The sequence below is a fragment of the Rhodococcus sp. RDE2 genome, from assembly GCF_020885655.1.
Taxonomy (GTDB): domain Bacteria; phylum Actinomycetota; class Actinomycetes; order Mycobacteriales; family Mycobacteriaceae; genus Rhodococcus; species Rhodococcus pyridinivorans.
Genome location: NZ_AP025186.1, coordinates 342,434 through 457,776, shown reverse-complemented (window position 1 = coordinate 457,776; position 115,343 = coordinate 342,434). Strand labels below are relative to the sequence as shown.

Genomic DNA, 115,343 nt, shown 5'->3' with positions numbered 1-115,343 from the left:
TTCGCACGGACCTGTGTTTTTAGTAAACAGTCGCTTCTCTCTGGTCTCTGCGACCACCCCCAGCTCGGACCGCAAGGGCCGTCACCGGGCGTGGTCCCCCTTCTCCCGAAGTTACGGGGGCATTTTGCCGAGTTCCTTAACCACAGTTCTCTCGATCGCCTCGGTATTCTCTACCTGACCACCTGTGTCGGTTTGGGGTACGGGCCGTGTACCAACTCACTAGAGGCTTTTCTCGGCAGCATAGGATCACTGAATTCCCCTCAACGGGTACGCATCACCTCTCAGGCTGTATGAATGGCGGATTTGCCTACCATTCGCCCTACCGGCTTACACCAGGTATTCCATCACCTGGCCCAGCTACCTTCCTGCGTCACCCCATCGCTTGACTACTACAATCGGGGTCCCGTGCAGCCATCCCCACAGTTCCCGAAGGAACAGCGGAGACTTTTGGACGGTTAGCACAACTGATTCGCCATTGGGCGCGGATACACGGGTACGGGAATATCAACCCGTTGTCCATCGACTACGCCTGTCGGCCTCGCCTTAGGTCCCGACTCACCCTGGGCGGATTAACCTGGCCCAGGAACCCTTGGTCATCCGGCGGACGAGTTTCTCACTCGTCTTTCGCTACTCATGCCTGCATTCTCACTCGCGCAGCCTCCACACCTGGATCACTCCGGCGCTTCCACGGCTGCACGACGCTCCCCTACCCACCCACACCACTGCCGGAAAAGTCGTAACCCTTCCGGGGTGTTGTGTGAGTGCCGCGGCTTCGGCGGTGTACTTGAGCCCCGCTACATTGTCGGCGCAGAACCACTTGACCAGTGAGCTATTACGCACTCTTTCAAGGGTGGCTGCTTCTAAGCCAACCTCCTGGTTGTCTCAGCGATCCCACATCCTTTTCCACTTAGTACACGCTTAGGGGCCTTAGCCGGCGATCTGGGCTGTTTCCCTCTCGACTACGAAGCTTATCCCCCGCAGTCTCACTGCCGCGCTCTCACTCACCGGCATTCGGAGTTTGGCTGATTTCGGTAAGCTTGTGGGCCCCCTAGACCATCCAGTAGCTCTACCTCCGGTGAGAAACACGCGACGCTGCACCTAAATGCATTTCGGGGAGAACCAGCTATCACGGAGTTTGATTGGCCTTTCACCCCTACCCACAACTCATCCCCTCAGTTTTCAACCTAAGTGGGTTCGGGCCTCCACGACGTCTTACCATCGCTTCACCCTGGCCATGGGTAGATCACTCCGCTTCGGGTCTAGAACATGCCACTAGATGCGCCCTATTCGGACTCGCTTTCGCTACGACTACCCCACACGGGTTAACCTCGCGACATGCCACTAACTCGCAGGCTCATTCTTCAAAAGGCACGCCATCACCCCCAGCAGCAAGCTGCTCGAAGGCTCTGACGGATTGTAAGCGCACGGTTTCAGGTACTATTTCACTCCCCTCCCGGGGTACTTTTCACCTTTCCCTCACGGTACTAGTCCGCTATCGGTCACCAGGGAGTATTCAGGCTTATCGGGTGGTCCCGACAGATTCACACCGGATTTCACGGGCCCGGTGCTACTCGGGTACTTCTCACGAGAGCCGGCAAGTTTTCGTCTACGGGATTCTCACCCTCTACGACAGGCCGTTCCAGACCACTTCGACTAACCAACCGGTTTCTTACTCTCGCCCGTCATGACAGTGACGGGAAGAAAAGCCCCACAACCCCACGGATGCAACGCCTGCCAGCTATCACACACCCATGGTTTAGCCTCATCCGCTTTCGCTCGCCACTACTCACGGAATCACTGTTGTTTTCTCTTCCTGTGGGTACTGAGATGTTTCACTTCCCCACGTTCCCTCCACACACCCTATATATTCAGGTGCGGGTAACACGACATCACTCGTGCTGGGTTTCCCCATTCGGAAATCCTCGGATCACAGCTCGGTTGACAGCTCCCCGAGGCATATCGCAGCCTCCCACGTCCTTCATCGGCTCCTGGTGCCAAGGCATCCACCGTACGCTCATAAACACTTACAACAAAGATGCTCGCGTCCACTGTGCAGTTCTCAAACAACACACAACAACCCCTACCGCAAGAAACCCTGAGGTTCTTGTTTCGCGGATCATCGTCGCTGATCAAACACATTGCGTGTTCTCTCAGGACCCAACAGTGCACCGATATAGCTCCCCGGATTTCTTCAGGTGAAGAAACCTGTTCGAGAAGCGATTGTCAGCGTTCCACCCATGAGCAACCGTGTCCCACGATCGGGGACAATCGGTCTCTGGCCGCACACCACACCCGACAATTCGGGGTGTATGGGCAGATGCTCCTTAGAAAGGAGGTGATCCAGCCGCACCTTCCGGTACGGCTACCTTGTTACGACTTCGTCCCAATCGCCGATCCCACCTTCGACGGCTCCCTCCCACGAGGGGTTAGGCCACCGGCTTCGGGTGTTACCGACTTTCATGACGTGACGGGCGGTGTGTACAAGGCCCGGGAACGTATTCACCGCAGCGTTGCTGATCTGCGATTACTAGCGACTCCGACTTCACGGGGTCGAGTTGCAGACCCCGATCCGAACTGAGACCGGCTTTAAGGGATTCGCTCCACCTCACGGTATCGCAGCCCTCTGTACCGACCATTGTAGCATGTGTGAAGCCCTGGACATAAGGGGCATGATGACTTGACGTCGTCCCCACCTTCCTCCGAGTTGACCCCGGCAGTCTCCTGCGAGTCCCCACCATCACGTGCTGGCAACACAGGACAAGGGTTGCGCTCGTTGCGGGACTTAACCCAACATCTCACGACACGAGCTGACGACAGCCATGCACCACCTGTCTACCGGCCACAAGGGAAACCACATCTCTGCAGTCGTCCGGTACATGTCAAACCCAGGTAAGGTTCTTCGCGTTGCATCGAATTAATCCACATGCTCCGCCGCTTGTGCGGGCCCCCGTCAATTCCTTTGAGTTTTAGCCTTGCGGCCGTACTCCCCAGGCGGGGCGCTTAATGCGTTGGCTACGGCACGGATCCCGTGGAAGGAAACCCACACCTAGCGCCCACCGTTTACGGCGTGGACTACCAGGGTATCTAATCCTGTTCGCTACCCACGCTTTCGCTCCTCAGCGTCAGTTACTGCCCAGAGACCCGCCTTCGCCACCGGTGTTCCTCCTGATATCTGCGCATTTCACCGCTACACCAGGAATTCCAGTCTCCCCTGCAGTACTCGAGTCTGCCCGTATCGCCTGCAAGCCCGCAGTTGAGCTGCGGGATTTCACAGACGACGCGACAAACCGCCTACGAGCTCTTTACGCCCAGTAATTCCGGACAACGCTCGCACCCTACGTATTACCGCGGCTGCTGGCACGTAGTTGGCCGGTGCTTCTTCTGCAGGTACCGTCACTTGCGCTTCGTCCCTGCTGAAAGAGGTTTACAACCCGAAGGCCGTCATCCCTCACGCGGCGTCGCTGCATCAGGCTTGCGCCCATTGTGCAATATTCCCCACTGCTGCCTCCCGTAGGAGTCTGGGCCGTGTCTCAGTCCCAGTGTGGCCGGTCGCCCTCTCAGGCCGGCTACCCGTCGTCGCCTTGGTAGGCCATTACCCCACCAACAAGCTGATAGGCCGCGGGCTCATCCTGCACCGAAAAACTTTCCACCCCAGGACATGCATCCCGAGGTCATATCCGGTATTAGACCCAGTTTCCCAGGCTTATCCCAGAGTGCAGGGCAGATCACCCACGTGTTACTCACCCGTTCGCCACTAATCCACCCAGCAAGCTGGGCTTCATCGTTCGACTTGCATGTGTTAAGCACGCCGCCAGCGTTCGTCCTGAGCCAGGATCAAACTCTCCGTTGAAGACTCAAGATTCCCCACCGAAGCGAGGCAATCAGTCAAAGACATCGAGTCAAATCACTAGCATAAAAACTCAAACTAGCTCTAACACTGGATCACCGCAGACGGAAGAATGCGATGTCCAGCAACAACCACCCACAAAAAGTGAAGTGGTCGCACCAAATATTATTTGGCACTGACATTCATCGGCACACTGTTGAGTTCTCAAAGAACACGCACACACCATCGATCCCGAACCTTCCGGTTCGTTCACTCCGGGGTGACTGTTCATCCGAGGGCCTTCCGGCTCTCGGGCACGGCTCCAAACCTTACCAGAAGGTTTCGAACCAGTGAAATCTGCAGGCGCCTTCGTCCAACCTCGTTGTCCCGTTCCTCTCGGCCCGGGTCGGTGTCCGTGTCGCTCTGACCTGGAATAAGTTACGCGAACATCTCCCAGAACACCAAATCGCCAGGTCAGAGTGGGTTTATCGGCTCATGCAGCGTCGTTGTGAGGGTGTTCAGGGGACCCAGTACTTGGCAGCGAGATGCTGGACGATCGGATCGTCCTCCTCGGCCTGCTCCAGCATCGCGAGATCGCTGCGGAGATCCATGAGGCGAGGGTCGTCCCCTTCCGCGTCGCCGATCGGCCGGCCCCCGTCCTCGGCGCGCTGCCGCAGGATCTTCTCCCGAACCCGGTCCTTCAACGACTCAGCCATGAGAGAAGCATGCTGCGCGGTGACCGGGTTGTCGAGGATTTCGACGCCGTGTCCGAGACCGCCGTCGTGCGCGTCGATAGTCGCGGTCGCTTCGCGTCAACGGTCCTTGTCCCGGAAGACCCGGACGGCCATGGGCAGAACCACGGCGAGAGCGCCGATGATCAGGACCAAGGAGAACAGTTCCATCAACATGTCTCCATCATCCGCGCGAATCGCACAGCGCGCAGAAACGTCGAAGGCCCCGCACCGGGGTGAGGGGCCTTCGTGGAGCTGCCTGTCGGAATCGAACCGACGACCTTTTCATTACGAGTGAAATGCTCTACCGACTGAGCTAAGGCAGCGAGCCTTTCGGCGTCCGAAGTCTAGCGGACTACCCCCACCCCGACGCAAACCGGCACTTCGGCTACCGGAACGCCGAGCTCAACCGGGCTGCGAGCGCCGCGAGGGCGAAGCGGGGTTTGACGTTCTGGGCGAGCGCCTCCCGGCAGTCGAGGATGGCCTCGATGCATTCGAGCAGCGACTCCGGCCGGGTCCTCGATGCGAGGTCGGCCGCACGATCCGACATGTCCGGATGGTTGAGCGTGACCTGCGATCCGAAGGCGTGCACCAGTGCATCCCGGTACAGACCGGCGAGATCGATCAGGGCTCGGTCCATGATGTCGCGCTCGGTTCGCGTCTTCCGCGACTTCTGGGTGCGTTCGAGTTCCTTGAGGACCCCGGCCGAACCGCGAAGCGCACCCGCGGCACCCTTGCCGGTACCGCCGGCACCGAGAGCGGTCTTCAGCTCCTCGGTCTCACGCTCATCGCGCTCCGCACTGATCTCCTTAGCCTCGGTCTCGGCGCTGCGGCCGAGGTCATCGGCTGCGGAGTAGGTGGTGGCGGGGCGCAGGACCGCGCCGGCGACAGCGAGCGCACGTGCCCGGTTGTCGCGGGCGCCCTCGTCGGTGGCCAACCGTCGGGCCCGGCCGACGTGGCCTGCGCTGACGGATGCGGCCCACTGCGCCGTCTTCGGATCGATGCCGTCGGTGGCCTCCAGGACGCGCGCGATTGCATCGGCGCTGGGAGTGACCAACCCGATGTGACGGCAGCGCGAGCGCAGCGTCACCGAGATGTCCTCGGGATCGACCGACGGCGCGCACAGGAGGAAGACCGTTCGCTGCGGCGGTTCCTCGACCACCTTCAGCAACGCGTTCGCGGCGCCTTCGGTGAGACGGTCGGCGTCCTCGATCACCACGACCTGCCATCGGCCCGTGCTGGGACGCCGCGACGCGACCTGCACGATGTCGCGCATCGACTTGACGCTGATCGTCAGCCCCTCGGGCACGACCCGCCGTACGTCGCCGTGGGTGCCGGCCATCGTGGTGGTGCAGGCGTGGCATCGCCCGCAGCCGGGAGTCTCCTCGTCGGTGCACTGCAGGGCGGCGGCGAAACACAGCGCCGCGACCGAGCGACCGGACCCGGGAGGACCGGTGAACAGCCACGAGTGCGTCATCGCCGATCCGGTGTCGCCCCGACGGGCAGCTACTGCGGCCGCGACGAGTTCGGTCTCGACATCACGTTGACCGACGAGACGATCGAAGACCCCGGGCATGCGCTCAGCCTAACGACCGGGTCCGACGGGTCCGGATCACGTGTCCGAAACGTTCAAGACGGCCACACGTGCTCGGTCCTACCGTCGGGCCATGACCATTCATTTCTCCGCTGTGGGGCTCGTCGTCGCCGATCTCGATCGGTCCTTCGCGTGCTATCGAGTGCTCGGCCTCGACCTGCCCACCGACGCACCTGAGGTACCGCACTTCGAGGTCACTCTCCCCGGTGGTCTGCGCCTGATGTGGGACACCGTCGAGTCCGTCCGCAGCTTCGATCCGGAGTTCGAGCCGTCGTCCGGAGGCGGGACGGCGCTCGCCTTCGACTGTGGCTCCCCCGACGCGGTCGACGAGACACTTGCGGCGTTGATCGAGGCCGGGTGCACGTCGACGAAGGCACCCTGGGACGCATTCTGGGGACAGCGCTACGCGAGCGCGATGGATCCGGACGGCCACAGCCTCGACCTGTTCGCCGCGCTCCCGGGATGACTCCGGACGAGCTCACCGAGGGTGACACCCGACAGCGCACGAACGTCCCGGGCCAGATGCGCCTGGTCGCTGTACCCGCAGTCGGCCGCGACACGGGCGAAGTCGTCGCCGGCCCGGGCACGCGCGACCGCCCGACGGAAGCGCAGTACCCGCGACAACGTCTTCGGTCCGTATCCGTAGGCCCGGACCGAGCGACGCCGCAGTGTCCTGTCGCTCCAGCCGAGGATCGCGGCGACTTCCGTGACGGCCGCGCCGGAGGCCAGCGCCCGCGCGAGGTCGGCCATCGGATCGTGTTCGTCGACCGCGCCTCGGACGGCGTCGACCAGCGCAGCGACGGGATCGTCCTCGGCTCGAACCGCGAGGAGACGCACACGACGTGACGGCCACAGATCGTCGAGCGGAACCCGTCGATCGGTCAGCTCGCTCGCGTCGACGCCGAAGAACCGCGGCCCCAGGCCGGGTTCGAACCGGACGGCCGTCAGCGGTCGATCCGCCGCCAGATCGGAGAACTGGGACGTCGTGTCCGGGCCGGCGACGAGGAAGCCGTCGGCGTGCCGGATGAGGTCCATGCATCCGTCCGGCAGCACGTGGGTTCCGCCCACGCGGGCACCGGACGGCTCGGACCGCCACAGTGTGACGCCGGGGATCCCCGACGGCAGTTCGCGGTACACACCGTGAGGTTATCCGCGTACGCCGACGGGAACCGTCAGTCCGTCGTCTTCTTCGCGGCGGTCTTCTTCGTCGTCTTCTTCGCCGCCGTCTTCTTGGCGGTGGTCTTCTTGGCGGCCGTCTTCTTCGCTGCCGTCTTCTTGGCGGTGGTCTTCTTGGCGGCCGTCTTCTTCGCTGCCGTCTTCTTCGCGGTCTTCTTGGCCGGACCACGCGCCCGACGGTCGGCGAGCAGTTCGGACGCCCGCTCGTCGGTGATGGACTCGACCTCGTCGCCCTTGCGCAGGCTCGCGTTCGTCTCACCGTCGGTGACGTACGGACCGAACCGGCCGTCCTTGATCACCATCTGCTTGCCGCTGACCGGGTCGGTGCCCAGCTCGCGCAGCGGCGGCGTGGCGGCGGCCTGCCGGCCGCGGCGCTTCGGCTCGGCGTAGATCTTCAGCGCTTCCTCGAGGGTGACGGTGAAGATCTGTTCCTCGTTCGCGAGCGACCGCGAGTCGGTGCCCTTCTTCAGGTACGGACCATAGCGGCCGTTCTGAGCGGTGATCTCGTCGCCGGACTCCGGATCGACACCCACCACGCGCGGCAGCGACAGCAGTTTCAGGGCGTCGTCCAGGGTGACCGTGGACAGGTCCATCGTCTTGAACAGCGAACCCGTGCGCGGCTTCGGGCCGGTCTTCTTCGCGGCCTTCTTGGCGGGAGCCTTCTTCGCCGTCTTCTTGGCGACGGCCTTCTTGGTGGCGGTCTTCGTGCCGCCGTCTCCCTCCGAGCCGAGTTCCTCGACGGGGATGGGCGTGACGTCCGGCTCCGGTTCGGGCTCGGGTGTCGGATCGGGGATCAGCTCGGTCACGTAGGGACCGAAGCGACCCTCCCGCGCGACGATCTCGTAGCCGGTCGACGGATCGACACCGAGGACACGTCCCTCCTGCGGCGTCGAGAAGAGCTTCTCGGCGTACTCGAGGGTGAGCTCGTCCGGCGGCAGGTCATCGGGCAGGTTCGCGCGCTGCGAGGTCGGCTCGGCGTCGGGGTTGTCGGGGTCGGTGACCATCCGTTCGAGGTACGGACCGAAGCGGCCCACGCGCACGTGGATCTCGCGACCCTCGGAGTCGTCGAACAGGCGGATGGAGTTGATCTCGCGGGCGTCGATGTCCTCGAGGTTCTCCCCCACCAGCTTCTTCAGACCACCCTTGCGGGCGACCGACTCCTCGTGACCGTCGTCGCTGCCGAAGTAGAACCGCGTCAGCCAGTCGGTGCGCTGCCGGTGACCCGAGGCGATCTCGTCGAGATCGTCCTCCATCCCGGCCGTGAAGTCGTAGTCGACGAGCTGGGCGAAGTGCGCCTCGAGCAGGCCGATGACGGCGAACGCCACCCACGACGGGACGAGCGCACTGCCGCGCTTGTAGACGTAACCGCGGTCGAGGATGGTCTTGATGATCGACGCGTAGGTCGAGGGGCGACCGATCCCGAGCTCTTCGAGCGTCTTGATCAGGCTCGCCTCGGTGTACCGGGCGGGCGGGTTGGTGGAGTGACCGTCCGGATCGAGCTTCGTCGCGGTGACCGACGCGCCCTCGGACAGGTTCGGCAGGCGCGACTCCGCGTCGTCCGACTGACCGCCGGCCTCCTCGTCGACGCTCTCGACGTACGCCTTGAGGAAGCCCGGGAACGTGATGGTGCGGCCCGACGACGAGAAGGTGCACTCCTCGCCGGTGCCCGCGGTGCCGGTGATGCGCAGCGTCAGCGTCGTGCCCCGCGCGTCGGCCATCTGGGAGGCGACGGTGCGCTGCCAGATGAGCTCGTAGAGCTTGAACTCGTCGCCGTCGAGGCGCGCGTGCAGCTCACCCGGGGTCGCGAAGACGTCGCCGGCGGGACGGATCGCCTCGTGTGCTTCCTGCGCGTTCTTGACCTTGCGGGTGTACTGGCGCGGCGTCGGATGGACGAACTCGGCGCCGTACAGCTGAGTGGCCTGTGCGCGGGCCGCCGCGATCGCCGACTCGGACAGCGTCGTCGAGTCGGTACGCATGTAGGTGATGTAGCCGTTCTCGTACAGACGCTGCGCGGTGCGCATCGTGCGCTCGGACGAGAACCGCAGCTTGCGGCCCGCCTCCTGCTGCAGCGTCGACGTCATGAACGGCGCGTAGGGCTTGCGGGTGTACGGCTTGCTCTCGGCCGACGACACCGTCAGCGCGACACCGGCGAGTGCCTCTGCGAGGCGGCGGGCACGGTCCTCGTCGAGGACGACGACACCGTTCGACTTCAGGTTCCCGTCGGGCCCGAAGTCGCGGCCCGAGGCGACGCGGGAACCGTCGACGTTGACCAGGCGGGCACCGAACGAACGGGGGCTCGCGTCGGCACCGGCGTCCATCGTGGCCGCGATGTCCCAGTACTCGGCGGACTTGAACGCCATGCGCTCGCGTTCGCGCTGCACGATCACGCGGGTCGCCACCGACTGCACACGACCCGCCGACAGACGGGGCATGACCTTCTTCCACAGCACGGGGCTGACCTCGTAGCCGTAGAGACGGTCGAGGATGCGGCGGGTCTCCTGCGCATCGACCAGGTCGTTGTCGAGGTCGCGGGTGTTCTCGGCGGCCGCGCGGATGGCGGGCTCGGTGATCTCGTGGAAGACCATGCGCCGGACCGGCACCTTGGGCTTCAGGGTCTCGAGCAGGTGCCAGGCGATGGCCTCGCCCTCGCGGTCGGGGTCGGTGGCGAGGTAGAGCTCGTCGGCGTCCTTGAGCAGGCTCTTCAGCTCCGAGACCTTGGTCTTCTTGTCGGCGCTGACGACGTAGAGCGGTTCGAAGTCGTGATCGACGTCGACACCGAGGCGCGCCCACGACTCGCCCTTGTACTTGGCGGGGACGTCCGCGGCGCCGCGCGGCAGGTCGCGGATGTGACCGACCGATGCCTCGACGACGTAGTCGCGGCCGAGGTAGGGGGCGATCTTCCTCGCCTTGGTCGGGGACTCGACGATCACGAGCCGACGCGTGCCCGACGAACCGCCCGCAGTGCTCTTCTCCCGTGCTGCCACCGTGCCGCCCGCACCTTCCCTCATTGCCGACATGTCGCCTTGTTCGAAGACATGTATACCGACCCGTTCCCCAGACGCGGCCACACACAGGGTCGCACATCCTCGGGGAACGGCTCTTCACAAGTGATGATCACCCGGTTCCACATGCGGCCAGATCCGGCGTGCCGCGTCGGCGTCCGGAGGTGCACCGATGTTCTCGACGAGCCTCGTCAGACGCCTCCGGCCGGAGATCCTCAACCCCGGCCCACCGGTGCCGTGCGTACCGATCAGGGTCGGTGCGATGCCGGCGCGCATGAGCGCCTGCGCCAGGGTCGCATGGGTGTCGGGAGCCGTCGGGTCCAGACCGAGAACATACTGTGCTCCCTCGACCTCCATGCGACCGGACGCGAGGAACCACGCCCGCTGGGCCCGCGAGGACGGGACCCAGCCGGTCGGAACCATCTTGCCGTCGTCGCTGCTCCACTGGGTCGCGAGCGGGACGAGAGCGGCGTCGGCGGACGTGCTGACGGTGAACAGCTCGCCGTCGGCGACGATCTCCGCCCCGATTCCCGTGTCGGTCACGAGCTGCGCGATCGCGCGGGCGCGCCACTCGGCGTCGACCTCCACGGTCAGCACCGCGCCGTCGTCGGTGAGCCGCGCACGTCCGTGTGCCGCGAGCAGGCCGCTCAGGTCGGCCAGGGCCGGCGGCATCGTGTCGGCCCCGAAGAAGGACAGTTGACTCACGGGTCCTCCTCTCCCGGCTCCGTGAGCGCGACGGGGCGGCGAGGTCGCACGACCGGTTCGCGCACACGTCCCGGAAAATGCATCGTCCCCCATCACCTGAGGCGACGGGGGACGATCGGGCGAGGTGGTTGACCTTGCCCGGTTGCTCGCTCGAGCGGGTGGATCAGAGTGCGCGCACGCCGGTGGCCTGCGGGCCCTTGGTGCCCTGACCGACCTCGAACTCGACTCGCTGGTTCTCCTCGAGGGTGCGGAAGCCGGAACCCTGGATCTCGGAGTAGTGAACGAACACGTCGGCGGAGCCGTCCTCAGGAGCGATGAAGCCGAAGCCCTTCTCCGCGTTGAACCACTTCACAGTGCCCTGTGCCATGCTTTTCCTTCTCTTTCTAACACCGGATTCGACGAACCGCCGGGTACGCGATCCGCCAGGTCCCGGTTCCGACCGCTGTACTTCTCGAGTCCCCCGTTGGAAGAGCTAAAGCACCGCGCTCGCAACCATCGATCCTGCGAGCGTGCACTTTTCCAAGTCTACGAACACAGAAGCTGCGACCGGGTGTCAGTCAATCACGTTCTGGGCACGCGCAACAGTAGGAATGGGCACAAACGTGCCAATTCCCTGATCTTGTTCATGTCTCGGTAGCATTACCCACGGGTAGCTGTTGCTGCCATGTTACGGGAGTCCACTGCGGCCCCACTCGTCCCGGACCCGGGTCTCCCGCATCCGACACGGCCTCCCCGTATCCGGCACACTTCTATCCACAGACGTTTCCGACAGACACCTCGTCCCACCCAGCGGAGTACTGCGTGACCGGCTCGCCCTTCCTCCACAGCGGCGACGCCACCGCCCCCACCTACGGTCGCGAGCTGCTCGACCGTCTCCTCGCCGGAACCCCGACGGGCGAGTCACCGCTGACCCACGTCGCGGAGATCCCGGCCCGGCCCGCCCACCACAGCGACTGGCCGCAATGGGCGCACGAGGAGGTCGTCCGGGCCTTCCGCGCACAGGGTGTCGAGCGTCCCTGGCACCACCAGGCGAGCGCCGCCGACATCGCGGCCGGCGGGGAGAACGTGGTGGTGTCCACCGGAACCGCATCGGGCAAGTCGATCGCCTACCAACTGCCCGTCCTGAGCGCGCTCGCCGACGACCCGCACGCCACCGCCCTGTACCTGTCGCCCACCAAGGCCCTCGGCGCCGACCAGCTGCGCGCGGTCACCGAACTGACCTCCGACATCGACGCGTTGTCGTCCGTGTGCGCGTGCGCCTACGACGGCGACACCTCCACCGAGATCCGCCAGTGGACGCGCCGGCACTCGCGCTGGATCTTCACCAATCCCGACATGCTGCACCTGTCACTGCTGCCCGCCCACGCGCGATGGGCCCGGCTGTGGCGGCACCTGCGGTACGTCGTCGTCGACGAATGCCACTCCTATCGAGGCGTGTTCGGCTCGCACGTCGCACTGATCCTGCGTCGGCTCCGGCGCGTGGCCCGCCGGTACGGCGCCGACCCCGTCTTCGTCCTCGCCTCCGCGACGACCGCCGAACCGGGGGCAGCGGCGTCCCGCCTCATCGGGGCACCCTGCCGCGAGGTCACCGAGGACGGTTCACCGCACGGCCCCCGCACGGTCGCGATGTGGGAACCGCCCCTGCTGCGCGAACTCACGGGTGAACACGGCGCACCGGTGCGACGGGCCGCCGGCACCGAGGCCGCGCGTCTTCTCGCCGACCTCGTCGTCGAAGGTGCCCGCACCCTGGCGTTCGTGCGGTCGCGTCACGGCGCCGAGCTCACGGCCATGGGTGCACGCCGGCTTCTCGCCGAGGCGGCACCCGATCTCGTCGACCGGGTGGCGGCCTACCGGGCGGGCTACCTCGCCGAGGATCGGCGCGATCTCGAGGCCGCTCTGTCCGACGGTCGTCTGCTCGGCGTCGCCAGCACCAACGCCCTCGAACTGGGAGTGGACATCGCCGGTCTGGACGCGGTGATCGTCGCCGGATTCCCGGGCACGGTCGCGTCCTTCCGTCAGCAGGGCGGTCGCGCGGGTCGCCGCGGGCAGGGTTCGCTCGTCGTGCTGGTCGCCCGGGACGATCCGCTCGACACCTACCTCGTGCACCATCCGGAGGCACTGCTCGACCGGCCGGTCGAGGCGACGGTCACCGACCCGAACAATCCGTACGTGCTCGGACCCCAACTCCTCTGCGCCGCATCGGAACTACCGCTCAGCGACGCCGAGGTCGAGGAGTTCGGCGCGCTCGACGTCCTCACGGCCCTCGCGGAGCAGGGACTGATCCGGCGCCGGCCGCACGGCTGGTTCGTCACCCCGGGAACGCAACCGCACGGCGAGGTCGAGATCCGCGGCGGGATCGGCCACCAGGTCTCGATCGTGGAGGGCGACACCGGTCGCATGCTCGGCACCGTCGACGCCGCCCGCGCGCCCGCGACCGTCCATCCCGGAGCGGTGCACCTGCACCAGGGCGAAACCTTCGTCGTCGACGAGTTGTATCTCGAGGACGGCATCGCCCTCGTGCACGCCGAGGACCCGGAATGGTCGACGAGTGCACGCGAGATCACCGACATCTGCTGCATCTCCGTCGACGAACACCGCGAGTTCGGACCCGTCACCGTCGCGTCCGTGGGGGTCGAGGTGACGCACCGGGTGGTCGGCTATCTGCGCCGCCTGCCGTCCGGAGAGGTGCTCGACCAGATCCCCCTCGACATGCCCGAGCACACGCTCGACACCCGCGCGGTGATGTACACGATCGACCCCGACCTGCTCGACCGGATCGGCGTGACCCCCGATCGCGTGCCCGGCGCACTCCACGCCGCCGAGCACGCCGCGATCGGTCTGCTCCCCCTGCTCGCGACGTGCGATCGCGGCGACATCGGCGGTGTCTCCACCGATCTGCACCCCGACACCGGGCTGCCCACCGTCTTCGTCTACGACGGACAGCCCGGCGGTGCCGGATTCGCCGAACGCGGATACCACCGGATCACCAAGTGGCTCACCGCGACCCGCGATGCGGTCGCGGCCTGTGAGTGCGCCGCCGGATGCCCCTCGTGCGTGTACTCCCCCAAGTGCGGGAACGGCAACGATCCGCTCGACAAGGCCGGGGCGGTCGCCGTCCTCGATGCCGTCCTCGCTGCGATCGGAGGATGACGCCGGCTCAGGCCACCGGCGCGACGCCGACTCAGGCCACCGGCGCGACGCCGAATCAGGCCACCGGCGCGACGCCGAATCAGGCCACCGGCGCGCCGCCGGCCTCGGCCCGTTCGGCGGCCAGCAGCGCGGCACGCTCCTCGCGCCGCCGCGCCTGCTCGGCCGGATCCGGGACGGGAACGGCCGCCAGCAGCCGCTTGGTGTACGGATCGGACGGCGAGCGCAGGATGCGATCGGTCCGGTCGAACTCGACGAGTTTGCCGGCGCGCATCACGGCGATGCGACGGGCGAGCACCTCGACGACGGCCAGATCGTGGCTGATGAACAGGCACGCGAAGCCGTACTCACGTTGCAGTTCCCGGAACAGCTCGAGCACCTTGGCTTGCACCGACACGTCCAGCGCAGAGGTGGGTTCGTCCGCGATCAGCAGTGTCGGTTCGAGCGCGAGTGCCCGCGCGATGCCCACCCGCTGACGCTGTCCGCCGGAGAGCTGGTGCGGATAGCGGTTGCGCATGTCGCGGGACAGATGCACCTGATCGAGGAGTTCTTCGACCTTCTTGTCCCGCTGCGTGCGGTCCATCTCGGTGTGCAGCAGCATCGGCTCAGCGATGGACTGCCCGATCGGCCACCGCGGATTGAGCGACGAACCCGGATCCTGGAAGACGATGCCGATGTTGCGGCGCACGGGACGCAGGTCGCGCGCCGACATGTTCGTGATGTCGACACCGCCGACGGACAACGAACCCGAGTGCAATCCGACAAGGCCGACCGCGGCCTTGCCGATGGTCGACTTACCCGAGCCCGACTCGCCGACGAGTCCGACGACCTCGCCCGGTTCGATGTCGAGACCGACCCCGTCCACGGCGCGGAAGCCGCTGTTGCGTCGGGCACCGGGGTACTCGATCACCGCGTCGACGAGCCGGAGCGCGTGCTGCACGTCCGGAGTGTCGTCGGCACCCGTCTCACCGGCGCGCGAGCCGAGGTGAGGCACCGAGGCGAGCAGTTCGCGGGTGTAGGCGTGCTCCGGCGTGCCGAAGATCCGCTCCGACGTCCCCTGCTCGACGATCGCGCCGTTGCGCATGACGATGATGCGGTCGGCCATGTCGGCGACGACACCCATGTCGTGCGTGATGAGCACGATCGCCGCGTCCACCCGCTCGCGCAGGTCGCGCATGAGCTGCAGGATCTCCGCCTGCACCGTCACGTCGAGGGCCGTGGTGGGTTCGTCGGCGATGAGCACCGACGGCTCCGAGGCCAGCGCCTGCGCGATCATCGCGCGTTGACGCTGACCGCCGGAGAGCTGGTGCGGGTAGTAGCCGACGCGCTTCTCGGGCTCGGGCATGTCGACGAGACGCAGCAGCTCGATCACGCGCTCCTTCGCCTCGGTCTTCGTCACGTCGGCGTGCGCGCGGATGGCCTCGGTGATCTGCCACCCGATCGTGTAGACGGGATTGAGAGCCGTCATCGGCTCCTGGAAGATCACGGCGATGTCCTTGCCGCGCACCGAGTTCAGCTCGCGTTCCGTCAGGCCGGCGAGCTCGCGTCCACCGAGGGCGATGCTGCCGTCGACCCTGCTGTTGTCGGCGAGCAGACCCGGTACTGCCATGGCGGTCGTGGACTTGCCCGAACCGGATTCGCCGACGATCGCCACGATCTCTCCGCGTGCCACCTCGAACGAGACGTCGCGCACGGCGGTCCGCCAGGTCCGGTCCACCTCGAAATCGATGGTCAGACCGGAGACCTGCAGGATCGGGGCACCGGGGGTGGTCTTCTCACGCATATCGAGACTCATTGCGTCAGCTCCGTTTCGGGTCGAGCGCATCGCGCAACGCATCACCCATGAGAATGAAGGCCAGCACCGTGACCGACAGGAAGCCTGCCGGGAACAGCACCAGATGCGGCGAGGTGGAGAGATAGTTCTGGCCCAGATTGATCTGCAGACCCCAGGACATGGCCGGCATCTGCAGGCCGATACCGAGATACGACAGCGCTGCCTCGGCCGCGATGAACGTACCGACGGCCACGGTGGCGTAGACCAGTACCGGGGTCAGGGCGTTCGGGAGGATGTGCCGGACGAGGATGCGGAAGGTCGACGCGCCGAGCACCTGCGCCGCCTGGACGTACTCGCTGCCCTTGACGGCGATGACCGACGACCGCACCAGACGCATCGCGGTCATCCAGCCGAAGGCGATCAGCGCCATCGCGACCGTCAGGGCCGTCCTCTCGCTGGTCACGGTCAGCAGCACGAGCGCGCCGAGCAGGAGCGGGATGCCGAAGAAGACATCGGTGAACCGCGCCAGCACACTGTCGAGGATTCCTCCGAAATATCCTGCCAGCGAACCGATCAGGATGCCGATGACCAGCACGCCGATGACTGCCAGCAGACCGATGGACAGCGACACGCGGGCGCCGTAGACGACGTTGGCGTAGTAGTCACAACCCTGCAGATCGGTTCCGAACCAGTGCTGTGCGCTCGGCGGGAGGCGGGTGTCCGACAGGTCGCAGGCCCGCGGATCGATCCCGCGGGCGAACACCTGCGGCACCACCGCCATCGCGACGAGGACGATGGTGATGACAGCTCCGAACCAGAAGAACGCGCTGCGGCGCAGCTTCTTCCACGCGTTGCCCCACAGACTCGCCTGGCCGACGAGTTCGACGGCCTCACCGGTCACGACATTTCCCGGCTCGCCTTCCTGCACGGCGTGCTGGCGGGCGGCCTCGGCGTTATTGGAATCCATCACCACTACTCGTATCTGATCCGTGGGTCGAGGAAGGCGTACAGCACGTCCACGACGAGATTGAAGAAGATGTAGAAGAAGACCATCAGCGTGACGATGCCGACGACCACTGCACCTTCCTGGTTCTGCACAGCGTCGAAGATGGCGCGGCCGAGCCCGGGAATGTTGAACACCGACTCGGTGATGATCGCGCCGCCGAGCAACGCGCCGATGTCGGCACCGATGAACGTCACGACCGGGATGAGGCTGTTGCGCAAGGCATGCCGGGTCACGATGCGGCTGTATCCGACGCCCTTGGAACGGGCGGTGCGGATGTAGTCGGCCGCCATCGACTCCGAGACCGCGGTGCGCGTCAGTCGCGCCACGTAGGCCATCGACAGGGATGCGAGCACCAGGCCGGGCAACAGGTAGCTGTACCAGCCGTCGTTGATACCGGCGATCGGGAACAGACCCAGCTTGTATCCCAGGACGTACTGCGAGACGAAGCCGAGGACGAACACCGGGATCGAGACGAGCAGCGTCGACGAGACGAGCACGAGGTTGTCGAAGAAGGAATTGCGGCGCAGCGCTGCGAGCACACCGGCCGTGACACCGATGAGAATCTCGAAGACCACGGCCACCGCGGTCAGCTGGATGGTGACCGGCAAGCGCTGCGAGATGGTGTCCAGCACCGGCCTACCGGAGAAGTCGGATCCGAAGTCGCCCTGGAACAGTCCACCGACGTACTTGATGTACTGGACGAAGAACGGATCGTCCAGGTTGTACTGGGCGCGGAGCTGCGCCACGACAGCGGGAGCGAGCGGGCGATCGCCCGCCAGCGCGCGAATGGGATCGCCCGGAAGGGCGTAGACCATCGCGAAGATGAGGAACGAGGCGCCGATCAGGACCGGAACGGTCAGCAGCAATCGGCGCGTGATGAAGCGACCCACTGGGTTCTCCTATACGGAACAGAACGTCCTACGCGGGTGGTGGGGTGTCCCGTCTGCGCGGGACACCCCACCACTCGTCACTCAGCCGACCGTGACCTCTTCGGTCACGATGTCTCCGAACGCGTCGATCTTCACGTTGTCGACCCGGTCGCTCGTCACGGCCTGGTTCAGTCCGTAGAAGAGCGGCGTGGCGGGCATGTCGCGGAACAGGATGTCCTCGGCACGCTGGTACTCCACCGTGGCGTCGTCGAGGGTGTCGGCGTTGTTACCGGCCGACAGGGCCGCGTCGAACTCGGGGTTGCTGTAGAAGGTCATGTTCGACCCGGCCGGCGGCATCGCGGCCGTGCTGTAGACGGGCGCCAGGAAGTTGTACAGCGACGGGTAGTCCATGATCCAGCCCATCCGGAACGGACCGGTCATGCCCTTGTCGTCCTGCAGCGGCAGGTACTGCGCGAACTGCAGGTCGCCGCGAAGCACGTACTCGACACCGAGGTTGCTGCGGAACTGGTTGCCGATCGCGGTCATCCACTGGTCGTGCCCGGCTCCGGCGTTGAACCACAGATCGACCGGCCGACTGCGATCGAAGCCGGCCTCGTCGAGAAGCTTGTTGGCCTGCTCGACGTTCAGCTCGCACTTGGCGCCGCAGGCGTCCTCGCGGTAGCCCTCGACGACGGGCGACCCGAAGGAGGCCGCCGGCGTGCGGGTGTCGGTGAAGATGGCCGTAGTGATGGCCTGACGATCGATCGCCATCGAGAATGCTTCGCGGACACGGGGATCGGCGAAACGCTCGTCGTAGGTCGGGAACGAGAGCGCGGTGATGTCGGGGCGGGCGCGCTCGACGTAGCGATCACCGAACTGGTCGCGGGCGGTGGCCCAGGCGTCCGGCGGCAGATCCAGCAGCACGTCGAGGCCGCCCGCCTGGACGTCGGTGAAGGCGGTGGTCAGCTCGGTGTAGACCTTGAACTGCACGCCCTCGGCCTGCGCCGGGTTGTCGCCGGCGTAGTCCTCGTACTTGGTCACGGTGAAGCCCTGACCGTCGACGAAGTCCTCGTCGGCCTTGAACGGGCCGTTGCCGATCGGACGGCGACCGAACGCCTCGGGGTCGTCGAAGAACACCTCGGGCAGAGGGTAGAACGCGGTGTACCCGAGGGTGACCGGGAAGATCGCGAACGGTTCCTTCAGCTCGACGGAGATCGTCGTGTCGTTCACGGCCTCGAGGCCCGACATGGTGGTCGCGGCGGGCTCGGCACCGTCGGCGGCCTGCAGCTCGTCGTATCCCTTGACGTTCTCGAAGAAGTACGAGGCGCCGTACGCGTTGGTGCTCAGAGCGGTGTAGTTCCACGCGTCGACATACGACTTCGCGGTGACGGGAGTTCCGTCGTGGAACGTCCAGCCCTCGTTCAGTTCGATGGTCCAGGTCATCTGGTCCTCGGACTCGACCGATTTCGCGACGCCGGTGTACTCCACCTCGCTGGTCTCGTCGTTGTAGCGCACCAACGGCGTGAACAGCGACTTGAGGACCTGATTGCCCTCGCTCTCGGTGGTGTTGCCCGGAACCAGCGGGTTCTCGGGCTGCATGATGTGCAGGCTGTAGACGCCCTCGGCACCGGAAGCACTGCCGCCCCCACATGCCGCGAGCAGGCCGGCAGCCACGAAGCCTGCCGACACGGCCGCGATTACGCGCTTGACCCTCAAGATCGATCCTCCCTCAGTTCCCGCGGGACGGGGTCGCCGTCCGCGCAGGCCGCGATGGTCCGCGGTGTCGGTGTGGGCCACAGTGCGAACGATGTGCAGCCCGGAATGTCGGAGGACTCTAGACACACTTCGAGAGTCCGTCACGCGGCGTCCCCGATCGGGGGACCGGAAAAGAACGAACGAAATACCTTCGTAATCGGACAGGAACACACGTCGCCTGCCGGATACGTCGATGTGAAAGGGTTCCGACCACGGAACCGACCCTCATCCCCGCACTACATCCGCTCCCGCACCCCTTACCGCTGCCCGACCGGGAACCGGAATTGCTTCGTCCACCACCACTGTGTCCACAATCGTCTATGACGACCGTCACACATAATAAGCACAGGTAAGCAACGAGCGCGAATCCGCTGGATACGGCCGCGAGCGACCCGCCGACGGGCCTCATCGGGCAGGACCGGCTCGCGCGACGGCCGTCGCCTCCTTACCGCCGAAGAGGGCCGACACCGCAGCGGTAACCTCGACGACCGCGTCCCACTCGTCGATCTCGCAGCGCCGCAATCGCACTCGCATCCGCGTGGTGATCACCTCGCTCGCCTCGCAGGCCTGCACGACCCCGCGGTCCAGCGCCGAGGCGACCGCCACCGCCGCCAGGTCGGCTGCCGCCTGCGCACGATGACGTGCGACGACGACCGACCCGACGTGCAGCAACGTGGCCGTGATCGCGATGAGGCCGGCCATCACGGCGCAGCCGATCACACTCGCGCTCCCGTCGTCGCCGAGGAGGGACGGGCCCGACCTCATCGGGTTCCTTCCGGCTCGCGCACCGCCACCGTCTCGGCCGTGAGAGTCAGCAACGGGAGCAGCGGGCTCTCCGCGGTCACGACCGCCACGATCAGATCTCCCTCCTCGCGTACCGCCACGCGTGCGTCCGGAGGCGCGACTCGCGTGGCCACCTCGACCGCCCTCGCCTGGTCTCCCCGCGCGGCGAGGCGGGCGGCTTCACGGGCGGCGTCATGGCACCGCACCTGGTACGCGATGCCCAGCACCGCACCGAGGCACAGCACGAGCACCGTGACCAGGCTTGCGACGGCCAGAGCCGCTTCGACGGTGACCCCGCCTACGTCCTCACGAACGAAGGCGCGTAACCAGCGTCGTCCGAGCATCTTTCGCATGCGTCGGCGTCACACCGCCGTGTTCAGGGCACGCTCGACGATGCCCGTCAGCGCGGACACGATCGAATCGCCGGTCACCACGGTGTACAGCACCGCCCCGAAAGCCGCCGCCGCAATGGTCCCGATCGCATATTCCGCCGTCGACATGCCGTCGTCCTGCACGACGAGCCCGCCGAGACGACCACGCAGGCCACGTGCGAGCCCTGCGTCCGGTGTTCGTTTCTCCATCTTCCGTCCCTCCTATCCGTGCGGCGCGGACCGTCCGCGCCGACGTTCACATCAGCCCCGCACCCAGGACGTCCCGCGCCAGGCCGACGACGACCGGCACGATGCCCAGGCACACGAAAGCGGGTAGAAAACACAGACCGAGCGGCCCGCTCACGAGTACTCCGGCCCGATCGATCTCGGCGGCCACCCGGTCCTCCGTCTCGGCGCGATGCCGGACCGCGAGTTCGGCGACGGTGTCCGACAGGGGCGCACCGGATTTCGCGGATCGCCGTGCCGCGCGGGCGAAATCGTCCAGCGCGTCGACCGCTCCCGAACCTCCCCACGCATCGGCCGGATCGGCTCCGAGCGCCAGTCGGTCGGCGCCTCTCCGCAACGCCGCCGCGAGGTCGGGTGGAGCGGACTCCGCGACGACCCGCGCCGCAGAGCCGGCGGGCATCCCTGCGCGCAGGCACGCCGCGAAGAGATCGAAGGCGGCGGGAAGCGCGTGCGGGTCGGTCTCGGGTGTAGTTGTATCCGCTGCGGCAGCAAGGGTTCTCGTGGAGAACACGCGGGTGGTTCCACGAGGGGTCGGTGCGACGACGAGAGAGGCCGCTCCCAGCAACACCGTCCACGTCGCGCTCATGTCCCCACCCGTGCCGCGATCCGGTCCGTCCACAGCAGACCCGCACAGACCAGCGCCGTGCCGACCACGAGCATGACGCCGCCGAGACCGCCGGCGAGAAGGATGCCGAGTGGAGCAGCGCCCATGAGTTGCCCGAGTCCCACCCCGAGCACCGGCAGTCCCGCCAGGACCGTCGCCGTGGCCCGCGCGCCGGCGAGACCGGCCTCCGTACGGGCACGGATCCGCATACGCGCGGCGAGATCGACCCGCGCGGCCCCGAGCAGTTCGGCGAGAGCGAGACCGTGGCGGTCGGAGACGGCCCACGCATCGGCGACACGACCCAGACTGTCGGCGACACCCCCACCGTCCGACGATGCTGCGGCCGAACGTAGTCCGTGTGCCGCCGACCCGCCGAGTCGCGCCCGGGCCGCAGCGACCCGGAAGGCACCGGCGACGGGCCCGGCCGTCTCGCGGGCCGCCGTCTCGCACGCGTCGGCAGGATGCGTCCCCACCCGCAGATCGGCGATCACGGTGTCGAGTCCCGACAGCAACATCCGTCGCTGCCGATCGAGCTCCGCAGCGCGTCGCCGAGCTCGGCGACGCCACACCGCGGTCATCGTGACGGTCGCGCCGGCCACGGCCGGCGTGATTCCCGCCCACACCACAACCGTCGCGAGCACGACGACCATCACCCCGACGACGAGGGCGCGCGGTATCGGGCGCGGCGCCGCGTCGGGCACCCCGCGTCGCAGTCGACGGCGGGCCGAGGACGAGGGCAGGACGAACAGCGCCGCCGCGAGGCACAGGAGCGTCGCGTTCACGGTGTGTCCCGTCGACGCAGGATCCGCTCGAGGGCATCCATGCCGTGCTCGTCGCCCTTGTCGTGGGTCCACGCGGGTGTGACGATCACGCCCGCGACGGGGTCCCGCTCGACCACACCGATCCCCACGAGACGGCGCACTCCGTCGCTGCCCCGGTGGACGTGCAGGATCACCTGCACCGCTGCGACGAGCTGGCTGTGCAGCGCCGCCCGGTCGAGACCGCCGAGCGCGGCGAGGGCCTCGAGTCGCGCGGGCACCTCGTCGGGCGAATTGGCGTGCACGGTCCCGGCACCACCGTCGTGACCCGTGTTCAGCGCGGTCAGGAGATCGACGACCTCGGCGCCTCTCACCTCGCCGATGACGATGCGGTCCGGGCGCATCCGCAGCGCCTGCCGCACGAGATCGCGGACGGTGACCTCGCCGACGCCCTCCACGTTGGGTGCCCGTGCCACGAGGCGCACCACGTGCGGGTGGGCCGGGACCAGTTCGGCGGCGTCCTCGACACAGACGATGCGTTCGGTCGGGTCCACCGCGCCGAGCAGCGCCGCGAGCATCGTCGTCTTGCCCGCACCCGTACCGCCCACGACGAGGAAGGCCAGGCGCGCGCGGACGATGCGGAGCAGCAACCGGTAGGCGGCCTCGGAGATCGCACCGCGATCCCGCAGCGACTCGAGCCCCTGGGTCGCGGGTCGCAGCACCCGCAGCGACAGGCACGTCCCGGCCTGCGCGACCGGGGAGAGCACCGCGTGCAATCGGACGCCGAACTCACCGTGCCCGGGCAGTCTGCCGTCGACCCACATCTGGGCGTCGTCGAGTCGACGCCCGGCGAACAGTGCCAGTCGCTGCGCGAGTCGTCTGACCGCTGCCTCGTCGGGGAAGGTGACCTCGGTGAGGTGCAGCCCGTTGCCGCGATCCACCCAGACACGGTCGGGAGCGGTGACGAGCACGTCGGTCACCGCCGGGTCTGCCAGCAGATCCTCGAGCGGACCCGCGCCGGTCAGTTCGGTCTGCAGATGTCGCAGTGCCGCAAGCAGATCGGAGTCCCCGAGCACTCCCCCGGATTCCGCGCGCAGGGCCGCAGCGACGCGGGCCGACGTGAGCTCACCGGTCTCGTCGGCCAGCCGGTCGCGGACCCGCGCGAGGAGGTCGTCCCCGAGGATCCCGGTCATGCCGCACGTCCCGGGCCGTCGCGGTCGGCCCCGACGGCCGCCAGCACGTCGTGCGCCGCACCGAGCAACGGTGAGCGCGGCCGCAGCCGCAGCCCTCCACGTTCGAGCATCTCGGTCAGGCCCGGCTCGGGACGCATCGAGGTGAGCACCTCCAGGCCCACGGCGTCGGCCACGTCGACGGCCCGCAGGCCGCCCGGTGCAGGTCCGCGGACGACGACTCCGGCCGGCTCGCCCCGCGCCGCGAGCGTGCGGGCGACCCGGGCAGCGGAGAGCACCGCGCCGATCCGGGCCGGCACGACGACGACGGTGAGGTCGGCCAGTGCGATCACCACGTCGGCGACGGGGTCGAAACTGCGCCCCACATCGCAGACGACGATGGCTCCCGCTCCGCGCACCCCGTCGACGACGGATTCTGCGGCGACGGGGGTGAGCCGATCGGTGTTCTCACGGTCGGTGGACAGGACACCCACCCCGGATGCCCACACGGGCACGGCGTCGCGCAGGGCACGCGCGGAGACCCGTCCGCCGTCGACGGTGAGACCGGACCACCGCACTCCGGGACGCTCCTCGAGACCGGTGAGGACGTCGAGTCCCGCGCCGAACGGATCCGCGTCGACGAGCAGGGTGTCGCGTCGTTCGTCGTGCCCCGCGGCCCAGGCCAGCGCGGCGGCGAAGGTCGACGCGCCCGCTCCCCCGCATCCTCCGACGACCGCGAGGACGGTGCCGGTACCGCTGGAGGGTTCGTCGGCGGACGCGACGATCGAGAGCAGTTCCACCTCCTCGGACGGGAGGGCGAGGACGTGTTCGGCGCCGACGGTCGCGGCGGCCTGCCAGTCCGCCAGTCCGGCCGTTTCGCTGCACACGAGGATCACGCCGGGGCGGCGGGGATATCCGGCCGCACATGCCGCTGCCGCGGACGCGTCGACGACGACGATCGCCGCGTCGGTCCACGCCCTGCGGGGCACCGGCACGGACATCTCGTGCAGTGTGCGGTCGGCCGCCGCGACCACGCGACGGAGGTCGGCGAGCAGCGCGGGATCGTCGACCAGTCCGAGGATGTCGTTCATGCCCGACAGGCTGCCCGGCTGCGGAGTCGTGAGTGTCGCGGAAACGGCCTCGGAAGCCACGTCTGTGGATGGATCGGGGGCCTGTGGACAACCCGGCCGTGCACACCCTCGTCGTACCTGTGCGCAGGTCGGCGGGTGTAGAAGACAGTACGAAGACGTGTGGGAAAGGACCTCATACAAAGCGACAGCCCTCGCCAGGGGGGAGGAGGCGAGGGCCGTCTGCGTTCAGCCCCGGGGGGTCGGGCTAAACACAACCCGAGTATCGACCCGGGCATTCGCGATAGTACACCGTTAGGCGTGACTGCTTGCAACTTCAAACACCGGCGCGGCGCGCCCCTATTGTGGTGATCGTGACCGACACGTCCGTGAACCCGTCCCGACCGGCCCCGTCGACGGGGGACTCACCGGACTCGGCTCGCATCGCAGCGTTCTTCGATCTCGACAAGACCGTCATCGCCAAGTCGAGCGTGCTGGCGTTCACCCGGCCGTTCTTCGAGGAGGGTCTCCTCAGCCGCCGGGCCGTGCTGCAGAGCACCTACGCCCAGCTGCTCTACCTGTTGTCGGCGGCCGATCAGGCCCGGGTGGACCGGATGCGCGAACACATCGCGCACATGTGCAAGGGATGGGATGTCGAGCAGGTCGGATCGATCGTCGAGAAGACCCTGCAGGACGTCGTGACACCGCTCGTCTACGCGGAGGCGAAGGATCTGATCGCCGATCATCGGGCCCGCGGTCACGACGTGATCATCGTGTCCGCGTCGGGCCAGGAGGTGGTGACTCCGATCGCCCGGACACTCGGTGCCTCCCACAGCACGGGGAGCCGGATGCGGATCGTCGACGGCCGGTACGCCGGCGAGCTCGAGTTCTACTGTTTCGGGGAGGCGAAGGCGGTCGCGATCCGCGAGCTCGCCGAGCAGTACGGCTACGACCTCTCCCGCAGCTACGCGTACTCCGATTCGGCCACCGACCTGCCGATGTTGCTCGAGGTCGGCAATCCGCGCGCGGTCAACCCCGACCGCCCACTGCGCCGAGCGGCGACCGAAAACGGTTGGCCCGTGCTCACTTTCGCTCGCCCGGTACCGCTCGGACGTCGCGCCCGTCCGTCGCCGCGTGCCCTGGCGACGCTCGCCGCCACCCTCGGCGCGACCGCACTGATACTGGGTGCCACCCGTCGACTGGCCAAGCGCCGGATGCGTTGACACTCAGGGTCACTCGCCGCGAGATCGAAAACGAAGCATTGCCGCGGGGGGGCTTGCCGACATCTCGCGGACGGGGTAGAAAGGAGTTACGGAAGGACGGAAGGCCAAGACCGAATCGGAAGAGAAGATTCGATCTCCCGACTGTTCTTCCCAGCACGGACACCGAGTACCCACGCGAAGCCGATGCCACTATAAGGGCACGAGTGTTGTGGGCCTGCGAGTTCCGGATTTTCGAAGACGAGTTCCCCGCACCCGTTGCGAGGACGAATCGACGATACCCGGATCATCGCCGAGGCCGTTGAATCACAACCCATTTCAGCACGCATGGTAACTCGGACCGCCCGTGCTAGCGGGTGGCGGAATCGATCTCGATCGATATGCCACCCGCTTTCGCGTGCAGGGGGTTTCGCGCCTCGGACTCGGTTCGGCCGGCGAAGCCCCACCCGGCACTCAGCCGGCGAACGCCTCGGCGATCGAGCCGGCCTCCCGAGCCCCGGCCTCGAGCGACCCGCAGCAGAAGAGCACCCAGCCGCCGACGCCCTCCACGGTTCCCGCCCCGAATCCGGCGACCCCGTCGCGGTAGGCCTGCAGCCGGCGCATCCAGTGGACCTCGGGTACGCCCAGATTGCGCGTGTCGAGTCCGGACGCGACGCACACGAGCCGGGACGCGGCCCGCGCGACGATGCCGTCGGCGACACCGAAGGGCTTCAGAACGGACAGTTCACCGTGCACGACCGCCGCGAGAACCGGCGCCGGCGCGTTCGTCCCGCCGGTGACGAGTTGCGCGAGCCCGTCGAGACGCTCGGCGACCCCCGGTTCCGTCCGCGGACGACCCAGTTCCTCGGCGTCCTCCACCAGATCCGCGGCGGCAAGCAGGTGCAGGCGGGCGAGCGCCTGCAGCGGGGCACGTCGCCACGTCGCGACCATGTTGCCGAGCGCGTCGCCGTCCAGCGACTGCGCAACCCGCAGCGCTCCGGCCAGGATCGGGTCGCCGCTCTCCCCCGGCTGCGGAAGTTCCATCGACCCGCCGTCGATCGACGCCGAGGCGCGGGCGGCCCGCACCGACGCCTCCGCGGCGGTGTTCGCCCAGCCACGCCGATTGGTTCGATGACGATGCACCTCTGCGAGCGCGTCGCGGGCACGGTCGGCGGCGTCGCGTACGCCCGGAAGGTCGACGAGAGGCTGAAGAGGGTCGGTCACGTCGACGACGGTACCGGCGCGGATGCGGTGGACGGACGAGAGGTTCACCGGTCGCGTCCGAATGCCGTTCGTCGCGCGAATTCGACCGATGAGCGAAAGTGACGGGGTTGCATATCGATGCAACGGTGCGGCGCCGGTCACAGATGATTACGCTCACAAGAGCCCGAATGGAACCATCCCGGAAAGAGGCCCCGCATCATGACGAGCGCAGCCCAGGAGCACGAATCGAAGGCGTACCCGCCGAGCCCGGAGTTCACCGCCACGGCCAACGCCGGTCCGGAACTGCAGGCCGCGGCCGACGCCGATCGGCTCGGATTCTGGGACGAGCAGGCGAAACGACTCGACTGGGCGGAGCCCTGGACGGAAGTGCTCGACTGGTCGAACGCTCCGTTCGCGAAGTGGTTCGTCGGCGGCAAGCTCAACGTCGCCTACAACTGCGTCGACCGGCACGTCGAGGCCGGTAACGGCGATCGGGTCGCCATCCACTTCGAGGGCGAGCCCGGCGACAGCCGGTCGCTGACCTACAACGACCTCCTCGCCGAGGTCTCCCGCGCTGCGAACACCTTCACCGAGCTCGGCCTCGTCGCCGGCGATCGCGTCGCGATCTACATGCCGATGATCCCCGAGGCCATCGTCACCATGCTCGCGTGCGCGCGCCTCGGCCTGACCCATTCGGTGGTCTTCGGCGGCTTCTCGTCGTCGGCGCTGCGGTCGCGCATCGACGACGCGCAGGCCAAGCTGCTCGTCACGGTCGACGGCCAGTGGCGCCGCGGCCAGGCCGCACCACTCAAGACCGCCGCCGACGAGGCCGTCGCCGACGCGAAGTCGATCGAGCACGTGCTGGTCGTCGCGCGCACCGGCATCGACGTCGAGTGGACCGAGGGACGCGACCTCTGGTGGCACGAGACCGTCGAGAAGGCGTCGCCGGAGCACGAGGCGCAGCCGTTCGACTCCGAGCACCCGCTGTTCATCCTGTACACCTCGGGCACCACGGGTAAGCCCAAGGGCATCATCCACACCTCGGGTGGCTACCTGACCCAGGCGTCGTACACGCACCACTACGTCTTCGACCACAAGCCGGGCAAGGACGTCTACTGGTGCACCGCCGACATCGGCTGGGTCACCGGTCACAGCTACATCGTCTACGGACCGCTGAGCAACGGCGTCACGCAGGTCGTCTACGAGGGCACCCCCAACTCGCCGAACGAGCACCGGCACTTCGAGATCATCGAGAAGTACGGGGTGTCGATCTACTACACCGCCCCGACGCTGATCCGCACGTTCATGAAGTGGGGTCGCGAGATCCCCGACGCCCACGATCTGTCGTCGATCCGTCTGCTCGGCAGCGTCGGCGAGCCGATCAATCCGGAGGCGTGGCGGTGGTACCGCGAGGTCATCGGCGCGGATTCGGCACCGATCGTCGACACCTGGTGGCAGACCGAGACCGGCGCGATCATGATCTCGCCGTTGCCCGGCATCACGGCCACCAAGCCCGGCTCCGCGATGGCGCCGCTGCCCGGCATCTCGGCGAAGATCGTCGACGACGAGGCCAAGCCGCTCGGCGCGGGCGGTAACGGCTACCTGGTGCTCGATCAGCCGTGGCCGGCGATGCTGCGCGGCATCTGGGGCGACGACCAGCGTTACCGCGAGACCTACTGGTCGCGCTACGAGGATCAGGGCTGGTACTTCGCCGGCGACGGTGCGCGTTACGACGACGACGGAGCGCTGTGGGTGCTCGGCCGCGTCGACGACGTCATGAACGTCTCCGGTCACCGCATCTCCACCTCGGAGGTCGAGTCGGCGCTCGTGTCGCACCCGTCCATCGCCGAGGCCGCGGTCGTCGGCGCGGCGGACGAGACCACCGGTCAGGGCATCGTCGCGTTCGTGATCCTGCGCGAGCACGTCGAGAACACCGGCGACACGCTCATCAAGGAACTGCGCGATCACGTCGCGGTGGAGATCTCCCCGATCGCCAAGCCACGCCAGATCACGGTGGTGCCGGAGCTGCCGAAGACCCGCTCGGGCAAGATCATGCGCCGCCTGCTGCGCGACGTCGCCGAGGGTCGCGAGCTCGGCGACACCTCGACGCTCGTCGATCCGGCCGTCTTCGACGCCATCCGCGGCAAGTAGTCCCGAACGATGCGAAAGGCCCCTTCCGGATCGATCCGGGAGGGGCCTTTCGCGGTCGGTACGACTGACTACACCTCGTCGAGCGACCGGTCGCGCGTCTCCTTGACGACGAGCAGCGCCACGAAGGTCGTCGCCGCGGCGATGAGCAGGTAGATGCCCACCCAGCCGACGCCGTAGCTCGTGGCGAGCCAGGTCGCGATGAACGGGGCGACGGCGGCACCGAGGATGCTCGAGACGTTGTAGGAGATCCCGGAGCCGGTGTAGCGGACGTTCGTCGGGAACAGCTCGGGCAGGATCGCGCTCTGCGGCCCGAAGGTCAGACCCATGAGCAGCATGCCGACGATGAGGAAGAACAGCATGCGGCCGGAGCTCATGCCGTCGCTCGACAGCAGGAACTGGAAGCACAGGCCGAACACCATGATCGCGCCCGTGACGACGAGCAGGGTCGAGCGGCGTCCGTAGCGGTCGGCGAGCCATCCGGCGAGGGGCACGGCCGCGGCGAAGAACAGCACCGCGACCAGCTGCAGCACGAGGAAGTCCGAGTACTGGAATCCGGCGCCGTGGCCGCCTTCGGCGGGGGTCTTGCCCGTTCCGAAGCTCAGGACCCAGGTGGTCATGATGTAGAAGAGCGTGTACGTCGCGAGCATGACGAAGGTGCCGATGATCAGCTGCCGCCAGCTGGTCTTGAACACCTCGGCGAGAGGCGTCTTGACCTTCTTGCCCTCGGCGACGGCCTTGGCGAAGACCGGCGTCTCCTCGAGCTTGAGCCGGACGTACAGACCGATGATCACCATGATGGCGCTGAGCAGGAACGGGATGCGCCAGCCCCATTCGAGGAAGGCGCTCGACAGGTCGGGATCACCGTTGTCGTGGCCGAGCGTCAACGTGATGATCAGGAACAGGCCGTTGGCGCCGATGAAGCCGATGGGTGCGCCGAGCTGCGGCCACATCGCCGCCCAGGCGCGCTTGCCGGGTTCGGCCGTCTCGGTGGCGAGCAGCGCCGCCCCCGACCACTCCCCACCGAGACCCAGACCCTGGCAGAAGCGCATGAGCGCCAGCAAGGCCGGTGCGATGAGTCCGGCCTGGTGGTAGGTCGGCAGCAGGCCGATGAGGAAGGTCGCGATGCCCATCGTCAGGAGTGAGCCGACGAGGGTGACCTTGCGGCCGATGCGGTCGCCGAAGTGTCCGAAGAGGACGGATCCGACCGGGCGGGCGACGAAGGCGATACCGAAGGTCGCGAGGGAGGCGAGCAGCGCGGTCGTGCTGTTGCCCTGCGGGAAGAACAGGTGCGGGAAGACCGAGACGGCGGCTGTCGCATAGATGTAGAAGTCGTAGAACTCGATGGACGTGCCGACCATGCTGGCGACGACGATGCGCCGGCGAGGAACGCCTGCGACGAGCGAGGAACCCCCGTCCTCCACTCCGACCGATGTGCTCACTGAACCATCCCCATTACTCCACTCACATTCTGAGACCGAATCCCATTTACTAGGAAAAGTGAACACCCGAGTTTCCGCCCACCGCAAATCGGACACTCCTACGGACGCCCTCCGTCCGGCGTTAGACTCTTCCCCGGTGTGCCGGGAAGTCTGGTCGGCGACGGTTCGCCCGTGCCCGTATCCGCCCAGCGAAAGACGCCCGTGTCCGACACTTCCTCCGTTACCTGGACCAGTTCCCTGAACCGCTATCTCCGCGCCGAGACGGTCGGCGGTTCACTGCTGCTCATCGCCGCGGCGATCGCGCTGATCTGGATCAACTCCCCCTTCGGCGACTCCTACACCGCCTTGCGCGACTTCGAGATCGGGCCGGAGTTCCTCCATCTGCACCTGTCGCTCGGGACGTGGGCGAAGGACGGACTGCTCGCCGTCTTCTTCTTCGTCGCCGGCCTCGAGCTCAAGCGCGAACTGGTCATCGGTGAACTCGCCGACCGCAGGAAGGCGATCCTTCCGGTCATCGCGGCCTGCGGCGGTGTGCTGCTGCCGGCCCTCATCGCCGCCGCCGTGGGTTGGGGAACCCCCGGCATGGACCGGGGCTGGGCGATCCCGGTCGCAACCGACATCGCCTTCGCTCTCGGCGTGCTCGCACTCACCGGTTCGCGCATCCCCACCAGCGCCCGGGTCTTCCTGCTGAGCCTGGCCGTCGTCGACGACCTGATCGGCATCGCACTCATCGCGATCCTGTTCACCTCCGGCCTCGCGCTCGGCTGGATGGTCGCCACGGTGGCTGCGGCAGCGGCGTACTGGTTCGCGCAGAAGCAACGCATCACCACCCCGTTGCTGTACGTGCCGCTCGCGCTGTTCACCTGGTACGCGATGCACAGCGCCGGCATCCACGCGACCGTCGCCGGGGTCCTTCTGGGCCTGCTCACCCGCGTCCGCACCGATCCCGGGGAGGACTACGGGCCCGCCGAGCGACTCGCCCACCGCCTCCAGCCGTGGTCGGCAGGTCTGTGCGTCCCCATCTTCGCGTTGTTCGCCTCGGGTGTTCCCATCGGCGCCGAGATGCTCGGCAACGTCTTCACCGAGCCCGTCGGCCTCGCCATCGTCCTCGGTCTGCTCGTCGGCAAGACCGTCGGCATCTTCGGCAGCACGTGGGTGGCCATCCGCTTCCGGGTCGCGACGAAACCGACCGGGCTGCAGTGGGGCGACGTCTTCGCCCTCGCCGTGCTCGGCGCGATCGGATTCACCGTGAGTCTGCTGATCACCGAGTTGTCGCTGACCGGAGACTCCGCCGAGATCGCCAAGGCCGCCGTGCTGGTGACATCATTGATCGCCTCTCTCCTCGGGTCGGCGCTACTGTTACGGCGTGGGCGCGCCCACCGCCAACGGAACGAACCAACCGAAGGGGTCGAGTAGTGAGCGTGACGAACGCGAATCGTCCGGAGAACGGAGTCCCGTCGAGCATCTCGGGCATCCCGTTGACGAAGGTGGACGCTCCGACACCCCGCGATGCCAGTGTGGGCGAACTGGTACGCGACGCCGCGACGCAGCTGTCCACGCTGTTCCGCGCCGAAGTCCAGCTCGCCAAGGCCGAGGTGACCGGTGAGGTCAAGAAGGGCGTGCAGGGCAGCCTGTTCTTCATCCTCGCGCTCGCCGTGCTGACCTTCAGTTCGTTCTTCTTCTTCTTCTTTCTCGCCGAACTCCTCGACGTCTGGGTGGCGCGCTGGCTCGCCTTCCTCATCGTCTTCCTGATCATGCTGGTGGTGACGGGCCTGCTGGCCCTGATCGGCTACATGCGGGTCCGCAAGTTGCGCGCGCCCAACAAGACCATCGACTCGCTCAAGCAGACCGCGTCGATCCTTCCGAGCAGCCAGGACGGACACGACGCCGACGGCCCGCGCCACGCCGCGCCGCGTCACGCCACCCGCTGACGAACCGGAACCGTCAGTGCCCGTCCCCGACCCGTCCACGGTCCGGTATCCCGGACCGTGGACGCATCGAGACATCCACGCCAACGGCATCCGCTTCCATGCCGTCGAAGCCGGCCCGCACGACCCGGACACACCGCTCGTGGTGTTCGTGCACGGCTTCGCCGACCTGTGGTGGTCGTGGCGTCACCAGCTCACCGCCTTCGCCGATCTCGGCTACCGGGCGGTCGCGGTGGACCTGCGCGGTTACGGCGACACGGACAGGCCGCCGCGCGGATACGACGGCTGGACGCTCTCGAACGACATCGCGGGACTGATCCGCGCCCTCGGGCACACCGAGGCGATCCTCGTGGGCCACGCCGACGGCGGCCTCGTGTGCTGGGCGACCGCGGTGCTCCATCCCCATGTCGTGCGGGCGATCGCGGTCGTCGACTCCCCGCACCCCATCTCGCTGCGCGATGCGACCCTGCGCGACCACGCGCAACGCAAGGCCCTGCTGCCGACCTTCCTCGCCTACCAGCTGCCGTGGCGTCCCGAACGGAAACTGGTCCGCGACAACGGCCTCGAGATCGAACGGCTGCTGCGCGTGCGGTGCGGCCCGGACTGGCGACGCACCGACGAGTTCGCCGACGTCGTCGACCGGCTGCGCACCGCGATCCGCATCCCGGGCACGGCGCACCTGACCCTCGAGTACCAGCGCTGGGCGTTCCGCAGCCAGTGGCGTCCCGACGGTCGCCGCTTCATGAAGGCCATGGACGTCGAGCTCACCCTGCCGATCCTGCAGCTGCACGGCGCGCTGGATCCCTACGTGCTCGCCGCGACCCTCCGACGCTGCGTGCGGCACGCCCCCGGACGGATCCTGAAGTTCGTCGACGGGGCCGGCCACTACGCCCATCAGGAGAAGCCCGACGCGGTGACGGCGTTGCTCGCCGACTTCGTCCGCAGGCTCGACTGACCTGCCCGTCCGCCGGACGGGCAGGCGTCAGACGATGCACGCGCCGGTCGCGACCGGCTGATTCACTCCGGCCATCTCCAGCTGCCGGCTGACCTCTGCGGCGGTGAGAACGAAACCGGTGTCGGTGTCGTCGACCGCCGCGCCGAAGACCATGCCGAGGACGCTGCCGGACGGATCGACCAGCGGACCACCCGAGTTGCCCTGCCGGATCGTGCCGCGCACCGTGTACACCTCGCGTTCGACGGTGCCGCCGCGGTAGATGTCCGGGCCCTGCAGGTCGAGCGTCTCGCGGATGCGCGCCGCGCTCGCCGTGTACGGGCCACCGCCCGGGTAGCCGAGCACGATCGCGTCGTCACCCGACTCCGCCGGCTCCGGCGCGAAGCCCAGCGGCTGCGCAGTCAGTCCCGGCACCGCGAGGATCGCGACGTCCACCTCCGGGTCGAACAGCACGACGGTCGCTTCGAGCGGACCGCCCTCCGTATCGACGGTCACCGCTGCGGTTCCGGCCACGACGTGCGCGTTCGTCATCACCCGTTCGGGCGCCACGACGAAACCGGATCCTTCGAGCGCCTTCTGGCAGCTGGGGGCGACGCCGTTGATGCGCAGCACGCTCGTCTGCAGCCGGGCGGGCACCGATCCTTCGAGGAGACCACCGTCGGGTGCCTCGACCTCGGCGATCGGGGTGCGTCCGAACGGCCCGATCACCTCGGGCAGACCCGAGGTGTCGAGCAGCGCCGAGAACTCGTTGGGGATCGCGCGCATCCAGTCGGGGGCGACGTCGTCGACAGTCCCCAGCACCTGGGATCCCCGCACGGCCGCGGAGACGGCGGGCTGGGTCGTGGCGGTCAGTGGGATGGCGAGCAGCCACGCGGCGACGAGCACCGCGACCGACTGCAGCCCGGCACCGACGACGCTGTCCACCGCCCGCGCGCCCGGACTGTGGATGCCGCTGCGCGCGGCGCGTCCGAGCACCATGCCGGCCACCTCGCCGATCACCACCAGCACCACGATCAGTGCGATCCCGGCGAGGATGCGCATGCGCGCGTCGTCGATGTGCACGAGCACGTGCGGGGCGATGAGGATGCCCGCGACCGCACCGAGCAACACGCCCAGGAAGGCGAGCGCCGAAGCGACGGCTCCCTGCCGGAGCCCGGAGGACGCGGCGATCAGGACGATCACCACGATGATCAGATCGATCCAGCCCGATCCGGTCATGATTCGACCACCCCCGTCTCCAGTTCGGCGAGTACGACGTCGAGGTCACGGACATCGTGGTGATCCCACTCGATCTCCCACCCCGACACCGCGAACAGACCCGCGAGAACGCCCGCGGTGAAGCCCCAGACCAGCATCCCGTCCACCTGGAAGGCCGGGCCCTGATAACCCAGCCGGTGCCGGACCTGGAAACGGTTGTCGGGGTCGAGCAGCTCGTGCAGCGACACCCGGACCACGCGGGTCGCCTCCTGCGGATCGACGACGCCGACGGGGCTCGGGGTCTCCCAGTAGGCGACCACGGGGGTCACGTCGAAGCCGGAAGGCGGGATGAACAGTTCGGGGAGCACGGCGAGCGGCCGGATCCCGGACGGATCCAGGCCGGTCTCCTCCTCCGCTTCACGCAGTGCGGTGTGGATGGCGCCGTAGTCCTCGGGATCGGCGGCGCCTCCGGGGAAGGCCACCTGCCCGCTGTGCTGCCGCAGGGTCGCGGCGCGCTGGGTGAGCAGGACGTCGGCATCGGCGGGAAGTCCGCCGCGGGCCATCGGATCGGCCTCCGGCGACCCGCCGAACAACACCAGCACCGAGGCCTGCCGCACCCGCGCGTCGCGCGGGGCGCGGCGGTTCAGGATCGGGTTGAGACCGTGCGGGTCGGTGGGCGAGACCGAGGCGACGCGCCGGAGCCATTCGGGGATCATGCGGCCACCCCCAGGTGCTCCTCGACGACCGAGGCGACCTCGTCGGCCGACCGGAACGGGATCGGGAGCACCGCGGCGACCGATCCGTCGGCGCGGAGCAGCACCGTCACGGGAAGGACGGCGGGCGCGCCGACCGCGGCCTGCACGCGTCCCGAGCCGTCCTGCACACCCGGCAGGTGCACGCCGTAGTCGGTGAGCCGGCCGAGGGCGTTCGACTCGTTCGGGTCGGTGTGGACGGTGACGACGGTGACCTCCTCGCCCACCCGGGCTGCGTAGTCCTGGAGAACCGGTAGTTCCTCGGCGCAGGGAGCGCACCACCAGGCCCACAGGTTCACCACGGCGGGTTTTCCGGCGAGGGCGGCCGCGAGGTCGACGGGAGATCCGTCGCCCACGCACTCGAAGACCAGCCCGGCGAGCGGACCGGCGGGAGCGGGCGAGGACACGCCCGGCTGCGGGCACGGATCCAGTGCGGCGTTCTCGCGCAGCGGGGCGAGGGCCTGCGCGTCGTCCTGGGGCCGGCGGTCCACGGGTGCGGCCGAGGGAGTGGCCGGTCCCGAACCGGTGGCCGGTGGCGGGTCGCTGCGGTCGCGCGGCCAGATGGCGACGATCAACGCGATGACGACGACGAGGGCTGCCAGGCTCCAGCGGCCTGCTGTGGAAGGACGCACTCCGTCACCGCCCGGCCAGCTCGAGCAGGTGCTCGGTCTCCGGTCCCTTCACCAGCGCGGCCGCGGTCTGCGGATCGGTGGGCCCGGTCCCGTAGGAGGGGCAGTCCTTCGCGAGGACACACACCCCGCATGCCGGCTTGCGTGCGTGGCACACGCGCCGACCGTGGAAGATCACGCGATGGGACAGCAGCGTCCACTCCTTGCGCTCGATGAGCGCACCCACCGCGTGCTCGATCTTGACCGGATCGGTCTCGTCGGTCCATTCCCAGCGACGCACGAGCCGCTGGAAGTGGGTGTCGACCGTGATACCCGGCACATCGAAGGCGTTGCCGAGGATGACGTTGGCGGTCTTGCGGCCGATGCCGGGCAGCGCGACGAGATCCTTCAGGCGGGCCGGAACCTCACCGTCGTGCCGCTCGAGCAGAGCCTGACCGAGGCCGATGAGCGAGTTGGCCTTGTTGCGGTAGAAGCCGGTCGAGCGGATGTACTCCTCGAGCTCGGCGCGGTCGGCCTCCGCGTACGCGCGGGCGTCGGGATACCGGGCGAACAGAGCGGGAGTCACCTGGTTGACCCGCACATCCGTGCACTGTGCCGACAGGATCGTGGCGACGGCGAGCTCGAGCGGATTCGTGAAGTCGAGCTCGCAGTAGACGTGCGGGAAGGCCTCGGCGAGGCGTCGGTTCATCCGTCGTGCGCGACGGACGAGCGCCAGTCGCGACTCCGGTCCGCGAGCCTTTCCGTTCACTCGGCGCGGGGCCGTCTCGGGGCTCTCGGACTGGGTGGCATGCACCTGATCCACTCTACGTAAACACTCTCCCCAGGATCCGGCCCCGTGTCTCTTCCGAGACCTTCCGGGTGTTTACTTCCGGGTATGCAAGCTCTTGCTGTCGTCCTCTTCCCGGTGCTGCTCATGTTGTTCGCACTGTCCATGGAACGTGTCGAAGCGCGCTTGAGTCGGTTGTCCGTCCGCGAGCAGGAAGTGGAGGAGTTCCTCGACAAAGCGGACCAGGCCGATGTCGCGGCACTCGCTCGTGAAGGTTTCCCCGGGGCCCTGGCTCGCTTCCAGCGTCGCCGCCGCCGCGGACCGAGCGCCGACGGAGCGGACGATTCGGACGGCCATCTGCGCGCGCGCCGCGCCAGCTGAACGACTACCTGCCGGTAGCCTCGAAGTGCCGATGATCGGGTTCGTCGACCGTTTCCGTGGTATCGGTCACTCACTCGTGCAGCGCGCACGATAGACTGGGCGCTCGTACGCCTGACAGGTGACCTGCCCGGGAAGTCCGTCGACGTGCAGACCCGGCAGTAGATGACGAATCATTCCCAAAAGGAGCGCACGTGGACGAGGTCCTGGCCAGAGCAGGCATCTTCCAAGGAGTCGAGCCCTCGGCGGTTGCGGCGCTGATCAAAGAGCTTCAGCCTGTAGATTTCCCGCGCGGCCATGTCATCTTCAACGAGGGTGAGCCCGGCGATCGGCTGTACATCATCGTTTCCGGCAAGGTGAAGCTCGGACGTCGTTCGCCCGACGGCCGCGAGAACCTCCTGACGATCATGGGCCCGTCCGACATGTTCGGCGAGCTGTCGATCTTCGACCCGGGTCCGCGCACCTCCACCGCCACCACCGTCACCGAGGTGCGTGCCGTGAGCATGGACCGCGACGCACTCAAGGCGTGGATCGACCAGCGCCCCGAGATCGCCGAGCAGCTCCTCCGCGTGCTGGCCCGTCGTCTGCGTCGCACCAACAACAGCCTCGCCGACCTGATCTTCACCGACGTCCCCGGTCGTGTCGCCAAGGCGCTGCTGCAGCTCGCCCAGCGTTTCGGCACCCAGGAGGCCGGCGCCCTGCGTGTCACGCACGACCTGACGCAGGAAGAGATCGCGCAGCTCGTCGGCGCCTCCCGCGAGACCGTGAACAAGGCCCTGGCCGACTTCGCGCACCGTGGCTGGCTGCGTCTCGAGGGCAAGAGCGTGCTGATCTCCGACTCGGAGCGTCTGGCGCGTCGCGCTCGCTGACCCACAGATCGCCGAAAGGCCGGGACGCTCGCTGCGTCCCGGCCTTTCGTGTGTTCCGGCCCGTCCGGGCTGCCCTGGCTCAGCCGTGGCTGCGCAGGTATTCCAGCTGCACGTTGACCGACTTCTCCGCCGCACCCCACAGCGAGGGGTCGACGTCGGCGTAGACGTGCTCGACGACCTGCCGTGCGGAGGCGTCGGCGCCGAGGGTGCGCAGCGCACCGCGCACCTGCTCGAGCCGGCCCTCCCGGTGCGCGAGGTACTCCCGCGCGATCGTCTCCAGATCGGGCAGCTCGGGACCGTGCCCGGGCAGCACCGTGTAGCCACCGCCGAGACCGATGAGCGACCTCAGCGACCGCAGGTAGTCGCCGAGGTCACCGTCGGAGTCGTCGAGCACGGTCGTGCCGCGGCCGAGGATGGTGTCGGCGGTGAGCACACTGCGGTCCTGCTCGATCACGAACGACAGCGAATCGGCGGTGTGACCCGGGGTCGCGACGACCCGGATGCGCAGACCCGCCGCCTCGACGACGTCGCCGTCGGACAGCTGCTGCCCACCGCCATGGCGGTGTTCCGGCAGCACCGCGTGCACCGGGCATTCCGCGAGCTGCGAGAACCGCTCGGCACCCTCGGTGTGGTCGAAGTGGCGGTGACTGATGAGGGTCGCCGCCACCGGCACCTGCGCGATCCGCTCGAGATGCCCTTCGTCGAGGGGACCCGGATCGACCACGACGCACTCGTCGCTGCCGGGCGCCCGGAGGATCCAGGTGTTCGTTCCCTCGAGGGACATGATCGAGGGGTTCTCGGCCAGGATCACCGCGGCGTTCTCGGTGACCTGCCGTAGCTGCGCGTAGGCGGGGTGGACCAGCGCCATCAGTCGTGCCTCTCGTGTCGGATCCGTCGGGAGCCGCCCTCGGTCGGGGAGGGTGGCGTCAGCGTACTTCCACCATCAACTCGACCTCGACGGGAGCGCCGAGGGGCAGCTCCGCGACGCCGACGGCCGAACGGGCATGCGCGCCGACCTCACCGAAGATCTCCCCGAGCAGTTCCGACGCGCCGTTGATGACGCCGGGCTGCCCGGTGAAGCCCTCGGCGGACGCCACGAAGCCGACGACCTTCACGACGCTCGCGATGTTGTCGAGTCCGACGAGAGCATCGACGGCGGCGAGCGCGTTGAGCGCGGCGGTGCGAGCCGCGGTCTTCGCCTCCTCCGCCGACACCGCGGCGCCCACCTTGCCGGTGTGCGTCAGCTTCCCGTCGACCAGCGGCAGCTGACCGGAGGTGTAGACGACGTCGCCGTTGCGGACGGCGGGCACGTACGCCGCCACCGGGGCGGCGACCGGCGGCAGGGTGATGCCGAGTTCGGTCAGGCGTTCGCTCCAGGTGTTGTGCGACACGGGTCAGCCCTTCGGACGCTTGAGGTAGGCGACGTGCTGCTCACCGGTGGGGCCGGGCAGGACGGTGACGAGCTCCCAGCCGTCGGCACCCCACTGGTCGAGGATCTGCTTGGTCGCGTGCGTGAGCAGCGGCACGGTTGCGTATTCCCATGTGGTGGTTTCACTCATGTCCTGACCCTATCCGGCACCGTTCACCGTCCACGACTTATAGGCTCGTGATCGTGGCATCTCCGACATCACATTCCGGCGAATGGCCGGCAGGCGCCGCCGAGGCGCGATTGCACTTCGTGTCCGGCAAGGGTGGCACCGGGAAGTCCACCGTGGCCGCAGCGCTCGCGCTGGCGCTCGCCGCCGGAGGTCGCAAGGTCCTGCTCGTCGAGACCGAGGGACGTCAGGGCATCGCGCAGCTGTTCGACGTGCCGCCGCTCCCGCCGGTCGAGACGAAGATCGCGACCGCGCCGGGTGGCGGTGAGGTGTCGGCTCTCGCGATCGACATCGAGGCGGCCTTCCTCGAATACCTCGACATGTTCTACAACCTCGGATTCGCAGGTCGCGCGATGCGGCGGATGGGCGCGATCGAGTTCGTGACCACGCTCGCGCCGGGTCTGCGCGACGTGATCCTCACCGGCAAGATCAAGGAGACCGTGGTGCGGACCGACGCGACGGGCACCCCTGTCTACGACGCGGTCGTCGTCGATTCCCCGCCCACCGGCCGCATCGGCAGCTTCCTCGATGTCACCAAGGCCATGGCCGACCTCGCGAAGTCCGGTCCGATCCGGTCGCAGAGCGAGGGCGTGGTCCGGCTGCTGCACTCCGATCAGACCGTCGTCCACCTGGTGACCCTGCTCGAGGCACTGCCCGTGCAGGAGACGGCCGACGCGGTGGAGGAACTCGAGGCCGCCGATCTCCGGATGGGCACGGTGATCGTCAACCGCACCGCCCCCGAACACCTGCCCGAGGAACTCGTCGACGACGTCGCCGCCGGCCGCATCGCCGGGCCCGCGATCCGGACGACCCTGGAGAAGGTGTCCGTCAAGCTCTCCGACGACGATTTCGCCGGCCTGCTGACCGAGACCATCGAGCACGCCGCGGTACTCCAGGCGCAACAGGTGAGCGCCGCTCAACTCGACGAAGTGAAGGTGGCACGCATGTCCCTACCGGCCCTCGCCGACGGTGTCGATCTCGGTGGCCTCTACGAACTCGCCGACGCCCTCGCCGAGCAGGGTGTCCGATGAGCGCACCGATCCGGAAGGTCCTCGACGTCGCCCGCATCCTGGACGACCGCTCGTCCCGGGTGATCGTGTGCTGCGGGTCGGGCGGTGTCGGCAAGACGACCACCGCCGCGGCGCTCGCGTTGCGCGCGGCCGAGCGGGGCCGCAGCGTCGTGGTGCTCACGATCGACCCTGCGCGGCGACTGGCACAGGCCCTCGGGGTCGCCTCGCTCGACAATTCACCGCAGAAGGTGGAGCTCGGGCCGGAGGCGAAGGGCGAGCTGCACGCGATGATGCTCAACATGCGTCGCACCTTCGACGACATGGTGCTCGAGCACTCGACGCCGGAGAAGGCGCAGCAGATCCTCGACAACCCCTTCTATCAGACCGTGGCGTCGTCGTTCTCCGGCACGCAGGAGTACATGGCGATGGAGAAGCTCGGTCAGCTCGCGCAGAGCGACGAGTGGGATCTCATCATCGTCGACACCCCGCCGTCCCGGAACGCACTCGACTTCCTCGACGCTCCCCAGCGGCTCGGGGCGTTCCTCGACGGCCGGATGATCCGGATCTTCACGGCACCCGGACGTGGCTTCGGCCGCCTGGTGACGGGCGCGATGGGGCTCGCGCTCAAGGCGGTCTCGACGATCGTCGGGAGCCAGATGCTGTCGGACGCGTCGGCCTTCGTGCAGTCGCTGGACTCGATGTTCGGGGGTTTCCGCGAGCGCGCCAACCGCACCTACCGGTTGCTGCAGCAGCCGGGAACCCACTTCATGGTGGTCGCGGCACCCGAACCCGATGCCCTGCGCGAGGCGTCGTTCTTCGTCGAGCGACTCTCGGGCGATCGCATGCCGCTGTCGGGCCTGGTGCTCAACCGCACCCATCCGACACTGTCGGCGCTGCCGTCCGATCACGCCCTCACCGCAGCGGATCAGCTCGCCGAGGAGGAAGGCGTGGACGCGAAGGCCGCTGAGGCCGTTCTCCGCATCCACGCGCACCGGGCGGTGATCGCCAAGCGGGAGCTGCGGTTGCTACGCAACTTCACCGCGGCGAACCCTGCCGTCCCCGTGGTCGGGGTGCCCTCGCTGCCCTTCGAGGTCTCGGATCTCGAGGCGCTGCGGGCGGTGGGCGAGCAATTGACCCGCGAGGCGTGATGTCTCGCGGGTCATGATCTCGGCGGTTCGTGTACCGGTGAGGTGGTGACTAGACCGCGCTCTGGTGCTGTCGCTGCGCCTGGAAGAAATCGGCCCAGGACTCGACCTCGGGATGCTGCTTGAGGAGAGCACGACGCTGCCGCTCCGTCATGCCTCCCCACACGCCGAACTCGACACGGTTGTCGAGGGCGTCCGCCCCGCACTCGAGCATCACCGGGCAGTGCCGGCAGATCACCGCAGCCTTGCGCTGCGCTGCGCCACGCACGAACAGTTCATCGGGATCGACTTCGCGGCAGCGAGCCTTGGAGACCCAAGCGATGCGCGCTTCGGCCTGGTCGACGTCGAGTCGGGTCGTCGGGGTGGTCATGTGCATTCAGTTGCCCCTTTACTTTCCGAACGCCGGTTCGCGGTGTTCGAGGTCTGCGCCGTCCGTGTGCCGCGACGGCGCGAAACCTGCCCGTCAAGGTGTTATCTGCGTCACACTGATGTCTCAATCTAGGTAAACTGATGCCCACGCGCAAGGCGAACGAAACCTTTTCTGGTACGTACGTACAAAGTTGCACGTCGGAGGCGTTTTCACAGCGCCCGTCGTGCCACGCCCGCTCCCTGGAAACCGCCGGCCGGTCCCCCGCCACGTAGTGTGTAGGCGTGTCGATCCGAAGAACGGTGGCGAAGCTCGCTGGTTGCACGGCCCTCGGCGGCGTTCTCGTAGCAGGGATGCTCTTCCCGGCCGCGGGTGGATTCGGGTACGTCTCGAACCGCGCCGCGGACACCGTCGACAACAGTTCCGCAGAGCTCGTCGAAGGTGTCGTCCCAGCCGTGACGACCATGGTCGACAAGGCGGGTGAGCCGATCGCGTGGCTCTACGACCAGCGTCGCTTCGAGGTGCCCAGCGACCAGATCTCGAACGAGATGAAACTGGCGATCGTCTCGATCGAGGACAAGCGGTTCCCCGAGCACCAGGGCGTCGACTGGCAGGGCACCATCCGCGCGTTCCTCACCAACACCACGAGCGGTCAGGTCGAGCAGGGCGCCTCCACGATCGACCAGCAGTACGTCAAGAACTACCTGCTGCACGTGATCGCGAAGACCGACGCCGAACGCCGCGCGGCGATCGAGACGACGCCGGCCCGCAAGATCCGTGAGATCCGCATGGCGCTGACCCTCGACGATCAGCTCACCAAGGACGAGATCCTCACCCGCTATCTGAACCTCGTCCCCTTCGGCAACGGTTCGTTCGGCATCCAGGACGCCGCCCAGACCTACTTCGGCATCGACGCGAAGGACCTGAACATCCCGCAGGCCGCGATGCTCGCGGGCATGGTGCAGTCCAGCTCGGCGCTGAACCCGTACACCAATCCCGACGGCGTACTCACCCGTCGCAACATCGTGCTCGACACGATGATCGACAACATCCCCGAGCGCGCCGACGAGATCCGCGCCGCGAAGGAACTGCCGCTCGGCGTGCTGCCCGAGCCCAACACGCTCCCCCGCGGCTGCATCGCCGCCGACGACCGCGGCTACTTCTGCGAGTACGCGCTGCAGTACCTCGAGAACTCCGGACTGTCGCGCGAGCAGATCGACCGGGGCGGATATCTCATCCGCACGACCCTCGACCCCGAGGTCCAGAACTCCGTCAAGGAATCGCTCGACCGGTTCACCAGCCCCACCGTCGACGACGTGGCCTCGGTGATGAACGTGATCGAGCCGGGCCAGGATTCGCACAAGGTCCTCGCCATGGGGTCGAGCCGCAAGTTCGGCCTCGACGCCGAGGCCAAGGAGACGGTCCAGCCGCAGCCCTACTCGCTGGCCGGTCACGGCGCCGGGTCGATCTTCAAGATATTCACCGTCGCCGCCGCCATGGAACAGGGCCTGGGCACCTCGGCCGTGCTCGACGTCCCGTCCCGCTACAACGCCCGCGGTCTGGGCGACGGCGGCGCCCGCGGCTGCCCGGCCAACTACTACTGCGTCGAGAACGCCGCACCGTATCCGTCGCGACTGTCGGTGACCGACGCGCTGGCACAGTCGCCGAACACGGCGTTCGTCAAGCTCATCGAGGCCACCGGCGTCGACGCGGCCGTCGACATGTCGGTGCGCCTGGGTCTGCGTTCGTACCTGCAGCCGCGCACCTCCGGCTTCGGCGACCAGTCGATGGCCGAGATGCAGAAGGACCAGCACCTCGGCTCGTACACGCTCGGCCCGACGTGGATCAACGCGCTCGAACTGTCGAACGTCGCGGCGACCCTCGCCTCGCACGGCAAGTGGTGCCCGCCCAGCCCGATCGAGGAGGTCTTCGACCGCGAGGGCAAGCCCGTACCGATCACGCAGCAGGCCTGCGAGCAGGTGGTCGAGCCCGGCCTCGCCGACACCCTCGCCACGGCGATGAGCAAGGACACCGCCGCCGGCGGTACCGCCTCGGGTGCCGCGGGATCGGTGGGCTGGAACCTGCCGGTCGCGGCGAAGACCGGTACGACGGAATCGCACATGTCGTCGGCCTTCCTCGGCTTCACCAACCGGTTCGCCGGTGTGGTCTACACCTACGGCGACTCCCCCACCCCCGGCCAGATCTGCTCGGGTCCGGTCCGCCCCTGCTACGACGGCAACCTCTTCGGCGGTACCGAACCGGCGCGGACATGGTTCTCGGCGATGCTGCCGGTGGCGAACAAGTTCGGCTCCATCGAACTGCCCGCCCCCGATCCCCGGTACGTCCGCGGCGCGGGCAACGCCCAGGTTCCGGACGTGACGGGCCTGTCGAAGGACCGCGCGGTCCAGCGACTGCAGGACGCCGGATTCTCGGTCTCGGAGGCGACGATCGCCGGTGAGGAACGCGCCGGAACGGTGACGGGTACGTCCCCGAGCGGCTCGGCCGTCCCGGGATCGACGGTCACACTGTTCATCAGCGACGGATCGGTCCGCGTGGCTCCCACCACAAGCGCCACCCCGGCCCGCCCGCGCGACCGCGAGGTGCCCGACACGACCCGCCGATCGACGCCCGCGCCCATCCCGGGACGTGAGCTCGAGCAGAGCGAGTCGAGTCCGCCGGCGGAGGAGGACTCCACTCCCACGACGACACCGAGCCGCCCCGACAACTGAGCCGCAGGGCTTCCACGGCCGTGCAGTTCTCGTCGCCCCGTCCTCGTGACGGTCGACCAGAACTGCGCGGCCGTTTCGGTTACAGGCGTGAACGCACGGCCGCGGACAGGCGCTTGCCGTCGGCCTTCCCTGCCGCGATCTCGGTGGCGGCCTTCATCACCTGGCCCATGTTCTTCGGACCCGGACGCGCGCCGATCTCCTCCGCGACGCGCGCGAGGGCGGTGTCGACGACATCGACGAGCTCGGCATCGGTCAGCGGGGTGGGCAGATACTCGTCGATGATGCGCGCTTCGGCGTGCTCCTTGGCCGCGAGCTCACCGCGGCCGTTCTCGGTGTAGACCTCGGCGGCCTCGCCACGCTTCTTCGACTCCTTCGCGAGGACCTTGAGCACCTCGTCGTCGGACAGCTCACGCGCCTCCTTGCCGGACACCGCCTCGTTCCGGACCGCCGCGAGCAGCATCCGGAGGGTCTCGGTCCGCAGTTTGTCCTTGTCCTTCATCGCTGCGGTCAGGTCCGTCCGCAGCCTGGATTCGAGGGAGGATGTGGTGTCGCTCATGCCGGAAACGCTACGCGGGGCAGGCGAACCACGTGCGAGGACCACGCACGGCGGTACGCTGGAGAAGTGCCTGACCTGTCTGCAATTCGCCGCGTAACCCTCGGTGCTGCCGGCGCCGCCGCTCTCGGCCTCGGTTACGCCACGTTGATCGAACGGAACGCGTTCACCCTTCGCGAGGTCACGGTGCCGGTGCTCGCGCCCGGCGCGTCGACACTGCGGGTCCTGCACATCAGCGACCTGCACATGACTCCCAACCAGAAGCTGAAACAGAACTGGTTGCGCGAGCTCGACGGCCTCGAGCCCGATCTCGTCGTGAACACGGGCGACAACCTGTCGCACCCGAAGGCCGTTCCGGCCGTCGTCCAGGCGCTCGGCGGACTCCTCGCCCGCCCGGGTCTGTTCGTCTTCGGGAGCAACGACTACTTCGCTCCCGTGCTGAAGAACCCGCTCGCCTACTTCGACAAGGACCACGACCGCGTCTACGGTCCTCCGCTCCCGTGGGGCGACCTGCGTGCGGCGTTCACCGAACGTGGCTGGCAGGACATGACGCACGTGCGCCGTGACATCGAGGTCGGCGGCGTACGCATCGCCGTCGGTGGTGTCGACGACCCGCATCTCGACCGCGACCGGTACGAGACGATCGCCGGTGCGGCCGATCCCTCGGCCGATCTGCGACTGGGCATGACGCACTCCCCCGAGCCTCGGGTGCTCGATCGCTTCGCCGAGGACGGCTACGACCTCGTCCTCGCCGGCCACACCCACGGCGGCCAGCTGTGCCTGCCGTTCTACGGCGCGCTGGTGACCAACTGCGGGATCGACCGGTCGCGGGTGAAGGGCGCGTCGCGCTGGGGTGCCCACATGCGACTGCACGTCTCCGCGGGCATCGGCACGTCGCCGTTCGCTCCCGCTCGGTTCTTCTGCCGTCCGGAGGCCACTCTGCTGACCCTCGTTCCGGCCTCGCGCGACACCGCGCAGCAGGCCAGCGGCGATGCGGCAGAGCGCGCCGGGTTACGTCGCTGACCAGCCGATTTAATCTTCTGCGGCCTCGTGTTGTAAGCTGACCGAGGTTCAATACGGGGTGTGGCGCAGCTTGGTAGCGCGCTTCGTTCGGGACGAAGAGGTCGTGGGTTCGAATCCCGCCACCCCGACTCGTGGAAGAACTCGTCAGGGCACTTTCTCCTCGCGGAGAAAGTGCCCTGATTGCTTTCCCGACTACGTTTCCGGGCCGGCCCGAACCCGGGATGGGGTCGCGAGGACGGAGTGGTTCCGGCTGTAGGCGAAGTAGATGATCAGGCCGAGGAGCATCCATGCCACGAACCGCAACCATGTCTCGACGGACAGATTCACCATGAGCCACACACAGGCGATCACCGCAAGGATGGGCACCAGAGGTACCAGCGGCACCCGGAACCCGCGTTCGAGGTCCGGTCGCGTGCGCCGCAACACGATCACGCCGATCGACACGAGTACGAACGCGAAGAGTGTGCCGATGTTGACCATCTCCTCGAGAGTGCCGAGCGGCACGAGCCCCGCGAGTACTGCGACGATCACCGCCACGAGCACCGTCGTGCGTACCGGAGTTCCATGGCTGCCCGTGTGGGAGAGCCCGCGTGGCATGAGTCCGTCCCGTGCCATCGCGAACAGCACCCTCGTCTGACCCAGCATCAGCACCATCACGACCGTGGTCAGACCCGCGAGGGCGCCGATCGAGATCAGGTTCTTGGCCCAGTCCATCCCGTTGAGTGCGAAGGCCGTCGCCAGTGTCGACTCGTCCCCTTCGAGCTCGGTGTAGTCGACCATGCCGGTGAGGACGAGGCTGACGGCCACGTACAGCACCGTCACGATCGCGAGCGAGCCGAGGATGCCGATCGGCACCGCCTTCTGCGGGTTGCGCGTTTCCTCGGCCGTGGTGGCGACGACGTCGAATCCGATGAACGCGAAGAACACCAGGCTGGCTGCGGCCAACAACCCGTACCAGCCGAAGGTGCTGCCGCCTGCCCCGGTCGCGAACGAGAACAACGACTGGTGCAACCCCTCACCTGTGTCGCCGGCTTCCGAGGGCGGGACGAACGGCGAATAGTTCTCGGTCTCGATGTAGAAGGCGCCGAGAACCACCACGAACACCACCACTGCGATCTTGATCGACGTGATGACCAGTGAGACCCGGGACGAGAGTTTGGTTCCCGTGGCGAGCAGCACGCCGATCACCGCGACGATCAGGATCGCACCCCAGTCGATCTTCACCGGTCCGATCATGACGCTCGACGACACGGCCACGACCTCGTGGAGGTAGAGCGACCACCCCTTCGCCACCACCGCTGCGGCGAGGGCGAACTCGAGGATGAGATCCCATCCGATGATCCACGCGACGAACTCTCCGAAGGTCGCGAACGAGTAGGTGTAGGCACTGCCGGCGACAGGCACGGTCGAGGCGAACTCGGCGTAGCAGAGGGCTGCGAGCGCGCACGCGATCGCAGCGAACACGAAGGCCAGGGACACCGACGGACCGGCGACGTTACCCGCGGTGCGGGCGGTGAGCGTGAAGATGCCGGCGCCGATGACGACTGCGACGCCGAACACGATGAGATCCCAGGCGGTCAGATCCTTGCGCAGTTTCGAATCCGGTTCGTCCGTGTCACGGATGGACTGCTCCACCGACTTGGCACGCAGGAGTCCGGTCCTCGGGGTCCTACCGATCCGAGTCATCGCGATCCTCTCCCCGGAGGGGAACCCCATCGCTTCGGGCACGACCCGAGGTTGCGAGCTGTTCTGCCGCAGGGCGTAAGAGCAGAATAGGCCGCCATCCGCTCCTGGAACGGTGCTTCTGCGCAGGGAAAAGAGGACGCCGTGCCGGCGCAGAAGCCGGCGAGCTCATCATGGCCGCCAGCCCCGCCGACATCGCCCTGTCGTACTGAGCGTGGGCCTACGCCTATCAGACCGCCGGCTACATGCGGGCCTTCTCGCACACGGGGTGCTGAGACGGGACGTCAGGGCAGCAGGCGGTCGAGGAACCGGTTGCTGAACACCCGATGCGGGTCGTACTGCTCGAAGGCTGCGAGCGCGGCGTCCCAACCCTGGCCGGACGGCAACCCGGTGCGGTACATGGCCGGCACCGTCTCCCCGAGGAAACCGGGGTCGCGGTAGCCGCCCTGGTCGTCGAACGCCCAGCCCTTCGACCACTCGGAACGGAAGGTCGCGTAGTCGCCCGAGTAGTGGGCGGCCATCCACTGCTCCATCTCGCGGAAGAAGGCCGGCATCCCTGCCGTTCCGGGGATGGAGACCACGTTCATCCAGATCGCGGTGTCCCAGTCGGGGCGGTCGGGGCGGGGACGCACCGGCGACAGGTCCGGCACACCGGCAGCGTCGACGAGCACCTCGTCGGCGTCGTCGACCTTGCACAGACGCACCTCGAACGGCATGTTCACGGGGTACTGGCCGAGCGAGGCGTAGTGCGTCATCCGCTCGTGCAGCCACGTCGTGAACTCGTTGATGACGCGGGCGATGTTGTCGCGTCTCGTCACGACGACACCGCCGCCGGCGACCACGCGCAGGGTCGCGGCGCGCAGGTAGAACAGCAGGTCCTTGGACCAGCCCCACAGATCGTTCGTGCCGGTCGCTGCGAGTCCCGCTGCCACCGCTCCGAACTGCGACGCACCGAAGGCCGGTGTGACGCCCTGGGCGCCGCGCACGACCTGCCCCAGCAGGTCGGTGAGCTCCTCGGGCAGGCTGTCCGAGAAATAGTAGTTGTACGGGCCCTGCACCTCACGGGAGGCGGCGGGCTTCTCCGGGGAGACCGACCAGATCTTGAGCCAGGGTGTCTCGGTGAAGGGGAACCAGATCGCCTCGACCCGCCCGTGTTCCTCGACGTAGCGTTCGAAGGTGCGCCCCGGCGAGCCGGGCGGTGCGAACAGTTCGCGCCACGGGATGTCGGTGAAGCTCTGGCAGCGCACCCGGTAGTTCGCTCCGGCCTGCAACGTCACGGAGGTGACGAAGGTGCGTCCGAGGTGAGCGAGCACGGGTCCGATCTCCGGGTCGGCGCGGCGGAACTCGCGGAGTTCGTAGGCACCGGCCGACGGGTTCCACACCACGGCGGTCAGAGCCAGGACGAGATTGGACAGCGAGCCGAACGACTGGCCGGGGACCACCGTCTCCCCCGCTGCCGGGTAGGTGGCGCCGTGGGCACCGATCGACAGTGCCCCCGCGATGGAGATGTCCCCGATGGCCGGCGAGTTGGCCCACCCCAGTCCGTTCGCTTCGAGCGCGGTGAGGATCGCTTCGATGCTCGCGCCACCGCCGGCCGTCACGCGCGCAGGTGCGGCGCCCGCGTCGACGACGACCTGGTTGAGCTGCGACATGGTGTCGACCAGCACGACGTTCTCGATGTCCTGCCCGGCCTCGAGGGTGAGCGGACTCCAGCTGTGCATCGATCCGCGGGGACGGATCCGGAAGCCGTGGGCGTGTGCCCAGTTCGCGAGACGGACGACGTCGTCGGCGGTGCGCGCGGTCGCGGTCCACACCGCGTCGAACCGGATGGTCTTTGCCCAGTTGACGAACTGTTGCTGCGAGAGCGGGATGTCGGCCGGGAAGTCCGGCGGCGCCGGGATCGTGGCAGCCGGGTCGCCGAGCGGTACCGCACCCGCGAGCGTCCATCCCGTGCCTGCAAGGACGGCCGCTCCGGCGGCTGCTCCGAGAAGACCGCGACGACTGAGGGTGGGACCAGAGGCTCGAGCGCTCACGAGGGCGGGTTCCGTTCTGTTCTGCGGGCACGGACTCCGCAAAAATAGAACAAGTTCTCTTTATTCTCCAGTACCGCTACCGGTGTGCGGTGCCCTCGCTCCAGAACGACAGGCCCGACGCCTCCAACGTGCCGAGGATGTGTTCGGGCGCGCCGTCGACCGACCAGACGGCCATCGCGACCGCCGCAACGGTGAGAGCCGGACCGAGGATGCCGAGCTCGAACGGCCCACCCGCACGGATGGACAACGCCGACGGCAGCTTGATCTCCCACCAGCGCGACCCGCGCCAGGGCACGAACGGCGCGAGGAAGGGGATGCCCTCCTTGGTGATGGCGTCGCCGAGGCAGTGTGTCGCGCATCCGAGGGCCACCGCGACCCCCAGGCCCGTCGACGCGACCTCCTGCGGGAACCACGTCCACGACAGGATCGACAGCACTGCCGCGCTCAGGGTGACGACCACCCACCCGCGCTTCTTCGCCCACGATCCGAACAACCCACGCAACGCGAGACCGAGAGTGACGAACAGGACCCCGATGATCGCTTCCCTGCCGAAGCTCGCGACGAGCGCCGAGACTCCGGCTCCGAGCAGTGCCGCGAACAGCGCGGTGTGCGTCATGGTGCGGTGCCCGCCGCGCCGCTTCCGGTCGCGGCTGCCCTTGGTGAGCGAGTAGTAGCCGAGCGAGACCGCGTCGATGCCCTTGGCGAAGGTCTGGCTCACGGGCCCGAACGACCTCGCGACCGTCGACTGTGCCGTGTCGAGATCCGGAAGCAGGGCCGCCCCCGAACACACCGCCGCGAAGGCGAAGGTCTCCGCGGTGGACGCGGGTGCACCCCAGTCGGGAGGAAGCAGATCTGCGACGACGAGCCCCACCAGCGCCCCGGATACTGCATGGGTAGGACCCATCACCATGTCGGACAACACCTTTCGACGAACGAGCGCGAACCCGGCCCCGCGTGACGACGCCGGCCCGGATCTCCAACCTAACAACCACAGCCGACACAGCTGTCACACGCGTGTTCGAACAGCCGATATGTTCGCAGACGCCGGCAGGGCCGCCCACCGTAAGAGGTGGACGACCCTGCCGTCTGTGCCGGACTCCTCGTGTGCGAGGAAGATGGAGTTGTTGCCGTCGGATGGAGGGAGAGCGACATGGACACCACGCTGATCGTGCTGGCGCTGGCAGCCCTGATCTACTGGTGGGGACTGCTCTGATCCCGCCGCATCTCCCCCGGTGACGGGTCAGGCTCCGGCGCGCACGCCCGCCTCGACCCGCTTGCCGAGCTCCTCGTCGACGTTGCGCCAGTACTCGAAGATCCGCTCGTAGAGCGCCTCCGAGGTACCGCCGAGGACGTGTCCGACGATGTTGTTCACGAGGCGTTCGCGTGCCGCGTCGTCCATCACGTCGCGGACGAGGGTGCCCGCCTGACCGAAGTCGTCGTCCTCGGGGTGCTGCACGTATCCCGCACGCACGGCCTCGGTTCCGAAGTTCCACAGACCTTCGTCGCCGGCCCGCTCGGGATCGGCATGCGGACCACCGAAGCTGTTCGGCGCGTAGACCGGGGTCTGCGGATCGTTGAAGGTGTAGGCCATGTTGCCCTCCTTGCTGTAGGAGTCGACACGGGCGGCCTTCGCGGAGTTCACCGGCAGCTGTGCGTGGTTGACACCGATGCGGTAGCGGTGGGCGTCGGCGTAGGAGAACACGCGGCCGAGCAGCATCTTGTCGGGCGAGAATCCGATGCCCGGCACGACGTTCGACGGGGCGAACGCGGCCTGCTCGATCTCCGCGAAGAAGTTGCGCGGGTTGCGGTTCAAGGTCATGGTGCCGACCTTGATCAGGGGGTAGTCCTTCTGCGACCACACCTTGGTCAGGTCGAACGGGTTGAACCGGTAGTTCTCCGCCTCCGCGACCGGCATGATCTGCACGTGGAGCGTCCAGCTCGGGAACTCGCCGCGCTCGATCGCCGTGTAGAGGTCGGCGCGGTGGTAGTCGGGATCCGAGCCGGCGAGGCGGTCGGCCTCGTCCTGGGTGAGGAACTCGATGCCCTGGTCGGTCTTGAAGTGGTACTTCACCCAGAAGCGCTCACCGTCGGCGTTGCTCCACTGGTAGGTGTGCGAACCGAAGCCGTCCATGTGGCGCCACGTGCGCGGCAGGCCACGGTCACCCATCAGCCAGGTGACCTGGTGTGCGGTCTCGGGGCGCAGGGTCCAGAAGTCCCACTGCATCGTGTGGTCGCGCAGGCCGGAGCCGGGCAGACGCTTCTGCGAGTGGATGAAGTCGGGGAACTTGATCGGGTCCTTGATGAAGAAGATCGGCGTGTTGTTGCCGACCAGGTCGTAGTTCCCGTCCTCGGTGTAGAACTTCAGAGCGAAACCGCGCGGGTCGCGCCAGGTGTCGGGGCTGCCCTGTTCACCGGCGACCGTCGAGAAGCGTGCCAGCATCTCGGTTTTCGCGCCCGGCTGGAACAGCTTGGCCTTCGTGTAGGCGGAGACGTCCTCGGTGACGACGAGCTCACCGAACGCGCCGGCGCCCTTGGCGTGCACGACGCGCTCGGGCACCCGCTCGCGGTTGAAGTGCGCGAGCTTCTCGACCAGGTAGTGGTCGTGGAGCAGGATCGGGCCCTGGGTGCCGGCGGTCAGCGACTCGTTGTCGCTGGCGACGGGGATACCGACGTTGTTCGTGGTGTAACGGGCATTCGTCATGGTGACCTCCGAATACGGGTGTTCCGGGTCTCGGGACACGAAGCCGGTGGTTCGGCCCCGCGGAGGGGCCGGACCACCGGTGAAGCGAGTGGGCGCTAGTTGTATGAGGCCATGACGTTGGTGACACCGGTCCGGAGTTTGCTCGCGGGCGGCCGATTACCGACGGCAGTATGCGGACGATGATAGTTGTAGTGCACATTCCACACCTGTAGCGCCTGGGCGCGTTGCCGTTCGCTGACCCAGACGCGGGCGTAGAGGAACTCCTCGGCCAGAATCCGGTTGTAGCGCTCGACCTTCCCGTTGTGACGAGGGGTGTACGGGGTGATCCGTTGATGCCGGCCACCGTGGAGCACTTTCGCGAAGTCCTTCGCCCGGTAGCAGGACCCGTTGTCGGTGACCACCCGGTGGATGTGCACGATGCCGTGGGCGGCGAAGAACACTCTCGCCCGGTGCATGAACCCAATTGCCGTGGCGGCTTTCTCGTCGGCCAGGGCCTCGGTGTAGGCGAGGCGGGAGAACCCGTCGACCGCCGAGTGCAGGTAGACGTAGCCGGCGCGGGCACCGGCGGTCTTGGCGCGCTCGACTTTCTTGGCCTGATCCGAGCCCTTGCCGTGGACCCGCCAGCCACCGCCGTCGGGGATTCGGCCGACTTTTTTGATGTCGACGTGCACCATGTGGCCGGGCCAGCGGGCGATGATCCGGCGTGGCTGGCGGTTGTTCTCGCCGTTCGGATCGAGGAACCTGCGCCGGTTCAAGCCGAGGTGAGCGAGGTGCCGGCTGACGGTGCGTACCGAGATGCTGATGCCGTCGGCGGCGAGCTCGTGTGCGATACGAGCCGCGGACCACTTGTGCTTCCGTCGCAGGGTCTCGATCCGCGCCACGGTCTTGGCCGGGGTCGCGGTGGGCTGGTGGTGCGGGACGCTGGGGCGGTCGAGCAGGCCGAGTTCACCGTGTTCGCGGTAGCGGGCCATCCATTTGCTGGCGCAGGCCCGGGAGATCCCCATCTCGGCGGCGACATGGGACAGCGGACGAGTCTGGCACCGCTCGACGAGACGGCGGCGACCTTCGACGGACAGCGGGGCGTTACGGTGGAGCACGGACGGGTTCTTTCGTTCGGCGGATGAGTTGGTGGTACTTCCCATCCTGCCGTCGGAAGGCCCGTCCGCCTTCGTCAGCCCCTGGTGGTGTCTACAACGTCATGACCCGCAACAGCTAGTCGGCGCGGCAATCGGGGCACAGGCCCCAGAAGGTGACCTCTGCTTCGTCGATGACGAAGCCGTGGTCGTCGGACGGCGTCAGGCAGGGTGCGGCCCCGACGACGCAGTCGATGTCGACGACCGTGCCGCATGCGCGGCACACGAGGTGGTGGTGGTTGTCGCCGATGCGGGTCTCGTACCGTGCGGGTGATCCGGCCGGTTCGATCCGGCGGAGCAACCCGTTCCCCACGCATGCCTTGAGTACGTCGTACACGGCCTGCGTCGACACCGAGCCGAGTTCGTCGCGCACGTGGGCGGCGATTCCGTCCGCATCGGAATGCGGATGCTCGGCAACGGTTCTCAGTACGGCAACGCGGGGAGCGGTCACCCGCAGACCCACGGAGCGCAGTTGCTCCTTGGGGTCGAAGTGATGCTCGTGTCCTTGTTGCATGACACCAAGTATGCCCCTTTTCTGGAATAAGTCAAGAAAAGGATCGGTGCGGTGCCCGTCACGCCCCACTTCGGGTCTCCGATCGGATCAGAGGTCGGTGTGGTCGGTGCCCGCCAGCGCCCGGGATGCGTCGATGTCCGCCTGCAGGGCCTTCACCCGCGCCTCGGCGAACGAGAGCGAGTCCGAACCGAGGAACTGGTGCAGCGGAGCGGTACCCGAGACGGCGACCTCGATGATCGCGGCCGCGACCTTCACGGGATCTCCGAGCTGGGTCCCGTGCATCGCCCGGTGCGCCTCGGTCGTCTCCCGCACGGCCGGATACTCACCGAGTGTCGAATCGGGAAGTGCGAGCGAGTCGTTCGTCAGGAAATCGGTCCGCACGTATCCCGGCTCGATCAGGTTCACCCCGATACCGAGATCGGCGACCTCCGCGGCGAGCGCTTCCGTCAGGGCCTCGAGCGCGAACTTTCCCGCGCTGTAGAGTCCCCAGCCCGGGAAGGTCGTGAGCCCCAGGATCGACGAGACGTTGACGATGTGCCCGCGACGGTTGCTCCTGAACGCCGGAAGCGCCGCCCGCAGCACGTTCAGCACCCCGAAGATCTGCACGTCGAACATCGCGTGGGCGTCGGCATCGGCGATCTCCTCGACGGCGGAGAGATATCCGTAGCCGGCGTTGTTGACGATGACATCGAGTCCGCCGAAGTGCTCCCGGGTCTGCGCGACGGCCGCGGCGACCTGCTCCTGATCGGTCAGGTCGACCCGGAGCGGAAGGAGCCGGCCGGTACCGATGTAGTCGAGGGCGGCGGTCAGACGCTCGACCGAGCGCGTCGTGGTCGCAACGTCGTCGCCGCGCCGGAGGAGCTGAGCGACGATCTCGAGACCGAGACCCCGCGAGGCACCGGTGACGAACCAAGTTGTGGTGGTGGTGGATTCGAGCATGATTCTTGTCCTTTCGAATCTCCGGGGCGGGGTCCGCCGCCGGGGTGATTCCAGAATCCCGCTCGAACATGCCCCGTGGGAGCACACCGTCGGCCCTGCCCGTCCTGGTCTCCGGCAGCCTCGGATCCGGCAACATAGGACTGGGAGGACCAGGCACGATCGCCTTCCGGGAGAGACAATGACCGGGTGGCCGCTCCCAGAAATCACGAACTGGCGGACTTCCTGCGCCGTGCCCGCGCCGCACGCGAACCCGACGACGCCGGGCTGCCGGAGGACGGGCGCGTACGGCGGGTGCCGGGACTGCGGCGCGAAGAAGTCGCCCTGCTCGCCGGGGTGTCCACCGACTACTACACCCGACTCGAGCAGGGCCGTCGGATCGTCCCGTCACGCCAGGTTCTCGACGCGCTCGCGCGGGCCCTGGGTCTGGACGATGCGGGTCGCACCCATCTCGACGACCTGATCGGCGCGTCGACCCGACCCGGCCGACGCAGCCGCGGCGCGGTCCAACGCGTGCGGCCCGGCCTGTACCAACTGCTCGACGGTCTCGACTCGCAGCCCGCGCTGGTCCTCGGCCATCGCACCGACGTGCTCGCCACCAACCGGATGGCGCGGGCGTTGTTCGCCGACTTCGACGCGATGCCACCACGGGAGCGCAACTACGCGCGTTGGATGCTGCTGAGCCCGGAGGCCCGGAACCTGTTCGCCGACTGGGAACAACAGGCCCGGACGGCGGTGGAGAGTCTGCGCCTCGACGTCGGCACGACCCCCGACGACCCGCTGGCGCAACAACTGGTCGGTGAGCTCTCGCTCGCGAGTCCCGAGTTCCGGCACTGGTGGTCCGAGCACCAGGTCCACCGGCGCACGCACGGATCGAAGCACCTGAACCATCCGGTGGTCGGCGAGCTCACCGTGGACTTCGAATCGCTCACCTTCCCCGACGACCCGAACCAGACGTTGTTCCTCTACTCCACCGCGCCCGATTCATCGTCCCGCGAGGCGATGAACCTGCTGGCGTCGTGGGTGCAGCCGGCACCGCGGCGCACCCACGACACCGGCTGACCTACATACGCGACACGACTCGCGACGCGCCCGTGGACATCCGTCCGGAGGTGATGACGATGCCGTGGTGGGCGCCGGGGCGAAGCCAGCGGCTCAGCGTCGGTCCCTCCGCCGCGACGGTCACCCGTGCGTAGCGGAACTTCCCCCGCAGCCGGGCGGTGGCGCGTTCGACGGCGCCGCCGGGGATCGGCTGGGCGAAGGTCAGTCCACCCGCGATCGGCAGTTCCGGCCCCTTCGGCGCGGCCGAGGTGGCCACGCTCCATCGGGCGCCGGTCGCGGAGAAGTCGCCGAGGACGTCCCCGTCGAACTTCGCGAGTACCTTCGGCAGCTTCCAGTGCTCACGACCACCGTGTACCGACGGTTCGGAGTCGACGGCGATGAACGGCACCGCCATCGCCGGAATCACGCCACGACGCAGCACCGGGCTGGCCAGCACCTCGCGGTACGGCCCGACCGGCGAGTCGAGGTAGTCGACCATCATTGCGAGGGTGATGGGCAGGGTCGCGCCGGTCGGCCCGTACTGGGCGGCGTCCGGGGTGCTGCGATGCCACCACAGGGTGGCCCGCACGGCGGCCGGCCAGGGCGGTGGCGGCGAGACCGGATAGTCGGTGCGTTCGTCCTCGCTCTCAGGCACTGTCCAGAGCACGGGCGCTCTCCTTCCGAACGGGAGTGATGGGGAGTCGCAGCGCCGCCGGGGCCTCGACGGGCACGACCGGTCGCACGGGCTGCACGGGTTGCACGGGTTCGTAGGCCGACCCGAGCGGAGGCCGGTTGTCCTTCTCCCCCTTGTTCGGCCACAGCGCCAGCGCACGTTCGGCCTGCGCGGTGATCGTGAGGGACGGGTTCACGCCGAGGTTGGCGCTCACCGCGGAGCCGTCGACGACGTGCAGACCCTCGTGCCCGTAGACACGCAGGTACGGGTCGACGGTGCCGGTACGCGGTGAATCGCCGATCGCACACCCACCGAGGAAGTGTGCGGTCATCGGAATGTTGAACAGGTCGGCGATCGAACCGCCGGCGTCGCCGTCGATCTTGTCGGCGACGCGGCGAACCGCCTCGTGGCCCACCGGGATCCACTCGGGCGGCGGGGTGCCCGGCCCCTGCTTGCTGGTCAGGCCCCGGCCGATCGGCGTGCGCCGGGTCGCGAGCTCGAGCGAGTTGTCGTCGGTCTGCATGACCAGAGCGATGACCGTGCGCTCGGACCAGTTCCGCACCGACAGCGAGCGGAGGAAGGCAGCGGGATTCTTCGCGGCGACACCGAAGAACTTCAGCAGTCGCGGCATCCGCGTGCCACCGTCGACGAGCAGTGCCTGGAGCAGACCGATCAGGTTGCTGCCCTTGCCGTACCGCACCGGTTCGATGTGGGTGTGGTCGTCCGGATGGAAGGACGACGTGATGGCCACGCCCTTCGTGTAGTCGACGACGCGGTCCTGCGCGGTCGCGGCGAGCACCGCCTCGGAGTTGGTGCGCACCACGGTGCCGAGGGCCGGAGACAGGTTCGGCAGGTCGCCGGTCTCGCGGCTCGCGAGCAGCAGGCGCGCCGTGCCGTAGGTACCGGCGGCGATCACCACCTGGTCGGCGGTGAAGACCTTGCGGCGCTTCCTGATGCCGTTCGTGCTGCGGGTGTGGACCTCGTATCCACCACCGGCGCGGGGCACCACACGGGTCACCGTCGTGAGGGCGTGGATGTGCGCGCCGGCCTTCTCGGCGAGGTAGAGGTAGTTCTTGACGAGCGTGTTCTTCGCTCCCACACGGCAACCCGTCATGCAGCTGCCGCACTCGGTGCAGCCGGTGCGGTCGGGGCCGGCACCGCCGAAGAACGGGTCGGGCACCGTCCTGCCGGGCTCGTCGAAGAACACGCCGACCGGGGTCGTCGTGTAGGTGTGACCGACACCCATCTCGTCGGCGACCTGACGCATCACCTCGTCCGCGGGCGTGGTGCTGGGATTGGGTCGGACGCCGAGCATCCGTGCCGCCTGGTCGTAGTACGGGGTCAGTTCCGCTTCCCAGTCGGTGATGTGACCCCACTGCGGGTCGCGGAAGAACGGCGTCGGCGGCTTGTACAGGGTGTTGGCGTAGTTCAGCGACCCGCCGCCCACCCCCGCTCCGGCCATGACGAGCACATTGGGCAGCAGGTGCATGCGCTGCACCCCGTAGCACCCCAGCTGCGGTGCCCACAGGTACTTGCGCAGCCGCCAGCTCGTCTCGGGCAGCTCGTCGTCCTCGAAGCGCCGTCCGGCCTCGAGAACACCTACCTTGTATCCCTTCTCGGTGGCGCGCAGCGCTGCGACGCTGCCGCCGAATCCGGATCCGATGACGAGGACGTCGTAATGGGTCATGCGCCTGCTCCTGCCGTCGCGCGGTGCTCGGTGTAGCTCTCCGGGTCGAACTGCTTGGTCCGCGCCCGGTACTGCCACGTGAAGGTCGGCCACATCACGGAGTTGCGGCCCTTCTCGTCGATGTACCAGCTGCTGCAACCGCCCTGGTTCCAGACCGTGTTGTTCAGCGCCGGGTCGAGATCGGCGGTGTAGCGGCGCACCGCGTCGTCACGCACCTCCACGGCCGAGATGCCGCGACGCTCCATCGTGCGCAGCGCGTCGGAGATGTAATCGGCCTGGGATTCGAGCATGTACACGATCGAGCTGTGGCCGAGATTGGTGTTGGGGCCGTACATGAGGAACAGATTGGGGAAGCCGGGCACGGTGATGCCGAGATAGGCCGAGGGGCTGCCGTCCCAGGCCTCGGCGAGGGTGCGGCCGTCGCCACTGCGGATGTGGTGCGCGACGGGCGGTTCCGTCGGCGTGAAGCCGGTGCCGAAGATGATGGTGTCGACCGGGTACTCGGTGCCCTTGTCGTCGACGACGCCGTTCTCGGTGACCGCGGCCAGACCGGAGGACACCACGTCCACCTTCGGCCGGGTGATGGCGGGGAACCAGTCGTTGGACAACAGGATCCGCTTGCAGGTGATCGCGAAATCGGGGGTCAGGCGCTTGCGCAGCTCGGGATCGCGCACGTTCTTGCGCAGCACCTGCCGTGCCCGGACCTCGAACAGCGGCAGGAGGTACTTGCGGGCGAAGGGCTTCGTCATGCCGACGACGTAGATTTCCTTCTGCCCGTACACGAATCCGCGCATGAGCTTCTGCGCCACGGGGAAGCGCCGGTAGAGCGTGCGGACCGACCGCGCGATGACGTGGTCGTGCTTGGGCATCACCCAGGAGGCGGTGCGCTGGAACAGCGTGAGGTGTTCGACGCGGTCGACGATCGCCGGCACGAACTGGATGGCCGAGGCGCCGGTGCCGATGACGGCGACACGCTCACCCGTGAGGTCGTGGTCGTGATCCCATTCGGCCGAGTGGAACTTCTTGCCGCGGAACAACTCCAGGCCGGGCACCTTCGGGTAGGTGGGTGTGGAGAGGGCACCGGTCGCGGCGACGAGCACGTCGGCCGTCAGGTCGCCGCGGGAGGTGGAGATCCGCCACACGGCACGTTCGGCGTCCCATTGGGCCTCGCGCAGTTCGCACCCGAACATCGTCCGGTCGGTCACGCCCTGCTCACGTGCGACGCGGCGGAGGTACGCGTAGATCTCCTCCTGGGTGCCGTGCGCTCGCGACCAGTCGGGTTCGGGCGCAAAGGAGAACGAGTACAGCGCACTCGGAACATCGCATGCGGCACCGGGATAGGTGTTCACACGCCAGGTTCCGCCGACGTCGTCACCGCGCTCGAGGACGAGGACGTCGGCATCGGGGTTCTCGCGCAACAGTGTTGCGGTCATGCCGATGCCGCCGAAGCCCGCGCCGACGACGAGCGTGTGCACGTGATCGGGAAGCAGTGCGAGACTCATTTCATCACCAGCGCCTTCCAGACCGGGAGCAGGCGCTCCCGGAATTCTCGATCGGATTCGGGGGTACGCATCAGGGCCGAGACGGCGAAGCCCCGGGCGATTTCGATGCTGAGGTCGATGTGGTCGGGCGAGACCCTGTCGCCCATGATCTCCAGGCAGCCCGTGCGGAGCGCGTCCGAGACCTTGCGTTCGAGCGGGATCATCGCCTCGTGCAGGGACGAATCGGTCCGCGCCGCGACCCACAGTTCGAGCGCTGCGGCGAAGAGCGGACCGGAGAAGGCGTCCATGAGCGCCTCGAAGCCGTGCTCCGGATCGGGCCGTTTCTCGAGGATCTCCTGCAGCCGCTTGTCGACGAGGTGCTCGACCGCCGCGACGACGAGGCTCTCCTTCGTCGGGAAGTGGTGGAGCTGGGCGCCTCGCGAGACTCCGGCACGTTTGGCGATGCCCTGCGTGCTGGTGCCCGAGTAGCCGTGCTCGACGAGCGAGTCGACCGCGGCGTCGAGCAGCTTGGCTCGCGTCGCGGCGGTGCGTTGCGCCTGGGTACGACCACCGTTCGACGCAGTGTCCCGGATCACGCTTCGCAGCGTAACGGGAAAACAACAAACAGTCCAGACTGCTTGTAAATATTTCTCGAGCGTCCCGGGTCCGGCCCGAAACGCAACGGAGCGGGTGGACCCGAAGAGGTCCACCCGCTCCGTCGAGCAGGTCCGGAGAGCCTTTAGACGAGCAACTCCGCGATCTGGATGGTGTTGAGAGCGGCACCCTTGCGCAGGTTGTCACCCGAGACGAAGAGCGCGAGACCGCGGCCCTCCGGAACACCCGGATCCTGGCGGATGCGGCCCACGAGCGAGACGTCGTCGCCCGCTGCGGCGAGCGGGGTCGGCACGTCGACGAGGCGGACGCCCGGAGCGTTCGCGAGCAGCTCCTGCGCACGCTCGACCGACAGCGGCCGCTCGAACTCGGCGTTGATCGACAGCGAGTGGCCGGTCACGACGGGAACGCGCACGCACGTGCCCGAGACGAGCAGGTCCGGCAGGCCGAGGATCTTGCGTGACTCGTTGCGCAGCTTCTGGTCCTCGTCGGTCTCGCCCGTGCCGTCGTCGACGATCGACCCGGCGAGCGGGACGACGTTGAACGCGATGGGCGCGACGTACTTGTTCGGGGCCGGGAAGTCGACGGCGTCGCCCGCGTGGACGAGCTTGTCGGCCTCGTCGGCGACGGCGCGCACCTGGCCGACGAGTTCCTCGACGCCCGCCAGGCCGCTACCGGAGACGGCCTGGTAGCTCGACACGATCAGGCGCTGGAGCCCGGCCTCGTCGTGCAGTGCCTTGAGCACCGGCATCGCGGCCATCGTGGTGCAGTTCGGGTTGGCGATGATGCCCTTCGGCGGGTTCTTCACCTGCTCCGGGTTGACCTCGCTCACGACGAGCGGGACCTCGGGGTCCTTGCGCCACGCCGACGAGTTGTCGACGACGATCGCCCCGGCGGCCGCGAAGCGCGGAGCCTGCTCCTTGGAGAGGGTGCCACCGGCCGAGAACAGCGCGATGTCGATGCCCTTCAGATCCTCGTCGGAGGTCGCCGCGACGTCCTCGACCACGATCTCCTCACCGCGGAACGGCAGCTTCTTGCCGGCCGAGCGGGCCGACGCGAAGAACCGGACGGTGTCGGCCGGGAAGTTGCGCTCCTCGAGGAGGGTGCGCATGACGATACCGACCTGCCCCGTGGCGCCTACAACTGCAATGGTGGTCACGATTACCGCCCCGTTCCTGCGTGCACGACGGCCTCTTCGTCGCCGCCGAGCTCGAATGCCGCGTGCAGAGCGCGCACGGCGTCGTCGAGTTCGTTGTCATCCACCAGCACGGAGATGCGGATCTCCGACGTCGAGATCAGGTCGATGTTGATGCCGGCGTCGGCGAGGGCCTCGCAGAACTTGGCCGTGACGCCGGGGTGGCTCTTCATACCGGCACCGACGAGGGAGACCTTGCCGATGTGGTCGTCGAAGAGGACCTGGGTGAAGCCGATGTCGCCCTGCTGCTTGGTGAGGAGCTCGACCGCGCGCGGGCCGTCGCTCTTCGGGCAGGTGAAGGTGATGTCGGTCTTGCCGGTCTCGACCTTCGAGATGTTCTGCAGCACCATGTCGATGTTGATCTCGGCGTCGGCGACGGCGCGGAACACCTTGGCGGCGTAACCGGGGGTGTCGGGGATGCCGACGACGGTGATCTTCGCTTCGCTGCGATCGTGCGCAACGCCGGTGATCAGGGCCTCTTCCACAGGGATGTCCTCCATCGATCCGGACACGATGGTGCCGGGCTTGGTGGTGTACGACGAACGAACGTGCACGGGCACGTTGTAGCGGCGGGCGTACTCCACGCACCGCAGCATGAGAACCTTCGCGCCGCACGCGGCGAGCTCGAGCATCTCCTCGAAGGAGACCTTCTCGAGACGCTGCGCGTCCTTGACGATGCGCGGGTCCGCGGAGAACACGCCGTCGACGTCGGTGTAGATCTCGCAGACGTCCGCGTTCAGCGCGGCGGCGAGTGCGACGGCGGTCGTGTCCGAACCGCCACGACCGAGAGTCGTGATGTCCTTGCTGTCCTGGCTCACGCCCTGGAAGCCGGCGACCAGCACGATGCTGCCCTCGTCGAGGGCGGCGCGCACGCGGCCGGGGGTGACGTCGATGATCTTCGCCTTGCCGTGGCTGCCCGTGGTGATCACGCCGGCCTGGGAACCGGTGAACGACCGGGCCTCGGCGCCGAGCGAGTGGATCGCCATCGCGACGAGGGAGTTGGAGATGCGCTCACCGGAGGTGAGGAGCATGTCCATCTCGCGGGCCGGCGGGGCCGGGCACACCTGCTGCGCGAGATCGAGGAGTTCGTCGGTCGTGTCTCCCATGGCCGAGACGACGACCACGACGTCGTTGCCCGCCTTCTTGGTCTCGACGATCCTTTCAGCGACGCGCCGGATCCGCTCGGCCGTCGCGACCGAGGATCCTCCGTACTTCTGGACGACGAGTGCCACGCTGGCCAACCTCCGGGTCTCGGGAACAAGTCCAGTGGCCCAGCTTACCGACCGCGGCTTTCATCGACCCGGGGCATCTCAGGAAAGTGTCGTGCGCAACAACAGGACGTTGTAGTCACCCCACCGCGAGGCGGTGAAGTAGAGGTCCGTATCCGTGGACCACGGGTGGATGAACGGAGCGTAGAGACCACTGATCTCACGGTGGGTGACCAGCACGCGAGCCTCGCTCCACGGCCCCTCGGGTCTCGCGGACGTCCTCATCTCGATCGTGCCGTTCGCCTCGTTGCCGTAGAGCATGACGAACTCACCGCCCAGGAACTGCACCGACATCTCCCCGACTGCGGGTGGCACGACCGGGGTGGCCGCGGCGGCGTCGCCGGACACCCAGTCGTCGCCGCTCCAGTACTCGTAGGCGGCCAGGTCCAGCAGAGCGGTCTCGGGGACGCGCGAGACGAAGGCCGCGCCGAACCGGCCCTGCGGTGTGCCGAAGTCGTAGACGTATCCCTCGTGGCGGACGTAGGCGTGCTGCTGGAAGTTCTCGTTCCCGGTGGACAGCTGCTGCACCGTGGGCACGTCGAGGGGCAGGTTGATCCGCGCCGTCGTCGGGTCGAGCTGCCAGGTCTCCCCGTTGTCGGCCGAGGTCGCGATCATCGACGCGTTGGTCCACCACTCGCCGTGGTCGCCCCAGGACCGCACCGACATGAAGTTGACGTACTGGACGCCGTCGACGGCGATGCCGGCCGTGGGGATCACGGTGATCTCGACGCCGTCGAGTGCGAGACTGCCCACGAGTTCGCGGGAGATGTCGGGAGCCGAGGGCAGGACGGGCGAACCCGCACGCCGGTCGCCGGGCACCGGATCGGGCACGTCGATGCCGTCGGAGAGGTCGGCGTCGGTGGTGCGCATGAGGACGTTGTGCCGCCACTGCTGGTCGGGCAGCGAACAGTCGCCGAAGGTGTCGCCGAAGGCCATGAGGATCTGGCGGTCGTCGCCTTCCTCCCCGTTGTCCCACATGATGCCGAGGTCGGTTCCCGAGATGGAGAACCTGTCGAAGGTCCTGTTGGGGCTGCGCGGACCGGTCACCCAGGACACGGTGCTGGTGGGTCCCGGACCGAGTGCCGGAAGCGGTCCCTGCGGTCCTTCGGGTGCGAGTCCCCCGCTTCCCGATCCGCTGCTTCCGAGCCGGGGGCCGGCCGATCCCGTGCCGAAGGATCCGGTGCCCGAACCCGAGCCGGGGAGACCCGATCCGGAGCCCGACCCGAGGGGTCCGGAGTCGCAGGGTTCGGCATGCGCCGCGGGAGCAGAGACCGCCATGAGTCCGAGTGCCAGCAGTGCACTGCACGATCCGGCAACCGCCGTGCGCAACGATCCCATCGACACGCCCTTCACCCGTCGTGTTACCGGAGTTATCGGTGATACCGGTGTTACTGATGTTGTGGGAGTTACGTTCGGTAACGCTAGGGGCGCAAGTACCGCTCTGTCAGGCGCGTTCGTATCGATCGGGTCACGACATCACCGCCACCCGGTCACACGGAACGCGCGCGTGTGGGAGGTGCCACTTGGTCGAGGTGGGGGATGGCGCGATACACTGCTGGACATGCAGCGCGTGCTTCTCCTCGGCCGCCGCGGCGGGATCTGACCAGACCGGCTTCCCGTCGCGGGGTTTCGACGCGCCGGTCGATATTCGATCTGGGCCCACAGGTCCCCTTTTCTCTTTGGAGTTACGTCATGTCACCCGCCGACGCTTTCACCTCCGGCTCGCGCACCATCACGCCGCCGAGCAAGCCGGCCCCGGCCGACCAGCCGTCGTGGAACAAGCAGAAGAACTCGTCGATGCCGACCTACCGGTACCGGCCGTTCGCCGAGGAGGTCGAGGCGATCTCGCTGCCCGACCGCACCTGGCCCGACAAGATCATCGATCGTGCCCCGGCGTGGTGCGCCGTGGACCTGCGCGACGGAAACCAGGCGCTGATCGACCCGATGAGCCCCGCTCGTAAGCGGCGCATGTTCGATCTGCTCGTACGCATGGGTTACAAGGAGATCGAGGTCGGTTTCCCGTCCGCGAGCCAGACCGATTTCGATTTCGTCCGCGAGATCATCGAGGACGGCGCGATTCCCGACGACGTCACCATCCAGGTGCTGACGCAGTCCCGCCCCGAACTGATCAAGCGCACCTTCGAGGCGTGCGCCGGGGCACAGAACGCGATCGTGCACTTCTACAACTCGACGTCGATCCTGCAGCGCCGCGTGGTCTTCCGCGCCGACAAGGAGACCGTCAAGAAGATCGCGACCGACGCCGCCGAACTGGTGCTCGAGGAGGCGAAGAACCACCCCGACACCAACTGGCGCTGGGAGTACTCCCCCGAGTCGTACACCGGCACCGAACTGTCGTACGCCAAGGAGGTCTGCGACGCGGTCGTCGAGACCCTGGGCGCGACCCCCGAGAACCCGGTGATCATCAACCTGCCGGCCACGGTCGAGATGGCCACCCCCAACGTCTACGCCGACTCGATCGAGTGGATGCACCGCAACCTGGCGAAGCGCGACTCGATCATCCTGTCGCTGCACCCGCACAACGACCGCGGCACGGGTGTCGCCGCGGCCGAGCTGGGCTACCAGGCCGGCGCCGACCGCATCGAGGGCTGCCTGTTCGGCAACGGTGAGCGCACCGGCAACGTCTGCCTGGTGACCCTGGGCATGAACATGTTCAGCCGTGGCGTCGACCCGCAGATCGACTTCTCGAACATCGACGAGATCCGCCGCACGGTCGAGTACTGCAACCAGCTGCCCGTCCACGAGCGCCACCCCTACGGCGGCGACCTGGTCTACACCGCCTTCTCCGGCAGCCACCAGGACGCGATCAACAAGGGCATCGACGCGATGAAGGTCGATGCGGAGGCCGCCGGTGTCGACGTCGACGACCACACCTGGGCCGTGCCCTACCTGCCGATCGACCCGAAGGACGTCGGCCGCACCTACGAGGCCGTGATCCGCGTGAACTCGCAGTCCGGCAAGGGCGGCATCGCGTACATCATGAAGCACGACCACGGCCTGAACCTGCCGCGTCGCCTGCAGATCGAGTTCTCGCAGGCCGTGCAGAAGGTCACCGACGGTGAAGGTGGCGAGGTCAGCCCCAAGGAGATGTGGGACATCTTCCACGAGGAGTACCTGGCCCCGATCTCGCCGCTCGAGCGCATCCGGCAGAAGGTCACCGCGGCCGAGACCGACGACGGTGAGGACACCATCGCCGCCGTACTGAAGGTCGACGGCGTGGAGAAGGAGATCTCCGGCAGCGGCAACGGCCCGCTGGCGGCCTTCGTCGACGCCCTCGAGTCGCTGGGTTACCAGGTGGCCGTCCGCGGCTACGCCGAGCACGCCATGTCCGCCGGCGACGACGCAAACGCCGCGGCCTACGTCGAGGCCGACGTCACGCGTCCCGACGGCACGAGCGTCCTGGTGTGGGGCGTGGGCATCGCCCCGTCGATCACCACGGCATCGCTGCGCGCGATGGTTTCCGCGGTGAACCGCTCGCACCGCTGACCCTTCTCGATACCGAATGCGGTGGACCCATCAGGGTCCACCGCATTCGTCGTTTTCGGGGATTTTCACCCCGACAATTCATCTCACGAATACCGTTTCGGGCAATTACCGCACTCTCCGGAAAGATACAGTTCCGAATGTTCGACGAGAACGAACCCGTTCACGGGTGATATCCGTCGAATTCCGCAATTCTCGTCCCGCAGAGTCGTTCTGCTCGAACCCGGAGTGTGCGTATGGAATTCATGGACATCATCTGGTACATCATCGTCTGCTTCGCATTCATCGCGTACCTGATCATGCTGTGGATGATCATCGGGGATCTGTTCCGCAACCGCGAACAGTCCGGCTGGGTCAAGGCGATATGGATCGTCTTCCTGTTCGTCTTCCCGTGGCTGACGGGCCTGATCTATCTGATCGTCCACGGCAGCGGCATGGCCGAGCGGTCCGCGAAGGAAGCAGCGCAGTACAAGGCCGTGCAGGACGACTACATCCGCTCGGTCGCCGGCAAGTCGCCCGCCGAGCACATCGCCGACGCGAAGAAGCTGCTCGACGACGGTGTCATCGACCAGGCCGAGTTCGACGCGCTGAAGGCCAAGGCACTCGCCTGATCCCGCGTGACCACCCGTTCGTTCACATCGACAGCTTCCGTGCCGCCGCGGCCCGGAAACTGTCGAGCACTGCACCCACGGCGGGCCGCCGCGCTGCTCCCGGGCGGGTGACGAGCTCGTAGATCCGCGCCGCACGCACACCGGCCAGCGGCAGGCGCACCAAGGCCGGATGCAGAACCGAATACCGCGGCAACAGGGCCACCCCGTGCCCCGCGGCGACGAGCTCCTCGATGACACGGAAGTCGTTGATGCGGTGCACGACCCGCGCCCGGATGCCCGTCACCGCCGCGACGGAGAGCAACACGTCGTCGACGGGGAATCCACCCCGCACGCTGATCCAGCTCTCCCCCACCAGTTCGTCGACCTGCACACGGTCCTGCGCCGCGAGCCGGTGCCCCGGCGGGAGGACGACATCGATCGGTTCGCGCATGAGTGTCTCGACGTGGACCCGCGGGCCGGACAGCGGCGCCGAACGCTCGTCGCGGTGGGTGAGCACCACGTCGTAGTCGGCGAGCAGTGCGGGCGCGGCCGAGGCGGGGACGTCCTCGTCGCTCACGTCCAGCTCGACACCGATCGTCCCGGCTGCCTCGAGCACGGCCGGCAGCAGGAGCGCCGCCCCGGAGGGGAACGACGCCACGCGCACCCGTCCGCGAGGCGACCGGGCGTAGGCGGTCATCTCGTCGGCGGCCCGGTCGAGCGCGTCGAGGACCTCGTCGGCGCGCACCACGAGCGCGCGACCCGCATCGGTGAACCGCAGACGCCGGCCGTCCGGTTCGAGCAGGGGTACTCCCGCCTCCCGCGCGAGCACCTTGAGCTGCTGTGAGACGGCCGAGGGTGTCATCGACAACGCTGCGGCGGTCGCGGCCACCGTCCCGCGGTCGGCGAGTTCGCGCAGTATCCGCAATCGCACGACATCCATGTAGTAAAGCTACACAGTTCCTTCAGAAACATTCGCTTGTCCTGATTGTTTCCTGCGCAAAGAATTGACGGCATGTCGTTCCGGGACCGTCTGCTCGCGCTCACCGTCGTGGTGCTCTGGGGATGCAACTTCCTCGCGATCAGACTGGGTCTCGATCACTTCCCGCCGTTCTTCTTCGCCGGCTTGCGCTTCGCGATCATCGCCGTCCCGGTCCTGCTGTTCGTCCCGCGACCCGCCGTTCCCATGCGCTGGCTCCTGCTCTACGGCGCCGGGTTCGGCTTCGCCCAGTTCGCTTTCCTGTTCTGGGCGATGGAGGCCGGTCTGCCGACGGGCCTCGCGTCCCTCGTACTGCAATCGTCCGCGCCCTTCACGGTCCTGCTCGCCGCTCTGTTCCTGCGCGAACGACTCGACGGAATCCGCCTCGCCGGTCTCGTCGTCGCCGTGTCCGGCATGATGATCGTCGCCGTGGGGCAGGGCGCCGCGGACGTGAGCCTTATCCCTATGACGCTCGCGTTGCTCGCCGGCCTGTCGTGGGCGGTCGGCAACATCGCGACCCGCAAGGCGGGCGCCGTTGACCCCATGCGCCTGATGCTGTGGATGTGCGTCGTGCCCGTGCTCCCCTTCTTCGGGATCTCCTGGTTCGCCGAGGGTCCGCAGGCGTGGTCGACCCTCGGGACCGCCGTCACCACTGCGGACGGGGGCCTGGCCCTGGCCGGACTCTCCTACGTCGTCCTGGCGGGCACCATTGCCGGCACCGGCATCTACGCCTCGCTGCTGTCGCGCTACCCCGCCGGGACCGTCGCACCGCTCTCGCTCATGGTGCCGGTCGTCGGGTTCACCGTCGCGTGGATCACGCTCGGCGAACAGCCGGCACCGTCGTCGCTGATCGGCGGTGTGATCGTCATCGTCGGAGCCCTCGCCGCCCAGGGCGGACACCGCAGTGTGACGAGCAGGACGCTCCTCCGGCGACACAACGCTCCCACGCCTGTGGAACACTCGCCGACGTGGGAACCAGCACAGGAATCACCGCACGTGGACGGCTCGCACTGCGCGCAGCCCGAGCCGCCGCGTGGGCGTCCCAGAAGGCCGGACGCGGTAAGGGCTCGATGATCGGAGGGCTCGTCGCCCTGAAGATCGACCCGGCACTCATGAAGCAGCTCGGCCACGGCCGGCAGACCGTGCTCGTCACCGGGACGAACGGCAAGTCCACGACGACCCGCATGACCGCGGCCGCGCTCGAGACCATCGACTCGGTCGTCACCCAGGCGGACGGCGCGAACATGGACGCCGGGATCGTCGCCGCGCTCGCCACCGATCTCCGGGCGCCGCTCGCCGCGATCGAGGTCGACGAACTCCACACCCCGCACGTCGCCGACGCCCTCGAGCCCCGCGCGATCGTGCTGCTCAACCTCACCCGCGACCAGCTCGACCGGGTCGGCGAGATCAACATGATCGAGCGGAAGCTGCGCGAGGGACTGAAGCGGCATCCCGACGCCGTGATCGTCGCGAACTGCGACGACGTGCTCGTCACGTCCGCCGCCTACGACAACCCGAACGTCGTATGGGTCGCCGCGGGCGCCGGCTGGGCCAACGACTCGGTGAGCTGCCCGCGCACGGGCGAGCCGATCGTCCGCGAGGGCGACCACTGGTACAGCACCGGCTCCGACTTCGCGCGGCCGACACCGGACTGGTGGGTCGACGACGAGAACCTGTACGGACCGGACGGCCTCGTCCTCCCGCTGAAGCTGACCCTCCCCGGTCGCGCCAACCGGGGCAACGCCGCCCAGGCGGTCGCGGCCGCCGTGGCCCTCGGCGCCGATCCGGCGAAGGCCGTCGCGGCCGCCTCGGTCGTCGAAGAGGTCGCCGGTCGCTACAAGACAGTGCAGGTCGGGCCGCACTCGGTGCACATGCTGCTCGCGAAGAACCCCGCCGGCTGGCAGGAGGCCCTGTCGATGATCGACCCGACCGTCGACGGCCTGGTGATCGCCGTCAACGGTCAGGTGCCCGACGGCGAGGACCTGTCGTGGCTGTGGGACGTGCGCTTCGAACATTTCGAAGGCGTGCAGGTGGTGGCTGCAGGCGAACGCGGCACCGATCTCGCCGTCCGCCTGACCTACGCGGGTGTCGAGCACACACTGGTGCCGGATCCGCTGAAGGCCATCGCCTCGTGCCCTCCCGGCCGTGTGGAGGTGCTCGCCAACTACACCGCGTTCCGCGATCTCAACACCGCCATCGCCAGGAGAGCTGCCCATGTCTGAGTCGACCGTCCGCATCGGACTCGTCCTGCCCGACGTGATGGGCACCTACGGTGACGGCGGCAACGCCCTGGTTCTGCGCCAGCGCCTGCGGATGCGCGGTCACGACGCCGAGATCGTCGAGATCGGACTGAACGATCCCGTCCCCGAGTCCCTCGACCTCTACACCCTCGGTGGTGCCGAGGACGCCGCGCAGCGACTGGCCACGCGGCACCTGCAGCGCTATCCGGGTCTGCAGCGCGCCGCCGAGCGCGGAGCGCCCGTGCTGGCCATCTGCGCCGCGATCCAGGTGCTCGGCCACTGGTACGAGACGTCCTCGGGCGAACGCGTCGACGGTGTCGGCATCCTCGACGCGACCACCTCGCCGCAGCAGACCCGCGCGATCGGCGAGATCGTCATCCGCCCCACGCTGTCGGGCCTCACCCAGCCGCTGACCGGATTCGAGAACCACCGTGGTGGAACGACTCTCGGCTCCGACGCCACCGGGCTCGGCCGCGTCGACCGCGGTGTCGGCAACGGTGTGGGCGACGGACTCGAAGGTGCCGTGCAGGGTTCGGTGATCGGCACCTATCTGCACGGTCCCGTACTCGCCCGCAATCCCGAGCTCGCCGATCATCTCCTGATGCGCGCTCTGGGAGTCGACTCGCTGCCGCCGCTGGATCTGCCCGAGGTCGATCTGCTGCGGCAGGAACGGTTGCGCGCCTGACGGTTACGCGCCCGGGCGATCAGCCGTGCGCGGCGATGTGTTCGAGGACCAGCCGCGCGAGCTTCTCCGGCTCCTCGTCCGGGATCCAGTGGCTCGTACCGACGAGCGTTTCCCGTCGGTACGGACCACTGACGTAGCGGGCGGTCGCGTCGACCCCCGCGGGCGCGATGGCGACGTCGCCGTCGCTCCACACCATGAGCGTGGGCACGCGAACGGGTTCGAGGGTCGCTCTCGGATCCACGAAGGGCACGGCTCGATACCAGTTCACGCCGCCGCGGACGGCGTCGGGATCGGCCATGCGCGCGGAGTCCCGCTCGGCTGCCTCGGCGGGTTGCCCCGTCCGCCGCAACACCGAGCGACCGACGGCCTCGTTGCTCAGCAGAATCTCCGGGATCCACGGGACCTGGAAAGCGAGCATGTACCACGAACGCAGCAGCTGCAGGCTCGTGCCGAAGGCACGCAGGAAGGCAGCGGGATGCGGGACGGACACCGCTGTCACGGTCCGGACCAGTTCGGCACGTCGGGTGGCCAGACCCCACGCGACGACCGCTCCCCAGTCGTGCCCGACGACGTGCACGTTCTTGCCTGGCACCACGTCGATGAGCGCAACGGCGTCGTCCACGAGGTGCCGCAGGCGGTAGTCCCGACGACGCCGAGGTCGGGCACCGGGCGAGTAGCCGCGCTGATCCGGGGCGAAGGTGCGGTATCCCGCAGCGTGCAGGTAGGGCGCGACCGCCTCCCAGGATCGGGAGTCCTGTGGGAAGCCGTGCAGAAGAACGATGGGGTCGCCGTCGATCGGCCCGTCGTCGCGGATGTCGAACCGGAGTCCGTCCCTCTCGACGGTCGTGATGCGCTCCCCCACCCGAGTCCCCCTTCGAAAGCCCCCGCTGCGGTCGCGGCGATCGGCACCGACCGGACAAGTGACCGCGAATCCTCCCCTGAACAGGGGTTCGGCCCGGTGATTCGCTTTACGCGTTCTCCGGGCCGGATCTCTGCTTCACGAGCTTCTCTCTGTCGTCCGCGGACGTCTCATAAGCTCGATTCGCACCTTCGATGTTAGCTACGTCACAGTGCGAACGCAAGTCCTTTTCCACGACCCGGGTCAGACCGAGGCGAGCGGGAATCCCAGAGTTGCCCAGTCGTGCAGGCCCCCGCGGTAGTAGGCGAGTGCGGACGCGGGATATCCGGCATCGATCAGCTTCCGGATCGCATCGGGCGACTGAGGGCACTGGGGACCGTTGCAGAAGACGATCGTCGTCCGGGCGGTATCGAGCTCGCCCTTCCTCTCGACGATGTCGTCGTGCGGGATGTTCACGGCACCGGGGAGGCTCACCCCGCTCCGGGAATCCGGCACCCGCGTGTCCACGAGCGCAGCACCCCGGTCGAGCAGTTCGATCACCTCGAGTTCACCGACGGTCGCCACGCCCGCCGCCACCTGCATCGGCTGCACCTCGCCCCAGGTCGTCTCCACCACCGTGCGGTCGGCTTCGCCCTCCAGCGGGCGGGGAACGTTCTGCGGGTCGCCGTCGCGCGTGCGATCGGCACGCCTGATCTGCTGCTCGTCGCTCGTCACGAACCGGACTCTACGGGAGAGTGATCGCCCTCCGCGGGGTTGCCGGAATCCCACTCCCGTTGGGCAAGGATCGCCGTCCCCATCCATCGCCGCAGGTAGCGGCGCAGATCGTCGTCGGAGCGTGGCGGCGTTCCCGGTGACACGAAGAACGACTGCATCGTGCGCAGCACGTATTCGACCAGCTCGGCGAGAGAGTCGTCGTCGTAGCCGTGCTTCTCCCAGTCCACGTCGAATCGCTTGATCATCGCCATGCCGAACATCCACGCCTCTTCCGAGGCGATCTCCTCGGGGTGCGGGTTCGAGTAGGTGCTCGACAACAGGATGCCGAGATGCGGGGTGCGACGCACCTCCGCGAGTGTGTAGACCACGGCTTCGGTCATGGACTCGACCGGGTCGTCGAGCCCCGCCACCTGCCGGGTCAGGCGCTCCAGGAACCCTTCGACCGACGCGATGGCGGCCGCGCGCATGAGGGCGTCGGCGCTCGGGAAGTAGCGGTAGACCGTCTGGCGGATCACCCCGAGTGACTGGGCCACGTCGGCGATGCTGATCTCGGCGCCGGTCCGGTCGATCAGGTCGACGGCAGCCGCAACGATCCGTTGCGACGCCTCTTCGTCGCTGGCGGGAGGACTCCCACCCCACCCACGTCTACGTGCCACTTCGCGCTACCTCGAACCGTCGCCTGGAGAAGGCCCGACGGTAACACGGCCGGCCTCGGTGGATGTGGTCCGAAACGGGCTCCCGCGAGCGAATGGGACACCTATCATACACATGACGCATTTCGTGTATGGTCACGCCGATCGGGGGCCTCCCGGCTCTTCCGAGGTCCTCCCCGACCGTGTCCCAACCAGGTCCACAACCAGTCCGGTGTCGACGAGACGAGGTACCACCCCATGACGAACCTGCAGGTCCGCAAGATGCGCTTCGCATTCGCGGATTACGACGTGCCGTTCCTGTGGAACGAGGAGAATCCGGCCTTCTCGAGCATGGCCAACGCCGTCTCGTTCCTCGCGATCGGCTTCGAGAAGATGATCGTGAACATGATCCGCGAGATCACCCCGCGCATCACCGATCCCGAGGTCCTCGAAGAGGCCAACGCCTTCATGTACCAGGAGGGGCAGCACTCCACCGCCCACCGGCAGCACGTGAAGGGTCTGATCAAGAGCTACCCGGGGCTGCAGGAGACGCTCGACGACGTCATCGGCGCCTTCGACAAGCTCACCGCCGAGACCTCCGCCGAATACCGCCTCGCGTACACCGCCGACCTCGAGGCGACCTTCACTCCGGTCTTCAAGCTCATGCTCGACAACGACGCATCGCTCTTCCGCCCCGGCGACGACCGGGTCGCCTCGTTGTTCATCTGGCATTTCGTCGAGGAGGTCGAACACCGCAGTTCGGCGCTCATCATCTTCGACGCGGTGGTCGGCAGCGATCTGTACCGCATGCGGCAGGCCCCCTCGGTGTTCAAGCACGTTCTCGACGTCATCGCCATCGCGTGCGAGGGCTTCAACAAGCATGTGCCGCTGGAGGAACGGAAGATCGACGCGATGTCGATGTTCGCGTCGTACCGCCGTAAGCAGAACCTGCGGCGCCGGTTGCCGTTCCTGCAGTACGAGGACCACGGCCCGATGCCGCGTGCCTTCGACGTCCTGCCGCTCGGCGAACAGCTCGTCGCGCTGGTGGGCATCGTTCGCAGCCAGATGCCCAAGCACAATCCCGACCACGAGAAGCTGCCGGCGCTCGCCGACGTGTGGTTCCGTCGATTCGACGAAGGCTACGACGTCTCGCACTGGTACACGGCCGAAACCGTGGGCGGAAGGAACAACTGATGTCCGACCTGTGTTCGCCCACCTTCGAGGACCTCTCGACCCGCCTCGGATTCTCGTGCGACGAAGCCGGTGGGATCTTCGAACTGCGCAGCCCGTTCGCGCTGGAGAACTGGACGCTGCCCGTCCTCGAGGCGACCATCGTGCTCGGGGCGGTGCTGATGCTCGTGTACGCGATCGTCCGGCTGCGGCGCACCGGTGACGCCACGAACCTCGTCGTCTGGCTCGGTACGCTCGCGTTCCTGTTCATCATCGAACCGTTGCTGTACTTCCCCGACGCCTTCGGCGTGGAGGACTACCTCGACACGATGTTCGCGCACAACGTGTTCACCGTCGAGTTCATGTGGGGACGCCTGCCGCTGTACATCATCGCGATCTACCCGATGATGGCGACGATCGCGTTCGAGATCGTCCGGATGCTCGGGGTGTTCCGGCAGTACGGCACCGTCGTCGGCGCGGTCTGCGTGGGCTTCGTCCACCACGCCTTCTACGAAATCTTCGATCACCTCGGACCGCAGCTGCGGTGGTGGGAGTGGTCGCTCGACAATCCGATCAATCAGCCCTTCTTCGACTCCGTTCCGCTGCCCAGCGTCGTGGTCTTCGCTGCTCTGTGGCCGATGTCGCTCGCATTCTGCGCGCAGTTCTTCGTCGGCCGGCACATCGACGCCGGGCGCACCTTCGGCGGGCTCGAACTGACCTGGCGCACGATCACCGTCGGGCTTCTCGCGTCCGTGGGTGTGGTGATCCTCCCGGCGCCGGCGACCGTGATCGGCATGGGCAGCACGACTGTTCGAGCGACGATCTATGCTGCCGAACTCGTGATCCTGTCGATCGTGGCGATCTACGTGCTCTCGCGCCAGTGGTCTCGACTGCGGAGCACACCCACCGATCGGCCCTATTCGAACGACCTCGTCCGCTGGTACGCCGTCGCCTATCTCGCTGTGATGGCCGTGCTGTGGATCGGCGCTCTGCCCGACTGGTTCTCCGCCGTCGACGGGGTCACCGAAGCGGGCGACCCGATCGGCAGCCTGTGGTACACCGTGGCGTGCTTCGTCGTCGCGATCGCCTGCGTCGCTGCGGCTTTCACCGTCCCGCGCACGGCCGAGACGAGTCCGGACGACACCGCATCGAAGACGCTCACCGAGGCCTGACGAAGTCGGTGGTATTCGACGCTCCGCTACCGCGGGAGCCGGCCCGCGCTACCGTGCGTCGGCTCCGTCGAGCAACCACCGGTCGCCGACCCGCTTCAATGTGATGACGAAGCGGGTCGCGTCGGTACGTCCCTCCGGCACGACGACGTTCTTCACGTCCTGATCGAGGAAGACCAGCACCGTGGCGACATCGCCGTCGAAGCTCTCGAGACCGGCGTGCTCGGCCCGCGCCGCCGACGTACCCTCCCCGTTCGCCACGAGCTCTCGCAGATCTCCGGCCACCTCCTCGTAGCGGGAGGCGAATTCCTCGGTGGCATTGGAGGTCACGGCGGTGAGGTTGTCGTCGAACGAGCGGTAGTCGTAGGTGCCGAGCGCCACTGCGTACTCGCGGGCCTGCGTGATCGCGTCGTCGCGCAGCGCCGCGTCCTGTTCGGCCTGCCACCAACGGAATCCGAAGAAACCGGCGGCCGCAAGCAACACCACGACGACCGCGGCGGTGACCCACCGGCCCACGCCGGAACGGGTGGCCGCAGCAGCATCGCGCGATTCCGCTGCGGATTCGGTGTCGTTACCGGTGGGGGCATCGGTCGGTGTCATCCGCCCAGTCCTTCCAACAACTTCTTCCAGTAGTTCAACGGCTCCCCCGACGCGACCTCACCGATCCGGCGCCGAACGACGACGAACGAGGACACGGACCGTAGTGGTCCGGTCCCCGTTCGTTCGTACGAGGAGTGCGCCGGGATCAGCCCTGGGTGACGGCGGGGAGACCGCCGCGGAGTTCACCCTTGACGACCTTGCCGCTCGCGTTGCGGGGCAGGGCGTCGACGATCACGACCTCCTTGGGGTGCTTGTACCGCGCGAGGTGCTCGTTCAGGTACGGCTGGAGTTCGTCGAGGGTGAGATCGTCGTTGCCGGGCTCGAGCGCGACGACGGCGACGGGCACCTCGCCCCACTTCGCGTCGGGGCGGCCGATGACCGCGGCCTCGAGCACCTTGGGGTGCCCGTACAGGACGTTCTCCACCTCGGCGCAGTAGATGTTCTCGCCACCCGAGATGATCATGTCCTTCTTGCGGTCGACGACGTAGACGAAGCCCTCCTCGTCGACGCGCACGAGGTCGCCGGAGTGGAACCATCCGCCGTAGAACGCCTCGCTGGTGGCGGTGGGGTTGTTCCAGTACTCGCGCATCATGGTGGGGCCGCGGTAGACGATCTCGCCGACCTCACCGGGGGCGACGTCGTTCATCTCGTCGTCGACCACGCGCGCCTGGATGGTGGGGATGACCCGGCCCACGGAACCGAGCTTGCGGATGGCGTCGTCGCCGTCGAGCACGCAGGTGATGGGCGACATCTCGGTCTGCCCGAAGACCGCCACGTTGAAGGCGTCGGGGAAGGTCTCCGCCATGGCCCGCAGGATCGTGTCGGAGCTGGGTGCCGCACCCCAGGAGATGTTGCGCAGCTTCAGTTTCCGCGGCTCGGCCCGCTGCGCGGCGCACATCGCCTGCCACTGCACCGGCACGAGGAACAGACTGGTGACGTTCTCGGCCTCGAGCACGTCGAGCAGTTCCTCCGGGTCGAAGGCGCCGACCGGGTGGATGACGGTGGGGGTGCCGAGCATCAGGCTCGGGGCGATCGAGCCGAGGGCCGCGATGTGGAACATCGGCGACGCGCAGAAACCGATGCCCGACTCGTCGAACAGACGGAAGGCCCGGATGCAGGTGAGCGACTGCGCTTCGAGATTGGAGTGGGTGAGCACGGCGCCCTTCGGCCGGCCCGTGGTGCCCGAGGTGTACATGATGAGCGCGGGCGTGTCGTTCGGGATCGCCACCGGCGGGTGGGGTTCGCCCTCTTCGGCGACGAGCGCCTCGTAGGAGAGCGAGTCGCCTTCCGGCTCGGCTCCGACCGTGATGGACAGTTCGATGCCCTCGGCCTGGCCACGCGCGGCGGCGGCGAGCGGGACGAGCGGTCCCTCCGCGACGATCGCCTTCGCGCCGGAATCACCCACGAGGAAGGCGACCTCGGGTGCGGTGAGGCGGAAGTTCACCGGCACGGCGATGGCACCGAGGGCGTTGGCCGCGAGCACGATCTCGACGTACTCCGGACGGTTGAGCATGAGGATGATGATGCGGTCGCCGAAGCCGACGCCGCGACGCGAGAGTGCATCGGCGAGCTTCTCGACACGCGTGTTCAGCTGCGACCAGGTGATGGTCTCGCCGCGGAATCGGAAGGCCGTGCGATCGGGAATCATCAGGGCGTGGCGCGCCACCTGATTGTTCCAGTTGTTGCTACGGAAGCGGGTCGCGTCGGAACCGACCGCTTCGGAAACGACAGAGGGGGGAACCATCGATGATCCTCTCGTGACGGGGCGGGAGTGCGGGCACGGCCTGTGCCGAGCCGTCGATGTGTGAGGCACATTACAGGCCCGGAAGGGTTTGGGCCAGAGCTTTTGTTAACGGAGATTCCGCGAATGCGGCCCGACTCGCTCCAGGCGTCGTCGCCGAGCGAGAACGGGTGGATACCGCAGAAAATACTGGTCGAGCGCTGGGTTCACCGGACGGGAGCGGGTGTTCCGACGAGCACGCCGGTCCCTGCTCCCGCCCGGGAAGTTCCTTGTCGATCCCCCGAGAACCGTGCTCGGGAAGGATCGCCCGGTCAGGCGAAGCGGGCGGGGCGCTTCTCCAGCATCGCCATGGCCCCCTCTGCGAAGTCGGCGGAGCCGAGGAGTTCGACCTGGCCGTCCTTCTCCCGCGCGAGCGCCGCGTCGAGTTCGCCGAGCGTCGAGGCGTTGAGGGCCCGCTTCGTCAGTTCCAGGGCACGTCGCGGGCCGGATGCGGTCCGCGAGGCGACGGCGTCGACATGTGCGGCAAGTTCGGCGTCGGGCAGGGTGCGGGCCACCAGTCCGAACCGGTCGGCGTCCTGCGCGGACACCCGCTCGCCGAGCAGTGCCATCTCGGCGGCCCGGGCCCGCCCGATCGCGGCGGGAACCAGCAGGCTCGCGCCGCCGTCGGGCATCAGTCCGATGTTGACGAAGGCGAGCAGGAAGTACGCACTCTCGGCCGCGTAGGTGAGATCGGCCGCGAGGGCGATCGAGACGCCGACGCCCGCGGCGGGTCCGTTGACCGCCGCGATGACGGGGACCGGGACGGACGCGATCGTCCGGACCAGTTCGTTGGCGGTGTCCATGACGACACCGGGGTCCTGCGGATCCGCTGCTCCCGCAGCCAGGTCCGCACCCGTGCAGAACGCCGATCCCTCACCGGTGACGACGATCGTACGGACGCGTTCGTCGTCGCCGGCCGCCTTCACCGCGTCGCTCAGCGTCTTCATCGTGGTCAGGTCGATCGCGTTCATCCGGCGCGGACGCGTGATGGTCAGTCGCAGGATGCCGTCGGCGAGTTCGGACCGCAGGCTCTCGGTGGTGGTCGAGGTCATGCGCGCACCGTCCGGTCGGCACCGGCGATGTCGTTCAGGCGGCCCGTGATGACGGCCTTCGCCTCGGTGACCATGCGGTCGACCAGTTCGCCGACGGTGGGGATGTCGTGGATGAGCCCCTGGCTCTGCCCGGCCGTCCAGATACCGGCGTCGAGATCTCCGTCCTCGAACACCTTGCGGCCGCGCGCACCGGCGACCAGGTGGGCGATGTCGCCGAATTCGGCTCCGCGCGATTCGATCTCGACGACCTCTTCGCTCACCGCGTTGGTGGCGACACGAGCGGTGTTGCGCAAAGTGCGGAAGATGAGCTTGGTGTCGAGTTCGGTGTTGCGGACGATCTGCTCCTTGACCTCGTGGGCCACGGGCGATTCGACCGTGCACATGAAGCGGGTGCCCATGTTGACCCCGTCCGCGCCGAGCGCGAGCGCCGCCACGAGCCCGCGGGAATCGGCGATGCCGCCCGAGGCGATGACGGGGATGCCGAGCTTGCTCGTCGCGGCGGGGATGAGGATCAGGCCCGGGACGTCGTCCTCACCCGGGTGGCCGGCGCACTCGAAGCCGTCGATGCTCACGGCGTCCACGCCGATGCGCTCGGCCTTGACCGCGTGCCGCACGCTCGTGCACTTGTGGATCACCTTGATGCCGGCGTCCTTGAAGTGCGGCAGGTGATCGGCCGGGTTGAAGCCGGCGGTCTCGACGATCTTCACGCCCGAGTCGATGATCGCCTGGCGGTACTCGGCGTACGGCGGCGGATTGATCGACGGCAGGATCGTGAGGTTGACGCCGAACGGCTTGTCGGTGAGTTCGCGCGTCCGTTCGATCTCGCGAACGAGATCCTCCGGGGTGGGCTGGGTCAGTGCGGTGATGAAGCCGAGCGCTCCCGCCTCCGCCACGGCGGCCACGAGTTCGGCGCGGCCGACCCACATCATGCCGCCCTGGACGATGGGATGCTCCACCCCGAAAATCTCGGTGAATCGGGTTCTCACGAGTCCTCCTCGGTCCTTCGAAAAGTGCCGCTGTCGTGACGGTTCCGTATGCGCCCAGCGGTGACGCACCTGAAGAATTGGGGTTAACTTTGCGTCCTGGGTGCTGGTTTGTCAATACGTTCTGTCCTGCAGTTTTGGCGATTATTACCCGAAAGTAGTGTTTCTCTGCAGGGGGTGTGACTGTTACCTTTGAGGCCGACGAACATTCGCCGCGACATCGCGGCCGGAAACAGGATCCACGACGAGGAGGCAGGGTGCCCGAACAAGCGCAGGTCGGGGCACGCACAGCCGCGAAGACCGACACCCCGACCCCCACCGTGCGGCGCCGGCCGAAGAACCGCAAGGCACAGATCGCCACGGTCGCGGCCGAGGCGTTCAGCGAACGCGGCTACCACGGCGTGAGCATCGACGAGATCGCCACTGCCGTCGGCATCTCCGGCCCCGCCCTGTACCGGCACTTCCCGAACAAGTACGCCCTGTTCCACCACGCCGTGGTCACCCTCGCCGACGCCCTCGGCGCCGCCCTCGCGGAGTTCGACGAGCAGAGCGGAGCGAACGGCGCCGAACTCGACGCCGCCGAGGAACTCGAACGCAAGCTCCTCGCGCTCATCCGCACCACGATCGACAACCGCCGGACGGGCGGGTTGTACCGCTGGGAACGTCGCTATCTCACCGGCGAGGACCACAGCGAGATCCGCTCGAAGATGAGAGCGCTCAACCGCCATCTCGCCCGCACGGTCGCGCGCCTGCGGCCCGATCTCACCGACGACGACTACATCCTGCTCAGCAGCGCGATGCTCAGCGTGACCGGCTCCATCACCACCCACCGTGTCCCACTGTCCAACCGGCGCCTGCAGCAGCTGCTGCTCGACGCGTGCACGGCGGTCGCCGCGACCGACCTGGTGCCCGATGTCGACGAGCCCACGCCGCCCCCCGAACCGCGCGGATTGTCCGTAGCGAACAAGCGCGAGGTCCTCCTGCAGGAGGCAGTGCTGCTCTTCGATGCGCGGGGCTATCACGAGGTGAGCATCGAGGAGATCGGTGCGGCAGCCGGTATCAACGCGTCCGGCGTCTACCGGCACTTCGCGAGCAAGGCCGATCTGCTCGCGGCCGCCTTCCACCGGGCCGGTGATCGCGTCGCGGTGATCATCGGCGAGGCGCTCGCCGACTCGACGACCTCCGCGCAGGCCCTCGACGTCCTCACCGAGGTGTACGTCCGGATGTCGTTCGAGAACAGCGAACTGATGTCGGTGTACTTCGCCGAGGTCGGCAATCTGCCCGCGCACCACCGCAGCGACCTGCGGAACATCCAGCGCCTCAACATCGAGGAATGGGCCCGTCTGGTCGGCGAGCTACGCCCCGAACTGCCCGCCGTCGAGTGCCGTTTCCTCGTGCACGCCGCGCTCAACCTCGTGCTCGACACCGGCAACCTCGTGCACTTCCTGCCCACCCCCTCCCGGCAACGCCGGGTACAGCAGCTGATGCTCTCGGTGCTGCTCGGCGGCACCGGTTCGCCGGAGGCGGCGGGATGACCCGCACCGCGACCGCCGCGGTACTCCGCGAGTACGGCGCACCGCTGCGGCTCGAGACGGTGACCGTGCCCGAACTGCGCGACGACGAAGTGCTCGTCCAGGTTCACGGGGTCGGGATCTGCCACACCGATCTCACCGCCGCCGCGGGAGGCGTCCCCGTCCCGACGCCCGTCGTGCTGGGCCACGAGGGTGCCGGGGTCGTCACCGAAGTGGGTTCGGCAGTCACCGATCTCGCGGTCGGCGACCGGGTGGTCCTCGGATTCGACTCGTGCCGCACGTGCCGCAACTGTGCCCGGGGACGGCACGCCTACTGCACGCGGTTCGCCCCGCTCAACTACGGCGGTGTGCGCGGCGACGGCACCGCGGTGCTCCGCGACGCCGACGGAGCACCGTTGCACGGCAACTGGTTCGGACAGTCGTCGTTCTCCTCGCTCGTCGTGGCCACCGAACGCAACGCGGTGCGTCTGCCGGCGGATGTCCCGGTGGCGTCGGCGGGTCCGCTCGGGTGCGGTCTGGCGACCGGCGCCGGAACCGTGCTCGAGGTGCTGCGGCCGGAACGGGGGTCGACGATCGTCGTCTTCGGTCTCGGCGCCGTCGGCATGGCCGCGGTGATGGCGGCACGTATCGCCGGGTGCGCGAACATCATCGGTGTCGACCCCAACCCGCGACGGCACGGACTCGCGCGATCGCTCGGGGCCACCGAGCTGCTCTCCCCCACCGATCACGACGACCTCGGACGCCATCTGCGCCGTCTCACCGGCGGTGGCGCCGACTACGCGGTGGAGTCCGTGGGTTCGGAATCCGTGATCCGGCAGGCACTGTCGTCCCTGACCAGTCCCGGCGTCTGCGCCACCCTCGGACTGCGCGCCGGCCGCAATCCCGTCTCGATCGACCAGACCCATCTGTTGTCCGGTCGCACCCTGACCGGAGTCATCGAGGGCGACGTCGATCCGCACCGGTTCCTTCCCGAACTGGCCGCACTGTGGCGCGACGGGCGCTTCCCCGTCGACGAGCTCGTTCAGACCTTCGATTTCACGAAACTCGACGACGCTCTCGCCGCTGTCGCTTCCGGCGAGGTCGTCAAGGCCGTACTCACCTTCGACATCCAGGGGAACACATGAACGTCGTCCAGCGACTCGAGGAACTGCGCGCCCGCACCGACCGGATCGATCCTCGCGAACTCGACGCCCTCTGGGAGCATCTCGCTCCTGCACGCATCGACGATCTCGTCGGATACCGCTGGAAGGGCTTCAGTTTCGACACCGGGCACCGCACCCACACACTGCTCGGCAGGTCGCGGTGGTACGGGAAGACGTTCGCGTCTGTGTCCGAGGTCCAGCCGCTCGTGTGTTACGACGAGGACGGCGAGTTGTTCTCCGACACGAAGACCGGACGCGGCGAGGCGAGCCTGTGGGAGATCGTCTTCCGCGGCGAGGTGACGGCGACGATGGTTTACGACGGCATGCCGGTCTTCGACCATTTCAAGAAGGTCGACGACGACACCGTCGTCGGGGTGATGAACGGTAAGGGCTCGCTGGTGTTCGACGACGGAGAGCACTACTGGTTCGGTCTCGAACGCGACAGCGCCGTGTAATCGTCCGACGGGAAACGACACAGTGGCCGGACGTGCGTCCGGCCACTGTGTCGTTCTCCGGAGAGAACTCAGATGACGTGCCCGTGCGCCTTCATCCGGCGGCGCATGTCGTTGAGGTAGTAGGTGGCCGACAGTTGGCGGATGGGCCTGGGCACCGCGCGGTAGATCGGCGGGACCACCTTCCAGAACAGGTCGAAGCGCCGCTGGTCGCGCGGACTCCACGGCAGCGCGAACTCGTCGCGCATGCGTTGCGGGAGAAGACCGATCGTCATGAAGCGCTGCAGCGGCATGAGAGCCCGAACAGGAAGCGGGGCGTCGCCGCCGGTGAGGAGGTCGCGGGTGAACGAACGCACCTTCCGGTCGACCTCGAAGGTCGCGATCATCTCGTCCCAGTACCTGTCGAACTCCTCCCGCGTCTTCGGCCACATGTCGTCCTTGACCTGCAGGGCCGTGCCGTAGACCGCGGACTGACGGTAGATGCGTTCGATGTCGGCGTCGGTGAGAGGACCGAACATCCGCCGGTACATGTCGACACCGTTGCGGTACAGCGTTGCGGCAACCCACAACTGGAGTTCGGGGTCGAAGGCGTTGTAGGTCTCCGAGCGCACCGGGACGTGCGCCTTGTTGACCATCCGGACGACCTGCTTCTTCTCCTCGGGAGTACCGAGCGTGACGGCGTAGACGTAGGTCATCGTGGTGCGCAGCCGGTCGAGCGGCCGCTGCAGGGTGGTGCTGTGGTCGGCGACGCCGTGCCCGACACCGCGCGATGCCAGCTGCAGGAGGACCGTCGCGCCGGCGCCGAGCAGGAGCATCGACTCTCCGACGAAGTCGGCCAGTTCGACCGAGCCCACCGGAAGCGGAGCGGGGGTCGCCACCGGTTCGTCGGTGGTGACGGCGGGGGCGCGCTCTTCGGCATGGGTCGTCATCGGAGGTCTCCTGATGGTGAAAGTACGGGTGCAGCACTGTCATACAAATTGTGCACACCCGTACTCAGATAGGCAAGTGCCTATCCGGAGGGCGAATCGACCCCCGCCCGCTCGCGGTGGGCGACCAGGCGCGCGGCCGCGTCCTCGAACTGCACGAGCGTCTGCGTGATCACCTCGCTGTGGTCCTGCGCGGCGATCGCCTCGATCAGCTTCGTGTGCGACCGGATGGCGAGCGTGCCCCACTCGGCGTCCCGCGCGTAGAGGCGGTACGGAATCGTGCGCGCGGCGGTGTTGAGGAACCACGCGAGCTTGGGGCTGTCGGCGATGCGGTTGAGCTCGCGATGGAAGTCGAACTCGGCGTCGGCGATCCGCTCGATGTCGGGTGTCACCCCCTCCGGGACGACGACGAGCATGCGCAGCCTCTCGTTGAGTTCGGCCAGACGCTCGAGATCGGCCGGCGTGGCACGGTCGACCGCACGGAGCGCGAGCTCGACGGCGATCTGTCCCTGCAGCCAGAAGATGTCGTCGATGTCGCCGCGCGTGAGGGGCGAGACCCGGTACCCGCGATTCGGGGCGGATTCGACCATCCCCTCCCCGCGCAGCGTCAGCAGCGCCTCCCGGACGGGGGTGACGCTGACGCCGAGTTCGACCGCCGTCTCGTCGAGCCGGATGAAGTCGCCCGGACGCAGTGCGCCGGACATGATCGAGCCGCGGAGGTGGCCGGCCACCTCGTCGGACAGCTGCGGACGGCGCCGCACGGCCCCCTCCGAACGTCGGGATGCCGCAGCGTGATCCGCCGCTGTCCCGGGGCTGCGTGTCGGTGCCGCCATCGTGTCTCCTGTAGGAATCCGGACAACTGCGCACGGGGGTTGTCCAATTGGCCCGCGAACGCCTAATGTGATGTCCACTACAGCTATCACATCAAATATATGTGATGTGGTCCACCAGGAAGTGTCGAACATGACCCAGAACCTCACCAGTCCGAAAAACGCGAAGAGCAGCTCGGACAAGGCATCCACGGCAGCGAACACCGACACCTTCGCCAGCCTCGACCCCCGGAACGGCGAGGTGATCGCCGAGTATCCGATCGCCGACGAGGCCGCCGTGGGCGCGGCCGTCGAGCGTGCCCGCGTCGCCGCCCGCTGGTGGGAGGCCCAGGGCTTCCGCGGCCGCCGCGACTGGCTCCTCGAGTTCAAGAAGGCCGTCGCGTCCGACGCGACCTCGCTCGCATCGGTGGTGGCGAAGGAGACCGGCAAGCCCTTCGGCGACGCCTTCCTCGAAGTCATGCTGGCGGTCGAGCACCTCGACTGGGCGGCCAAGAACGCCAAGAAGGTGCTCAAGCCTCGCAAGGTGCCCTCGGGCGTCGCGAGCTTCAACCAGGCCGCGACCCTCGAGTACAAGCCGCTCGGCGTCATCGGCGTGATCGGCCCCTGGAACTACCCGGTCTACACCCCGATGGGTTCGATCGCCTACTCGCTGGCCGCCGGCAACGCCGTCGTGTTCAAGCCGAGCGAGCTCACCCCCGGTGTCGCGAAGTGGCTCGAGGACAAGTGGAACTCGATCGCCCCCACCCAGCCGGTCTTCCAGGTGATCACCGGTCTCGGTGAGACGGGTTCGGCGCTCGTACGTTCGGGTGTCGACAAGGTCGCCTTCACCGGCTCCGGCCCCACCGCCCGCAAGGTCATGGCGGTGTGCGCCGAGTCGCTCACCCCGCTCGTCGCCGAGTGCGGCGGCAAGGACGCGATGATCGTCGCTGCCGACGCGAACATCGACGAGGCCGTCGAGTTCGCCGCCTTCGGTGCGTTCGGCAACGCCGGCCAGACCTGCGCGGGCGTCGAGCGCATCTACGTCGAGGAGCCCGTCTACCGTGAGTTCCTCGACAAGCTCACCGCCACCGTCCGGCGTGCGAAGCCGGGCGGCGACGAGAACTCGACCTACGGCCCGATGACGCTTCCGCGCCAGGTCGACATCGTGCGCAACCACATCGAGGACGCCCTGAAGTCCGGCGGCAAGGCCGTCCTGGGCGGACTCGAGTCGGTGCAGGAGCGCATCGTCGAACCCGTCATCCTCACCGACGTGCCCGAGACCTCGGCCGCGGTGTGCGAGGAGACCTTCGGCCCGACGGTCGTCGTCAACAAGGTCCGCGACCTCGACGAGGCAGTCGAGCGCGCGAACGGCACCAACTACGGTCTCGGCGCGTCGATCTTCACGCGCAACAAGAAGAAGGGCCGTCAGCTCGCCGAGCGCCTGCGCAACGGCATGGTGTCGGTCAACTCGGTGCTCGGCTTCGCCGCCATCGCCTCGCTGCCCTTCGGCGGCATCGGCGAGTCCGGCTTCGGCCGCATCCACGGCGCCGACGGCCTGCGCGAGTTCAGCCGTCCCAAGTCCGTCACGGTGGCGAAGTTCAGCTCGCCGCTCAAGCTCATGAGCCTCGAGCGTCCGGAGCGCGACCTGAAGATCTCGCAGGCGATGCTCGAGTTCATGCACGGAAGGTGAGCCGATGACGACCACTCCCCCGCGCACTCGCAGCCGGAAGGCCGCCGTCGTCGCGAAGCCCGAGGCACGTATCGAGAAGGCCGGCACGTTCCCGCCCCCGAACAGGGATCCGCACCCGAAGCGTGGGCGGATGGGCTGGGTCAAGGTGATCGAGGAGCTCGACCCGGTCACGCAGCACCAGGACATCGTGCGGATCACCGCCGGCTACGAGTTCCCGTGGGACTATCAGCGGTCGCTCGAGTTCGCCCTCTTCCGCACGTACTGCGTGCCCAGCATCTCGGAACTGCTCGCCCGCACCGGCGAGTTCGAGAAGCGGCCGCAGAAGCGGTACGACGACACGGCGCTGCTGATGGCCGAGCTGGTCGAACACGGCTACGACGCCGAGCGGGGACGCGAATCGCTGCGCAACATCAACCGGATGCACGGCAAGTACTCGATCGACAACGACGACATGCTGTACGTCCTGTCGACCTTCGTGTACGACCCGCTCGACTGGATCGACCGTTACGGGTGGCGTCGTCTGCACCCGAAGGAGCGGCTGGCATCGTTCTACTTCTACCGCCAGGTGGGCATCCGGATGGGCATCAAGGACATCCCGGAGTCGTTCCAGGAGTTCCACCGGTTCAAGCTCGAATACGAGCGTGAGAAGTTCACCTACAGCGACGACAACCACGCCATCGGCACCTACACGTTGCGCCTGTTCCAGTCGTGGTACCCGAAGGTGCTGAACAAGGGCATCGAGAAGGTCGTCTTCGCACTGATCGACGACCGCATGGCGTCGGCGTTCGGTTTCCCGAAGAGCTCACCGCAGCTGACGGAGATCGTCGAGGGCGCGCTGCGGGCTCGGTCGGCGTTCGTGCGGCGACTGCCGAAGCGACGCGTGTCGCTGTCGGCGGGCAATGCCACCAACCGGACGTATCCGGGTTACCCCCTCGGTTACCGTCCGAACGATCTGGGCGTCGAACACTGACGCACCGATAGACCTGGGGGACAGGAGGGCGGCCCCGCATTCCGGTTTCACACCGGGTGCGGGGCCGTAACTGTTCGGGGAGGAGCGGACCGGGCTCAGTTCTCGACGGGCCGCAGGGCCTGCTTCGACGGGAGCGCGAACCCCGAGACGAAGACGACGACGGCGCAGCCGGCGCACACGAGATAGGCGATCACGAAGCCCGCCGTGCCGATGCCGAGCCCGCCGCCGAGGGTGTGAGCCGCGAGCACCGAGGCGACGACCGCGCTGCAGACGGTACTGCCCACAGTGCGGAGCAGGACGTTGACGCCGTTCGCCGCGGCGTTCTGCGACAGCGGCACCGCGCCGAGCAGGAGCACCGGCAGCGTGCAGTACACGAGCGACGTGCCGATGGCCGCGACGAAGATGGCGGCGACGACGAGCCACAGCGGCTTGCCGGGCACCGCGTGGACGCTGTAGCCGGCGAGCAGGAAGACCGCTCCGGTCATGATCGTGATCTTGGGTCCGAAACGTTCGGTGATCCGGGAGGCCACGATCGCGAAGATCATCATCGCGAAGCTCGCGGCCAGCTGACAGGCCGCGGCCTGGAGGATGGTCAGGTCGTATCCGGCTCCGTGCGCCGACGGCGCCTGCAGCAGCTGCGTGGTGATGAGGGTGTTGCCGTAGAAGGCGAACCCGACGAGCAGTGCCGACAGGTGCGGCGCGAGGACGGACCGGCGGGCCGAGACACGCAGGTCGACGAGCGGATTGCGGTTGCGCAACTGCTGCACGCCCCAGAGCACGAACAGCAGCACCGACGCGGCGAACGAGAGCAGCACCGCGGGGCTCGTCCAGCCCCACGTGCTGCCCTGGGTGATGGGCACGAGCAGGCACACCAGCGCGGCGGACAGGCCGGCGGCGCCCACGGCGTCGAAGCGACCACCGGTGCGGGTGTCGGATTCCGGGATGACGATCCACGCCGCGAGGGCGACACCGGCACCGATGGCGGCGGTGATCCAGAAGAGCAGGTGCCAGTCGGCGAACTGGACGATGGCGGCCGCGAACGGGATGCCGACCGCGGTGCCGATGCCGAGGGTGGAGCTGAGCATCGCGATCGAGCGCTCCACGTGCTCACGGGGCAGGACCTCGCGGAGGATCGCCATGCCGATCGGCAGCACTGCCGCGCCGGCGCCCTGCAGGCCACGGGCGAGGATGAGCAGTCCGATGTCGGAGGTCAACGCGCAGATCAGCGAGCCGAGGGTCATGAGCGAGAACGCGATGAGCAGCATCCGCTTCTTGCCGATCATGTCGGCGAGACGGCCGAAGATGGGCGTCATCACCGCACCGACCAGCAGGGTGCTCGTCACCAGCCACGACACGGCGGTGGTTCCGGCACCGGTGAAGCCCGGCATGCTCGGCAGGAGCGGGACCATGACGGTCTGCATGATGGCCTGGAAGACGGCACCGACCGCGAGAACCGGGAAGACGAGATGCCGCAGGTCGCGCGTCTTCTTCTCCGCCGGTCTGCTCGCCTTCTTCGCTGCGGACGCCGAGCGCGTCGGCGCTGAGACGGACCTACCCGCCACGTGCAGGCGCAGGGGGAGCGAGATCGACATCGACACCCCCTCATCGACAAACAGGTAAATAGCCGTTCACCACATTAGGTGAACGGCTATTTACCCTCAAGAGGAGTGACCAAGGTCATTCGTGCCGCTAAGAACCGTTTCCGTCGAGCAACCGCTGGACCAGCGGCGCGTACACGGCCACGACTTCCTCGACCGTGCCGGTCGCGCGCTCCTGCATCATGCGACGACGCATGATCGCCAACCCCATCAACGCCGACATCGCCAGCTCGGCCCGGAGACGGGCATCCGGCCCCGGAAGCCTCGCGGCGAGAGCGTCGACCATCTGCGCGGAGTAGTTGTCGCGGAGCATGCGGTTGCTCTCCTCGCTGCCCCCGCTCATGAACAGGATGTTCATCGACAACGGCTTGTAGGGCTCGAGCGGGCGGGCGAACATCGCGACCATCCGCTCCCCCAGGCTCTCGAGCGGCCCGTCGAACAGCACCTGAGCGCCGTACTGGAAGTCGACGAGCTCCTCGTACAACTGCTCCTTCGAGCCGAAGTACTTGATGATCAGCGGTGCGCTGACACCCGCTTCCTCCGCGATGTCCTTGAGCGTGATGTCGCGGTAGGGGCGCGTCGCGAACGCCTTCCCGGCAGCGTCGATGATCAACTTCCTGGTCTCGTCGGAAGTCCGGCGACGCTTCTCGGGCCCACCCCGATGCGATGCCTCCGTGCTGCGCACGGTCACATCGCCCGCCTCCCCGACAACGCTCGTCCGAGCGTCAGTTCGTCGGCGAACTCGAGGTCGCCACCCATCGGCAGACCCGACGCGAGGCGGGTGACGCTCAGCCCCGGGAAGTCGCGCAGCATGCGCACCAGATAGGTGGCCGTCGCCTCGCCCTCCGTGTTGGGGTCGGTCGCGATGATCACCTCGGAGACGTCGACGCCGTCCTCCTGGTTGCCGATCCGGGTGAGCAGTTCGCGGATGTGCAGCTGGTCGGGACCGACGCCGTTGAGCGGGTCGAGCGCACCGCCGAGGACGTGATAGCGCCCCCGGAACTCACGGGTGCGTTCGATCGCCTGCACGTCCTTCGGTTCCTCGACCACGCAGATCACCGTACGGTCGCGGCGAGGATCGGAGCAGATCCGGCAACGCTGCTGGTCGGAGACCGTTCCGCAGACCTCGCAGAACTGCACGCCGTCGCGGATCCGCTGCAGCGCCGCCTGCAGGCGGTCGATCTCGGGCGGCTCGACCGAGAGCAGGTGGAACGCGATGCGCTGGGCACTCTTCGGACCGACGCCCGGAAGCTTGCCCAGCTCGTCGATGAGGTCCTGTACCGGTCCTTCGTACAACGCCGACCTCTAGAAACCGGGCAGGCCGGGGATTCCGCCGCCGAGCCCACCCGCGAGCGGACCGAGTTTCTCGGCCGCGATCTCCTGGGCCTTCGCCGAGGCGTCGGCGATCGCACCGACCACGAGATCCTGCAGGGTCTCGACGTCCTCGGGGTCGACGACCTTCGGATCGATCTTCACGGACACGACCTCGCCCGTGCCCTTCACCGTCGCCGTCACGAGGCCACCGCCGGCCTGGCCGGTGACCTCCGCCTGCGCCATCTCGTTCTGCGCAGCGGCGAGCTGCTGCTGCATCTGCTGGGCCTGAGCGAGGAGTTGCTGCATGTCGGGCATTCCACCACCGGGTTGCACGGCACGTCCTTTCTGCACGTTTGTGATGCCAGCCTAGTCGCCGCGCATCGGGGTCGGCACAGACGCCGAGGTCGACGGAACCGGGCTCAGTCGACTTCCTTCTTCAGGTTCTCGAGCACCTGCTGCTGGATCTTCTTCAGGCCGAGCGGCGCGAACGTCTTCTCGAAGAAGCCCTTGACGCCTCCGGCACCCTTCCACTGAGTGAGCACGACGACCGTCGAACCCGTCCCGTTCGGCACGACGCTGTAGGTCGTCACGAGCGTCGAGTTCGCGTCCGTCTCCGTGACGGTACTGCCCTTCACCGACACGGTGGCCTGCACGTCGCGCTGACGCTTCTCCGTGGCCTGGAGGATCCAGTGCACGACGGTGCCGTCACCGCGGCCGCCGGAGATCACGCGGTAGTCGCGGTAGTGCTCGGTGAGGATGCGCGGACGCACGGTCTCGTAGTCGGCCAGGGCGGTGAGCACCGCCTCGGGAGCTGCCGCCAACTGGATCGAACTACTTGCGCTGACCTGTGCCATGAACGACTCCTTCTGCTTCTTCGGTGCTGATGCGGGCTCGAATGTGCCTGTGACGACAGCATCCATCCTGCCCTGCGCGTTCCGGGACGGATGCGACCGCCGGGTCTATTGTGGACGTGCCCACTGATGCGCCGCTCCGAAGGAGTCGAATGCAGATGCCGAGATCGTCAGGTGTGAAGGTCCCGTACGGGGAGGCGGTACACCGTCAGGGTGTCGACCGCCTGCTGCGCTCGTACAGCGCGATTCCGGCCGACGCGCCCGTGCGACTCGCGAAGAAGACGTCGAACCTCTTCCGGGCACGCGCCGCGGTGAACGCGCCGGGGCTCGACGTCTCCGGCCTCGGCGGTGTCATCTCCGTCGACCCTCAGGCCCGCACCGCCGACGTCGCCGGCATGTGCACCTACGAGGACCTCGTCGACGCGACCCTGCCCTACGGCCTGGCGCCGTTGGTCGTCCCGCAGCTGAAGACCATCACGCTCGGCGGCGCCGTCACCGGGCTCGGAATCGAGTCGACGTCCTTCCGCAACGGTCTCCCCCACGAGTCGGTGCTCGAGATGGACATCCTCACCGGGTCCGGCGAGATCGTCACGGCCCGCCCCGAGGGTGAGCACGCCGACCTGTTCCACGGCTTCCCCAACTCGTACGGTTCGCTCGGATACGCCACGCGCCTGCGCATCGAACTCGAACCGGTGAAGCGTTTCGTCGCACTGCGTCACCTGCGATTCGACACGATCGCCGATCTGCAGTCCGCTCTCGCGCGGATCGTCGACGAGCGGACCTGGGACGGCACGCCGGTCGACTACCTCGATGGTGTCGTCTTCTCCGCGACCGAGAGCTACCTGACGCTCGGCACGCAGACCGACGAGCCGGGCCCCGTCAGCGATTACACCGGGCAGGACATCTACTACCGGTCGATCCAGCACGTCTCCGTCAACCGCCCCAAGGAGGATCGGCTCACGATCCGCGACTATCTGTGGCGGTGGGACACCGACTGGTTCTGGTGCTCACGGGCTTTCGGTGCCCAGAACCCGAAGATCCGCCGATTGTGGCCGAAGCAGTTGCTGCGCAGCAGTTTCTACTGGAAGCTCATCGCGCTCGACCACAAGTACTCGGTGGCCGACCGGATCGAGGCACGCAAGGGCAATCCGCCCCGCGAGCGCGTCGTGCAGGACATCGAGGTTCCGCTCGAGCGCACGCAGGAGTTCGTCGAGTGGTTCCTCGACGAGATCCCCATCGAGCCGATCTGGTTGTGCCCCTTGAAGTTGCGCGACATCGAGTCGTCCCCGGAGGCCGGTCGTCCGAGCACCTCGGACGCCCAGCGCCCGTGGCCGCTGTACCCACTCGAGCCGAAGCGCGCCTATGTGAACGTCGGGTTCTGGTCGTCCGTTCCCATCGTGCCCGGCGCCGAGGAGGGCGCCGCCAACCGGTTGATCGAGAAGAAGGTCGCCGAACTCGACGGGCACAAATCGCTCTACTCGGACTCCTACTACTCGAAGGACGAGTTCGAGGAACTTTATTACGGCGGTGGTGAATACCCCGCCCTCAAACAGAAATACGACCCTCGGTCCCGTCTACTGGACCTCTTTTCGAAGGCGGTGCAACGAAAGTGACCATATTCAAGGCCGACAACGATCGGTCCACCGAGGACAAGCTCGCACTCGCCCAGATCGTCGAGATCGTGACCGGCGGCGACATGCCGCTGCGCTTCACGGCCTACGACGGATCGGCGGCGGGCCCCGAGGACTCCCCCTACGGTCTGCATCTCGCATCGCCCAAGGGAGCGACGTACATTGCCACCGCCCCCGGCGATCTGGGTATGGCACGGGCGTACATCTCGGGCGATCTCCAGGCGAAGGGCGTGCATCCCGGCAACCCCTACGAGTTGCTCGCCGCGCTCGGCGACCTGCACTTCGAACGTCCCCCGGCCCGCGTCCTCGCGCAGATCGCCCGGTCGCTCGGCACCGAACTGCTCAAGCCGATCGCGCCGCCGCCGCAGGAGCACCTGCCGCGCTGGCGCCGCATCGCCGAGGGCCTGCGGCACTCGAAGTCGCGCGACGCCGAGGTCATCCACCACCACTACGACGTGTCCAACGAGTTCTACGAGTACGTCCTCGGGCCCTCGATGACGTACACCTGCGCCGTCTTCGAATCCGAGAACCAGAGCCTCGAGGACGCCCAGGAGAACAAGTACCGTCTGGTCTTCGAGAAGCTGCGGCTGAAGCCGGGCGACCGTCTGCTCGACATCGGTTGCGGCTGGGGCGGAATGGTGCGTTACGCCGCTCGGCGCGGTGTGAAGGCCCTCGGCGTGACGCTCTCCAAGGAGCAGGCGGAGTGGGCTCAGAAGGCCATCGTCGAGGAGGGTCTGAGCGACCTGGCCGAGGTCCGGCACTCCGACTACCGCGACGTGCCCGAGGGCGGGTTCGACGCCATCTCGTCGATCGGCCTGACCGAGCACATCGGTGTCGCCAACTACCCGGCCTACTTCCGGTTCCTCCACAGCAAGCTGCGGGCGGGCGGTCTGCTGCTCAACCACTGTATCACCCGGCCGACGAACAACACCCGTGCCAAGGCCGGCGGTTTCATCGACCGGTACGTCTTCCCCGACGGGGAGCTCACCGGTTCGGGTCGCATCATCACCGAGGCGCAGAACATCGGCTTCGAGGTGATGCACGAGGAGAACCTGCGCGAGCACTACGCCCTGACGCTCAAGGGTTGGTGCGAGTACCTCGAGAAGCACTGGGAGGCCTGCGTCGCCGAGGTCGGTGAGGGCACGGCTCGCCTGTGGGGTCTGTACATGGCCGGTTCCCGCCTCGGCTTCGAACGCAACGTGGTGCAGCTGCACCAGGTGCTCGCGGTCAAGCTCGGCGACGACAAGAAGCCGCAGACGCCGCTGCGGCCCTGGTGGGTCGCCTAGTCGCCCGGTCGGCACCACAACAGAAGAGCGCGAAACGGTCGGAGGAGCGGGCATTTCCCGCTCCTCCGACCGTTTCGCGCTCCGATGGACTGTCACCGAACGGGAAGGGCTCCCGACGCCGTGGCGTCGGGAGCCCTTCCGTGCAACCGTCGTGTGCGTCAGCTGCGCAGCGACGCCGGCGGGTTGAAGCGCTCGCCGTACTTGGCGGCGAGTTCCTCGGCCCGCGCGACGAAGCCTTCCTTGCCACCCGGGTAACCGACGATGTACTGAGCGACACCACCGGTCCAGGCCGGGAAACCGATGCCGAAGATCGAGCCGATGTTGGCGTCGGCGGTGGTCTCGAGAACACCCTCGTCGAAGCACTTCTGGGTCTCGATCGCCTCGGCGAAGAGCATGCGGTCGATCAGATCCTGCAGCGGCACATCGAGGGTCGCCTCGGTCTTGTAGTGATCGCGCACGCCCTGCCAGATGCCCAGGCGCTTGCCGTTCTCGTCGTACTCGTAGAAGCCGGCCTTCTCGAGGCGGCCCGGACGGCCCTGCTCGACCATCCAGTCGACCACGTCGAGTGCGGGATGACGCGTGGTGCCGAGCTTGGTGTCGCCCTGCTTGGCGGCCTCCTCGGTTTCCTTCGCGATCTTCTGCATGAGCTTCATGTTCAGCTCGTCGGTCAGCTGCAGCGGCGGAGCCGGGTAACCCGCCTGCGAACCGGCCTGCTCGATGGTCGCGGGCTCGATGCCCTCGCCGAGCATGGCGATGGCCTCGTTGACGAAGGTGCCGATCACACGCGAGGTGAAGAAGCCGCGACTGTCGTTGACGACGATCGGGGTCTTGCGGATCGCGAGCGTGTAGTCGAACACGCGGGCCAGGGCCTCGTCGGAGGTCTTCTCACCCTTGATGATCTCGACCAGCGGCATCTTGTCGACCGGCGAGAAGAAGTGGATACCGATGAAGTCCTCGGGACGCTTGACGCCGGTCGCGAGACCGGTGATGGGCAGCGTCGAGGTGTTCGAACCGAGCAGCGCGTCGGGATCGACGATGTCTTCGATCTCCTGGAACACCTTGTGCTTGAGCTCGGTGTTCTCGAACACCGCCTCGATGACGAAGTCGACGCCCGCGAAGTCGGCGGGGTCGGCCGTCGGCGTGATGCGGTCGAGCAGAGCCTTCGACTTCTCCTCGGTGGTCTTGCCACGCGAGAGAGCCTTGGTCTCGATCTTCTCCGAGTAGTTCTTGCCACGCTCGGCGGCCTCGAGGGTGACGTCCTTGAGGACGACCTCGTAACCGGCCTTGGCGGAGACGTAGGCGATGCCGGCGCCCATCATGCCCGCACCGAGAACGCCGATCTTCTTGATCTCACGCTTCGGCACGTCCTTCGGACGCGAAGCGCCCGAGTTGATGGACTGCATGTCGAAGAAGAACGCCTGGATCATGTTCTTCGCGACCTGGCCGGTGGCGAGCTCGACGAAGTACCGCGACTCGATGGTCGAGGCGTTGTCGAAGTCCACCTGCGAGCCCTCGACGGCGGCGGCCATGATGGCGCGCGGAGCCGGCATCGGGGCGCCCTTGATCTGCTTGCGCAGGTTCGCGGGGAAGGCCGGGAGGTTCGCGGCGAAGGCCGGGCTGGACGGGGTGCCGCCGGGGATCTTGTAGCCCTTGACATCCCACGGCTGGACGCCGCCCTCGGGGTTGGCCTTGATCCATTCCTTGGCGGCCGGAACGAGCTCCTCGACGCTGCCCACGACGTCGTGGACGAGGCCGATCTCCTTGGCCTTGACCGCGTTGTACTTGTTGCCCTGCAACAGAACCGAGAGCAGAGCGGTCTGGATGCCGAGGAGGCGCACGGTGCGGGTGATGCCACCGCCACCGGGGAGCAGGCCGAGGCTCGCCTCGGGCAGGCCGATCTGGACACCCTTGACGTCGGCGGCGATGCGGTGGTGCGTCGCGAGGGCGATCTCGAGACCGCCACCGAGGGCCGCGCCGTTGATGGCGGCGACGACGGGCTTACCGAGGGTCTCGAGGCGACGCAGGTCGGCCTTGATGCCCTGGACCTCGTCGAACGCGGCCTGCGCGTCGTCGGGGCCGATCGCGATGATGTTGCGCAGGTCACCGCCGGCGAAGAAGGTCTTCTTCGCGGAGGTGATCACCACACCGGTGATGGAGTCCTGCTCCTCGTACAGGCGGTCGACGGTGGCCTTCATCGACGCCTTGTACAGCTCGTTCATCGTGTTGGCGCCCTGGTTGGGGTCGTCAAGGGTCAGCACGACGATGCCGTCGGCGTCCTTCTCCCAGGAAATCATGTTGTCGCTCACTGTTGTTCGAATTCCTTCCGGTGTCAGACGCGCTCGATGATGGTGGCCACACCCATGCCGCCACCGATGCACAGGGTGACGAGGGCGCGCTTGGCTCCGCGGCGCTCGAGCTCGTCGATCATGGTGCCGGTGATCATGGCGCCGGTGGCGCCGAGCGGGTGGCCCATCGCGATGGCGCCGCCGTTGACGTTGAGCTTCTCGTCCGGGATGTTCAGATCCTTCTGGAACTTCAGGACGACCGAGGCGAAGGCCTCGTTGATCTCGAACAGGTCGATGTCGTCGACCGTCAGGCCCGCCGCGGCGAGAACCTTGTGCGCGGCCGGCGTGGGGCCGGTGAGCATGATCGTCGAGTCGGCACCGGAGGTGGCCGTGGCGACGACGCGGGCACGCGGGGTCAGGCCGAGGTCCTTGCCGGCCTGCTCGGAACCGACGAGCACGAGTGCCGCGCCGTCGACGATGCCCGAGCTGTTGCCGCCGTGGTGGACGTGATCGATCTTCTCGACGAAGTGGAACTTCTGCTGCGCCACGGCGTCGAAGCCGCCCATCTCACCGATGGTCGCGAACGACGGCTGCAGCTTGGCCAGACCCTCGAGGGTCGTGTCCGGACGCATGTGCTCGTCCTGGTCGAGGATCGTCAGACCGTTCTGGTCCTTGACCGGGACGACCGACTTGGAGAAGTAACCGCCGGACCAGGCTGCCGCCGCGAGCTGCTGCGAACGCAGTGCGTAGGCGTCGACGTCCTCGCGGGTGAAGCCCTCGATGGTCGCGATGAGGTCGGCGGAGATGCCCTGGGGAACCAGGTAGCTGTCGTAGTTGGTGGCGGGATCGAGCATCCACGCGCCACCGTCGGAGCCCATGGGCACGCGGGACATCGACTCGACGCCACCGGCGAGGACGAGCTCGTCCCAGCCCGAGCGGACCTTCTGCGCAGCCATGTTGACGGCCTCGAGGCCCGACGCGCAGAAGCGGTTGATCTGGACGCCGCCCGTGGTGACCGGCAGGTTCGCGATGGTGACAGCGGTGCGGGCGATGTCGGCACCCTGATCGCCGACGGGGCTGACGACACCGAGGATCAGGTCGGAGATACGGTTCTCGTCGAGATCGGGGAATCGAACACGCAGCTCGTCGATCAGGCCCGTAACCAGGGAGATCGGCTTGACGGAGTGCAAAGAGCCCGTCTTCTTGCCTCGGCCGCGTGGTGTTCGGATGGCTTCATAGATGAATGCCTCGGTGGTCACAGTGCGCAGGTTCCTTCCCGTGCTTGCGGAGCGACGGCACCCACGGCCCTGCAGAGGGCCGCCGTGCCCAACCTCCCCCACGGTAGAAGCGGACGGCCCTCGGCGGTAAGGACCGAAGCGATCGGTGTCCGTGACCGAACCGAACGTCCGGAAACCGTCTACGGAGCCACCGCTGCCCGCAGGCCGCGTCCTCTGTGCAGGACTTCTCCCAGCGCAGCGAGGGGAACGGGCGCGTCGACGAGCTCGGCCCAGGGGTGGACGGCGACCGTGCGAGTCAGGAACGCCACGGCCTCGTGCAGGTGCCGGGGTTCGTAGTTGTGCACCCCGCTGATGGTGAGCCAGCCGCGCACGATCGCCTCCGGATCGACAGGGACTGCGGCGGCGGGAGCCACCGACCCCGCGAGGACGACGCGGCCACCGATGTCCAGGCGCGGTACGAGCGAGGCGATCGCCTCCGACGACCCGGAGAAGTCGAGGGCGACGTCCACGGGACCACCCTCGTCGGCGACCGCTCCGAATCGTCCGGCACACGCGGTGCGCCGGGGATCGACGTCGAGGACCACGACCTCGGCACCGGCATCCGCACACATGGCCACGGCCGTGACACCGAGCATTCCGGCACCGCACACCACGACCCGGCGTCCTGCGAGGTCGCCGGCCGCGTCGATCACCGCGGCGGCAGTGGCGGTCGCGCACGCGGCGGGAGCTGCGACGACGTCGGGCAGCAGGTCCGGGACGGGCACGAGTTCCGTGCCCGCGGGCAGGACGATGTACTCGGAGTACGTTCCCGACAACGGCCACGGCCCGGTGAACGGTTCGTGACCGACCTTCGTCACCGATCTGCACTTGGCCGTGCGCCCGGATCGGCAGCGGTCGCACTCGTGGCACACGCGCGTCACGCTCCACACGACCCGCTCCCCCACGTCCGAGGTGGCATGCGGGCCGACCGCGACGATCTCCCCGACCCCTTCGTGTCCGAGAACCGACGGCACCGGACCGCAGCGTCGTCCGGACACGGTGTGCAGATCGCTCCCGCACACCGTGGCGAGCCGGACACGGACGAGCACGTCGCCGTCACGCAGGGCCGGTACCGGCACCTCTCGCATCTCGATGTCCGCTCCCGTCCACACCGCCGTGCGGCTCACACGACCTTCGAGCGGATCCATCCCGACACCCTTTCGATGACGTACACGACGGCGAACACGATGACCACGATCGCACCGGCGAATTCGAAGTTCAGTGTCCGGACCGCTTCGAAGAGAAGGAATCCCACGCCTCCCGCACCGACGACACCGAGAACGGTCGAGGTGCGGATGTTGACGTCGAGCAGGTACAGCGTCGAACCGACGACGGACGGAACCACCTGGGGAATCACCGCGGCGAACACGGTCTTCCACCATCCGCCACCGACGGCGCGGACCGCGTCGAGCGGACCGGAGTCGATCTCCTCGACGGCGTCGGCGACGAGTTTGCCGAGGAATCCGACGGATCCGACGGCGAGCGCGCATGCACCGGCGACGGGGCCGAGTCCGATAGCGGCCACGAAGATCACCGCGAGGACGAGTTCGGGGACGGCCCGCACGACGAGGATCACGGCGCGTGCGGATGCGTAGACGGTGGGATGTGGCGACACGTTGCCCGCAGCCAGGATCCCGAAGGGTAGTGACAGCGCCGCGCCCACGGCGGTCGCGACCGCACCGATCGCGAGGGTCTGCAGCACCGCGTCGGCGAGATCCCATCCCACCGCGGCGAAGTCCGGCGGCACGAGACGCGTGAAGACCTCGAGGGACGGACCGATCCACGTGAACAGCTCGCGCGGGTCGATACGGAGGGTGATCAGGGCGAGTACCGTGGCTCCCACGACGGTGACCGAGAAGACGGTACGTGAGACACGTTCGCGTCCGGGACCGTTCGCGGAGGGGGTGAGCAGGGCGCGCCGGACGAGGATGGCGACGACCTCCATCGCGGCGATGATCACCAGGATCACGCACACGATTCCGAGCGCTCGTGGATAGACCAGTCCGCGCAGTGCGTCCTGCAGCGCGAACCCGATGCCGCCGGCACCGACGAAACCGAGGACGACGGAGGTTCGGAGGTTGATGTCGATGCGGTAGACGAAGTTCGCGGTCCAGGACGGAACGACCTGCGGCAGAACCGCGTTGATCATCTCGCGGACGTACCCGACGCCGGTGCTGCGCACGGCTTCCCGCGGCCCGGCGTCGGTCTGTTCGATCGCGTCGGCGAACAACTTGCCGAGCATGCCGATCGAATGGAGCGCGAGCGCGAGAACACCGGGGAGCACGCCGATTCCGAGTGCGCGGACGAACAGGACCGCGAACAGCAGGTCGGGCATGGCGCGGCAGAACGTGATGACGGCGCGGGCGATGCGATACAGCACCGGATGCGGTGTCGTGTTGCGTGCCGCGAGGAATGCGAGCGGGATCGAGGCGACCGCCGCGAGGACGGTGCCGAGCACCGCCATGAGCAGCGTCTCGAGGGCGAGGACACCGATGCGGCCCGGATCGTCGAGCCGCGGCGGCAGCATGCGTTCGATCAGGCCGGCCGTCGAATCGAGCCCGTCGAGCAGGGTCGCGGGCGCGAAGTCGATATACGCGGCCGATGCCAGGACGGCGACCGCGACGATCGCCCACCCGGCGGTGATCGTCCGCCGGCGGCCGCGACCGGCGTCGTGGGGCGTCGGCTCGGTGCGGGGTGGGGCGAGGATGCTCATGCCGACCCGGCTCCGAGCGGGTCGGAGGCGGGCTCGACGCGCCGGTAGATCTCCATGGCCTCGTCGCGTGAGAGACCGACCGCGGGGCGATCGAGCACTTTGCGGCCGTCGCGCAGACCGACGATGCGGTGTGCCCACCCGAGTGCGAGGTCGACCTGGTGCAGCGTGCACACGACGGTGAGCTTGTCCTCCATGCACACTCGGAACAGCAGGTCCATGACCACGCCGGCGTTCTCCGGGTCGAGGGAGGCGACGGGTTCGTCGGCGAGCAGGACCGTGGGCCGCTGCATGAGGGTCCGCGCGATCGCGACGCGCTGCTGCTGGCCTCCTGAAAGCGTGTCGGCGCGCCGGTCCGCGAGGTCGGCGAGACCGACCCGGTCGAGATGTTCCCGCGCCTCGACACGCATCGCCTTCGGGTAGGTGAGTGCCCCGTAGCGGGGCAGCGACAGTCTGCCCAGTCCGCCGATGAGTACGTTCTCGAGGCAGCTGAGCCGTCCGACCAGATTGAACTGCTGGAAGACGAATCCGACGTTCCTGCGCAGCGACCGCAGTTCACGGCGCGACGCGAGATCGACCCGCGTCCCGGAGACGTCGATGCTGCCCTCGGTGACGGGGTGCAGACCGTTCAGGCACCGGAGGAAGGTCGACTTCCCCGAGCCGGACAGGCCGAGCAGCACGACCAGTTCGCTGCGGTGGACGTCGAGATCGACGCCGGACAGCGCGGTGGTGGTGCCGAATTCCTTGGTGACACCACGGACGGAGAGAACGAGATCGTCGCCGGCGACCTGATGGGTGGGATCGATGTTCATCGTCAGCCCTTGCACTTCTCGGAGCCGGTGATCTCACAGACGTGGCGTACCCCGTCGTAGTCGGCGTCGGTCGCGGGCACGACACCCCAGGCACGTTCGTCGGTGATGCGGCATTCGCCGTCGCAGTATCCCTGTGCGCGCAGGTAGTCGGCGTTGCCCTTCTCGGTGAGGATGCCGGCGAGTCGTTCGACGACCTCGGTGCCGAGGGAATTGTCGCCGACGAACAGGGATCCGGCGATCGTCTCGGATTCCCAGACCTTCTTCAGTTCGCCTTCCCGGATGTCGCCGCTCTCGATCATGGTCTTGTCGACCATGGTGTCGAACGCGAAGCCGGCATCGCAGTCGCCCGCTGCGATCGCCAGTGCGGAGGCGTCGTGTCCGCCGGCGTAGACGGGGGTCAGGCCGGCGACGAGATCCTGCTCGGTTCCCGATCCGACGACTCCCGCTTCGATGAGTCCTGCCGAGGGGTACAGGAATCCGGACGTCGAACCGGGATCGACGAAGCACACGTCCTTGTCCGCGAAGTCCTCGATACTGTCGATCCCGGAGTTGCCGGACTGCGTCAGACCGTAGGAGCGGTAACCGGGTTCGGCGCCCGGATCCTGCACCACGGCGCCGAGCGGGGTGGTGTCGGCGCCGTTGAGCTGTGCGACGACGTACGCGAAGGGACCGAAGAAGGCGAGATCGACGTTGTCGGCGATCATGCCTTCGACCACGCCCGCGTAATCGGAGGCCTGGACGAACTCGACGGTCGATCCGGTCTCGTCCTCGAGCATCTTCAGCAGCGGTTCGTAACTCGCCTTCAGGTCGGACGAGTTCTCGGCCGGAATCGCACCGAGCGTGAGGGTTTCGGGGAAGCCTTGTTCGGTGAGCGCGTCGGGATCCGAACCACCGCAGGCTGTCAGGGCGAGGGTGAGTCCGGCGGCGAGACCGGCACAGGCAACGGTGCGCCGGGACGACAGGGAACGCATGGGGGTGTCCTTCGTGTCGGGGGTCAGGCGAGGAGCAGAGCAGGCAGATCGGCGATCGAGTCGAGAACGTGTGTGGCTCCGGCTTCGCGGAGCGTCGCCTCGTCGTGGGCGCCGGTGCGGGTTCCGGCGACGACGGAGGCGCCGGCGCGCAGACCGGACAGGATGTCTCCTGCCGTGTCCCCGACGACGGCGACGTCACGGACGTCGTCGGTACCGGTGCGCAGCAGGGCGGTGAGGATCATGTCGGGGTAGGGGCGTCCGCGACCGGCGTCGGCGGGCGTGAGAGCGAGGTCGGCGAGGTCACGCCAGCCGAGTGCATCGAGCAGCCTGTCCTGGGTGGATCGGCTGAATCCGGTGGTGAGTACGACTTTCACGCCGGCCTCACGCAGCTGCGTGATCGCCTTCTCGGCGCCGGGGACGGCGGAGACGTCGCCCTGGTCGACGAATCGTTCGTAGGCGCGTTCGAAGGCGTTGTTGGCGATCCGGGCACGTTCGTCGCTGCCGAACAGTGCGCGGAATACGACGATCTTCGACTGCCCCATGGTGTCGAGGACGTATCGGCGTGCGTCGTCCCGGTCCGGGCCGCTCGCGGGAAGGCCGACGGCGGTGGCCGCCTCGTCGAATGCGCGAACGACGAGTCCGTCGTCGGCGACGGTGGTTCCGGCCATGTCGAGCACGGCGAGTCGGATGGTCATGTTCTTCTCCAAGGGTTTCGGGGCGTCCCGTTCCGGGATGTCAGAGGCCGAGAAGGTCGGCGGTCTCCTCGCCGAGATAGGGGCCGAGGGTCATACCGCGGCCACCCGGACCGGCGACGACCCACACGTCCTCATCGGCCTTCGCGCGGTGCACGAGCGCCGTGGGGTCGATGCACTGGCTGTACACACCGGCCCAGCGCCGGACGACGCGCGGCAGTCGGCGGCCGAGGAACTCCTCCGTCACCGCGACGAGGTGGTCGTAGGGTTCTTCGTCGACGTCGAAGTCGAACGGTTCGTCGTAGGCGTGGGTATCGCCGATGGTGAGGCCGCCGTGCAGGCGCTGGACGCACAGCAACTGCATGCGATGCCGTGCGGCGACGGGTCGTTGCTCTTCGGAGGCGGTGAGGTCGTCGAGGGCGGTACCGGCGAATCCCGGGTAGTAGCGCAGGCTGTCGCCGTCGGCGATCGACGTGGTGAGGTCTTCGCCGAGCGGTGCGGTCTGCATCATCTGCAGTCGGACCCTGCGCAACGGCAGGTCGTCGGCGAGGTCGCGGGCGAGGCCACCGAGTGTCGCGCCGGGACAGACGAGAACGAGGTCGGTCTCGTGCACGGTGCCGTGGTCGTCGCGCACCTGCACGGTCCCGTGGGGCGTGCGGGAGACGTCCCGCGCCTCGGTGGACGGCAGGAACCGGTAGCGGCCCGAGGTGGCGAGGTGTTGCCGGATCGCCGGGAGCGCGATGCGGGATTCGACGGCGGCGTCGGCGCTGCAGTGCAGTGCCGCGAGGAACTTGCCGCGTAGCGCGGGGTTACGGCGGCGCGTCTCGTCCGCATCGAGCAGGGCGAATCCCCGTCGCTGCGCGTCGTCGCGTGCGATCGCTTCCTCGGCGACGGCGACCTCGGCGTCGGTGCGCAGCAACGTCAGCGAACCGTTCGCTCGGAAACCGACGTCGGGAACACGGGCACCGAGGTCCTCCCACAGCTCGCGGGAGCGCAGGGTGGCGTCGAGTTCGCCGCGTGTGCGGCCGGAGACCCAGACGAGTCCGAAGTTCCGCACGGTGGCGCCGCGCGCTTCCGGTTCGCGTTCGAGGTGCAGGACGTCGTGTCCGCGGCGGACGGCGGCGTCGGCGTGTGCGGTGCCGAGGATGCCGCCACCGATGATCAGGATTCGCATGGGGACGACAGTGACGGATGGTCTAGACCATATGGGGGTGGTTCGGCGAACGCCCGGTGAACAGTTGGTATAGACCGGAATTCGGTTACGCTGGATGTGTGGCCACCGTCGTTCGCGAAGCGCGCACCCTCAAGCACCAGGTCGTGCGCCGCCAGGTCGAGTGCCTCCTCGACCAGCTCAGCGTGGGAGATCAGGTCCCTTCCGAACGCGATCTCGCCACACGATTCGACGTCGCCCGCGAAACCGTCCGTCAGGCACTTCGGGAACTGCTCGTCGACGGTCGCATCGAACGGCGGGGCCGCAGCACCGTCGTCGCCGGACCGAAGATCGTCCAGCCTCTCGTCATCGGTTCCTACACCGAGGCCGCCCTGCTCGAAGGGCGCAGCGCCGGGCGTGTGCTCGTCGCGTGGACCGATCTCGTCGCCGACGACGAGTTGGCCTGCCGTCTCGGTCTCGAACCCGGCGATCCCGTCCTCGAACTCGAACGTGTCCTGCTCACCGACGGCGTGCATGTCGGGCTCGAACGCACGCGCCTTCCCGCACACCGCTTTCCGGAGCTGCGCCGGACGCTGGATCCGTCGTCGTCGCTGTACGCCGCGATCCGTTCGTACGGGATCACCTTCGCGCGGGCGGTCGAGCGGATCGAGACCACGCTGCCGGATGCGCGCGAGGCGGCGCTGCTCGACGCCGACACGCGCACCCCCATGCTGCTGCTCGAGCGGATCTCCTACGACGAGAACGACGTGCCGATCGAGCACCGCCGGTCGCTCTACCGCGGCGACCGGATGTCCTTCGTCACGACCGTCACTCCCTGAGCAGCAGGTCAGTCGACGCCCAGGCCTGCTTCTCGCGCACGCACGATCGCGCTCGCCCGGTCGGCGGCACCGATCTTGCCGAGGATGTTCGACACGTGGTTGCGCACCGTCTTCTGGCTGAGCACGAGCCGACGGGAGATCGCGGTGTTGTCCAGTCCGCGGGCCACGAGATCGAGGATCTCCCGCTCCCGTTCGGTCAGGTCCGGGAAGGCCGCCGAGGTGTTGCGGGAGGTCGCGACCGCCGCAAGGGCTTTCGCCGCGACCGCCGCACCGACGATCATCTCGCCGTCGGCCACGGCCCGGATCGCCCGTTCGACCCCTGACGGATCGGCCCCCTTGACGAGATAACCCGACGCACCGGCACGGATCGATGCGACGAGGATGTCCTCGTCCTCGTGCATGGTGACCATCAGGATCCGGGTGCCCGGCGACTTCCGGAGGATGCTGCGGGTCGCGTCGATCCCCGATCCGTCGCCGAGTTCGATGTCCATGAGCACGACGTCGACGTCGGTGGTCACGACCTCGAGCGCCTCCCCCACCGAACTCGCCTGGCACACGACGTCGATCCCGCCGAGGGTGCCCAGCAGGGCCGCCATACCGAGGCGGAAGACGGGATGGTCGTCGACGACCGCAACGCGTATCGCTCCGTTGTCGCTCATGATTCGGACCAGGGTAGCCGTGCCCGCACCACGACACCGCGCGGGTCGCCGGGTTCGATGCCCACCGTTCCGCCGACCTCCCGGGCCCGTTCCCGCATGCTCTGCGTCCCCACACCGACACGCGCGTCGGTCGCGAGCCCTCGTCCGTCGTCGACGATGTCGAGGACCAGCAGGTCGCCCTCCGCCGCGACCCGCACCGTGCATTCGTCGGCGCCGGAGTGCCGTCGTGCGTTGATGATCGCCTCGGAGGCGATGCCGTAGGCGGCCCACGCGATCGGCCCGGACATCCCGGCGGGGAGGTCGGACTGCAGGTCGACGCGGAATCCCGCGCGGGCGTGGGTGATCACGAGTTCGTCGAGTGCGGCGGTGAGGCCGAGTTCGTCGAGGACCGGGGGCAGCAGACTGCGCGACAGTTCGCGGACACCGTCGACCTGCCGGTCGAGTTCGCGGAGCAGTTCGTCGACAAGTCCGGCCGCGGCTTCCGGGTCGGTGGCGACGAGATTGCGTGCGCCCTGCAGGCCGAGCCGCACCCCGGCGAGCGACGGGCCGAGACCGTCGTGCAGTTCACGGCGGATGGTGCGGCGTTCCTCGAGTCTCACCTCGGTGAGGCGGCGACGTGCGTCTTCGAGGTCCTCCGCAGACCGCAGGACGACGAGACCGGCGTCGACGACGGTCGCGAGTTCGGTGAGCGCCCGCCGGCTGCGTGTCCCGAGCGATTCGCCCGGGGGTGCGGTGACGGCGAGTGTGGCGTCACCGGAACCGACCGGCACCTCCTCGACGGGTCCGGTCGCGGTCCCCCAGCGTGCGATCACGTCGCTGCCGCGGCGCACCTCGACCGATTCGAGGCGCAGTGCGGTACCGATGCCGGCGGCGAGTTCGCCCAGCAGCAGGTCGGGGGAATCGGCACCGGCGAAGTGCCGCCCGAGGATCCGGACGGCGCGTGCCGGGTCGACGCCGTCACCGTAGACGAGGCGGTGCACCTTCCGGCCGAGCCACATCCGCACCGGTTGCACGGCCAGGGCGACGGCGGTGGCGGCGACCGCCTGGGCGAAGACCGACTCGTTCGGGAGCACCAGCGACACCGCGACCGTCACCGCGAGATAGCAGGTGACGAGCACGGCGGTGAGACTGCCGGCGAGCGCGGCACGACCGACGGCGAGGTCGATACCCCAGAGTCGTTGGCGCAGCACGACGGCGAGGATCGCGACCGGATAGAAGGCCTGCGTCGCAAGGTGGAGCAGCGGTGTGAGCATCCACGGCACGTCCGGGACTGCCATCGGGATGTACGAGGCCGTCATCAGGGCACTGCCGAGCGCGAGCCATCCCGTCCCGGATCGTTCGCCGGCCGGAGCGTGGCGGCGACGCCACTCGACGTGCCCCGCGGTCAGGAAGCCCACGGCCACAACGGGTCCGACGAACCAGATGTCGGCGATATCGGTGAAGGTGCGCGCCCAGAAGAACCAGGCGATCGTCAGGACGCCGATGCCGATCCCGGCCCGCACCACGGGATCGGCCGGGCGGTCGCGGACGAGCCACGGCACCACCAGGAACAACGCGAGCGTCCCGGGGATCCAGGTGGTGTTCTGCAGCGGACCGAGGAATCCGACGGGCAGTTCGGGGCGGACGAGGGCGAGCTGGGTCCAGCTGTAGGACACCGCTGCCACACCGACGCCGATCGACGCGACGGCCAGCAGGATCGGCACGGCGTGGACCCGGCGGGCGAGGATCACCCCGGCGACCGTCCCGTAGACGGCGGCTCCGACGACGTCGACGAGGAAGAACAGCTGGTCGGAATCGAGCGCGGGCCGGGCCGCGACGAACACGACGACGGCCGCGACGGCGAGCAGCCAGGAGGCGACGGCCACGACGGCGGCGGGTACCGGTGCCCCGGTACCCGCCGATCCGTTCGCCGCGACTGTGTCCTTCATGGTGCGGTGAGTATGCACCACTGTGTCCTCGATGCGGCCGGTATACGCCGCTGGGCCGCTCGCAGTGGCACTAACGTGCACGCCGGTCCGCGAGGGCGAATCCGACTCCGGCCACCAACACCCACACCGGGCCGGTGAAACCCGCCATGTACTGCAGCGGGGAGATGCCGAGGAGCAGCGTCAGGCCGCCGAGAACGATGCTCGCCCAACCGATCCACCGGGGCGCCGCGCGGTGACGCAGGGCCGCCACCGCGACCGCGACGCCGCTGACGCCGGCACCGACCCACAGCCACGGGATGGTGCCCATCCAGTGCGAGGCGAAGACCGCCACCTCGGGCACCATCTGGTCGGTGTTGCCGAGGCCGAACAGCAACTCGGTGTCGAGCCCGGTACCCATGAGGGTCGCAACCGAGGTGAGCACGAGACCGAATGCCGCGACCGTCGGCACGAGGCTGAACTCCGGAGTGCCCGCGCGCAGCCGACGCTGCAGTCCGGCAGCGAAGACGAGCAGCAGCGTCGTCGACACCATCAGCGTCAGATGCATGACGAGCATGGCCGTGCGCTGCCCGGCGAACTCGGTCATGATCGCCACCGCGTTGCCGGCGGTGCGCTCGTTGTACGCCGCGCTCATCGCCATGCTCGCCTGGATGCCCACGACGCCGGCGAGTCCGGCGACCGCCCCCGTCCACGCCCAGAGCGAACCGGGGCCACGACGGTCGGGGGCGATCGGCGCGAGGGGTTCGGTCTCGGTGCCGAGAGTGTTCATGAGAGTCCCTTCGGATCGGTGCGACGCCCTGCGCGTCGTGGAAGGAACGATCCGGTGCCCGGTGTCCCGGGTGGAAGGGACGGCCGTCCCGACCTTCCGGGACCACCGTTCGCGCCATCCCCGGGCACGACGAACGAGGGGGAGGTTGTGTGCGATTCTCCCGACGAAAACGCACACGACCTCCCCCTCGATCGGACAGTGCAACGCGGATATCTCCGTGAGCGGACGGATCCGCGTCGTCACGAATTCACTCAGGGATGGCGGGTGCGGCGCTCGTCCGCCGAATGGAGAGCGGCGACGGACGCGAAGGCCGCAGCCAGTACCAGTAACAACAGCACAACATTGAGTGTCATGGAATGTCCTTTCACGGGGCCGGGTGAATTTCTCCCGACTTCGAAACAGGCGCTCCCCTCTTCTATCCCATTTACGAGAAATATGCGAGTCTATCCCATTTACGAGAAATATGCGAGTCGACGCATTTTCCACCGGCGAATTCGATGCGTTCGCAATTCGAACGCCGACGAATTACCCGTCGAATATTCCGTCGGGAAATTCGACGGACCGACCCAGTGACCTGCGCCTCATGCGCGCCTGCCGACGGGAAACGCCGGCCCGCCGGTTCCTAAGGTGATACGACGTGGCGGAAGCGAGCGGAGATCATCGGGTCGTCGACCTGCCGCTGCCCACGCCCGCCCCGTTGCGGACCGCGATGCTGTCGGTTCCGCGGCAGGGACGCCGGTGGCCCGGCGCCGCACGCGCAGCCGCCACCGTCGCGGTACCCGGTCTCGTGGGCGTCGCCCTCGGATTCGGCGCCGTCTCCGCCATCGCCACACTCGGCGCCTTCGCCGTCGTCTACGGCGAGCAACGCCCCTATCGCGTCCGTGCCCGAGCGGTCGCCGTCATCGGGACGGTGCTCGTGACACTGGCGACGATCGGCGCCCTCGCAGGCTCGGTCGTCCACCACGAGCTGGCCACGGGCGGGTCGGCGTGGTGGTACCTGCTGGTCGTCGCGGCGATGACTGCGACCGTCGCGGGGTGCGCCTTCGTCGTCGACGCGCTGCGGATGGGTGCGCCCGGCGCCTTCCTGATGTTGTTGTCCCTCGAGATCGCGTCCGCTCTCCCCGCGCTGGGAGTGTCCGTCCCGACGGTCTCTGCCTGGACGGCGATCGGCGCGGGGACGGCCGTCGTGGTCTCCCTGTCCGGCGCCCCGTTCCGGCCGCGAACTCCGGAACGCACCGCGGTGGCCGCTGCGGTCGCCGCCGTCGACGCGGTCCTCGAGGAGAACTCACCCGGCAATCGCCGCGCCGCGGTCCACGATCTACACGCGGCCTGGCAGTGCCTGCACGACGCCGGCCTCGTCGATTCGGGGCATCCGCTGGAGCAGACGCTGCGCGCGGCGCACCTCCGATGTGCGGAGACACTGGACGAGCGCCCGCGGGACGAGGCGGTTCCCGAGGACGATCTGCGACTGCGGACCCCGCTGCGACGCCCCTCCGTGCGGTACCGCCTCGCACGCGCCGCGCACCTGCGCAGCCGGTCGGCGACGATCGCCGTGCGCCTGCTCGTCGCGGGGCCTGTCGCCGGGACGATCGCCATCGCGCTGGGCGTCGGACGCCCCGACTGGGCGGTCATCACGGCCGCGATGATCCTGCATCAGGGACCGGACCGGATCCTCGGCTCCTACCGGGCGGCGCACCGCTTCCTCGGCACCGTGCTCGGACTCCTCCTGGTGGCCTCTCTGACGCCCTTCCATCCCGGTGGGGTCGTCCTCGTCGCGGTGCTGGCCGCGGTGATGGCCGGCACCGAGATGTTCCTGGTGCGGAACTACGGCCTGGCGATGGTCTTCATCACCCCGCTCGTCGTCGTCCTCGGTGGTTTGGGCGCCCCCGGCGATCTGGTGACGGTCGCGCGCGATCGGTTCCTCGAGACCGTCGTCGGCGTCCTCGTCGCGCTCGCGGTGCTGTGGGGTGTGCTCCCCCGGGCCCACCGCCGCGTCCTCGTCTTCGCCGACGGCCGCGTCCGCGACGCCGTCACGAGGATCGCCGCGTCGACGGACGCGCGCGAACTGCCCGAACTGCGCCGCGACCTCGAGTTCGACCTGCACGCCTCCACCACCGCGGCCGTCATCGCCGCGCACACCGAGCCGGCGTGGACCCGGGAACGCTGGACCGAACATCGCCGACTCCACGAACTCGGCTACCGGATCCTGACCCTGCCGGAACGACCGGGCCCCTGAAGCAGGGACCCGGTCGCTTCGTCGGAACACGCGCCGTCGTCAGAACACCAGGACTGCGAAGACGGTCGAGAGGATCAGCCCCGCCATCACCGGCAGGAAGCATTTGCGGGCGAGATCGAGCACGGGCACCCGGGCGAAACCGGCCACCGCGACCAGCGAGGACCACGCGATGATGACACCGCCACCGGCCCAGATGTTGCCCATCTGACCGATCGCCGCGAGCGTCGACGGGTCGACGTCGACGGCCGGGCCGAGAGCACCCGACAGCGCACCGGTGAGGGGCAGTCCGCTGAATCCGGACCCGTCGAGTCCGGCGACGAGGCCGATGAGCAGGATGCCGAAGGACGTGACGAAGGCGTTCTGCGGAAGGTGCGCCTGCACCGTGGTCACGAGGTCGAACAGGATCGCCGGGCCTGCGGCGTCGGCGGAGATGCCGAGGATCGGTCCCGCGAACTCCGGATTGCCGATGAAGAAGAAGCCGGCGATCGGGAGGACGCAGCCCATGGCCTTGAAGGCGAAGACCAGGCCGTCGACGAGATGGTCCGAGGTGGTCTCGAGGAAACCTCCGCGGTCGGTCGACGCTGCGGCGGCGAACAGGATCAGCGCTGCGATCCCACCCACGATCGCGGCGGCGTCACCACCCTGCAGCGGCGGTACGACCTCGGTGAACTTGCCCAGCGTCAGGTAGACGATGAACGCGAGGTAGGCGAGCGGCACGAGCATCGCGAACGCCTTCGCGGTACCGCGGCGCTCCTTCTCCGCTTCGGTGTCGGGGTCGGCGATCGGATCGGACGGCGCCACGAGCACCGCCGTGGCCGTCGCCGCCTGCTCTCCGCCACCGCCGCTGGGGCCGCCGGCGGGTTCCGGCCGACGCGGAGGACGGGAGCCGCCCCCGTCGCCCGAGGAGTCGTCACGGGTCTCGCCGATGCCGCGGTCGGCTTCGGCCTCCCACTCGACGAGGAGGTCGGGGGACGGTGCACGCCAGTGCCGCTTCTGCAGGAGGTAGGTGATCAGCAGAGCCGTGCCGCCGACGATCAGGGACAGGACCATGGCCTTGTCCGCCACGGCGTCGGCCTCGACGCCGGCAGCCGATGCGGAGATGCCGGGCGCCACCTTGATGATGTAGTCCGAGGACAGCGCCATGCCCTGACCGCAGATCGCGATGACCATGCCCACCGACAACGGGGACATGCCCGCGCGGATCGCCACGGGGATGAGCACCGCGCCGACGAGGGGCACGGCCGGGGTGGGCCAGAAGAACAGGGAGATCACGTAGGTGACCGCGGCCAGGACGAGGAAGCTGCTGGTGCCCGCACGCATGACCCGCCGGAACGGCGCGACCATCATCCGGTCGGCGCCGAGCTGGCGCAGCGCGCCGAGCATGGCCGTGACCATCGCGATGATGAGGAAGATATTGAACAGTTCCTTCGCCGCGACGAGGCTCGCGTTGAAGATGGCCGACAGTCCCGTGACGATGCTGCCGGAGAACGTCAGGGCGGTCAGGAAGGTTGCGACGACTGCAGGAACGACGATGTTCTTCCGCAGGGCCATGGTGGCCAGGATGACGAGGATGCCGGCCAGGTAGACCCAGTGCGCGGCGGTGAGTTGTACGTCCAAGGCGATTCCTTCGACAGGGGGTGGAACGAGTCGGGCTGTGTTCGTGGACGGTGAATGGGGAACTCGATGTATTGGGGGGAACTTTCCGCTACGGCCCGTGCTCGGTCAACGAGAACGGTGCACATTGCCCGCCACGCTAGCTGTGCACTGTGTTCCACTTTTGCAATTTCGTAACGACGCGGCGCTCGGATGTGAAATATTGCTACGAACATGTGTCGCGCGCTCGCCGACGCCCCCACGACGTCGCCGAATGTGCACTCTGCACCGGTTCCTCCGGATCCGATGTGCACATCCACCCCGCGATGACGATGCATCCGACCGTAGCGCAGTGCGAAAGTGGTTCGACGGCACGAACCGTGCCGTGCAGTTCCCCGAGGTTCCGGAGAGTTCGATGACCACTCGCACCGATACACCGGCAGCGCCGGCAGCCGAGACGGATACGGGTACTCCCCTGGCACTGTCCGCTCTGCTCGCCGGAACCCTCGTCGGGACACTGAGCAACAACATCATCAATGTCCCACTGCCACAGATACTTTCCGACTTCGACGCAAGCCTCGAAGACGGCGCACTACTGGCCGTCGGCTTCCTTCTCACTTTTGCTGCGGCAATGCCCCTTGCAGGGTACATCGGTGACCGATACGGTCGGCGTCGCGTCTACTGCGGTGCCCTGCTCGGCACCGCGATCTGCGCTGCCGGAGCCGCGACCGCGCCGACCCTCGAGATCCTCGTGGTCTGGCGCGCCCTCGGCGGAGTCGCGGCGGCCGCATTCGCTCCCGCGGTCATGGGATTGATCGCGTGGCTGTTCGGCGCGCACAGACGCGCACGCGCGGTGAGCGCGTGGGCCACCGTGAACGGACTCGGTCAGGCCATCGGCCCCACCTTCGGCGGTTTCGTTGCGGGACATTGGGGTTGGCGATGGGTTTTCGTCCCGATGATCCCGATTGCACTGATCGGACTGGCCGGAACGCTGCGCTGGATCCCGATCTTCCCCGGACGCCGGATGACCCTCGACGTGCCCGGTGCGATCGCACTGACGCTCGGTTCCGCCGGAGTCGTGCTGGGACTGAGCATGTTCGGACAAGCGGGTGTTCCCACGTCCGTCGCGGGGATCGCACTGGCCGTCTCGATCGTCGTACTGGTCGGTTTCGTCGTGCACTGCCTCCGCGCGGACGTGCCGTTCGTCGACGTCCGGTTGCTGGTCGAGAGCAGGTTCGCGCGGAGCGCAGCCGCCGCCTTCGCGCAGATGTTCTGCCTGGGCGCGGCTCTGCTGGCGGTGCCGCTGCGGTTGCACGCGACGGGCGCGTCGACAGCCACGGCCGGGGCCATCCTGTTCGCGCTGCCCGCGGTCATGGCGGTCCTCGCACCGGTCGTCGGCCGCACCGTCGACCGCGTCGGCGCACGGCGGATACTGCGGGCGGGACTGGTGGTGCTCCTCGTCGGTCAGATCGCGCTCGCCGTCGTCCTCTCGGCGGACGAACCGCGCCTGTGGCTCGTCGCGACCGTCCTCGCGATCGCCGGCGCCGGTATCGCCGCCGTGCAGACCCCCGCGGCCGCCGGCTCGACGCGTTCTCCGGCGGGCGAGCGCGGAACGGGGCTGGGAGTGTTCAACCTGATCCGGTTCGGCGGCTCGGCCGTCGGGGCGGCGTGGGTGACCGTCGCGCTCGGTTCGTGGACGGTGGGACCGCTCTTCGCGGTGTGCGCCGTGGTCGTGTGCGCGGGGTTCGCCGCGTCGTTCCTGGGGGCCGACCCCGAGGATCACGTCGCGACCGGCTCCGAGTCGACCGCTCTCAGCGGTAGTTGATCTCGTTCTCGACCGAGGTGCGCAGCCGGTCGAGAAGCTCGAGGCGAACGGCGAGCCAGGCCGTGAACTGGTTCTCCGGCAGCCGGACGTCCATCCCCATCGCGCGGGAGATCCGGTCCAGCTTCGACAGCATCGTGTTGCGGTGCACCGACAGCTCCCGCGCCGCCGCGTTGACGTTCCCGCCGGCCGCGAGATAGGCCGACAGGGTGTCGTACAGGTCGGTGCCGGGCTTGAGCGACCCGAACACGTCGCCGACGAACCTGCGGCTGCGATCGGTCTCGGCGACCAGCTCGAGCACGCCGTAACCCCGCAGGTCGCGGTACGCCACCGAACCCGACATGCCGAGCCGCTGCCCGATGCCGAGTGCCACACGGGCCTGCCGGTAGCTCTCGCGGATCTGGTCCGCGCCGACGGCCGGAGCGCCGTGGGCGACGGGCACCGGGCGCACGCGCCGGCGGGACAGGTCCTGCGACACCGCGTCGGCGTATTCGGCGATCTCGAGTTCGACGTCGCGCGGGTCGCGGTAGCGGAGCGACCGCACCACCACCAGGACGTCGCCGATCACCGTGACGTACGAGCGCACCGACGGATGGGGCAGGACGCTGGCGGCGTACCGGGCCAACCGCAACAGTCCACCGGATTCGTCGCCGCCCGGGCCGGCCGGGTTCTCCCCGTAACCGGGCGCGACGAAGACCGCGAACGACGAGGTGAGGTCGATGTCGTGGTACTCGGCGCGGGCCTGCATGTCGTGCTGGCTGGTGAAACTGCCGTGCACCAGCGCCTGCACGAAATCGCCGCGGGCCCGTTCCTCGGCCTCGTCGACGCTGCGTTGCCGCAGCATCTCCGACCCGATGATCGCCGTCGCCTGTTCGGTGACGACCGCGTGCTGGGCCAGTTCGTGCGGTCCGGGAGACGCGCCCGAGGCGAGAACGACCACCCAGCCCTCGAACCGTTTGCCGAGCCGGATGGTGCTGGCCGTGCACGTCCAGGGTGCGCCTCCGACGACCTCCTCCAGCACGCGGG

103 protein-coding genes, 2 tRNA genes and 2 rRNA genes (2 of these 107 running past the window's edge) are annotated in these 115,343 nt (G+C 67.9%); 34 read left to right on the top strand and 73 right to left on the bottom strand.

Annotation, left to right across the window (positions count from 1 at the left end):
- From LPH33_RS02120 to LPH33_RS02110, 3 genes are all read right to left on the bottom strand, one after another.
- Positions 1 to 2,030: ribosomal RNA gene (locus tag LPH33_RS02120) — 23S ribosomal RNA — on the bottom strand; it reaches 1,102 nt to the left of the window's first position.
- Positions 2,031 to 2,328: 298 nt separating this feature from the next.
- A 16S ribosomal RNA gene (locus LPH33_RS02115) occupies positions 2,329 to 3,850 on the bottom strand.
- The 16S and 23S rRNA genes sit together here, the layout of an rRNA operon.
- Before the next feature lie 494 nt (positions 3,851 to 4,344).
- The gene (locus tag LPH33_RS02110) at positions 4,345 to 4,542 is read right to left on the bottom strand and encodes a hypothetical protein (protein ID WP_016693258.1); all 198 of its coding nucleotides are present in this window, start codon (positions 4,540 to 4,542) and stop codon (positions 4,345 to 4,347) included.
- A 9-nt stretch (positions 4,543 to 4,551) separates the two neighbouring features.
- On the opposite strand from LPH33_RS02110, the gene LPH33_RS02105 reads away from it, so the two are divergent.
- Complete coding sequence (locus tag LPH33_RS02105) at positions 4,552 to 4,797, top strand: hypothetical protein (RefSeq protein ID WP_172414997.1); 246 nt, start codon at positions 4,552 to 4,554, stop codon at positions 4,795 to 4,797.
- A gap of 10 nt (positions 4,798 to 4,807) precedes the next feature.
- Here the strand turns inward: LPH33_RS02105 and LPH33_RS02100 are convergent.
- Both LPH33_RS02100 and LPH33_RS02095 read right to left on the bottom strand, forming a co-directional pair.
- Positions 4,808 to 4,883 (bottom strand) — tRNA-Thr (locus LPH33_RS02100).
- Positions 4,884 to 4,945: 62 nt separating this feature from the next.
- A complete protein-coding gene (locus LPH33_RS02095; RefSeq protein ID WP_016693256.1) occupies positions 4,946 to 6,133 on the bottom strand; it encodes a DNA polymerase III subunit delta' in 1,188 nt (395 codons plus the stop codon).
- 91 nt (positions 6,134 to 6,224) lie between these two features.
- Here LPH33_RS02095 and LPH33_RS02090 point away from each other — a divergent pair, with 91 nt between their 5' ends.
- Complete coding sequence (locus tag LPH33_RS02090) at positions 6,225 to 6,617, top strand: VOC family protein (RefSeq protein WP_026061367.1); 393 nt, start codon at positions 6,225 to 6,227, stop codon at positions 6,615 to 6,617.
- Here LPH33_RS02090 and LPH33_RS02085 read toward each other — a convergent pair.
- The 4 genes from LPH33_RS02085 to LPH33_RS02070 all read right to left on the bottom strand — a co-directional run bounded on the left by LPH33_RS02085 (position 6,554) and on the right by LPH33_RS02070 (position 11,401).
- Entirely contained in the window at positions 6,554 to 7,288 is a 735-nt protein-coding gene (locus LPH33_RS02085) for a helix-turn-helix domain-containing protein (protein ID WP_229566895.1), read from the bottom strand. The genes LPH33_RS02090 and LPH33_RS02085 overlap by 64 nt on opposite strands.
- 35 nt (positions 7,289 to 7,323) lie before the next feature.
- Entirely contained in the window at positions 7,324 to 10,335 is a 3,012-nt protein-coding gene (topA, locus tag LPH33_RS02080; RefSeq protein ID WP_229566893.1) for a type I DNA topoisomerase, read from the bottom strand.
- A gap of 93 nt (positions 10,336 to 10,428) precedes the next feature.
- The gene (locus tag LPH33_RS02075; RefSeq protein WP_088898782.1) at positions 10,429 to 11,034 is read right to left on the bottom strand and encodes a hypothetical protein; all 606 of its coding nucleotides are present in this window, start codon (positions 11,032 to 11,034) and stop codon (positions 10,429 to 10,431) included.
- Between the two features lie 163 nt (positions 11,035 to 11,197).
- Positions 11,198 to 11,401: a cold-shock protein gene (locus tag LPH33_RS02070; RefSeq protein WP_003935252.1), complete on the bottom strand. Its 204-nt coding sequence runs from the start codon at positions 11,399 to 11,401 to the stop codon at positions 11,198 to 11,200.
- A 434-nt stretch (positions 11,402 to 11,835) separates the two neighbouring features.
- On the opposite strand from LPH33_RS02070, the gene LPH33_RS02065 reads away from it, so the two are divergent.
- Positions 11,836 to 14,184, top strand: coding sequence for a DEAD/DEAH box helicase (locus LPH33_RS02065; RefSeq protein ID WP_229566892.1), 2,349 nt, complete (start codon positions 11,836 to 11,838; stop codon positions 14,182 to 14,184).
- Between the two features lie 79 nt (positions 14,185 to 14,263).
- On the opposite strand, the gene LPH33_RS02060 is transcribed toward LPH33_RS02065, so the two are convergent.
- From LPH33_RS02060 to ssd, 11 genes are all read right to left on the bottom strand, one after another.
- Complete coding sequence (locus tag LPH33_RS02060; RefSeq protein WP_088898840.1) at positions 14,264 to 15,964, bottom strand: ABC transporter ATP-binding protein; 1,701 nt, start codon at positions 15,962 to 15,964, stop codon at positions 14,264 to 14,266.
- 16 nt (positions 15,965 to 15,980) lie between these two features.
- Positions 15,981 to 16,928, bottom strand: coding sequence for an ABC transporter permease (locus LPH33_RS02055; RefSeq protein WP_088898784.1), 948 nt, complete (start codon positions 16,926 to 16,928; stop codon positions 15,981 to 15,983).
- Positions 16,928 to 17,851, bottom strand: coding sequence for an ABC transporter permease (locus LPH33_RS02050; RefSeq protein WP_016693248.1), 924 nt, complete (start codon positions 17,849 to 17,851; stop codon positions 16,928 to 16,930). The genes LPH33_RS02055 and LPH33_RS02050 overlap by 1 nt, the downstream gene beginning before the upstream one ends.
- Positions 17,852 to 17,932: 81 nt before the next feature.
- A complete protein-coding gene (locus LPH33_RS02045; RefSeq protein WP_229566888.1) occupies positions 17,933 to 19,546 on the bottom strand; it encodes a peptide ABC transporter substrate-binding protein in 1,614 nt (537 codons plus the stop codon).
- A gap of 444 nt (positions 19,547 to 19,990) precedes the next feature.
- Entirely contained in the window at positions 19,991 to 20,350 is a 360-nt protein-coding gene (locus LPH33_RS02040) for an Rv3654c family TadE-like protein (protein WP_229566887.1), read from the bottom strand.
- On the bottom strand, positions 20,347 to 20,721 hold the full coding sequence (locus LPH33_RS02035; RefSeq protein WP_229566885.1) for a TadE family type IV pilus minor pilin: 375 nt from the start codon (positions 20,719 to 20,721) through the stop codon (positions 20,347 to 20,349). Before LPH33_RS02035 ends, LPH33_RS02040 begins: the two co-directional genes overlap by 4 nt.
- Before the next feature lie 9 nt (positions 20,722 to 20,730).
- Entirely contained in the window at positions 20,731 to 20,949 is a 219-nt protein-coding gene (locus LPH33_RS02030; protein ID WP_229566884.1) for a DUF4244 domain-containing protein, read from the bottom strand.
- Between the two features lie 46 nt (positions 20,950 to 20,995).
- Positions 20,996 to 21,571, bottom strand: a complete 576-nt coding sequence (locus LPH33_RS02025) for a type II secretion system F family protein (RefSeq protein ID WP_229566882.1) — start codon at positions 21,569 to 21,571, stop codon at positions 20,996 to 20,998.
- A complete protein-coding gene (locus LPH33_RS02020; protein ID WP_229566881.1) occupies positions 21,568 to 22,371 on the bottom strand; it encodes a type II secretion system F family protein in 804 nt (267 codons plus the stop codon). The genes LPH33_RS02025 and LPH33_RS02020 overlap by 4 nt, the downstream gene beginning before the upstream one ends.
- Positions 22,368 to 23,540 carry a TadA family conjugal transfer-associated ATPase gene (locus tag LPH33_RS02015; RefSeq protein WP_088898790.1) on the bottom strand — a complete coding sequence of 391 codons (1,173 nt, stop codon included), beginning with the start codon at positions 23,538 to 23,540 and terminating at the stop codon, positions 22,368 to 22,370. The genes LPH33_RS02020 and LPH33_RS02015 overlap by 4 nt, the downstream gene beginning before the upstream one ends.
- Positions 23,537 to 24,607: a septum site-determining protein Ssd gene (ssd, locus tag LPH33_RS02010; protein ID WP_229566879.1), complete on the bottom strand. Its 1,071-nt coding sequence runs from the start codon at positions 24,605 to 24,607 to the stop codon at positions 23,537 to 23,539. Before ssd ends, LPH33_RS02015 begins: the two co-directional genes overlap by 4 nt.
- A gap of 344 nt (positions 24,608 to 24,951) precedes the next feature.
- Here ssd and LPH33_RS02005 point away from each other — a divergent pair, with 344 nt between their 5' ends.
- Positions 24,952 to 25,806: an HAD family hydrolase gene (locus LPH33_RS02005; RefSeq protein WP_420714472.1), complete on the top strand. Its 855-nt coding sequence runs from the start codon at positions 24,952 to 24,954 to the stop codon at positions 25,804 to 25,806.
- Between the two features lie 450 nt (positions 25,807 to 26,256).
- Here LPH33_RS02005 and LPH33_RS02000 read toward each other — a convergent pair whose 3' ends face one another.
- On the bottom strand, positions 26,257 to 27,006 hold the full coding sequence (locus LPH33_RS02000; RefSeq protein ID WP_026061360.1) for a hypothetical protein: 750 nt from the start codon (positions 27,004 to 27,006) through the stop codon (positions 26,257 to 26,259).
- A gap of 198 nt (positions 27,007 to 27,204) precedes the next feature.
- On the opposite strand from LPH33_RS02000, the gene acs reads away from it, so the two are divergent.
- The gene (gene acs / locus LPH33_RS01995) at positions 27,205 to 29,136 is read left to right on the top strand and encodes an acetate--CoA ligase (RefSeq protein WP_016693237.1); all 1,932 of its coding nucleotides are present in this window, start codon (positions 27,205 to 27,207) and stop codon (positions 29,134 to 29,136) included.
- Positions 29,137 to 29,204: 68 nt separating this feature from the next.
- Here acs and LPH33_RS01990 read toward each other — a convergent pair whose 3' ends face one another.
- Positions 29,205 to 30,575, bottom strand: coding sequence for an MFS transporter (locus LPH33_RS01990; RefSeq protein ID WP_229566877.1), 1,371 nt, complete (start codon positions 30,573 to 30,575; stop codon positions 29,205 to 29,207).
- A gap of 201 nt (positions 30,576 to 30,776) precedes the next feature.
- Between LPH33_RS01990 and nhaA the strand changes: the two genes are divergently transcribed.
- Genes nhaA through LPH33_RS01975 form a run of 3 tightly spaced genes read left to right on the top strand, consistent with a single transcriptional unit; the run spans position 30,777 to position 33,458 of the window.
- Positions 30,777 to 31,991, top strand: a complete 1,215-nt coding sequence (nhaA, locus tag LPH33_RS01985; RefSeq protein WP_026061359.1) for a Na+/H+ antiporter NhaA — start codon at positions 30,777 to 30,779, stop codon at positions 31,989 to 31,991.
- Positions 31,991 to 32,506 carry a phage holin family protein gene (locus LPH33_RS01980; protein ID WP_016693234.1) on the top strand — a complete coding sequence of 172 codons (516 nt, stop codon included), beginning with the start codon at positions 31,991 to 31,993 and terminating at the stop codon, positions 32,504 to 32,506. Before nhaA ends, LPH33_RS01980 begins: the two co-directional genes overlap by 1 nt.
- A 16-nt stretch (positions 32,507 to 32,522) precedes the next feature.
- Positions 32,523 to 33,458, top strand: coding sequence for an alpha/beta fold hydrolase (locus tag LPH33_RS01975; protein ID WP_160876047.1), 936 nt, complete (start codon positions 32,523 to 32,525; stop codon positions 33,456 to 33,458).
- Between the two features lie 27 nt (positions 33,459 to 33,485).
- Here LPH33_RS01975 and marP read toward each other — a convergent pair whose 3' ends face one another.
- From marP to nth, 4 genes are read right to left on the bottom strand one after another with little or no spacing between them, the layout of a single operon-like run.
- The gene (marP, locus tag LPH33_RS01970; protein ID WP_016693232.1) at positions 33,486 to 34,673 is read right to left on the bottom strand and encodes an acid resistance serine protease MarP; all 1,188 of its coding nucleotides are present in this window, start codon (positions 34,671 to 34,673) and stop codon (positions 33,486 to 33,488) included.
- Positions 34,670 to 35,368 (bottom strand): NUDIX hydrolase, encoded by a 699-nt coding sequence (locus LPH33_RS01965; protein ID WP_016693231.1) that lies wholly within the window; start codon positions 35,366 to 35,368, stop codon positions 34,670 to 34,672. Before LPH33_RS01965 ends, marP begins: the two co-directional genes overlap by 4 nt.
- Positions 35,365 to 36,036, bottom strand: a complete 672-nt coding sequence (locus LPH33_RS01960) for a TlpA family protein disulfide reductase (protein ID WP_088898795.1) — start codon at positions 36,034 to 36,036, stop codon at positions 35,365 to 35,367. The genes LPH33_RS01965 and LPH33_RS01960 overlap by 4 nt, the downstream gene beginning before the upstream one ends.
- A 4-nt stretch (positions 36,037 to 36,040) precedes the next feature.
- Complete coding sequence (nth, locus tag LPH33_RS01955; protein ID WP_016693229.1) at positions 36,041 to 36,835, bottom strand: endonuclease III; 795 nt, start codon at positions 36,833 to 36,835, stop codon at positions 36,041 to 36,043.
- Between the two features lie 72 nt (positions 36,836 to 36,907).
- On the opposite strand from nth, the gene LPH33_RS01950 reads away from it, so the two are divergent.
- Positions 36,908 to 37,180 carry a hypothetical protein gene (locus LPH33_RS01950; protein WP_060653839.1) on the top strand — a complete coding sequence of 91 codons (273 nt, stop codon included), beginning with the start codon at positions 36,908 to 36,910 and terminating at the stop codon, positions 37,178 to 37,180.
- Between the two features lie 191 nt (positions 37,181 to 37,371).
- Positions 37,372 to 38,046 (top strand): Crp/Fnr family transcriptional regulator, encoded by a 675-nt coding sequence (locus LPH33_RS01945; RefSeq protein ID WP_006552426.1) that lies wholly within the window; start codon positions 37,372 to 37,374, stop codon positions 38,044 to 38,046.
- A 79-nt stretch (positions 38,047 to 38,125) separates the two neighbouring features.
- Here the strand turns inward: LPH33_RS01945 and LPH33_RS01940 are convergent, their stop codons facing one another.
- The 3 genes from LPH33_RS01940 to LPH33_RS01930 are packed head-to-tail and all read right to left on the bottom strand — an operon-like array spanning position 38,126 to position 39,605.
- A complete protein-coding gene (locus LPH33_RS01940; RefSeq protein ID WP_088898797.1) occupies positions 38,126 to 38,914 on the bottom strand; it encodes an MBL fold metallo-hydrolase in 789 nt (262 codons plus the stop codon).
- 58 nt (positions 38,915 to 38,972) lie between these two features.
- Positions 38,973 to 39,437, bottom strand: coding sequence for a RidA family protein (locus LPH33_RS01935; protein ID WP_160876050.1), 465 nt, complete (start codon positions 39,435 to 39,437; stop codon positions 38,973 to 38,975).
- 3 nt (positions 39,438 to 39,440) lie between these two features.
- The gene (locus tag LPH33_RS01930) at positions 39,441 to 39,605 is read right to left on the bottom strand and encodes a DUF4177 domain-containing protein (protein WP_006552429.1); all 165 of its coding nucleotides are present in this window, start codon (positions 39,603 to 39,605) and stop codon (positions 39,441 to 39,443) included.
- Positions 39,606 to 39,655: 50 nt separating this feature from the next.
- Here LPH33_RS01930 and LPH33_RS01925 point away from each other — a divergent pair, with 50 nt between their 5' ends.
- Complete coding sequence (locus tag LPH33_RS01925) at positions 39,656 to 40,672, top strand: ArsA family ATPase (protein ID WP_420714492.1); 1,017 nt, start codon at positions 39,656 to 39,658, stop codon at positions 40,670 to 40,672.
- Complete coding sequence (locus tag LPH33_RS01920) at positions 40,669 to 41,799, top strand: ArsA family ATPase (RefSeq protein ID WP_016693224.1); 1,131 nt, start codon at positions 40,669 to 40,671, stop codon at positions 41,797 to 41,799. Before LPH33_RS01925 ends, LPH33_RS01920 begins: the two co-directional genes overlap by 4 nt.
- 49 nt (positions 41,800 to 41,848) lie before the next feature.
- Here LPH33_RS01920 and LPH33_RS01915 read toward each other — a convergent pair whose 3' ends face one another.
- Positions 41,849 to 42,172, bottom strand: a complete 324-nt coding sequence (locus LPH33_RS01915) for a WhiB family transcriptional regulator (RefSeq protein ID WP_006552432.1) — start codon at positions 42,170 to 42,172, stop codon at positions 41,849 to 41,851.
- A 293-nt stretch (positions 42,173 to 42,465) separates the two neighbouring features.
- On the opposite strand from LPH33_RS01915, the gene LPH33_RS01910 reads away from it, so the two are divergent.
- Positions 42,466 to 44,892 (top strand): penicillin-binding protein, encoded by a 2,427-nt coding sequence (locus tag LPH33_RS01910; protein ID WP_026061357.1) that lies wholly within the window; start codon positions 42,466 to 42,468, stop codon positions 44,890 to 44,892.
- A 79-nt stretch (positions 44,893 to 44,971) separates the two neighbouring features.
- Here LPH33_RS01910 and LPH33_RS01905 read toward each other — a convergent pair whose 3' ends face one another.
- Positions 44,972 to 45,448: a GatB/YqeY domain-containing protein gene (locus LPH33_RS01905; protein ID WP_016693221.1), complete on the bottom strand. Its 477-nt coding sequence runs from the start codon at positions 45,446 to 45,448 to the stop codon at positions 44,972 to 44,974.
- Between the two features lie 66 nt (positions 45,449 to 45,514).
- Here LPH33_RS01905 and LPH33_RS26800 point away from each other — a divergent pair, with 66 nt between their 5' ends.
- Both LPH33_RS26800 and LPH33_RS01895 read left to right on the top strand, forming a co-directional pair.
- Positions 45,515 to 46,468, top strand: a complete 954-nt coding sequence (locus LPH33_RS26800) for a metallophosphoesterase (protein WP_059383099.1) — start codon at positions 45,515 to 45,517, stop codon at positions 46,466 to 46,468.
- A 54-nt stretch (positions 46,469 to 46,522) separates the two neighbouring features.
- Positions 46,523 to 46,596 (top strand) — tRNA-Pro (locus LPH33_RS01895).
- Between the two features lie 64 nt (positions 46,597 to 46,660).
- Here LPH33_RS01895 and LPH33_RS01890 read toward each other — a convergent pair.
- The 3 genes from LPH33_RS01890 to LPH33_RS01880 form a co-directional block, all read right to left on the bottom strand.
- Entirely contained in the window at positions 46,661 to 48,154 is a 1,494-nt protein-coding gene (locus LPH33_RS01890; protein ID WP_088898801.1) for an amino acid permease, read from the bottom strand.
- A gap of 281 nt (positions 48,155 to 48,435) precedes the next feature.
- Positions 48,436 to 50,184: a cholesterol oxidase substrate-binding domain-containing protein gene (locus LPH33_RS01885; RefSeq protein WP_229566874.1), complete on the bottom strand. Its 1,749-nt coding sequence runs from the start codon at positions 50,182 to 50,184 to the stop codon at positions 48,436 to 48,438.
- Between the two features lie 76 nt (positions 50,185 to 50,260).
- Positions 50,261 to 51,094: a metal-dependent hydrolase gene (locus LPH33_RS01880; protein ID WP_088898844.1), complete on the bottom strand. Its 834-nt coding sequence runs from the start codon at positions 51,092 to 51,094 to the stop codon at positions 50,261 to 50,263.
- 159 nt (positions 51,095 to 51,253) lie between these two features.
- On the opposite strand from LPH33_RS01880, the gene LPH33_RS01875 reads away from it, so the two are divergent.
- Positions 51,254 to 51,397: a hypothetical protein gene (locus tag LPH33_RS01875; RefSeq protein ID WP_160876060.1), complete on the top strand. Its 144-nt coding sequence runs from the start codon at positions 51,254 to 51,256 to the stop codon at positions 51,395 to 51,397.
- 27 nt (positions 51,398 to 51,424) lie between these two features.
- Here LPH33_RS01875 and LPH33_RS01870 read toward each other — a convergent pair whose 3' ends face one another.
- The 4 genes from LPH33_RS01870 to LPH33_RS01855 all read right to left on the bottom strand — a co-directional run bounded on the left by LPH33_RS01870 (position 51,425) and on the right by LPH33_RS01855 (position 55,471).
- Positions 51,425 to 52,885, bottom strand: a complete 1,461-nt coding sequence (locus LPH33_RS01870) for a catalase (RefSeq protein ID WP_229566872.1) — start codon at positions 52,883 to 52,885, stop codon at positions 51,425 to 51,427.
- A 95-nt stretch (positions 52,886 to 52,980) separates the two neighbouring features.
- Positions 52,981 to 53,982, bottom strand: coding sequence for an IS481-like element ISRae1 family transposase (locus LPH33_RS01865; RefSeq protein ID WP_229566871.1), 1,002 nt, complete (start codon positions 53,980 to 53,982; stop codon positions 52,981 to 52,983).
- Between the two features lie 115 nt (positions 53,983 to 54,097).
- Positions 54,098 to 54,532 (bottom strand): Fur family transcriptional regulator, encoded by a 435-nt coding sequence (locus LPH33_RS01860; protein ID WP_024102806.1) that lies wholly within the window; start codon positions 54,530 to 54,532, stop codon positions 54,098 to 54,100.
- Between the two features lie 87 nt (positions 54,533 to 54,619).
- Complete coding sequence (locus tag LPH33_RS01855) at positions 54,620 to 55,471, bottom strand: SDR family NAD(P)-dependent oxidoreductase (RefSeq protein ID WP_229566869.1); 852 nt, start codon at positions 55,469 to 55,471, stop codon at positions 54,620 to 54,622.
- Positions 55,472 to 55,657: 186 nt separating this feature from the next.
- On the opposite strand from LPH33_RS01855, the gene LPH33_RS01850 reads away from it, so the two are divergent.
- Positions 55,658 to 56,530 (top strand): helix-turn-helix transcriptional regulator, encoded by an 873-nt coding sequence (locus LPH33_RS01850; protein ID WP_229566868.1) that lies wholly within the window; start codon positions 55,658 to 55,660, stop codon positions 56,528 to 56,530.
- A 1-nt stretch (position 56,531) separates the two neighbouring features.
- Here LPH33_RS01850 and LPH33_RS01845 read toward each other — a convergent pair whose 3' ends face one another.
- From LPH33_RS01845 to LPH33_RS01815, 7 genes are all read right to left on the bottom strand, one after another.
- Complete coding sequence (locus LPH33_RS01845; RefSeq protein ID WP_229568238.1) at positions 56,532 to 57,164, bottom strand: acetoacetate decarboxylase family protein; 633 nt, start codon at positions 57,162 to 57,164, stop codon at positions 56,532 to 56,534.
- The gene (locus LPH33_RS01840) at positions 57,157 to 58,869 is read right to left on the bottom strand and encodes an FAD-dependent oxidoreductase (RefSeq protein ID WP_026061351.1); all 1,713 of its coding nucleotides are present in this window, start codon (positions 58,867 to 58,869) and stop codon (positions 57,157 to 57,159) included. Before LPH33_RS01840 ends, LPH33_RS01845 begins: the two co-directional genes overlap by 8 nt.
- On the bottom strand, positions 58,866 to 60,371 hold the full coding sequence (locus LPH33_RS01835; protein WP_088898807.1) for a flavin-containing monooxygenase: 1,506 nt from the start codon (positions 60,369 to 60,371) through the stop codon (positions 58,866 to 58,868). The genes LPH33_RS01840 and LPH33_RS01835 overlap by 4 nt, the downstream gene beginning before the upstream one ends.
- On the bottom strand, positions 60,368 to 60,946 hold the full coding sequence (locus LPH33_RS01830) for a TetR/AcrR family transcriptional regulator (RefSeq protein ID WP_229566866.1): 579 nt from the start codon (positions 60,944 to 60,946) through the stop codon (positions 60,368 to 60,370). Before LPH33_RS01830 ends, LPH33_RS01835 begins: the two co-directional genes overlap by 4 nt.
- Positions 60,947 to 61,089: 143 nt before the next feature.
- Complete coding sequence (locus tag LPH33_RS01825; protein WP_145690975.1) at positions 61,090 to 62,121, bottom strand: aspartate-semialdehyde dehydrogenase; 1,032 nt, start codon at positions 62,119 to 62,121, stop codon at positions 61,090 to 61,092.
- 2 nt (positions 62,122 to 62,123) lie between these two features.
- A complete protein-coding gene (locus LPH33_RS01820) occupies positions 62,124 to 63,389 on the bottom strand; it encodes an aspartate kinase (protein WP_088898810.1) in 1,266 nt (421 codons plus the stop codon).
- Positions 63,390 to 63,467: 78 nt separating this feature from the next.
- A complete protein-coding gene (locus LPH33_RS01815; RefSeq protein WP_145690976.1) occupies positions 63,468 to 64,763 on the bottom strand; it encodes a DUF4185 domain-containing protein in 1,296 nt (431 codons plus the stop codon).
- Positions 64,764 to 65,117: 354 nt separating this feature from the next.
- Between LPH33_RS01815 and leuA the strand changes: the two genes are divergently transcribed.
- On the top strand, positions 65,118 to 66,929 hold the full coding sequence (gene leuA, locus LPH33_RS01810) for a 2-isopropylmalate synthase (protein WP_016693201.1): 1,812 nt from the start codon (positions 65,118 to 65,120) through the stop codon (positions 66,927 to 66,929).
- Positions 66,930 to 67,162: 233 nt separating this feature from the next.
- Positions 67,163 to 67,537 (top strand): SHOCT domain-containing protein, encoded by a 375-nt coding sequence (locus tag LPH33_RS01805; protein WP_088898812.1) that lies wholly within the window; start codon positions 67,163 to 67,165, stop codon positions 67,535 to 67,537.
- Between the two features lie 22 nt (positions 67,538 to 67,559).
- Here the strand turns inward: LPH33_RS01805 and LPH33_RS01800 are convergent, their stop codons facing one another.
- Positions 67,560 to 68,456: a LysR family transcriptional regulator gene (locus tag LPH33_RS01800; RefSeq protein WP_016693199.1), complete on the bottom strand. Its 897-nt coding sequence runs from the start codon at positions 68,454 to 68,456 to the stop codon at positions 67,560 to 67,562.
- Between the two features lie 72 nt (positions 68,457 to 68,528).
- Here LPH33_RS01800 and LPH33_RS01795 point away from each other — a divergent pair, with 72 nt between their 5' ends.
- Genes LPH33_RS01795 through LPH33_RS01785 form a run of 3 tightly spaced genes read left to right on the top strand, consistent with a single transcriptional unit; the run spans position 68,529 to position 71,417 of the window.
- Positions 68,529 to 69,566 carry an EamA family transporter gene (locus LPH33_RS01795; RefSeq protein WP_016693198.1) on the top strand — a complete coding sequence of 346 codons (1,038 nt, stop codon included), beginning with the start codon at positions 68,529 to 68,531 and terminating at the stop codon, positions 69,564 to 69,566.
- Entirely contained in the window at positions 69,461 to 70,714 is a 1,254-nt protein-coding gene (locus LPH33_RS01790; protein ID WP_088898813.1) for a Mur ligase family protein, read from the top strand. Before LPH33_RS01795 ends, LPH33_RS01790 begins: the two co-directional genes overlap by 106 nt.
- Positions 70,707 to 71,417, top strand: coding sequence for a type 1 glutamine amidotransferase (locus tag LPH33_RS01785; protein WP_006552453.1), 711 nt, complete (start codon positions 70,707 to 70,709; stop codon positions 71,415 to 71,417). Before LPH33_RS01790 ends, LPH33_RS01785 begins: the two co-directional genes overlap by 8 nt.
- A gap of 19 nt (positions 71,418 to 71,436) precedes the next feature.
- On the opposite strand, the gene LPH33_RS01780 is transcribed toward LPH33_RS01785, so the two are convergent.
- The 3 genes from LPH33_RS01780 to LPH33_RS01770 form a co-directional block, all read right to left on the bottom strand.
- Positions 71,437 to 72,279: an alpha/beta fold hydrolase gene (locus LPH33_RS01780; protein ID WP_088898814.1), complete on the bottom strand. Its 843-nt coding sequence runs from the start codon at positions 72,277 to 72,279 to the stop codon at positions 71,437 to 71,439.
- 240 nt (positions 72,280 to 72,519) lie between these two features.
- Complete coding sequence (locus LPH33_RS01775; RefSeq protein ID WP_016693195.1) at positions 72,520 to 72,990, bottom strand: rhodanese-like domain-containing protein; 471 nt, start codon at positions 72,988 to 72,990, stop codon at positions 72,520 to 72,522.
- Positions 72,987 to 73,646, bottom strand: coding sequence for a TetR/AcrR family transcriptional regulator (locus tag LPH33_RS01770; protein WP_088898816.1), 660 nt, complete (start codon positions 73,644 to 73,646; stop codon positions 72,987 to 72,989). Before LPH33_RS01770 ends, LPH33_RS01775 begins: the two co-directional genes overlap by 4 nt.
- 234 nt (positions 73,647 to 73,880) lie before the next feature.
- On the opposite strand from LPH33_RS01770, the gene LPH33_RS01765 reads away from it, so the two are divergent.
- Together LPH33_RS01765 and LPH33_RS01760 are read left to right on the top strand one after the other, a co-directional pair.
- A complete protein-coding gene (locus tag LPH33_RS01765; RefSeq protein WP_088898817.1) occupies positions 73,881 to 74,816 on the top strand; it encodes a metal-dependent hydrolase in 936 nt (311 codons plus the stop codon).
- Positions 74,816 to 75,964: a hypothetical protein gene (locus tag LPH33_RS01760; protein WP_088898818.1), complete on the top strand. Its 1,149-nt coding sequence runs from the start codon at positions 74,816 to 74,818 to the stop codon at positions 75,962 to 75,964. The genes LPH33_RS01765 and LPH33_RS01760 overlap by 1 nt, the downstream gene beginning before the upstream one ends.
- 48 nt (positions 75,965 to 76,012) lie before the next feature.
- Here LPH33_RS01760 and LPH33_RS01755 read toward each other — a convergent pair whose 3' ends face one another.
- From LPH33_RS01755 to LPH33_RS01740, 4 genes are all read right to left on the bottom strand, one after another.
- Positions 76,013 to 76,561 carry a hypothetical protein gene (locus LPH33_RS01755; protein WP_088898819.1) on the bottom strand — a complete coding sequence of 183 codons (549 nt, stop codon included), beginning with the start codon at positions 76,559 to 76,561 and terminating at the stop codon, positions 76,013 to 76,015.
- A gap of 145 nt (positions 76,562 to 76,706) precedes the next feature.
- Entirely contained in the window at positions 76,707 to 78,305 is a 1,599-nt protein-coding gene (gene fadD5, locus LPH33_RS01750) for a fatty-acid--CoA ligase FadD5 (RefSeq protein ID WP_016693189.1), read from the bottom strand.
- A gap of 308 nt (positions 78,306 to 78,613) precedes the next feature.
- Positions 78,614 to 79,393: an enoyl-CoA hydratase gene (locus tag LPH33_RS01745; RefSeq protein ID WP_016693188.1), complete on the bottom strand. Its 780-nt coding sequence runs from the start codon at positions 79,391 to 79,393 to the stop codon at positions 78,614 to 78,616.
- Entirely contained in the window at positions 79,390 to 80,379 is a 990-nt protein-coding gene (locus tag LPH33_RS01740; protein WP_229566864.1) for an NAD(P)H-dependent flavin oxidoreductase, read from the bottom strand. The genes LPH33_RS01745 and LPH33_RS01740 overlap by 4 nt, the downstream gene beginning before the upstream one ends.
- A gap of 254 nt (positions 80,380 to 80,633) precedes the next feature.
- On the opposite strand from LPH33_RS01740, the gene LPH33_RS01735 reads away from it, so the two are divergent.
- The 3 genes from LPH33_RS01735 to LPH33_RS01725 are packed head-to-tail and all read left to right on the top strand — an operon-like array spanning position 80,634 to position 83,505.
- Entirely contained in the window at positions 80,634 to 81,911 is a 1,278-nt protein-coding gene (locus LPH33_RS01735) for a TetR/AcrR family transcriptional regulator (RefSeq protein ID WP_229566862.1), read from the top strand.
- Positions 81,908 to 83,032 carry an NAD(P)-dependent alcohol dehydrogenase gene (locus tag LPH33_RS01730; RefSeq protein WP_229566861.1) on the top strand — a complete coding sequence of 375 codons (1,125 nt, stop codon included), beginning with the start codon at positions 81,908 to 81,910 and terminating at the stop codon, positions 83,030 to 83,032. Before LPH33_RS01735 ends, LPH33_RS01730 begins: the two co-directional genes overlap by 4 nt.
- Positions 83,029 to 83,505, top strand: a complete 477-nt coding sequence (locus LPH33_RS01725) for a DUF4334 domain-containing protein (RefSeq protein WP_088898822.1) — start codon at positions 83,029 to 83,031, stop codon at positions 83,503 to 83,505. Before LPH33_RS01730 ends, LPH33_RS01725 begins: the two co-directional genes overlap by 4 nt.
- A 68-nt stretch (positions 83,506 to 83,573) precedes the next feature.
- Here the strand turns inward: LPH33_RS01725 and LPH33_RS01720 are convergent, their stop codons facing one another.
- Positions 83,574 to 84,431 carry an oxygenase MpaB family protein gene (locus LPH33_RS01720; protein WP_088898823.1) on the bottom strand — a complete coding sequence of 286 codons (858 nt, stop codon included), beginning with the start codon at positions 84,429 to 84,431 and terminating at the stop codon, positions 83,574 to 83,576.
- A gap of 80 nt (positions 84,432 to 84,511) precedes the next feature.
- On the bottom strand, positions 84,512 to 85,261 hold the full coding sequence (locus LPH33_RS01715; RefSeq protein WP_202400023.1) for a GntR family transcriptional regulator: 750 nt from the start codon (positions 85,259 to 85,261) through the stop codon (positions 84,512 to 84,514).
- 130 nt (positions 85,262 to 85,391) lie between these two features.
- Here LPH33_RS01715 and LPH33_RS01710 point away from each other — a divergent pair, with 130 nt between their 5' ends.
- Both LPH33_RS01710 and LPH33_RS01705 read left to right on the top strand, forming a co-directional pair.
- A complete protein-coding gene (locus tag LPH33_RS01710; protein ID WP_160876100.1) occupies positions 85,392 to 86,927 on the top strand; it encodes an aldehyde dehydrogenase family protein in 1,536 nt (511 codons plus the stop codon).
- Between the two features lie 4 nt (positions 86,928 to 86,931).
- Positions 86,932 to 87,897, top strand: a complete 966-nt coding sequence (locus tag LPH33_RS01705; RefSeq protein ID WP_016693180.1) for an oxygenase MpaB family protein — start codon at positions 86,932 to 86,934, stop codon at positions 87,895 to 87,897.
- Between the two features lie 95 nt (positions 87,898 to 87,992).
- On the opposite strand, the gene LPH33_RS01700 is transcribed toward LPH33_RS01705, so the two are convergent.
- From LPH33_RS01700 to LPH33_RS01680, 5 genes are all read right to left on the bottom strand, one after another.
- A complete protein-coding gene (locus LPH33_RS01700; RefSeq protein ID WP_420714471.1) occupies positions 87,993 to 89,489 on the bottom strand; it encodes an MFS transporter in 1,497 nt (498 codons plus the stop codon).
- 97 nt (positions 89,490 to 89,586) lie between these two features.
- Positions 89,587 to 90,186, bottom strand: a complete 600-nt coding sequence (locus LPH33_RS01695; protein ID WP_229566858.1) for a TetR family transcriptional regulator — start codon at positions 90,184 to 90,186, stop codon at positions 89,587 to 89,589.
- Positions 90,183 to 90,791 carry a recombination mediator RecR gene (gene recR, locus LPH33_RS01690; protein WP_016693177.1) on the bottom strand — a complete coding sequence of 203 codons (609 nt, stop codon included), beginning with the start codon at positions 90,789 to 90,791 and terminating at the stop codon, positions 90,183 to 90,185. Before recR ends, LPH33_RS01695 begins: the two co-directional genes overlap by 4 nt.
- A gap of 9 nt (positions 90,792 to 90,800) precedes the next feature.
- On the bottom strand, positions 90,801 to 91,124 hold the full coding sequence (locus LPH33_RS01685; protein WP_016693176.1) for a YbaB/EbfC family nucleoid-associated protein: 324 nt from the start codon (positions 91,122 to 91,124) through the stop codon (positions 90,801 to 90,803).
- A 104-nt stretch (positions 91,125 to 91,228) separates the two neighbouring features.
- On the bottom strand, positions 91,229 to 91,663 hold the full coding sequence (locus LPH33_RS01680; protein ID WP_026061346.1) for an SRPBCC family protein: 435 nt from the start codon (positions 91,661 to 91,663) through the stop codon (positions 91,229 to 91,231).
- Between the two features lie 149 nt (positions 91,664 to 91,812).
- On the opposite strand from LPH33_RS01680, the gene LPH33_RS01675 reads away from it, so the two are divergent.
- Positions 91,813 to 93,273, top strand: coding sequence for an FAD-binding oxidoreductase (locus LPH33_RS01675; protein WP_145690981.1), 1,461 nt, complete (start codon positions 91,813 to 91,815; stop codon positions 93,271 to 93,273).
- The gene (locus LPH33_RS01670; RefSeq protein WP_088898827.1) at positions 93,270 to 94,577 is read left to right on the top strand and encodes a class I SAM-dependent methyltransferase; all 1,308 of its coding nucleotides are present in this window, start codon (positions 93,270 to 93,272) and stop codon (positions 94,575 to 94,577) included. Before LPH33_RS01675 ends, LPH33_RS01670 begins: the two co-directional genes overlap by 4 nt.
- A 158-nt stretch (positions 94,578 to 94,735) precedes the next feature.
- On the opposite strand, the gene LPH33_RS01665 is transcribed toward LPH33_RS01670, so the two are convergent.
- The 8 genes from LPH33_RS01665 to LPH33_RS01630 all read right to left on the bottom strand — a co-directional run bounded on the left by LPH33_RS01665 (position 94,736) and on the right by LPH33_RS01630 (position 104,498).
- Positions 94,736 to 96,883: a 3-hydroxyacyl-CoA dehydrogenase NAD-binding domain-containing protein gene (locus LPH33_RS01665; RefSeq protein WP_229566856.1), complete on the bottom strand. Its 2,148-nt coding sequence runs from the start codon at positions 96,881 to 96,883 to the stop codon at positions 94,736 to 94,738.
- A 23-nt stretch (positions 96,884 to 96,906) separates the two neighbouring features.
- Complete coding sequence (locus LPH33_RS01660; RefSeq protein WP_229566855.1) at positions 96,907 to 98,121, bottom strand: acetyl-CoA C-acetyltransferase; 1,215 nt, start codon at positions 98,119 to 98,121, stop codon at positions 96,907 to 96,909.
- Between the two features lie 158 nt (positions 98,122 to 98,279).
- Entirely contained in the window at positions 98,280 to 99,287 is a 1,008-nt protein-coding gene (locus LPH33_RS01655) for a zinc-binding dehydrogenase (protein ID WP_088898830.1), read from the bottom strand.
- Complete coding sequence (phnE, locus tag LPH33_RS01650; RefSeq protein WP_229566853.1) at positions 99,263 to 100,852, bottom strand: phosphonate ABC transporter, permease protein PhnE; 1,590 nt, start codon at positions 100,850 to 100,852, stop codon at positions 99,263 to 99,265. Before phnE ends, LPH33_RS01655 begins: the two co-directional genes overlap by 25 nt.
- The gene (gene phnC / locus LPH33_RS01645) at positions 100,849 to 101,661 is read right to left on the bottom strand and encodes a phosphonate ABC transporter ATP-binding protein (RefSeq protein WP_088898832.1); all 813 of its coding nucleotides are present in this window, start codon (positions 101,659 to 101,661) and stop codon (positions 100,849 to 100,851) included. The genes phnE and phnC overlap by 4 nt, the downstream gene beginning before the upstream one ends.
- Before the next feature lie 2 nt (positions 101,662 to 101,663).
- Positions 101,664 to 102,632 carry a phosphate/phosphite/phosphonate ABC transporter substrate-binding protein gene (locus tag LPH33_RS01640; protein WP_088898833.1) on the bottom strand — a complete coding sequence of 323 codons (969 nt, stop codon included), beginning with the start codon at positions 102,630 to 102,632 and terminating at the stop codon, positions 101,664 to 101,666.
- 23 nt (positions 102,633 to 102,655) lie between these two features.
- A complete protein-coding gene (locus LPH33_RS01635) occupies positions 102,656 to 103,327 on the bottom strand; it encodes a phosphonatase-like hydrolase (RefSeq protein WP_088898834.1) in 672 nt (223 codons plus the stop codon).
- Between the two features lie 40 nt (positions 103,328 to 103,367).
- Complete coding sequence (locus tag LPH33_RS01630) at positions 103,368 to 104,498, bottom strand: TIGR03364 family FAD-dependent oxidoreductase (protein ID WP_088898835.1); 1,131 nt, start codon at positions 104,496 to 104,498, stop codon at positions 103,368 to 103,370.
- 98 nt (positions 104,499 to 104,596) lie between these two features.
- On the opposite strand from LPH33_RS01630, the gene LPH33_RS01625 reads away from it, so the two are divergent.
- On the top strand, positions 104,597 to 105,313 hold the full coding sequence (locus LPH33_RS01625; protein WP_160876110.1) for a GntR family transcriptional regulator: 717 nt from the start codon (positions 104,597 to 104,599) through the stop codon (positions 105,311 to 105,313).
- Between the two features lie 8 nt (positions 105,314 to 105,321).
- Here the strand turns inward: LPH33_RS01625 and LPH33_RS01620 are convergent, their stop codons facing one another.
- The 3 genes from LPH33_RS01620 to LPH33_RS01610 form a co-directional block, all read right to left on the bottom strand.
- Positions 105,322 to 105,972, bottom strand: coding sequence for a response regulator (locus tag LPH33_RS01620; RefSeq protein ID WP_088898837.1), 651 nt, complete (start codon positions 105,970 to 105,972; stop codon positions 105,322 to 105,324).
- Positions 105,969 to 107,900, bottom strand: a complete 1,932-nt coding sequence (locus LPH33_RS01615; RefSeq protein ID WP_229566852.1) for a sensor histidine kinase — start codon at positions 107,898 to 107,900, stop codon at positions 105,969 to 105,971. The genes LPH33_RS01620 and LPH33_RS01615 overlap by 4 nt, the downstream gene beginning before the upstream one ends.
- Before the next feature lie 70 nt (positions 107,901 to 107,970).
- Positions 107,971 to 108,666: a hypothetical protein gene (locus LPH33_RS01610; RefSeq protein WP_172414999.1), complete on the bottom strand. Its 696-nt coding sequence runs from the start codon at positions 108,664 to 108,666 to the stop codon at positions 107,971 to 107,973.
- Positions 108,667 to 109,303: 637 nt separating this feature from the next.
- Between LPH33_RS01610 and LPH33_RS01605 the strand changes: the two genes are divergently transcribed.
- Complete coding sequence (locus LPH33_RS01605) at positions 109,304 to 110,902, top strand: FUSC family protein (protein WP_229566850.1); 1,599 nt, start codon at positions 109,304 to 109,306, stop codon at positions 110,900 to 110,902.
- A 39-nt stretch (positions 110,903 to 110,941) separates the two neighbouring features.
- Here the strand turns inward: LPH33_RS01605 and LPH33_RS01600 are convergent, their stop codons facing one another.
- Entirely contained in the window at positions 110,942 to 112,519 is a 1,578-nt protein-coding gene (locus tag LPH33_RS01600) for a hypothetical protein (RefSeq protein WP_106200745.1), read from the bottom strand.
- Positions 112,520 to 112,847: 328 nt separating this feature from the next.
- Between LPH33_RS01600 and LPH33_RS01595 the strand changes: the two genes are divergently transcribed.
- Positions 112,848 to 114,320, top strand: a complete 1,473-nt coding sequence (locus tag LPH33_RS01595; RefSeq protein WP_229566848.1) for an MFS transporter — start codon at positions 112,848 to 112,850, stop codon at positions 114,318 to 114,320.
- On the opposite strand, the gene LPH33_RS01590 is transcribed toward LPH33_RS01595, so the two are convergent.
- On the bottom strand, positions 114,307 to 115,343 hold the 3' portion of the coding sequence (locus LPH33_RS01590; RefSeq protein ID WP_229566846.1) for a PucR family transcriptional regulator. 616 nt of this gene lie beyond the right edge of the window; the window shows 1,037 of its 1,653 coding nt (coding positions 617–1,653); the start codon falls outside the window, past its right edge — the gene reads right to left on this strand; it ends in the stop codon at positions 114,307 to 114,309. The two genes, LPH33_RS01595 and LPH33_RS01590, sit on opposite strands and share 14 nt — an antisense overlap.

What these genes read in the sequence shown, in the direction of transcription:
- LPH33_RS01745 (WP_016693188.1), bottom strand. Translation starts at nt 79,393, where the DNA reads ATGACCTCGACCACCACCGAGAGCCTGCGGTCCGAACTCGCCGACGGC.
- LPH33_RS02110 (WP_016693258.1), bottom strand. Translation starts at nt 4,542, where the DNA reads ATGGCTGAGTCGTTGAAGGACCGGGTTCGGGAGAAGATCCTGCGGCAG.
- LPH33_RS02105 (WP_172414997.1), top strand. Translation starts at nt 4,552, where the DNA reads ATGCTGCGCGGTGACCGGGTTGTCGAGGATTTCGACGCCGTGTCCGAG.
- LPH33_RS01905 (WP_016693221.1), bottom strand. Translation starts at nt 45,448, where the DNA reads ATGAGCGACACCACATCCTCCCTCGAATCCAGGCTGCGGACGGACCTG.
- LPH33_RS01940 (WP_088898797.1), bottom strand. Translation starts at nt 38,914, where the DNA reads ATGGCGCTGGTCCACCCCGCCTACGCGCAGCTACGGCAGGTCACCGAG.
- leuA (WP_016693201.1), top strand. Translation starts at nt 65,118, where the DNA reads ATGTCACCCGCCGACGCTTTCACCTCCGGCTCGCGCACCATCACGCCG.
- LPH33_RS02060 (WP_088898840.1), bottom strand. Translation starts at nt 15,964, where the DNA reads ATGCGTGAGAAGACCACCCCCGGTGCCCCGATCCTGCAGGTCTCCGGT.
- LPH33_RS02015 (WP_088898790.1), bottom strand. Translation starts at nt 23,540, where the DNA reads ATGACCGGGATCCTCGGGGACGACCTCCTCGCGCGGGTCCGCGACCGG.
- LPH33_RS01800 (WP_016693199.1), bottom strand. Translation starts at nt 68,456, where the DNA reads ATGGATGTCGTGCGATTGCGGATACTGCGCGAACTCGCCGACCGCGGG.
- LPH33_RS01835 (WP_088898807.1), bottom strand. Translation starts at nt 60,371, where the DNA reads ATGAGTCTCGCACTGCTTCCCGATCACGTGCACACGCTCGTCGTCGGC.
- LPH33_RS01705 (WP_016693180.1), top strand. Translation starts at nt 86,932, where the DNA reads ATGACGACCACTCCCCCGCGCACTCGCAGCCGGAAGGCCGCCGTCGTC.
- LPH33_RS01720 (WP_088898823.1), bottom strand. Translation starts at nt 84,431, where the DNA reads ATGACGACCCATGCCGAAGAGCGCGCCCCCGCCGTCACCACCGACGAA.
- LPH33_RS02090 (WP_026061367.1), top strand. Translation starts at nt 6,225, where the DNA reads ATGACCATTCATTTCTCCGCTGTGGGGCTCGTCGTCGCCGATCTCGAT.
- LPH33_RS01685 (WP_016693176.1), bottom strand. Translation starts at nt 91,124, where the DNA reads ATGCCCGACATGCAGCAACTCCTCGCTCAGGCCCAGCAGATGCAGCAG.
- LPH33_RS01610 (WP_172414999.1), bottom strand. Translation starts at nt 108,666, where the DNA reads ATGAACACTCTCGGCACCGAGACCGAACCCCTCGCGCCGATCGCCCCC.
- LPH33_RS01920 (WP_016693224.1), top strand. Translation starts at nt 40,669, where the DNA reads ATGAGCGCACCGATCCGGAAGGTCCTCGACGTCGCCCGCATCCTGGAC.
- LPH33_RS01765 (WP_088898817.1), top strand. Translation starts at nt 73,881, where the DNA reads ATGACGAACCTGCAGGTCCGCAAGATGCGCTTCGCATTCGCGGATTAC.
- LPH33_RS01755 (WP_088898819.1), bottom strand. Translation starts at nt 76,561, where the DNA reads ATGACACCGACCGATGCCCCCACCGGTAACGACACCGAATCCGCAGCG.
- LPH33_RS01855 (WP_229566869.1), bottom strand. Translation starts at nt 55,471, where the DNA reads ATGCTCGAATCCACCACCACCACAACTTGGTTCGTCACCGGTGCCTCG.
- LPH33_RS01805 (WP_088898812.1), top strand. Translation starts at nt 67,163, where the DNA reads ATGGAATTCATGGACATCATCTGGTACATCATCGTCTGCTTCGCATTC.
- LPH33_RS01890 (WP_088898801.1), bottom strand. Translation starts at nt 48,154, where the DNA reads ATGACTCGGATCGGTAGGACCCCGAGGACCGGACTCCTGCGTGCCAAG.
- marP (WP_016693232.1), bottom strand. Translation starts at nt 34,673, where the DNA reads ATGACCGGATCGGGCTGGATCGATCTGATCATCGTGGTGATCGTCCTG.
- LPH33_RS01675 (WP_145690981.1), top strand. Translation starts at nt 91,813, where the DNA reads ATGCAGATGCCGAGATCGTCAGGTGTGAAGGTCCCGTACGGGGAGGCG.
- acs (WP_016693237.1), top strand. Translation starts at nt 27,205, where the DNA reads ATGACGAGCGCAGCCCAGGAGCACGAATCGAAGGCGTACCCGCCGAGC.
- LPH33_RS01640 (WP_088898833.1), bottom strand. Translation starts at nt 102,632, where the DNA reads ATGCGTTCCCTGTCGTCCCGGCGCACCGTTGCCTGTGCCGGTCTCGCC.
- LPH33_RS01930 (WP_006552429.1), bottom strand. Translation starts at nt 39,605, where the DNA reads ATGAGTGAAACCACCACATGGGAATACGCAACCGTGCCGCTGCTCACG.
- LPH33_RS01880 (WP_088898844.1), bottom strand. Translation starts at nt 51,094, where the DNA reads ATGGTGATGGGTCCTACCCATGCAGTATCCGGGGCGCTGGTGGGGCTC.
- phnC (WP_088898832.1), bottom strand. Translation starts at nt 101,661, where the DNA reads ATGAACATCGATCCCACCCATCAGGTCGCCGGCGACGATCTCGTTCTC.
- LPH33_RS01950 (WP_060653839.1), top strand. Translation starts at nt 36,908, where the DNA reads ATGCAAGCTCTTGCTGTCGTCCTCTTCCCGGTGCTGCTCATGTTGTTC.
- LPH33_RS02095 (WP_016693256.1), bottom strand. Translation starts at nt 6,133, where the DNA reads ATGCCCGGGGTCTTCGATCGTCTCGTCGGTCAACGTGATGTCGAGACC.
- LPH33_RS02035 (WP_229566885.1), bottom strand. Translation starts at nt 20,721, where the DNA reads ATGCGAAAGATGCTCGGACGACGCTGGTTACGCGCCTTCGTTCGTGAG.
- LPH33_RS01615 (WP_229566852.1), bottom strand. Translation starts at nt 107,900, where the DNA reads ATGAAGGACACAGTCGCGGCGAACGGATCGGCGGGTACCGGGGCACCG.
- LPH33_RS01965 (WP_016693231.1), bottom strand. Translation starts at nt 35,368, where the DNA reads ATGATCCCCGAATGGCTCCGGCGCGTCGCCTCGGTCTCGCCCACCGAC.
- LPH33_RS01725 (WP_088898822.1), top strand. Translation starts at nt 83,029, where the DNA reads ATGAACGTCGTCCAGCGACTCGAGGAACTGCGCGCCCGCACCGACCGG.
- LPH33_RS01870 (WP_229566872.1), bottom strand. Translation starts at nt 52,885, where the DNA reads ATGACGAATGCCCGTTACACCACGAACAACGTCGGTATCCCCGTCGCC.
- LPH33_RS01655 (WP_088898830.1), bottom strand. Translation starts at nt 99,287, where the DNA reads ATGGATCCGCTCGAAGGTCGTGTGAGCCGCACGGCGGTGTGGACGGGA.
- LPH33_RS01730 (WP_229566861.1), top strand. Translation starts at nt 81,908, where the DNA reads ATGACCCGCACCGCGACCGCCGCGGTACTCCGCGAGTACGGCGCACCG.
- topA (WP_229566893.1), bottom strand. Translation starts at nt 10,335, where the DNA reads ATGAGGGAAGGTGCGGGCGGCACGGTGGCAGCACGGGAGAAGAGCACT.
- ssd (WP_229566879.1), bottom strand. Translation starts at nt 24,607, where the DNA reads ATGAACGACATCCTCGGACTGGTCGACGATCCCGCGCTGCTCGCCGAC.
- LPH33_RS01860 (WP_024102806.1), bottom strand. Translation starts at nt 54,532, where the DNA reads ATGCAACAAGGACACGAGCATCACTTCGACCCCAAGGAGCAACTGCGC.
- LPH33_RS01815 (WP_145690976.1), bottom strand. Translation starts at nt 64,763, where the DNA reads ATGGGATCGTTGCGCACGGCGGTTGCCGGATCGTGCAGTGCACTGCTG.
- phnE (WP_229566853.1), bottom strand. Translation starts at nt 100,852, where the DNA reads ATGAGCATCCTCGCCCCACCCCGCACCGAGCCGACGCCCCACGACGCC.
- LPH33_RS01630 (WP_088898835.1), bottom strand. Translation starts at nt 104,498, where the DNA reads ATGCGAATCCTGATCATCGGTGGCGGCATCCTCGGCACCGCACACGCC.
- LPH33_RS01785 (WP_006552453.1), top strand. Translation starts at nt 70,707, where the DNA reads ATGTCTGAGTCGACCGTCCGCATCGGACTCGTCCTGCCCGACGTGATG.
- LPH33_RS01635 (WP_088898834.1), bottom strand. Translation starts at nt 103,327, where the DNA reads ATGACCATCCGACTCGCCGTGCTCGACATGGCCGGAACCACCGTCGCC.
- LPH33_RS02070 (WP_003935252.1), bottom strand. Translation starts at nt 11,401, where the DNA reads ATGGCACAGGGCACTGTGAAGTGGTTCAACGCGGAGAAGGGCTTCGGC.
- LPH33_RS01710 (WP_160876100.1), top strand. Translation starts at nt 85,392, where the DNA reads ATGACCCAGAACCTCACCAGTCCGAAAAACGCGAAGAGCAGCTCGGAC.
- LPH33_RS01715 (WP_202400023.1), bottom strand. Translation starts at nt 85,261, where the DNA reads ATGGCGGCACCGACACGCAGCCCCGGGACAGCGGCGGATCACGCTGCG.
- LPH33_RS02040 (WP_229566887.1), bottom strand. Translation starts at nt 20,350, where the DNA reads ATGAGGTCGGGCCCGTCCCTCCTCGGCGACGACGGGAGCGCGAGTGTG.
- LPH33_RS02030 (WP_229566884.1), bottom strand. Translation starts at nt 20,949, where the DNA reads ATGGAGAAACGAACACCGGACGCAGGGCTCGCACGTGGCCTGCGTGGT.
- LPH33_RS01620 (WP_088898837.1), bottom strand. Translation starts at nt 105,972, where the DNA reads ATGAGCGACAACGGAGCGATACGCGTTGCGGTCGTCGACGACCATCCC.
- LPH33_RS01760 (WP_088898818.1), top strand. Translation starts at nt 74,816, where the DNA reads ATGTCCGACCTGTGTTCGCCCACCTTCGAGGACCTCTCGACCCGCCTC.
- fadD5 (WP_016693189.1), bottom strand. Translation starts at nt 78,305, where the DNA reads ATGGTTCCCCCCTCTGTCGTTTCCGAAGCGGTCGGTTCCGACGCGACC.
- LPH33_RS01840 (WP_026061351.1), bottom strand. Translation starts at nt 58,869, where the DNA reads ATGACCCATTACGACGTCCTCGTCATCGGATCCGGATTCGGCGGCAGC.
- LPH33_RS01915 (WP_006552432.1), bottom strand. Translation starts at nt 42,172, where the DNA reads ATGCACATGACCACCCCGACGACCCGACTCGACGTCGACCAGGCCGAA.
- LPH33_RS02025 (WP_229566882.1), bottom strand. Translation starts at nt 21,571, where the DNA reads ATGAGCGCGACGTGGACGGTGTTGCTGGGAGCGGCCTCTCTCGTCGTC.
- LPH33_RS01700 (WP_420714471.1), bottom strand. Translation starts at nt 89,489, where the DNA reads ATGTCGATCTCGCTCCCCCTGCGCCTGCACGTGGCGGGTAGGTCCGTC.
- LPH33_RS01795 (WP_016693198.1), top strand. Translation starts at nt 68,529, where the DNA reads ATGTCGTTCCGGGACCGTCTGCTCGCGCTCACCGTCGTGGTGCTCTGG.
- LPH33_RS01680 (WP_026061346.1), bottom strand. Translation starts at nt 91,663, where the DNA reads ATGGCACAGGTCAGCGCAAGTAGTTCGATCCAGTTGGCGGCAGCTCCC.